This is a genomic window from Ktedonospora formicarum (genome assembly GCF_016587355.1).
In the GTDB taxonomy this organism is placed as follows: domain Bacteria; phylum Chloroflexota; class Ktedonobacteria; order Ktedonobacterales; family Ktedonobacteraceae; genus Ktedonobacter; species Ktedonobacter formicarum.
In genome coordinates this window covers 2,700,362-2,815,704 of record NZ_BNJF01000001.1, presented here as the reverse complement: position 1 = coordinate 2,815,704, position 115,343 = coordinate 2,700,362, and the positions used below count along the sequence as shown (strand labels likewise).

The following is a 115,343-nucleotide window of genomic DNA, read 5'->3' as shown; positions in this document are numbered from 1 at the left end:
ATAGCAATATACATTTTTTGCAAGTAATTTCCCGTTTTCCCCTTCAGATTAAAAGCAGGTGGATTATGACAGACAATCAGAAACTAAAACCATATGTCACGCGCTGGCAAGGTACAGAGCTTCCAGATGAGCACACACTTCAACAACAGATGCTTAGTGAGCATCTCTCGCCCTACGCCTGGTCTAACGGACCTCGCGATCAATATGCCGTTCACCAGCATACCTATCACAAGATACTCTACTGTGTGCGTGGCTCGATTCGCTTTACGCTTCCCGATATCCGCGATGAGTTGGGAGAAGTGGTAAATCTGGATCTCGAACGAGGAGATCGTATGTTCCTTCCCTCTGGGGTGCGCCACAGCGCATCGGTGGGCCCACTAGGGGTCACATGTCTGGAAGCTCCACACGAAGCCTGATCCCACATCCCTGACCTAGAAAAGACATGCATTCCTCCTTCGAGTCCTTGAAGGAGGAATGCATGTCTTTTCTTATGAAAACGGTTTTCGCATAAGATCTTAGTGTCGATCTTCGCCAATATCATGTGAATCGCGAGGGCCACCACGCAGAATGCGTTCCGCTTCAGCAAGCACATCGCGAGGATCTATTTCATCTAGATCATCCTCTTTTTCAAGTGGCATAGACTCCTCTTGAAGGGACAGGATCTCGGCAAAACCACGGGCACGAATATCAGGGGTGTCGGGATCATCGTCATCTTCATTCCAGCTACGAAATACATCCAGATCCTCTTTGGGCGAGATCATGGATTGTATCTCCTCCTCGTCCAGTCCAACCCACTGATAATAGGTAATCTCCTCACCATCCTCAAGTTCTGTATAAATCTCCGTCAGATTGCTCAAACCACGAAAACTTGCTGTGACACGTTGCCCCTGCGGGTTTTCATACGTCATATCCCCTTTTTTGCCGCCATCTAGAGCCTTCTGGTAGGCTTCCTCAGCCGAGCCTGCACGAATCAGCACAAAGTTTCTATGAACCACATTCTTGCTCTCTCCTTCGACGCGAATCACCTCCACCATTTCAGCCACATACCATTTTCCCTGCCTGGATGATCCCATAGCATCTTCCTTTCTCGCTTCGATACAGGACCTTGACCCACTCTTTTGCCGTAGCGACGACGGCGGCATGTATCGTGTGATATACTCAACACCAACATGATAGCTCAATTTAGCGTTAATGTGTAGAGTCTCTTAATGCTCTCAGCAGGCATCGTGGGAAACTGGGTTCGAGATTATCAAATTCCTGACCACTTTGGACGATTATCTATAGCAAACACCTCTGCTCTCAGCCAGGGAGACATTCAATTGACACAGATTGCATTAACGCATAGATATACAATCCGTAAAACCTGGACGCCATCAAACAGATATCTTAAAAAGAGGAATATATGCAACCGGAACGCCGTCAGGCAATCATTGTTCTTGACTATGGCTCGCAAGTCAGCCGCTTAATCACACGCCGCATTCGCGAATGTCACGTCTATAGTGAACTGGTACCAGCCACAACAACACTGGCCGATCTACAGGCCAGAGAACACCTGGACATCAAAGGCTTTATCCTTTCAGGTGGCCCTTCCAGTGTTTATGATGAGGAGGCGCCTGGCTGCGATCAGGCCATTCTCCAAAGTGGTCTACCAATCCTGGGCATTTGCTATGGTATGCAGCTTATGGCTCACCAACTGGGTGGACATGTCGCTATGGCGCATGGCACACGAGAGTATGGCCCCGCAACCATCCAAGTCGTTGAGGGAGCGGAGAGCGACCGGGACACCTTCCGTATCTTTGAGGGTCTTCATCCCTCACCCGAACAGACACGCCACCTGGATAAGCCAGCCAGCAAAGACCCACTCCGCTTGCCTGTCTGGATGAGCCACGGTGACAGCGTTGATCGCTTGCCCGAAGGCTTCAAGGTGCTGGCAACAACTGAGAGCAATCCCGTCGCGGTCATCGCGCATCCTGATGGTCTGGTTGGCTTCCAGTTTCATCCCGAGGTCACACATACTCCTCAGGGCAAAGAACTTATTAAGAACTTCCTCTTCCGCATTTGCGGCTGCAACGCAAGCTGGACCCCGGAACAGGTTATCGACGAAACGGTAGAGCGCATTCGCAAACAGGTAGGACAGGAGCGCGTACTCTGCGCCCTCTCAGGCGGCGTGGACTCTGCGGTTGCGGCGCTTCTCGTTCACCGCGCTATCGGCGATCAGCTTACCTGTATGTTCGTAGACACAGGTTGCATGCGCGCTGGCGAAGGCGAGCAGGTAGTTGAAACATTCCGCAATCATCTACACATCCCCCTGGTTGCAATCAATGCGAGCGAGCGCTTCCTGGGCAAACTGGCTGGCGTTGTCGATCCAGAACGCAAGCGCAAGATCATCGGCGAAGAATTCATTCGTGTCTTTGAGGAAGAGGCTGCCAAACTCTCCGTCGAACAGGGCCAAATTAGTTTCCTGGCACAGGGTACCCTCTACCCCGACGTCATTGAGAGCACCAGCCATGATACAGCTAGCACAGCCACACGCATTAAAACACATCACAATGTAGGTGGATTGCCCGAAGAGATGACCTTTCAGCTTGTCGAACCATTGCGCATGCTCTTCAAAGATGAGGTCCGCGAGATTGGCCTGGAACTGGGTCTCCCTGAAGAGTGGGTCTGGCGCCACCCCTTCCCAGGGCCAGGACTGGCGATTCGCGTCATTGGTGAGGTCACAGAGGAGAAACTCAATATCCTGCGCCGAGCCGATACAATCGTCATTGAGGAGATTCGACGCGCGGGTGTGTATCGCGAACTAGGGCAGGCATTCGCTGTCCTGACGCCCATTCAAAGCGTTGGCGTCATGGGCGATGGGCGCACATACGCGAATCTAGTCGCCGTACGCGCCGTCACAACAGGCGACTTCATGACAGCGGATTGGGCACGCCTCTCTCCTGAATTGCTAGGCCGTATTTCCCATCGCCTGGTAAACGAGGTGCAAGAAATTAACCGCGTGGTGTACGATATCACCTCTAAGCCACCCGCCACTATCGAGTGGGAGTAAAACCGCTTACACAGAAGCACAACAACGCGAAAGCTGAACAGAGTTCGATTATCCGAATACTGTTCAGCTTTCGCGTAACATAGGAATGAAGAGGAACCTACATGCGGAATTTTGAAATTCTGGCCCAGGGCTGTTTCTCATCTGCTCAGGTAGAGATCAGCTATCAATCAGAATGGCGTATGCCACGCACATCTGATCTTGAAGCCTGGATGGATACGCTCTGGGAAGCCAAACTCACAGAGGCACGCGCGCAAGGGAAACGCCTCTTCGACGCACCTCTCTTTCGCCTGGTGGGAGCGGAAAGCACTCTCGATAATAAACTTATGCTTCGCCTGGGTGACACAAGCTACAAAGAATATGTCACCACGCGCGAAGATAGTTTTGCGCGTAAGCACTCTCGTGAAGAGCTTGGCAATGCCATTGGCGTCTGCTCAGTCGTCGAGACAAGTGATAACTACATCTTGCTCGACAAGCGTCAGGGTGTCGATGCCTATGAGGGACATTATCATGTGATTGGCGGCTTCTTCGAGCGCGGGCTCGATATGGACGAGAGGTTGCCAGATCCATTCGCGGCTATATGCCGCGAGATTCGTGAAGAAACTGGTATCCAGGCCGAAGATATACACTCTCAGTATTGTCTGGGAGCGGCCTACGATATGCTAATGCCACATGGCGAGCTACTCTTTCTGACCCATCTGAATATTCCACTGGCAGAGGTACTACAGCGAGAGCCAGAGGAAGATGAAATCAAGGAACTCAAAACACTTCATGTCAGCGAGGCAAGCCTCAAAAACTTTCTGCTGGAGCATCATGGTCATATCTCACCCACGGGCGAACCAAACCTATTGCTCTATGGCGCGCTACGCTATGGGCAGGACTGGCTGATCCCCATCCTACACCATATCGAAGCTCAGACACTTGATCTGAGTGCTCACGAATCATAAAACACACATACGTGACACGTATTGAGATCATATGATATATTATCCCAACATAATCTGTTTGTAGCCAGCCATCAGTAAAAAATATAACCTTTCATGTGATAAAAGGATTACAGCTATGGCGAAGAAAGATATATATAAGCGAGCATCGGGATGCCTATTCGGGCTGGCGTTTGGGGATGCTCTAGGAGCCGATACTGAGTTTCTTGACATTGATAGCATCCAGAAGAAGTATGGAACCCAGGGACCAGATAAGCTCCATGGCGATCCAGCACGCGTCACGGATGATACCCAGATGACACTGGCAGTTGGAGATTCCTTACTGGCAGCCGAGCGACCGTATAACGCGGACACACTAGAAGAGCCGCTTCGTTCGGCCTTCGTCGCATGGAACAATAGCCCGGACAATAATCGCGCGCCTGGCAATACCTGCCTCCAGGCTTGTGAAGGATTGGCTCGTAACCTGCCCTGGCACAACGCAACAGTTCTCAGTTCCAAAGGCTGTGGTGCGAATATGCGCGTGGCTCCTGTAGGCCTGCTACATGCCAACCAGGAAGATGTCACGCCCGAGCATCGAGCTGCCATAGCCCAGTTTCAGGCCGCACTGACTCACGGACACCCAACGGCCCTGGTGGCTTCCGATCTCACAGCATGGTGTATCGCCGACCTGGCAGCAGGTGGTAAGATAGATGACATCACCAGCAGGCTTCGCGCATATGCCCTTAGTCAGCGCTCACTCTATCACCAGGCATGGCTTGGCCCCCTCTGGCAACTCTCAACAAGCGGAACACCACAGGAATTTATCGAACGAGGCTGGGAAGAATGTCTACACGTTCTCGGCAGGATTGATGCCGCTCTCCAGAAACCAGACCGAGAGAGTGATCCCTGCACGCAAACTGGCGGCGGTTGGATCGCTGAAGAGGCTTTCGCAACTGGTCTGCTCTGCTTCTTGCTTTATCCCGATGAGCCAGTAAAGGCCATCCAACGCGCGGCAACAACCAGTGGAGATTCTGACTCCATCGCCTGCCTGACTGGAGCCTTCGCGGGAGCATACCTGGGCCTGGATGCCTGGCCCCAGGCATGGATAGAGCGCATTGAGTATCGAGAACATCTAGCCCGCCTGGGAGCAGCCTGGGACTGATCAGCACCCACCAGCGAAGGACGTTATCTTATGGCAACTACGCAAATCCAAGCATACGCGACCTATACAAGAGACAATTTTGACACTCTGCTTGAGCGTTACCGCAGCGCACTCAAGGATCTGGGCTGTCACGACCAAGGGGTATTACAGTGGCTCGCAGAGCTTCACTGGCCTCAAAGTGAAGACGATAGTTTTGGCGACATCTATCCAGCCGAATTCACACTTACTCCGACGGCTAGCATCACCCTTGTTTGCACAGGCATTGATGTCGCTCTTTATCCTGACATTGGGGCCCCAACACTTGAGGAAGAGCCAGCCTCCTGGATCGGTATCAATCTTCAGTTTGAAAGCGAAACACTTCAAGAAGAGATCCATTCCGTTTACAAGTCTGGCATTGGGGGCGCGATCTGGCATACTCTGCGCACCCTGGCGAAGGCCTTTCCCGAATTGGGAGTCTACTTCACCGAGGAGTGGCAGGAGAACCGCTCATGGCGCTCTATCGTCGAAGAGGCTGGTGATCCTTGGGCCTTTGAACTGGCAATCTTCCCACGCAAGCTGGCTCCCTTCTTCGAGTCTGTACCCGCTGGCTTCGACGGCACAGTCACCAAAGAAGGCTTTGGCTTCGCTCAGAGTAACCGTTGGTCAATTGCCCCCTGGACGGAGGCTGAATAGACCAGATAACATTTCTCTGGCCCACGATAACCAGATCGGTCAAAAGTCATATGTCACAAAATCGAGGATTCAACGTCTATAAAATTAGATGACGATGGAATCCTCGATGTACTTTTGGGATTACCTTATCAATATTGGTCAGATCTTTATTTGTGTCTACCATATCAATGTCAAAAGCCATTCCCCTTCACCGTAGAAGGAAGCTTGCAACGATACGCAAGATGAGCAAATTGTTCAAACACTCCGCACCAAAGGATTGAAGGAAAACATTGGTAAGTGTTTGAACAACACAGGTGGTAATGAGGTGAGAGTCAACAGAGAAAGGGCAATACATGCAGAAGGATCTATTGCAAGAGTATTTTATCTATGTCCCTACATTGAGTTTCGTTGACGAGACCCTCACACAGCACGCCAAGGAAGAAAATAACATTGGAGAGAGGCTGGAAGGGGTTTCAATGGATAAGCACTGGACAAAGATCGCGCTAGAAGGTCAACTTGTGGTATACGCAAAGCTACCGCAAGAAGCCGAATGCGCTTAGCTAGAATACAAACAAAAGAGAGTCAGAGGGTGTTTTCATGCATCCTCTGACTCTCTTTTATTTGACAAGCAGGTTCACATTTTCTAAGAAACCAGATGGCAATGGATCTTAACTAAAGGCAACAAAAGGCCATCGGAAAGCTCTAGAGGCGCTACAAAATTGAAGTTTGCAAAAATTAGAATTTCTTATTTTTCTAAGCAAACAACATCCATATTTATTGACTTTTACTCGGGGGGCAAGTACAATAGAAAAATAAGACGTTATGTAGAAACCAGGAGGCATCTTCATGGCTATTGCACATACCGACTTTTACCGTCATGAAAACCTCGTTCGTAAATCTATTCAGATACCCTCAACTCAACACAAAGAGCTGAAGGCCCTCGCTGTCGAGCTAGATTCCTCTTTAGGAGATGTCGTGGAGACCATTATGGAACTCATGCAGCAAGATAATTATCAGCAGCTCAAATCAGCCATTATGCAAAAACGCGAACGCGAATTATCTTCCTCCCTCAATTACTCCCTCGACGAAGCTTACGCATATCTTGGTTCCCTCCCCGAAACACTAGAAGACGCCCAATTCTTTTTTGAAGCCGGACATGAAGGTATGGTTGCATGAGTGAAGAGGCCAGGCACGTCCGGGCCAGCCACAGAGCGTACGCTACACAGCAAGCGGAGCACTCACAGCCCCTCCGAGGCGAAATATGGGATGTCAACTGGTCGCCCGGACGTGGAGCCGAACAACAAGGCACACGCCCGGCTTTAATTATCCAGAATGATCGTGGTAACAGTTCACGACACTATCCATTAACAATCGTCGCCTCTATGAGTCGCACGGAACGCGAACTCCCCCTGCATGTACGCATCTCACCCAATGCTGAGAATGGGCTGACCGACTATACAGATGTCAAATGCGAACAATTAATGACGATTGAAAAATCACGCCTCCTGCGCCGCAGAGGCGTTATCACTCATGAAGAAATGCAACGCGTCGAATTCGCACTCAAATTGAGCCTGGATATCCTATCTTAATCCTACATGCATATTCTTGATCTTCTATCATATCCTCGGCCTTTCTCTAAACCAGGACACGAAAAAAACACCTGTCAAGCGGATCGGGCATGCCCGATCCGCTTCCTTCTTAAGAGACCTTGCTCTCTTCGTCCCCACTCTCAGCTTGCGCGGCAGCCTGGGGCAGTGTGCGCAAAGATTGCCGCTGCAAGAAACCGATCTCACGCTCAAGAATACGCCGAACGATAGCAATCGTCGTGGCGTAAGTGGAATCCATGCCAAAGTATGACAGGCTACCCGCACCAAGATTCTTGCCACGTGTATAGGGCGTATCCGATGCGTAGTGTAACAACCCAACCTCATAGGGCAGACGCGCGAAGTTGATATTCTCTCCCACAGGATAGCGTGTAAGGTATTGATCCTCATAGACCGCGTTGAGGTAGGGGCCGCTCTCCATCTCGACTACCGTATAATTAGAGTTATAACAGAAGTCAAGGTATTGCCGATTTTGCAGGTATGTCCCCTTCGCTGACACAGCCTTCTGGTTGTCCAGAACGGAGCCGTAAATGAGATACGGCTGCACATCATGAGCCGAGAAGCAGTTATCGAGCCAGTAGGTATTCTGGCTATGCTCATCCATGACTACATTGGAGATCATGACATCGCCAATGCTCCCATTGAGCGTCGCGGCTTTACCCAGGATATAAATGCCTCGCACCTGTGAGAGATTCTCCATGATCTCGCGCATCATGCGATAGGCCGCCATACCCAGTGGATAATCAATGTTGATAATCAGTGCCTTACTTTGTGACAGGTAATCCATGTAGCGCATCCGACCTCGTGGGTCAACATCAGTTGGGCGTAGCTTGGATAGATCAAAGATCTGCGCATCGATCTCCATACCATGCCGGGCATCAATGCGCCAGATGCCACGCTCCCGCTCCTCCTGTTCGCGATGACGCAGGAACTCCCTCCCGGCTGGCGTACGCACCCATTCACGACCAGCGAAGTAGAGGAAGTTATGCCAGTTTCCAGGCACCTCACCCTCTTGTAATTTACGGCATTCGTCGGTCAGATAGGGATCATCTCCCTTCAGCGCGAAGCGTGTCAACTCATCCTGTCGATTGAGCAGCGAACCGGAAAGTACGTTCACCATGCTATGCGTATTGCTAGAAACAAAGTAGACTGGTCGCTCCTGTACGTTCAAGCTATCCAGAACCGCTTTGACTGGATTCCACCATTGATGTGTGGCGCGCACATAGCCAACATGTGAGCCTCCCAGCATGCGTAGACGGAAGTTTTTCCGCTGCCGCGCCATCTGGAGCAATGTTTCCCACAACTGGTCGCCCCAGATGACTTCCAGTCGGCTCCAGTCATCAGGCGCGATATGCAGGCGCTCCCGCAAGACCTTGCTTATCTCAGCGAAGACTGGCGAACTACGATCCATACGCGTCTCAAGCAATTTGATAGTGGTAGGATCAGCATTGAGCAGGTAATACATCTTGTTCCACTCGATCTGGAACGCCACCAGAACTGGAACAATATCGTCCGTATCACTAACACTTGCGACATAGGCCGCAAGGGTTTCCTTCCCATCATAAAACCATTTGCGTCTGCGTGCCGAAGCAGTTACAGCCTCCCAGCTATTGACTGGATAATCGTGCTGGACAAAGACTTCCTCCGACTGACCCAGCAGGACCAACTTACAGCTCATAATTGAGGTTGGTAAGCGCAATACGCTGTAGATGAAAGCTGACATGTCGGGATATGGTGAGCGTGCATCGGGATGCAAGATGGAGTCAATGTTGTAATGTGCCTGGACCAGAGCCTTCAGGTTTACCTCTCCTGAACTACGCAGCATGGTGTTATACGTGCGTATATAAAGCTCTACATCTCGCTTGCCAGCCGCATGAAAACGCTCGCCATGCTCAAGAGAGGATAGGACAGCTATTCGGTTACGCTCGTTTAACACTTCATCGATGCCGTGTGTCTCGCCATTTAGGGGAATGAGGGTCTCTTCTACCGCATCCTGTTTCTGAATCAGCTCACTGTATTCGTTGTTCTCTTTTGTCTTCCGTGGCATTGTATCACTCTCTTCTTCTGAGGAACATGTGGTTTCTTCTAACTTCTTATCTGTTGTCGTAATGTTTCCAGATATTATACTCGCCAGACAAGCCTATTGGTAGGGCAACTATACCTCGCTCGCTTGCCAATCATACAAGCACAGCTTTTCAACGGGAAAACTCTTGCTTTGGGTAGTACCTGCATCTCACACTCGTTGCAAGATAACAATATACTGATGGGCGATATTGGGAATGTAGGCAAAGGGATAGCCATAGGGGCGGAGGCGTGTTCCAATCTGGTACCAGACAATTTCCCCTTTAGGTATAAAGCCATGCATTCTCGCTCGGCGTGCCAGATCAACATGTGTAAAGGTATATTCGCCATGCTGGTATGCGTTACGTACGATGATAGCCATGTACTTCTTCGGTTTGAGCAGACGATGGCATCCTTCAAAAACCTGTTCCATTACTTCAAGATATGCCTCATAGCTAGGAAGGTTCGCCAGGTCAGAAGGATCGTCTGAGCGCATGTCATAAATGGTGCGCCTGTTAACATGCTGATGAGCACGTTGCTTACCAGACATTGTTTGTTCCAGGTGAATATTATATGGTGGATCAGTTGCGATAAAGTCAAAGCTCTCGCTTTCCATCTCGGCCATAAGCTGAAGGCAATCGCCGCAGAAGAGTTGTTGTGGTAGTAGCTGGTCCTGGTACTCTTTGAGGATCTGCTGATAGATAACCACCCATTGCTGATTGATCTCAATACCAATAGCCTCACGCGGCTTCTTACAGATGGAGGCGCCGATAAGTGTCCCTCCAACACCCGCGAAGGGATCCAGCACTCTAGCGCCGGGTTTGGTGAAGAATTCAATAAGCTGACTCATCAATTGAGGAGGCTTGTTAGCGCCATGCGCTTTGCGCAAATGATGTCCATAGGTGGAAGGATACGAGGTCGTCATGATGCTTCGTGTAAAGTAGAGCCATTCAGCCCCATTGAGCTCATTCAGTATGTTGCGCGATGATACTTCTTCATCTTTCATACACGCCATTTCCTATTACACTTAATTCATAGATCTTTGCTCAAATTTAACACTTTTTCTCTTAAAATTATGCCACCAAATCTACTGCACAAACGTAAACTCATAATAGGAGGCATCACTAAAATGCCAGGTCTCCCCATGCCCGGCATTTCCCCCTGGTGACGCCTCTTTCTTTGTTGAGGATTTTTTCTCAATCGGTTAGCGCCATATCAGAATATCGTCGTTCCCAGGTATAGGGGCCTCTTCTAACGCCACCTCACGCCGTCGTCTCTCACAACGTACCTCGCCTTCAAGTAGCAATTGCCCCATCACCTGATCGTAATCAGTAAGCGCGAATTGTCCGAAGCGCTCTACCATAACCTGCTGCCGTAGATCAGGCCAGCGACGAACTCGCTGTTCCCGCCCAAGTTGGAGGATACGTTGTGTAAGCTGTTCGAGAGCTCTCGACCGGCGCTCATCTTCCTGAGCTAAAAACCATTCTTCCGCCAGCACGCCCTGGTGACTATGTTTATACAAACGGTGACGATAGCTACACAGCGCCTCATTCATACATTGCGTACTATCTTGACGCCTGGTGGCAAAGAGCAGGGTATAAGGTACCGTCTCAATCCAGGCCGGGCCAATCTGCACAGGCAGACGAATACTTTGTACTGGTAGGCTAAAGTGGCGCTTTATGCTTAGTATAAACAGGTCAATAAAGCCCTGGCGTGCCCTGGCTTGATTGGCTTCGTCAGTAGGTAGCATCTTCCAGCGATCAGTACGCAAGAGGCTTTTGAGACGCAATGCAATCTGCTCATCACTTTGTGCGGACTGAAGGCAGGCATCTATCGAGCGGTGCGGAAGCCAGAAGAGAATCTCTGTTGGAGCGGTTCGTTGGTAGACTTTAAGTAGATTATCATAACCAAAGAGGCCAGGAAGGAAGGGATTAAAGAGAAAGATTGCGGGCGATGGTTCGACTTCATTGAGCAAGACAGGCCCACTCTCAAGCCAATTTGAGCGTAATACACCTCCTTCTTTCAATGCCATTTCCTTCTGAAAACTTCCACTCTGCCTGACTCCGCTGAGCAGAAAAGATTGGAGAGAGAAGGGAGGTTGCTCCTGGACAAGATCATGCGCTAGTATAGCCAGAGGACGCAGAGCAAGCGGAACCTGGGAAATCTCAACATCCTTCTTACGGCGCTTTTTGTTAGCACTTCCGTTCCCATTCGCGCTATCAGGAAGCGCGACTAGCGCCTGCTCGCGTGCATTGAGTCCCAGAGCGTCAATCCAGGAACACCGACGGAAGATCCGTGTCGAGGCCAGGGTACGACAATAAGCCGCTACATAATCATGTAGCAGCCAGTGGCGCAGCGCGGCCAGAATTTCACGTTCACTCGGCCTGCGTACCCGTTTTTGTGGTTTGCTTCCGTTTGTCTGCGCCAAAACGTCTTTATTGGTGTTGTCAATCTCAATATCGGCCCAGAGATCCATCTGATACATTGTACCATGTTTAAGCAGGCGAGGCATGGACTTTAACTCACTCTTCGCGACCGCAATGCTCAAAAGCAAGAGTGAGAGCATGTGGTGGTCGGACAAGTTCTCAATCACCACATGCTCTCACTCTGAAATAGATTCGCACAGCGAGCCGAGGAAGCTTCCTTAAGAAACAAATCTGAAGGCTAACCCCATACTCTATTCAGCAGGGCTAGCATGCTGCTGCTCTGGCTCACTCTCACCTTCATAGACAGAAGGCTTAAGAATACCAACATAAGGCAGGTTGCGATAGTACTGTGCATAGTCAAGGCCGTAGCCAACGACAAATTTATCAGGAATCGTGAAGCCGATATAGTTCACCGGGACCTCTTTCATACGCTTGCGCTCTTTATAAAGCAAAGTGCAAATACTGAGGCTCAGTGGATTACGGCGTCTAATCACATCGACCAGATAGCTCAATGTCAGGCCACTGTCAATAATATCCTCAATAATAAGAATATGCTTATTGTCAATTGGCCCCTCTAGATCCTTCAGGATGCGTACAATGCCGCTAGATTGTGTGCTATTGCCATAGCTTGAGATTGCCATATAGTCAAGCTCCAGGGGCATATCTATAGCTCTTGCCAGATCGGCAATAAAAGGGACTGCTCCTTTAAGCGTCCCCAGGAGCAAGAGGTGTTTCCCCTGAAAGTCTTCGGTAATCTGCTTACCAAGTTCCTGAACTTTGGCTTTAATGTGCTCTTCGGAGAAAAGAATCTCGGAAATATCCTGGTGCATGTATTCCTCATTTCATAAAATCTCTTTGTCCGCGTATAACCCCTCTTCCTCGCCGGAAAATGCTTCTCGTCGGTGCATTGAAAGGTGTAACAGATACCGTGTTGTGCCGGTCAGACGTACACGATCATCTATACACACACCTCCCAGCCAGATACATTGCTCCCCAGAAAAAAACAGTGGAAGCTGTTCACGCTCCTGACGTGAAATATGTCGGTCGACAAAGATATCTTGAACCTTCTTTGTGTGTACCATACCAAGCGGACGTATGCGATCTCCGGCTCGCCTTGTGCGCACATATAACGGCGCTTCGATGCCGGTTCGATCAATATATACAGAATAACGCGTGAGCGCAAGGTCATGCCACATCCGCGCCATATCCCCTGCGCATAGAGCCTGGACAACACGGGCTTCTATGTCTTTAGGTACAAGTTCGGCACGTACCAGCCAAGAAGTTCCTGGCAACATCACCTCACCCGGAATAGGAAGCAATACCTCATCTCTTACAACATCAATATTGGCTTTATATCTATCCTCATCCATAATGTGAAGCACTACCTCATCACGCTGCCGCTCGAAACGAAGCCGCTGAGGCAGATCAAGCTTGATTGCTTCACCAGTTGCTCGCACTAACGCTTGCTCAATCAATGTATAGTGGCGTAGTTCCAACGGAGATTGACCCGCGCACAGGAGGGCTGAGGCACGCCTCCACAGGTGGCGCTGTAAGCTCAGAGAAAGGGACAGCAGGGCCATCCGAGAGATGAGAAGCGATTCGCCATCTTCGCGAACCACTACATCAGGCCAGCAGGCATCTATCTGGGTTTCAATCCAGTCAAGATCCGTCTGCATTACCTTGGAGGTACGTAGTAACGTCAAGCGGAAGCCAGGATTAAGGCCCTCTAAAAGAGGGAGCAATTCATGACGAATACGATTCCGCTGATAGCGTAAATCGAGGTTACTCGCGTCTTCTATTGGAGTCAGGCCATAGTGCGCGCAATAGGCTAGCGTGTCCGCGCGTGTAAGGGGAAGCAAGGGACGAATAATATCCTGCTGATGTGGCTGCAAACCGGCCATGCTGGCAATTCCTCCGCCGCGTGTCCAATGAAGCAGCAGTGTCTCTACCTGGTCATCCTGGTGATGCCCAATAGCAATACGTGATCCACTTGCCACATCTCGCAGAAAACGATAGCGAGCTACACGCGCGGCCTCCTCAAGCGAGAAATGCTCATGTTGCGCCAGGAGAGCGACTTCACTCTCCCCTATTGTCACGGGTAAACCCCAGGAGCGAGCCAGGCGACCCACGGCTTCAGCGTCTTGACTACTCACAGGCTCACGTAAGTGATGGTTCAAGTGCGCGACATGTAAGCGAAGATTGGGATAGCGTTTGCCAGGGCCACACAGGCTATACAGCAGGTGTAAGAGACAGAGAGAATCAGCCCCACCTGAGACCGCGACAATCAACACACCAGATTCAGGCAGAAGGTGATGCTGTTCACAAAATACTACCACACTATCCACGATAGACATAACTTGTCCCTCTGATGCATCTGACTGTAACATAGTATTGCGCCTGCTACCTTTCGTATGATACGATATAGGCCAATTATAGTGGCAATGCATGGCACTCACAAGCAGGTCTCCAGAGTGCTGTAGTGCAATGCAGGGGTTTTAAACACACATGGCAACACGCACGATCATTACATCCGAAAATCCGATTTTACGCCAGAAGGCCAAGAAGGTACATCGCTTCGATGCCTCTCTGGTTAAGTTAGTTAACGATATGTTCGAGACGATGAACGAGAGCAATGGCGTCGGGCTCGCGGCCCCGCAAATTGCGCTCTCCATTCGCGTCTTTGTCGCTGAGTATGAGGACCGCAAGGTCGCTATTTTCAATCCAGAAATCATCAAAGCCGAAGGGGAGGAGCGCGGGCAGGAAGGTTGCCTGAGCATCCCTGGCTATGTGGGCAATAATATCCGACGCGCCACCAAAATTGTCGTCAAAGGACAAGACGTACGCGGGAAGCCTATCCGCGTCACTGCTGAAGGCTGGTTTGCACGCATCTTACAGCATGAGATCGACCACCTGGACGGCATTCTCTTCCTGGATCGCCTGGACAGTCCAGAAGATCTCCTGGAAGTTCTCCCCGAAGAGTATGAGGAGGCCGAAGAGGCTGCCATCATTGAGTAGGTGCTGATATATAAAGTTTGAGCGCAAACATGCTAAGTCGCGTTTGCGCTCAAACTTTTCTGTTTGTGATTACTATTTAAGTAACCCTAATACTTAGAGCTTTTGTTGTTTACGCACCATTGGTACAGGATGCTTCCCAAGTGTTTGTTCACATGATTGACAAACATAGAAGCCCTCTTCGCGATAGTGCAACTCATCAAGCGAGTAGTGAAGGTAACAGATACCACAACGTGTAGCATCTGACTGGCTTGCCATCTGTCGATCATGCTCGAACAATGTTCGAAGCGACTGTATCATTTGCTCAAAATCAAACGATTGACCACCCTGATATCCCTTGTCTGGTATGAGAGATGAAGGTGAAGAAAGTTGTCCGGTAAGATGTCCCGTACGCTCACGGCGGAAGTTGTGACTATTATGTCCTGAACTACTGCCATAGTGAGAGGAAAATGAATTACTCAAAGCGACATCTCCACATATATTACAGCCATGCGCAAGAGAATAGACCCCTCCACACACAGGTACAGCTCTTTAGCCAGTGCCGACCCCACGCAATTCTATCGATTGTCGCACCGCTATAGGAGAACAGCATTTCCCATAATTATACCTTTAGTAGAGATAGAAATCAAGAATACCCCTAAACCACACTCCTTGTCCCTTGCCCTAGCGCCTCCTGCACCTTCTTGAGTAGCGTCTCCAATGGACAGGGCTTGGTAAGGTATCCGTATGCTCCAAGTTCCAGAGCATGCTTCATATGCAGCTCAGACGAGCGAGAGGTGAGCATAATTGTTTTTACAGTAGCCAACTCTGGTCGCAAGCGCATCAGGTTTAAGAGATCATATCCATTGAGATTGGGCATCTCGATATCAAGTAGAAGCACATCTGGTACATGTGTTTGCAAGAGTTCAAACGCTTCTAAACCATCACTCGCCTCCAAGACAGTGTAATGCGCATGGGAAAGTGTTTGCCGCAAGGAGAGACGCATAGAGACTGAGTCGTCCGCGATCAAGATCCTTGGTTCCTGGGGCTGATGCTGGCTAGATACTTGATCCTGAACAGGCTCTCTACTTTCAATACGAGGCTGCAAGGCATATGCGCTGATCAATTCTGGCAAATCCAGCACCAAAAGAATGCGCTCGCGCCCATCAATGGCCGTGCCAGCTAAGCCCGGGCGACGCAAGTAGGCAGGAAGAGGTTTAATGACAAATTCAGCCTCGCCTATAATCTCATCAACCACAATACCTGAAACACGATGTGAACCCCAACGGGGCAAAACTAGCACAGTCTGTACACGTGTAGCAGGCTTACGAACCTCAGTTGAGCGTGATATAGTCGATATGTTGAGCAGGTCATTTAAATCAAATTTGAGATCAAATTCCTCGCTTGTGTTTTCTCCAATATGCTGGATCTGCGAGAATGGGACAACGACAACCTCTTTGTCACAACGTACTAACAGACAACGCGTTGAGCCACGCGATATCGGAAGACGTATATGGAAGCTCACGCCTCCTTGCTTGTTACGCTCAAGCATGACAGTCCCACTTAAGCGTTGAACAGGCTCGTAGATCAGCGTCAGCGCACCACCTTGCACTGCTCTAGAAAAACCTACTTCTAGCTCAAGCTCGCTCCCTGCGCGTGTGGCGTGTAACCAGACACGGTATTGCTCATCATCATGCCTGCTTCTTAGCTCTTCGCTCTCGACCAGGGCATCCCGTACACAGGAATGCAACAGTTGAACCAGTGGCTCAGTGAGTGTCGCCAACACCTCTTGATCTACTTCCAGCGCCTCACCAAACACATCAAATTGTACCTGTTCGCTGGAATACCATTGTAGAGCTTGACGCAAACGCGGTAAGATCACACTAAGAGGGGCCAGGCGTAACAGGCGTAAATCGTTACGAATATTGGTTGCCTGTTGTAGGCACTCGCTAATAACCTGATTATAACGGTCGATGGCGCTTTGTACGCGTGTGGACGCAACCGAAACATCAGTCACGGCTTCGCGAAAAGAGCGTAACAGCATATCCTTCTCGCTATAGCGCTCCATATTTAACTCATCCCAATGCACAGCACCGAAACCAAGTCTTCCTGGCTGCATAAATTGCCGCTGGGAACGCGCATCAGGTAACGCCAACGGTCCATGCTCCTCCTGAGAGTCCTGCTGAGTCTGCTTCTCATGCAAAATACGTCGAATGAGTGAGGACGAAGATAAATACTCACGCGCGGGCATATTCTCGTCGATACCTGGCAGCAGGGAACCTGAAAGTCTGGGTTCAAGTAGCTGTAGGCGCATCTGTGCGGCTTGCAGTTCTTGCAAAGCACTCGCAACCTGTTCTTGTGCCTGCTCTAGTGGCATGCGCTGCCCCATTAAGCCTTCAGAATGCTGCTGCAATTGCTCAAAGCGTCGCTGTTCAAAACGCACCATTGCAGGCGATGAAGAGTCCGGCCCAACCAGCAGATCACGAGGAAGAGAGGGTGCATTCAAGGGGCTGGCTGGCAATACTTCGCGTTTCAGCTCACGCTCAAGTGTGATCTCATCGCTCTCCTCAAACGTTTCCGCATCCTCATCCAGAATATGCAATCCGCGTATATTCTGCTCAAATATTTCGCGTGGTCCCACGCTTTCATGCCCATGCTGTACAAAGCCATCAAGCGTTGCTTCCATGGCTTGCGCCCCCTGGATTAGGGCTTTTAAAGCAAGAGACGGCTCCACATGTCCGGCAAGTACACGCTCACCAATCTCTTCCAGTGAATGAGCAATTGCAGAGAGATTACCACACTCCACCATACCCGCCGAGCCACGAATCTTATGTGCAGCTCGTTTAACCGTTACGAGGCGCGCGCTATCGATTGAGGCCCCCTCCTGCTGCTCCAGTTGGTTCAGAGCACGGTTTATCCTCGCTATATCCTCTTCAACTTCATCAACGAAGATAATCAGCATGTCATCAAGGGTCTCCTCGGTAGGCAAGGAGACAACAGGAGCCGTTAGAGGCTCAGCCTGATTCTTCTGCCAGGTTGAGTCATCCATTTCTTCGAACGCCTTGATAATTGCCAGGTCTTCAGCAGAAAGCTCCTGTTCGCGCTCCAACTGGGAAATCTCTTCTGCTTCACTTTCGTCCCAAGGCCAGCTTTGCTTGTCTTTCTCCATAGTCGAATATCTTTAACGATACTTACACTGTAAGCATTTGAACGATATGTTGAAAAAGAATGCCGCTATCAAGTATCAGCGTTTCTGGCTCTACTTTACCTTTTATTGCGCCATTAGGCAAGTGGGAATAGAAAGGAGGAGGAGGTGATAGTTCTTGTAGAGTTGCCTCTGTAAGGTGAATAGGGAGAGCATCCAGGATGTATAAACCAAGCATAATGTGCTCATAACTGGCGATGAGAAGCAGTCCGGCGCCCTGAGCTGCCCCTCCTGATCGGCGGGTGTATGCGTCAGATAGGCCTCAAAATCAATAATAGGAAGAATGTCCTCACGCCAGGCACCAACACCAAGCATCCAGGCAGGTGCTGAGGGAAATTGGGAGAAATGAAAAGGGGGAGAGACTACTTCACATAAGACTTCTAGCGAGACAACACATTTTCCATTTTTCAATCGGCATTCCAGATGTTGCTCATGTATGTCCGCTATTCGTGTATGAGAACTGTGCACTATCTTGCGAGCCAAAGCCCAAAATTCATGGTTGCTTAAATGCTCCATTTGATGTAACTGATATAGGTCGAGTTTCCCTTGTGTATCACGCTCTAGATCTTGCGCATTAGGATCCGTATTATCATCATGAGGCCCACTCATGCTAACCCTATGCTTTCTAGTACACCAACCCACACCATACACAGTCTTAATTGGACACTGTTGATGGCGATGTACCCAGATATGACTCTATAATTGCTATGATCTCCTGGGTCTTGAAGGGTTTTGTAACATAATCTTTCGCTCCCGCGAGGCGCCCCTTTAAACGGTCAATAACTCCATCACGGCGAGAAAGCATAACAATGACGGTATTCGCAAATTGAGGCTTGGTTTTCAAACGACGCGCAACTTCATAGCCATCCATCTTGGGTAACCCAATATCCAGGAGAATCAGATCTGGTATTTGCGCTCCTGGCTGTGTTAGCCACCGCATTGCTTCAACCCCATCAGCACATCCCTGCACTAAAAAACCTTCCCGTCCCAAACATGTCTCTATGATTTTGCGCACAGTAGTCGAATCATCGATCACCATGACAAATTTGCGCATAGCCAGTTCCTCTCTCCTCACCAGAGGATAACGCCTTCACTCTTCTGTCGTGGAATAGAGTGTAAAGCATCACCCTTTCCTTACACCCAAATTGTCTCCGGACTCACATATCATCCATAAAGGTCTGGATAGTACTCCTCCCTTTAGAGACCTCTTAGTACCTTCGACATGTGTGGGCTTTCTTTAAACGCACAGGACGCCAATATTATCGAAGAAGACAACTCATCTACACGTACCCTGCGCGTATCCTTGACCTATCTCACTTTTGCTCTCCGCTAGCTTGTCTTGATGAGTTGCTCAGTGTGGATGTTACCACATAATCCCGCTTTGTTTCAATGTGTATCGCATAAAAAAATACTTAAGATTTCCCAAAGCATATCTTTTTGACTACACGGGAGGTATTTCCTTCAGAAAACGTTCTAGTGTACGCAGGCGGTATTGCTGGTTTAAATCTACTATTATGGACGTTCTCTCTTTACGCAAACCAGCCAGAGCATCCAAAATGGCTTTCTCAAGAATTGGTACATCTTCGCGCCAAAGCATATCGAGAATAATATCAGAAATATCTTCTTCAACAACTCTATTATCTAAACGCATCAACCAGAGTTTAAAGAGACGCATCAACCAGAGTTGTCGCTCATCTTTACTCAATAGGGGTGCGACATTACTCTCATATCCCAGGCTGCTACTCGCTTCACTTAAAAGCGTAGCCAGATTAGGAATAACCTCGTCAATCGAGCGATCTAATAAACGATTTAAAGCGGCACTACGTTCAGCCAGACGCTCATCAAGCACAATCGCATAAATACCTAGCGCATTGTAATAATCATAATGCAGTGTACGCTGCTCTGCCTCGACGAGTAAATTCTCCAGGTCACTACCAATCACAGCAGCACTCTCACGACGGCGCAACCGCTCTGCATACTGTTCAATGCGTTGTTTATAACCATCCAGGTCCATAAGGGGAGCAACGGGATGGCGGGCTGATGGAAGAATAACTACTTCATTACTCTCGTCATTCCAGCTGCCTTGGACAAGACTTTCTTTCTCCTTTTCCACCACGTCTACTAACAGGTCTACCATTTCAATCAGCAACTCAGGATGACGGACGCTCAGCTCTCGAAAGAGCCGCACCATCTGTTCTCTACTCGCCTCTTTCAGTCGCGCCTCTATACCCGGTTCCATGTTTCACACTCCTGCATACAACAGTGTCTAGACATCTACACACATGCGATTGTAAATTAATTAGTATCTATGAAACGTACAATCTGGTAGAGACGACGCAACATATACATCCAAGCGGCAATGTGAAGGAACTATAATGCTTTGGCTTGCTCACTCATTCGAGCTGGCAATTGTGTTTTGGTAGGGTACCGAATCAGCGATAATAGGAAGCGTAAAAATAAAAGTGCTTCCTTGTTCTAATTTGCTCTCCACTTTAATGCTCCCACCATGAGCTTCTACGACCTGGCGGGCTATCGCCAGACCAAGGCCTGCTCCCCCTCCCCCTGGGCCAATAAAATTCGCCTTAGAGCGAGCGCGATCCGCTTTATAAAAGCGTTCAAAAACTCGCGATATCTCTTCATCTTTCATCCCAACGCCAGTATCACGTACAAAGAATTCTTGCTGCGCTTGCTCTTTAAGCAAATTGGTACCTAATGTGATAGTACCACCTGAAGGGGTAAACTTGATAGCGTTATGCACTAAATTAAAAAGCACTCGCGTAATTAACTTACTATCAGCAAGGACCCTGATCTGCCCCTGACGAATATCTGTAAGCAAGCTCACACGATGTCTTTGTGCCAGCGGTAACATCCGTGCCATCACTTCCCGTATCAATTGTTCCGCTATCAACGACTCAAAGGCCATGGGGGCCTGTCCTGCCTCCAGCTGTGAAAGCTCCAGCAATTCTGCAACAAGGCTAGAGAGATATTGTAGCTCCGTCTCAATCTTATTCAAGAACTGTGGGGCTCGTTCAGGATCAGTCTCGATCACATCTTCTAACGTTTCGGTTAAGAGTCTAGCCGAGGTGAGAGGCGTGCGCAATTCATGCGAGATATTTGCCAGAAAATCGCGTTGGACACGTTCCAGGCGTTGGAGTTCAGCCATATCTTCGATGGTCAGCAAGAAATATACGTCATCTACAGAGTCCGCCCGCTCTTTATCCTCACTAACGGCAGAACTCCCCCGGTGCTTAAGCGGAGCCACTGTGATAAGCCAGGTAATGTTTGAGCGTACGCGCTCAATTTTTTTGCGCTGCGTCTCGCCACTGTGAACACATTCGCGCGCTAGGTGAGTGATCGAATCATTATTGAGGAGCAAATCAAGCGTCTCATAACGAGAGAGACGGTCTCTCCCACAAAGCTCTAGCGCAGGTGCATTTATTTGTACAACCTTTAAAGAGCGGTCAAGAATAAATGCCGCGAGAGGTAATGCCTCTATAAGGCTGGTAAACATATATCGATAGTTGATTGCTGTTCTGCCTGTCAAAACCCTTCACCGTCCTCATTGTTTAGAGCTCTGCTGTATTTTTACATGACATTCTGGTGTTCTGCCAAATTTCTGCCACAAGATGCACCTTCTGGAGCATTAGCACAGAGAAGCTGTTATTTCTGACCACCTATCCTTATGCTATCTTATGTTTACGTTTTAGCAGACATTCTAGTATAGACGCTTTTTGGGTAAAGACGCAAACCCGAACCAAATGCAGGCACAACAAAAAGACCACCGCTATGGTGGTCTTTTTGTATTGGCTCCTCGAACAGGACTCGAACCTGTAACCCATCGGTTAACAGCCGATTGCTCTACCATTGAGCTATCGAGGAATATTTGTTCTCGTCTCTCAACGACATCGCTAGTATATATCAACAGTTCCGTTTCGTCAACCCCTTTTTGGACGGATTTTCGGGAGAGGACAAAAATCCGTCCATCCCGATCTAGCGCGCCTTTTAGCGAGAAAAAGGCACAGAAGAACCGGTGTTCCGCTGTGCCCAGAGCTCTTTAGCAGGTCTAACGTTTAGTAGACAAGCACCTGAGTTTGGCTATTGGTGTGCTCATACAGCCATTGCATATCGTCAGGATTCATCCCAACTCCACTAGGATGCTTTGTGGCCTCACTGCCCTGAGGATACTGGCTGCCTGGACCAAAATGATCTCTCCAGGCAGCATCAAAGATCATGTAACCGCCCACATGGAACTGAATCATATTATTGACTAGAACATCTGGAAACCAGTGTGAATCATTCTGAGGGAAAGGAGATTTCAAGATAATATGCTGGTTACGCGCCAATATGTTCTGCTTGCCGATTGCTAGAGGAAGGGTAGTGCTCCCAGCCGTGACCTGAAAACCTTTTGAGAATTTGCCATCTTGATAGAGGCGGAGGCTCTGCTGAGCCGTTGAGATGACAATGACAGTTCCTTGATTGAGCTGATAGTGATGGAGAAGATCAGTATCCACCTTATGAGCTTGATTATATGGTGTTTGATCTCCGGCTTCATGCTCAAAGGCGTGTAAAAGCAATAATGCCTCCTCTGCTTGATTAGCGATCTTCTGATAGTTTTTACTAGTTTTAGCGCTTTTAAATTGATCCTCTAGCTCCTTCAGTGCTCCTTGCTCTAGATAGGCGATATCTGGTTTATAGCTTTTCCCATCGCCAGAATTGTGATACAGGTGGGACTCGCCCCAGGTGTTAGCCTCTTGTTTCAACTTATCAATATTGAAACGTGCTTGCTCCTTAGGGGATCTGACTACTATAGTTTGAGTAGCAGTCGCCTGGGACTGATTAGCGGTGTTACCATTGGTAGCTCTCTTACTCATACCCTGAAAAACCACGACACTGCTTCCAACAATAAGCACCAGCACAGCGGCGATTGCTAAAAGCGTTAGACGCTGTCTGCTAGTTCGCCGTTTGTTGGTACCACTATAGATACCTCCGCCTCCTTGAATTGTGCGCATCACAGGCCTTGTTTGGTTTCCCTCCGCCTCTAAAGTAGAAGCAAGGCGCTGGCGCATTCGTAGTAACCTTTGAGCAGAAGGTTGCTCATCATGTGAGGCCGATGTATAAGTCTGCGAGAGGAAATCTACAATCTCTTGATTGCGTGGATCACGCTCTTCAGGAGTAAGATCATCTAATCTAGAATGCTGCATAATACCACATTCCCTTTTCACTATTTCTGTTCATATATTTTGCGGAGCTGGCGCAGAGTACGGCTCACAATCGTGCGTATATGAGATTCTTTTTTCTTGACAATCTCACCAATTTCGGTGCAACGCAAGCCCTCAACAAAGCGCAGACGAATAATTTGCTGTTGAAGTGGAGGTAAGGTAGCAAGAACCTGGTGCAGGCGCTCGTAACTCTCCTGGCGAATGATCTGCTGCTCTACGGAGAGATCCTCTTCTTCACGATGCTCAATATGCTCCAATGGCAATAAGGTTACACGCGTGGTTCTTCGATAGTGATCTACAATTTTGTTGCTTGCTACCCGCTGAAGCCATGCTAGTTGACGTTCTGTGCTCAGATCAACCAATTGCCTCCGGCTTTTATACGCGGCTATAAAGACCTCAAGCGTGATATCTTCGGCATCCTGAGCATGAGCAACCTTACGATAGATGTAGCTATATATATGTGCGGAATAGCTATCGTAAAGCGCGAGGTCAAGCTCATCCTTGCCTGATCCTGCATCTGCTAATTGCATGCATTCCCTCTATTTTATATATTTCTATTTCTTTCATCGTTGTTCATTGCCAAACGCGACACTCATGGTCTTCTTTCTTCTTTACCATTCATCTCTCTTGAGCAGATTCACACTACTAGACATTAATATCATTATCAAGGATAATGGGCTTTGCCCTCATACGGAGTAAAATAACTATCATATGCAAACTTTACGCAAGGCCATAGTGTTATGAATACGAACGTTATTGACTTTTATCAGCAGGAGCAACGACGAATCCATGGAGAACTACGCGAGGCGGTTGAGAAGCTTTCTTTCAACGAATGGCATTTCTTACCTTCCAACAATAGCAAACATATCGCCTTTATTTTTCTGCACAGTGTACGTACCGAAGACAATGTGCTGCGCTTTATCCTTCAGGGAAGACCTCCTATCTGGGACGCGGAAAAATGGTTTACACGCCTAAATCTTCCTGAGCGTTTACAGGGAAACGAAGCTACACCCACTGACGCACGTCGTATCACAATCAAAGATCCATCGCTCTTACTCCAATACGCAGAACGTGTGTGGCAACATTCTGAAGCTTATCTTGCCTCGATTACAGATGGCGGTTTAGCCCAGGCAGAGCGTATTATTACAGTCCACCCTCTGGGCAATATTCCCGCGCTTCAGGTTATTGGACAGGTTTGCATCTCCAACATGTTCAAACACTTGGGCGAAATTAATATGCTGCTCAACGCTCAAGGGAAATAGTCACGATACGCGAAGTCTTATTCCTTATCCGAAAACCTGAGTACACCACCACTGGCCTCGATAGCAACTCCATGCCCTTGTATGAGACTTAAGTTTTACAGAAGACCGTATTGCATTTCTTAATATTTTTTTGATAACCTTCTACTTGACCAATGCCTCAAAACCTTCTACACTGATTTGGTATCCGTAGTGCCGTCCGTATTTGTTAAGGTCAATGGGAAGTATATTGCCGTCACAATAGTAAGATTCGGGGCCATTGTAGCGAATATGCTCAAAAAACAAAACAATATGTTGAAAGCAGCCAGGCTGAAGAAGAGCTGGACACCCGAGTTCGTAAGTGGCAAAGTAGGGGTAAGCCGAGACACCTATATCCGTTGGGAAGCGGGAAGTCAGGCTCCTCGTCTCTCTTCACTCCAGGCACTCTGCACCATATTCGAGATGTCGCCAATTGAACTAGGCTTTGCCGACTTGCTAGAAGAACGCATGCGCTCACGGCTTCCACTCTCGAAGAAGTCAATGCTTCGACCTCCCCAATCAAAAAATATAGGTGATGAAGAATATCCTGAAGCAACGCTTTCAGAGGCACTCCACATGTGGAGTCTTGGCCTATCTTCCTGCTGGCAACTTTACATGGTAGGTGGTCAACATGAACTTGAACGGCTCTTACCAACCTACCTGGCACAATTAACCGCGCCAACTCTCCATCCTGGTCCAGAACAACAGAGCGCGGCTTCACTTACAGCTCAGATATATGGACTGATGGCACTGCTTGAACTTCAGAGAGGGGATTTTGTTTCCGCGCAGATGAATGGCACACAGGCGCTCGTTTACAGTCAACTTGCAAAGAACTGGAATCTCTATATAGCCTCACAGCTCTGGATGGCAAGCATATTCTCGCGGCGTAAACGCATTGGCGCGGCGCTTGGTGCCTACAATGACGCCCTCAAGCGTATCAATATCACCAATGAAGTTACCTCACCTTTGCTCCATGGTTGGATATTCGCGGGGCTGGCAGAGATTCAAGCCGCGATGAACCATGAGCAAGAGGCAATGCAATTTTTACGCTTAGCAATGACCATCTTCCCTGAACATCCCCAGGAAGACACAGCTTTCAGTTATACTCAGTGTGATCGCTCGCTGCTCTATTTTTACCAGGGACAGGTATCCTTGCATCTAGGGAAGCCTCGCCAGGCATGGGAAGTGTTCGCACAGGTTGATGAGATCAAACCGAAGCCGCCAGAGCGAACCAGAGCCGAGTTTCTTAAGCTGAAAGCATATACTTCGCTTGTACTGGGTAACATGGTACAAAGCTGCATTTATCTGGAGGCTGCGGCCCATGCAGCTCAGTCCATCAACAGCGATTTGATTTATACCGAAATCTATACCCTGTATGAGCATATGCTCTCTATCTGGGGGCAAGAAGCACGCGTGCGCTCACTTGCCCATCTTTTTCAACGTTAAGAGATTACTGGAAGTGCTTTTCCATCCAGGCCCGGGCTTCTCGGACCTCTTCATGTGTAATGGTATGTCCAACATTATTCCAGTACTCTTGTACATCAGCCCCATTGCTACGAAGAAGCTCAATCAATTGCTCGCTTTGCCCCGTGGGAATGATAACGTCAGCACGACCTGAGGCAACCAAAACAGGTTTCTGCTGGAGATCTTGTGTAGACTCGGGCTGGAAGGGAACCATAGGATGAGAGAGATATGCGCCTGCTAGAACCTGTGGCCTCAGCAAGAGCATGCTGGCTGCAATGTTGGCACCATTGGAAAAGCCAACCGCAATAACATTGCCAGCACCAAACGCATAATGCTCGCTGGCAGCCTGTATGAAGCTTGCCAGTTCATAGGTACGTTGCTTCAAGTCGTCTACGTCAAGTATGCCTTCGGCAAAGCGGCGGAAGAAGCGCGGCATGCCATTTTCCAGCACATTGCCACGCGGGCTTAACAAAGCCGAGCCTGGGCTTAACATGCGGCCCAGGCTCAGGAGATCATTCTCATCGCCACCGGTGCCATGCAACAGCAAAAGCACAGGACGCCCCTCCTCCTGTGCTGGCACAAAGTGATGAATATATGTTTGCAACGCCTCGTTCATTTGCGTCAAACCTCTCTCTGTCGTCTCTCTAACAGCTAGTAAAAAGTCTTCAATTCCAGTGTAATAGTAACACTTCTGGGGTCTAGCTGGTAGCATCTTCTATCCAAGAAGAGCCATTACATATTACAGCGATAATTAGACAGTCTGAGCCCCGCATATGTGGCGTAGCGCTTCGAGATTGCACTAGCCCTATCAACCCTCTACTAATAGAGATAAAGAGAGCGCTGAAGTCCGGTCAGACATGGACTTCAGCGCTCTCTTTATCTCTATTAGTTTGCGAGCAGAATCTGGTTATTGCTTGACATCTACGCCGAAGAGTTGCTCAAGGCTGGTAACGCGTGTCGCGTTGGCAGGTGCTTCAATCGTGACTGGATCATTGAATTTGCTCAAGTCGAGAATGGAGTCCAGATTGACCGTAAAATCCTGGGTCGCAGTCTTGCTGAAGAGCTTACCGTCCGCCACCAGATTTACTTTTAGCTGGGTGCGATGAACATAATAATTCGTCTCATCAATCCATACATCAAGTGTAGCCTTGACCGATTTAGTACCATCGATGACCTTATCAACATCTTGCTGGTTGACGCCAAAGTAGGTCGCAAGCTGCGGATTCTGTTTGATAAGCTGACGCAGGGCCTCTTTATCCAGGGTAGCCCCCAAATGGCGTAGTTGTTCACCATTGAGGCTTTGGGTACCGTAATCCGTGATCTTTGAGTTCTGGATCAGGCTAAGCAGGCTATTCTGATCGAGTGAGATATTTGAAGGCATAGGCAATTTACTACCTTCCTTCTGCAAGTCGCTCTTACTGATTACATACCACTTGCCATCCTTCTGGAAGTATACCTGATCATCTTTTACGATCTGCTGCTGGGGAAAGTTCTGATTGTTGGTACTCGCAGTATACTGCACCTTTACATTATCGGTACCAGCCTGATCTCCTTCACCATTCACCTGCATAGAGACATTTTGAGCCGTGGTAGTGGTCTCGCCCGTTGTAATTGGTGGGACCTTTACGTCATTCGTTAATTGTAGTTTTAAGTGCGAGGACTTGAGCCCTTTCATGGCTGTAGCACTTTTCTGGATAACATCGAGTGGCGTTGTGTTCTTTGAACCAGTACCATTGGCACTCTGGCTACATGCGCTGAGCAGCAATAAGAGTGAGCTGACCAGCAAAAGTGCCAGGCCAAGACGTTTCCGTGGTCGCATCATGCTTAACATTGTATAATCACCTCTATATACCTTAGCATACGCAATATTGATTTTTTCAGATACTGTTATAACGGTTAAGAGGGCCTTTTCGGTTTCAAGACGCGGTGATTCTGCGACTCTTGGTGTGTTACGAAAAGCCTTTGCCAACGCCGCCTGTGTGGCGACTAGCTTCGGCGCCACATGGTTCCACTTCAGGCTAAGTTTGTGTGTGATGTGATGTCTGAGTTCTCAGGCGGCTGCTCTTAGGCACATGAATGGCATGACGTATGTACAGAGGTGTGTATCAATGGTAATATGTAGAAGAGATTATGTGCATTTGGAGCATGTGTCATTGGCGGATCTCGTTGCCAACTCTGGCAGGGTACATGTGCGTCCCTATGATTAGTGTGAGTATGTATAAAGGAGGGATGTCTGGCAGCAATGAGGAAATTGCCACGCACAAGAAGGTTAAATGAGGAGATTGAACTCCGGCAGGTAGAGGAGCAAGATGCCGAAGCATTCTTCTTGCTTATAGAGCGTAACCGCCAGCATCTCCGTACCTGGCTCGGCTGGTTAGATAATGTACACACTATTGAAGATGAACGTGATTTCTTGCGTATGTCTTACTCTCAATTTCTTGAGGATCGGGCCGCAAGTTATGCCATCCTTCACCAGGGAAAGCTGATCGGCAATATTAACTTTCATCCGATCAATTGGCAACATGGGCGTGCTGAAATCGGCTATATGCTTGATAGCGCCCATGAAGGTCATGGTATTATGACGCTTGCCTGTCAGACCTTGCTTACTATAGCCTTTGATGATCTTCAGCTTAATAAGGTAGAAATACGTTGCGCGACTGGCAATACGCGTAGTTGCGCGATACCCCGACGCCTCGGCTTCGTAGAGGAGGGAGTTTTGCGGCATGCAGAGCTTCTCTATGACCATTACATAGATCATCGTCTCTTTGGGATGTTGGCTAGTGAATGGCGCGCACGACAAGCAGTGAGCAACTGGCTCGCAGAGTAGGTCTTGTTCAGGCCCAAAAGGCTCTTTATTACAAAATCACGCTGGTACGCTTTTCCCTTGCTAGCAACTATTACAACCAATTTGTGAAGTAGTACGTATCCCTTCTGTCAGAGCATAGGATATAATACGAAAAGCAATTGCTCTCTATCCCCAACCAGGCCCAGGATAGGATTTTAAATATGAAACGAAGATTACCCGCACAGCATACCTCGTTGCAACCGCACCGGCGGCTTTACACAGGCTTACTGGTGACGATGGCAGTATGTGCCCTGGTCTTCGCCACCTTAGGCACTACCAGGAGCGCGCATGCTGAAAGCCAACCCGGCGGCAATGTTTCAGACCCAGTTGTTCGCGCAGTTGACGCCGCGAAACCAGCAGTGGTACGTATCATTACCACTCTCGTTTCACATGTTGTCGTCCATTTTAATAGTGGCGACGTAAACTTCCCCCAGAGAGGAAACGATGGCTATATCGCTCAACTCTCAGGCAGTGGAACTTTCATTAGCGCGGATGGCGATATCCTTACCGCTGACCACGTAGTGAATCCTCCTAAGGATGATTCGCTTAACTCCTATATTGAGCAGCAAGCTACTGAAGACATTGCAAACTATCTTAAAAGTCAGGGAAAACAGACCACCAGTAAAGAGGTCGAGCAACAGCTTGCCAACGGAACCTTGAAAGCTGATGTAGCGATTGATCAGACAGAGAGCGAAGTTTTCCTCAGCACTGATTATACTGGCTCGCTTAGCGCGACCAGCTTTAGCTCCATTCCATCATACATTCATAAGACTGTTGATAAGATTAAGCAACAAAGCTCGCTTGAACAGCGCGACCTGGCTATCATCCATGCGCCCTTTACCGACATGCCCAGCATCCAGCTTGGCGATTCCTCCTCAGTGCAGCAGCAGGATGAGCTAACGATCATCGGATTCCCTGGAAATGGCGACGTCAGCAATCGTCCTACGGATCTGCTGACATCTTCAGTCAATAAAATCTCGGTAAGCTCGATCAAGACGACAGATAATGGTGCCCCTGTGATTCAGGTAGGAGGCAACGTCGAGCATGGCGATAGTGGTGGCCCCGCTCTTGATCAAGAAGGGCGCGTGGTTGGTATCGTTAGCTTTGGCCTCTCAAGTGCGGCATCTCCGGGCAGCACGACCTTCTTGCAAGCCAGTAATGGCGCGAGTGAGATGGTAAAGGGTTTGAATATCAACACAGCTCCTGGTGCTTTCCAGAAGCTCTGGGGTCAGGCTATCAATGCCTACGCATCGAAGGATGCAGGTCACTGGCATAAAGCGCAGTCTCTCTTCCAGCAAATACAATCCAACTATCCACAATTTAAAGCAGTTCAGAATTATCTGGATTATACCAATAAGCAGGCTAGCACTGAAACAGCCACAACCAGTACACCAGGTAGCCAGATTACGGGTTCACCTTACTTCACCAGTGGCATAATCCTGGCAGTGGTAGCACTCATCGCTCTGGTTGTGCTACTCTTCTTTGTGGTCTCAGTACGCCGTAGAGGTGCGAAACAGCTTCAACCGGCATATGCTGGCTTTGGCAGCAATCCAGGTCAATCTGGACAAGCACGTCCCTTTACGCAGACCTTACCCAATAATCCGGCTCAGCCATTCCCGCCTGTTCCCGCTTCACCCACGCCTCCTCCAGTAACTTCTAACGAGTATGGTGATGCGATGTCCGCCTTTGGCGCTCCGCCTCAATCCTCGTTCTCCCATCCACAGCATCCGCCAATTCAGCCCCACATGGCAACGCCGCCCCACTCTACGCCTTATCCAACGGCAAGTTCATCGACAACAAGAATCTGGCCCTGCGGTCACGCGAATCGCTTCGACGCGCTTTACTGCAGTGTCTGTGGCGAACCCGCACCCGCTATCCCCGAACCACCAACAGTTCGCCGACACGTTGAACAATAACGATTGTCTCCACATAGAGAGGTCCCCGGATCGTATGGTCCGGGGACCTCTCTATGTGGAGACAATCGGGACTTCTAGCACCTCACAGTAATCAATTGACCTCTTACATGGCTCCAGCCAACCGCAAACGAAGCGATATCAGCTCGCGCTCAGAGTTTCTACTGTATGGAAGCCAGAGGAGACAGCCCTTCCTTCAGTTTAAATTCAGCAAACGGCTGTATCTCTTTAGCTAGATAAGCGTTGATATATATAAAAGCAAAGTAGCCTTTTCGCGCCTTTGGCAACTCTATGTACACGGTCGTAGCTATGCTCCGCCTGTACACACGTCTATACTCAATACCGCTCTCAGACAGGGAGGTTTCATGTCCACCAGCACCAAGGTTCCACCCATCCGGCCTGATACAACACCGGTCAGATCGCGATCAATTCCAGCGCCACGCGCTTTTGCCTTATTACCACTGCGCCTCTTTCTTGGAATTACATTTCTCTACGCAGGAATACAGAAGCTAACAGATCCTCAGTTCTTCCATCCTGGTAGTCCCGACTTCATTGGGGAACAGATCACAATCTTTGCTCAGACCTCACCCCTAAGCCCTCTTCTCCTACAGTTCGCCTCGCCAAACGCGATTCTCTTTGGCATGCTTATCGCTTATGGAGAGGTAGCCATTGGATTGGGAACACTTGTAGGTTTCCTGTTGCGGCCCGCATCCATCTTTGGCCTCATACTCAACATCATTCTCTGGCTCAGTGCTTCCTGGACTGTGTATCCATACTTCTATGGCTCGGACATCGTCTTTGCTTGCTGCTGGCTTGTGCTATTACTCAATGGTCCTAGCGGCACCGGTTTCCTGTCGTTAGATGAGCTACTATTCGCGCCACGTATGGCCCTGTGGGCAGAGCGTGGACAACATGCTCGACTCTATTCCCTGGCCTTCTTCCTCGGTCTACCAATCACTGCATTGGATGCAAACTCTACAGCTTCGCGTCTGGCATCCCCAGCAAGACGGGGTTTGCTTCTGGGCCTCTTTACAGGTGGGGTTGCAACCGCTCTTTTCGTCGCCTTTAGCACCACTGTTCTCGGAGGCCGCCAGGCAAACGATGCACTCAACCAAACGCCAACGGCAACCCCTTCAGCGACTCAAACACCAGAGCCAACTCCTACAGCATCTAGTACTCCAACCAGCGATACGATGATTGCCAAGGTAAGCGATGTGCCCATTAATAGCGCACTCTCCTTTACCAGCGCTGAGAGTGGAGAGCCTGCTTTGCTCATCCATTTGGCGAATGATCAGTTTGTTGCTTATGATGCCACCTGTACGCACGCAGGTTGTACCGTGGACTATGACCCGGATAGCAAGCTTATTGTATGCCCGTGTCACGGATCGACCTTTGATCCCGCGCATAACGGTACAGTGAAGCGTCCCCCAGCCAGGCGCTCACTTGCCCCGATGGCAATCCGTATCGATAGCGCCACGGGTAGTATTCTTCCAGGCTGATATGAAATAAGGTGCGAAGGGAACACCATGAAGTGTCACCTTCGCACCTTATTGTTCGCGTTCCACGCGTTCTCGTTCAAAGACTCCTGATAATGTTTCACGTGAAACATTATCAGGAGATTTTTTACATCAGGAACTCCTCAACAGTTCGTATGAGATATCGAAGAGTATCTGACGATGTTTCACGTGAAACATTATTGGGCGGAACCTGAGCCCATGATATTGTAGCCAGCATCGACATACAAGACCTCGCCAGTAATGGCGCGAGCCAGAGGACTGCTCAGGAAGAGTGCGGTATCGCCAACCTCGCTCTGCTCAATGTTGCGGCGCAGAGGAGCAATCTCGGCAACCTGATTACGGAAGCCAGTAAAGCCGGAGACACCGCGTGCGGCAAGCGTATTCAACGGGCCAGCCGAAATAGCGTTAACGCGAATGTTGTGCTCACCCAATTCGTAAGCCAGATAGCGCGTGCTGCACTCCAGGGCAGCTTTCGCTACCGCCATGACGTTATACTTGGGCATAACACGCTGGCTCGCCATATAGGTCAGGCTGACGATACTACCGCCACCATTCTGCTGTAATAGAGGAGCCGCGCGCTTCGACATCGCGACTAGCGAGTAGGCGCTGATATCGAGAGCGGTATGGAAACCAGCACGTGTCGTCTCAAGGAAGGGATTCTCTAGCTCCGAAGGGGAGCAAAAGCTACCGCGTGGATCAGAATATCCAGGTTGCCACCGAAGATTTCACCTGTTTTGGCGAAAGCATTATCCAAGTCTTCGTCACTCTGAACGTCGCAAGGGATGACCTCGGTACCAGGGATCTTCGCCGCCAGTTCGCGGACATACTTCTCCATGCGTTCCTGGTATGTCAAAATAAGCTGTGCGCCTTCGCCAGCCAGGGACTGGGCGATAGACCAGGCAATAGAACGATGGTTAGCGACGCCAAAGATCAGCGCCTTCTTTCCTTCCAATAGAGGCATTGTGCTCTATCTCCTCTCAAGAAATAATAGTATGTTTGTTGCTCGCCGCTTATGGCGACGAGAGAGAAAGGGATACGGAGAAAGCTGACGCCGCTCCGCGTTCTCTCACACTTTTGCTTTAGCGCTCTACAGGATTGCCCTGACCAATCCAGCCATGCATCCCGTGCGTCAGGTTATGGACCTTCTGGAAACCTAGCAATAGTGCGATCTCGGAAGCCGAGATGCTCCGTCTGCCAGAGGCGCACACGAAGATAACGTCTTGATCTTTAGGGAGTTGATGCTCCTCTAGAGCCTTGCCAAAGGTATAGATACCGTCAATGGGAACCAGCGTAGCTTGAGCAATATGCCCGGTGCGCCACTCATCTTGCTGACGAACATCGACGACATGCGCGCCCTCTCCAATGAGTCGTTGCGCCTCTTCGGCATCTATATTACTGTAAGGAAGAGCCTCTTCAGTATCATACATGGCAATATCCACTCCTTTAAAACCTTGAACTATAATTTACCGCTCTCATATTGCTCTAGCCAGACTTTACCCATGAGTGTGAAGGAGATAATATATTCATCGCCCACAAACTCCATAGTCAGCAATCCCTGGTCTTCCATTTCACGAAAGTCATCAGTTACCAGGTAGTGATCATGTAACATACGTGAGACATCACTCTCTGGCAGCTGTTTCCAGGAATGCAGTACCCGCAAAACGGCGGCATACCTGGGCCTGTTATCGTCCACTGCTCGCATAGACCGACACATGCTCCCCCGTCGATTTTCTTCGGCTTCTTTGCCTACTCCATCTCCCTCAAAGCATTTGTACACATGTGCATACTGACCACAGTGTAACAAATCCGCTCCCTAAGGGCAAGTGGATATCCAAGCACGCTCTCATACATAAGAGGTTCACGCTGTGATCTAAGCGAGCAACCAGGCAATTGTCTTTCCCGACTTCATGATATACTGTAGCGATTAGTATGCATCTGGAGTAACGCCACACGCGGTTAACCCTCATATAGATTAAGGAGAGTCTTTATGGCGCTTGATCCCTACCAGTCAACGCCTGTCGTGCGTGTAAGCACAGTCATCCGTAATATTGGGCAATTGGTAACTATCGCGCAACAGCCCATCCCTGGTGCCAGTGGACCACTGCAAGTTCTTGAACGCGCACTGCTTGGTGTAAGTCAGAATCGCATTGTCTGGCTTGGGCAAGAAGGTGAAGGAGAGCCACAGTTTCAAACAGACACCCCTGGGACAGATATCACAGTTATTGATGCCAGGGAAGCAGTTGTCACACCGGGCTTTGTGGATTCACATACCCATCTGCTCTTCGCTGGCAACCGCGCGGAAGAATTTCATATGCGCCGCTCGGGCATTGGCTATGGTGAGCTACTTGCGCGTGGATTGGGCATCCTGACGACAATGAACGCCACTAGAGCAGCCGATGAGGAGACACTGCTTACCCTGGCGAGAGAGCGTCTGGTGAGCCTCAACGCCTATGGAACGACAACAGTTGAGATCAAGACAGGCTATGGCCTGAGCCTGGAGGCGGAAGAGGTCAGCCTGCGCCTCATCAATAAGCTTAACGCGACTTCCGAAATAGCGCAGCCAGCCACTCAGAAGGTGCGTGTAGTGCCAACATTTCTGGGTGCGCATAGCGTCCCTCCTGAATATCGCGACCGGCGGGCCGCATATGTCGATCTGGTGCTACATGAGATGCTGCCTCGCTTCGTAGGATTGGCGCGCTTCTGCGATGTTTTTTGTGAGCGCGAGGCCTTCACATATGACGAGAGTCTCCGCATTCTGACTCGCGCGAAAGAGCTCGGCTACTATCTCAAACTACATGCCGATCAGCTCAGTCCAGCGGGAGGGGCACGCCTGGCCGCTGAATTGGGGGCTATCTCCGCCGATCATCTCGACCATGCCAGTGATCCCGACCTGGAGGCGATGCGCGAGGCCGGCGTTGTCGCGACCTTACTCCCAGGCTGCTCTTATACTTTGCGCTCGCCTTATCCCTCCGCTCGGCGTTTCCTGGATCATGGTCTACATGTTGCGCTGGCTACTGACTTTAATCCAGGCACATCCTATTGCGAGAATATGCAGATGATCCTGGGTCTCGCCATGTCAGCAATGCATATGTCACTTGAAGAGGCCCTTACCGCTACGACAATCAACGGAGCGCGAGCGCTGGCCCTCCAAGACGAGGTTGGGAGCCTTGAGCTTGGTAAACAGTGCGATCTTATCTTCTGGTCTATCCAAGACTACCGCGAGATTGGCTATCACTTTGGCACCAATCTTGTACAATCCACCTTCACGCAACACACCTGACTATCACGATGTTTCACGTGAAACATCGTGAGGTAATGATGAGAATGTTTCACGTGAAACATGATAATTTTATGCTGAGACCCTGATCTCGTTTCACATCCCTAATGTTTCACATGAAACATTCTCACAATCTCCCCAATGTTTCACGTGAAACATTGGGTTCTTTAATCAAGAAAGAACTCTTTCAAGGCCAGGGCAAGAACGTCGTTGGCCGGAGCATGATTCTGGCCCTCCAGCTTACGATACTGGGCTTGAGGCAAGGCATTGCTCAGTGCTCGCGCTGTATCATCCATAAAAGAGTAGCTCGCGCCTCCACTCATAACAAGAGTAGGAATGTGTATGTGCATTGCTCGTTCTATAGGAATAGAACCGTCGCTCCCCAGAACAGCAGCATCATAGGCCAGGGTTGGCGATATCATCTCAAGCGCTAACCACATTGGCGTCTGTTGCGCGGCTTCTATCTGATCTGCTGGCATTCCAACCAGGCGCATAAATAGCTTCACGGCATCGCCTCGGCGATTCGCGGCCAAGAGGTCTGTCAATTGCTGTCTATATTCTATCCATCTTTTTTTGGCTTCATCCTCGCTGTTGTAGGGCACTTCATAAATGGCAAGTTTTGCGATTTTCGAGCCAAGCATGGCTGTCGCTTCAAGGGCCAGGGCCCCTCCTGAGGAATGACCAAAGACAAAAGCTGGTCCACCGACCTCGGCAATCAGAGTATCAAGGTCTTCGATTTCGCGCTCTATTGCGTAAGCGGTCTTATCTCCACTCTCGCCCCTGCCACGTCGGTCGTAGGATAACACACTGAAATGTAGTGAAAGGTACGCCGCTAGTGAAGTCCAATCGACACGCTTAGTTAGCGCGCCAGTTACCAGAATGAGTACAGGCCCATGACCAGATTGATCAAATGCGATGGGGGTACCATCCCGAGAGGTGACTGTTTTCATAGTTTTCCTCAAACATAAACTATTTCTACCTGCCGTAGAGATAACGTATCACACCGATGAGAAGAAAACTTCTTATATTTTGCTCTTATTTAAGAGGTTTATAGAGGATTGGACTCTGCAATAACGAAATAGCGTGAGCATTGATACTCCAGTTTGTAATGTTTCACGTGAAACATTACCTCAGCAACTAGCACGTTTCACATATCTGCCAACGTTTCACGTGAAACATTTAGATCCTGGCTCAATTGTAAGCAGCATAACCTATTTACGAGGAGCGCCACTTTTGCTATCTTAGTAGCAGGCAAGCTTACCCTTATGCAATGCTCATTTCACTATTATCCTTGTGCATTCACACTAGCTAGCAGGGTATGGCAACCCAGTTATATGCTCTCAGAGCAAGTATGCTATTTACACTAAAGTCAAAGGCAATGACGCTGAAAGGATGACTTCTATGGCGAGGCATAAGACCAGGCAGAAACACGGCATGACAAAAGAACAGCATCTACCATCCCTTAAGACTCCGCCAACGGCGGAAGCACAGGGTAACGAAATCCTCATCGATGGTGAGGCTCTTACCTCAAACGATGTCCTGGCAGTCGCGCGCCACAATGCACCCGTCGCGCTGGCACCATCAGCTGTCGAACTTATTCTGGCAGCGCGTGCTATTGTCAATATCGCGACTGAAGAGGGGCGCAAGGTCTATGGTGTGACGACGGGCTTCGGCCACTTGAGCAGTGTACGCATCCCCCAGGATCAACTGGTCCAACTTCAGCATAATCTTATACGGAGTCATGCAGCTGGCGTCGGTGAACCTCTTAGCATAGATATCACACGCGCGATGATGCTCTTGCTTGCAGGCAGTCTCGCTCGGGGTAACTCTGGGGTCCGTGTGGAGGTTGTGCAACAATTGCTCGCACTACTGAACCAAGGAATAACACCGATCATTCCCTCACGTGGCTCAGTAGGAGCCAGTGGTGATCTTGCTCCACTAGCACATCTGGCCCTGGTCTTAATTGGCGAAGGCGAAGCGGACTATCAGGGTGAGCGCTTATCTGGTGGTGAGGCCCTGCTTCGCGCGGGACTAGAGCCACTCCATCTTCAAGCAAAAGAGGGGCTGGCCCTGATCAATGGCACACACCTGATGGAAGCTATCGCGATTCTGGCCCTGGCCGACGCACGTATCCTGGTCGAGAGTGCGGAGGTGGCCTGCGCCATGAGTATTGAAGCACTCATGGGTAGCCATGTTCCACTTGATCCACGCATACATCGAAGGCGCGGTCAGGCTGGTCAGCAAGTTACAGCTACACGCCTGCGACAATTGCTTCACGATAGCGAGATTCGCCAGAGCCATGAGCATTGCCCACGCGTACAGGACCCATATACGCTACGTTGCGCCCCCCAGGTTATCGGCGCGGTTCGCGATGCACTGGACTACTGCCAGCAGATTTTTGAGCGCGAGCTCAACGCAGTGACAGACAATCCTCTGATCTTCCCCGAGGATGGCGCGATCCTGAGTGGGGGAAACTTCCATGGTCAACCTCTCGCTCTGGCCCTGGATACCCTGGCAATCGCCATGACTCAACTCGCAAGTTTCGCCGAGCGCCGTGTCTATAATCTGATGGGACCGCATGAATGGGATACCAATGGCGCACCTCTCTTCCTGACACCCAATCCCGGCCTCAATTCTGGTTTTATGATCGCGCAGTACGCCGCTGCCGCTCTCGTCAATGAAATCAAGATTCTAGCCCATCCCGCCAGCATCGACTCTATTCCGACCTCTGCTGGAATGGAAGACTTTGTGAGCATGGGGGTAACCAGTGCTCATAAACTTCTACGTCTGCTGGAACTGGCGCGCCAGGTCATCGCCATTGAACTACTCTGCGCGGCCCAGATGCTTGAGTTCCGCCTCCCGCTAAAACCAGGAGCAGGCGTACAGATCGCCTATCAAAATGTGCGCGCCTATGTCGCCAAACTGGAAGAGGACCGCGTATTGGCTCCCGATATTGCGGCCCTGGCTAGCGCCCTGCAAGAGGGTATCTTTGCAATCTCAATGAACGACTAACCTCTTTACAAAATTGTTTCACGTGAAACATCAGGAGGTCAAATTCTCAATGTTTCACGTGAAACATCGGAGTTCTCTTCACTATAAGCTTCTGTCTCATCAATGTTTCACGTGAAACATCAGATTCAAAGCTGACGCCACCTTACACCTGTATAATTTTGAGAAAGGCAAACACATGCAAGAAGCAAATGAAGTTGCCTTTACTTTGGATGGAACGCTTGCGGCCAACCCGCATCTACATGACTATTTCCATTACCTGACCTTCTCACAATCAGGTGATATACAAATGGGTGATGGGGCTGGTCAGTTCGTCATTGCAATCGTCAAGGGAAAGTTCTCAATAAAACCCTTAGATCAACGCACTCTTCAGCTATACTTATATGATCTGGTAGAGCTGGACCCACATAAGCCAGTCCGAGCATTAGAGCCATACATAGTCAAGGTCACACGTGAAGAGGGACTATTTGCTTTTAGGCAAATATGGTGGGAATACAAAAATGAAGACCAGGAGCAATGGCCTTGTATACTTTATTGGGCCAGGTACGTCTTTGAGCCCGATCCTTTGAAGCTATTATCCTCCAACAGAGAGAAGAGTCTCTATCATCGTATTATGGTGGAGCCTGACACTCGATACTACTATAGCCAAGATGACCGTGATGCTGATACGCTTACACTAGCCGATCTACGAAGTCTGGGGGTCTCTCCCCAGACTGACGCATACATAAGAGATGTGTATAAACACTCCTTCGCTCACAACGACGTTCAGCAGACTTAAGCTCACAACCTATAGCTCACCAGGAAGTCAAGCAGACTAATCCAATAATGTTTCACGTGAAACATTATTGGATTAATATAATTTTGATCATGCGGAATCCTTAACATTGCGCCATGAATAATATATGCCAGCATACCTGAGAATATTAGAACTGTTCGCCCCGATATCAAGCGCTGTTTCTGATGCAATGATCCCTCACACTTCCCCTGACCTATCCTATCAATGCAGCGATCTCTCACACTTGCGCCGGATGCCTATCGTTGATGCAGTAATCTCTCACACTTTGCCAAACACGCCCTATCAATGCAGCGATCTCTCACACTTGTATTCCATCAATATGTAGCCCTTGATGTTTCACGTGAAACATCAGGGACAATTCGCGCTATGACCACTGTGATATTAACAGTGGAGAGCAAAGGCGCTGAGAGATATGATAGGATGAACCATGTACACCTCAAAGAACGTATGGAGCATTTATGAATAGACCTCAAGCCGATCCTAGGCGAACATGTCATGTTACCAAAGACTATCAAGCTTCATCACCTGATCCAATCTCGGTTGAAGCCTATGAGTCTTTTGCTGTGAGTGAGAAAAGAAGTGCCTGGGAGGATAATCCTGCATGGATTTGGGTATGGTGCACTGATCAGCGGGGGAAAAGCGGCTGGATGCCAAAGAATATCATCCATATGGATGCGGACACCAAGGTGGGCATGACTTCCTCAGCTTACAATGCCATAGAACTAACAGTGACTGTTGGTCAAAAACTTACTATCGAGCATGAAGAAAGTGGTTGGTACTGGTGCTATGATCAACTGGGAAATCATGGCTGGGTTCCTATCAGCCATGTTCTGATACTATCGTGATTTTATCTTTCTATGCGAGGATACGAACCAGCAAATTTACGACCATGTTTCACGTGAAACATTCACAGGCAATGCGATTTTGACCACGCGGAATTCTTGCAATTGCGCCATGTATAATATATGTCAGCATACCTGAGAACATTAGAACTGTTCTCCCTAATATCATCACTGTTTCTGATGCAACGATCCCTCACACTTTGCTTTCGCAATGCAACGATCCCTCACACCTGCGACATTACATCCTCACAGTTTAATACCATAGACCCCAATGTTTCACGTGAAACATTGGGGTCAGCAATTCCACATATGTTTCACGTGAAACATATTCCGATCAATGGCGCACATCACCACCATTAACTGGAATCACTTGCCCCGTAATATAAGACGCAACCGGTGAAGACAGAAAGAGCGCTACACCAACAATATCTTCTACCTTTCCCCAACGCTTCAAAGGAATGCGCTCCTCCACATGCTGATAGAAAGCAGGCGATGCATGTTCGCGAGCCCAGGCATTCTCAATCCAACCCGGCGCGATACAGTTTACGCGCACCTGCGGCGCATACTCCAGTGCCAGGCAACGAGTGAGTGATATAATAGCCCCTTTGCTCATAGCATAAAGCTGGTTAGGAAGACCAGGCGCACCTACCAAGGCCCCATCCCATCCCATATTGATAATACAGCTACCTTCACGCATATGTGGTCTTACCTCGCGACAACAACGCCATGTTCCCTCAACGTCAACACGCATCATCCGCTCGAAGCGCTGTATCTCATCCAATCCTTGCGCCTCTGCTGAATTGGCGCTGGCTCCAGCGTTATTAATCCACACATCGATCTTGCCCAGGATACGTACTGCCTCCGCTACCAGATGGGTCACCGCGCGAGTATCACCTATATCGGCCTGAAGGGCTTCCGCCTTCCCTCCTTGCTCACATATAGAATGTGCAACCTCTTCTGCCTGCTCCTGACTCTGCCCATAATGAACCAAGACATGGGCTCCTTTCGCAGCAAAAGCTAACGCTAATGCGCGACCAATGCCTCGCCCCGCTCCTGTAACAACTACGCTCTGCCCTTGTAAGCTTTCCTGCTCCATAAGCTCTCTGTCTCTTCCTTTCCCTGGTTTGCTCGCCGATCCAACCCAGTTATACCACTCCAACATTATCGGATCAACAAATTTCTGTCGACCACATAGCGTTTATCCAAGCAGGATGTTTCACGTGAAACATCCTGCCTCTATGCTCTTCAGTGTTTCACGTGAAACATCCCAAGAAGTGCAGCAAGTAGACCATGCTCACCAATATACTCATGCGAGCAATTGGCGTCCCGGAAAGCTCCTTATTGCTCACTTGTCGCTTGTCCGCTTCATATGCTACACTGCAAGGAATAGTACATCAATGGTGATGGTACTACCGCTCCTTGTCAGGAAGATGCGCCATAGGAGGCACATTATGAAGAGAGGTTTTATCTAACTATGACTCATAATCTCTCTGTGGACCCATCCACAACATTACCTGCTATTCCCTTGGAGGAACAGCGAGCTACATTACGCCAGTTACGTAGCCAGCTTATCCAACGATATCGACCACAGCTTCAAGAGGGACCTGGCCCTATTCGTATGATGGCGCGTATCGTTTCCGAACTGGAACAGGCATGCCGCGCACACCATATCGCAGAAGAAGTCATTGCTTCCGAAATTGTCAACCGCACTATCGGCGATATCAATCTGCGCCTTATTACAGAGCATTCAGAATCACCAGGTGGCAGCGATGATTATCGCCTACTAGCGGATGAATTGGGAATCGCCCTCCCTGGCGAAAATATTGCAGGCTATACCGCCAGTGGCTCAACCTATCTTTGGCTTCGTGAACAGATGCAGGAATGTGAGCGCCTCGTATTGCAGCAAGGTTTCGATCTGCGTATTTATGATATCTATGGCATTGGCAATCCCCTCTTGCGTACATGGTTGGCCCAGGAGATGCACACTCTCTGGGGCTTCCCTGTCACTTATGAGCATATCTTGCCCAGTCTAGGGGCGATGGATGGGCTAGACAAAACCATGCGTGGCCTGACCTTACTCTATCGCCAACAACCATCAGCAGGCATGGGCATTCTATTTCCCGAGCCAGGCTTCGGTGTTCCCGAATGGCAAGCACGCACCTATGGCTATACACTCCATCGATTTCAAACCACTGAGGAACATCATTTTAAGCTTACCGCGACCCAACTAGAAGAACAACTTCAGGCTCATCCGGATATCCAGCTTATCTATCTCACGATCAGTAATAATCCAACAGCCTTTGCTTTTAACGCGGAAGAGCTACGCTCCCTATATAAAGTCCTACGCCGTTACTGGCAAGCGGGCCGCAACATCATCGTTCTGGCGGATCTAGCCTATATCGGCACTAGCTCACCAGAGATTGATAGAGAGCGTATGACCGCTTTCCATGACTCAGAAATCCTGTGCCATACCATCTTCGTCAGCAGTCTGTCTAAAACAAGCAGCTTGACCGGCGAGCGCTTCGGCTGGGTCACCTGTCCTGATCCTGCTATTGCCAGGCTTATCGCGGCTAGTTGGACTAACGGTACTGCCTCTCTTCCTGGCGAATGGCAACTGCGCTTCATGGCCTATCATCGTCTGCTTCAGCAACGACCATGGCTGATAGATAAACTACGTGCATTTTATCGCTTGCGTCGTAGTCGCTTTATCGAGCAGCTACACCAGATCAACAACGAACAGAAACTCTTTTCCATCATCTATATAGATGATGACACCACAGTCTATAATTGGAGCAAGCTTGCTCCAGGAGAGGATGCCTTCTCACTCTTCGAGAAAACTGGTATCGCGGGTGTGCCAGGATCAGGCTTTGGCTATAGCGATGAATACATTCGCTTCTCTATTGGCTTTTTACCTGTTCTAGCCAATAAATCTGCTCCCAATGCATCAATAGGCATTGCTGATACTTAAAACTACCCACTTGATATCCGTTGTCCTAAATGATACTCTTAGGGTAGTGGTATCGCGTTTTCAAGGCTCTTGCCTTGAAGCCAGGAGGCCCGGTTCGATGTGGTATAGGGAATGTGCTTGGTAGCCTCTCTGCATCATACCCATCGTTCTATCCCTCTTCTACGCGACCACAACCGTTCAGCGTTCTCTAGCTGGATTGGACACCCATGCTGAGACTGAATGAGACGAGTAATTACTGGCATTTCTCTTTGATGCAAGGCCGCATCACTCCTCGTTGCAGATGATATTGGTACCCGTGCAATCGGTGCGGTTGGCACGATCAGTACCATGTTTTATGAACGGAACGGTGCGCTAGGTTCTCCGTCGAACGCGCCCCTTATCCTTTCCATACCTGACTACCTTCTTAGACGAAAACCAACTCTCTACAGAGGGGATGGCGCCACTGACGTGGCGAGCGCGAACTTCTGATACGAAAGCCTGAGCTTTTCTATACTGATCTCTATTTTCGTATCGACTCGGGCGCGCACAGGTTTTCGAAGAGGCATAACCTACCCATTTCGACACATCCCAAAGGAGCCCGTACATACGCCGGGTGACACTGCTAACGATCACACATTAACCGTTCAGATTAAAAGGAGAATTAGTACATGACTCTTCGCGTAGGTATCAACGGTTTTGGACGCATCGGTCGTCAGTCCATGAAAGCCATGCTGGAACGCCACCCAGAGGATATCGAGGTCGTTGCCGTCAATGATCTAACCGACACTCAAACCAACGCCCATCTGCTCAAATACGACACTACCTATGGGCACTTCCCCGGTACAGTCGAAGCCACAGAAGATTCTCTCATCGTCAATGGGCACAAGATTCAGGTTATTTCACAGCGCGACCCCGCGCTGATCCCCTGGAGCGATCTCGGCGTACAGGTTGTCATTGAATCCACAGGTTTCTTTACTGACGCCGAGAAGGCTGCTGCTCACCTGCGTGGCGGAGCGAAAAAAGTCATCATCTCGGCCCCGGCAAAGGGTGAGGATCTGACAGTTGTTCTGGGTGTGAACGAGGATACATACGACCCCGCAAAACATCACATCATCTCCAACGCGTCCTGCACCACCAATTGTCTCGCACCTGCCGCGAAAGTGCTTAATGATACCTTTGGTATTGAGCGCGGTATGATGAATACGATCCATTCTTACACCAACGATCAGCGCATTCTCGATCAGGTGCATAAAGACCTGCGCCGTGCGCGCGCCGCCGCTGCGAATATCATCCCGACAACGACGGGCGCTGCTCGTGCTCTAGCTCTGGTCATTCCCGAGCTAAAGGGACGCTTCGATGGCATGTCTCTGCGCGTTCCTACCATTACCGTCTCGATTGTTGACTTCGTCGCTACTACACAGAAGCCACTCACTAAAGATGCCGTTAATAATGCTTTTAAAGAGGCTGCCGCTAGCTCGCTCAAGGGTATCCTCGACTACACGGAAGAGCCACTGGTCTCAAGCGATTTCCGTGGCAATGCTCACTCCTCAATTGTAGATGGTCTCTCGACTATGGTGCTTGGTGATAATATGGTCAAGGTGGTTTCCTGGTACGACAATGAATGGGGCTACTCTTGCCGTGTCGCAGACCTCGCGCGCTTCCTGGGCCAAAAGGGCTTCTAGGCATGAATAAGCAGACTATTCGCGATATCGATGTCGCCGGGAAACGCATTCTGGTACGTGTCGATTTTAACGTACCGTTGGATGAGCACCAGCACATCACTGATGATATGCGTATAACCGCCGCTCTGCCTACACTACGCTACCTTCTTAATCACGGTGCAGCCCTGATACTGATGTCTCACCTGGGGCGTCCCAAAGGGCAGGTTGTCGAGACTCTGCGCCTGCGTCCAGTCGCGCAGCGCCTCAGCGAATTACTCGGTCAGCCTATCATCACGACGCAGGACTGCGTTGGCCCCGAGGCCCAGGCTACTGCTCAGGCCCTTGAGCCCGGGCAGGTGCTTTTGCTGGAAAACCTGCGCTTTCACAAAGAGGAAGAGCTGAATGATAATGAGTTCGCGCGCCAACTGGCTGAACTTGGCTCTCTCTATGTGAATGATGCCTTTGGGACTGCTCATCGCGCTCACGCCTCCACAGAGGGTGTAACACACTTCCTACCGGGGGTTGCGGGCTTTCTGATGGAGAAGGAATTAAACTACCTTGGTTCGGCCCTTGAGACTCCTCAGCGCCCCTTTATGGCTATCGTAGGGGGTGCGAAGGTCTCTGACAAGATCGCCGTTCTGGAGAGGCTGATCGCTATTGCCGATGGCATCTTGATAGGTGGTGGGATGGCAAACACCTTTCTCAAGGCCGAGGGCCATGAGATAGGTGAATCCCTGGTAGAGGATAGCAAGCTTGACGTGGCTCGTGCTTTACTAGGACAGGCGCGGGAACGCGGTATCCAGTTCCTTCTACCAGTCGACGTCGTGATCGCCGACCGTTTCGCACCAGATGCGACTTCTAGAATTGTTTCGTGCGATGAGGTGCCCGCTGGCTGGCGTATTCTGGATATTGGACCCGAAAGCGTAAAGCAGTTTGGAGAGGCACTTTCCCCAGCCCAAACCATTATCTTTAATGGTACTCTAGGTGTTGCCGAGATGCCTGCTTTTGCGAAGGGAACCAATGCGGTTATTCACCTTCTCACTGAGCGCACCGCAGCAGGGGCTACAACCATCATCGGTGGTGGAGACTCAGCGGCGGCAGTAGAGCAAGCAAACGCAGCCCAGAGCATGTCTCATGTCTCAACAGGTGGCGGAGCATCGCTTGAATTTCTGGAAGGTAAAACCCTTCCAGGCGTCGCAGCCTTGCGAAATCACTAATCAGAGGTTTATAGTATATATGGTCGGGTTCACCAGGTGTGACCCGACCATATTGGTTAAAAGCATCTCAGTATTCACACGCTTCACAGAATCGAACTGTGTGACACCCACAGTGTGTATATGGGGGATACCACATCTCTTGGAACCCAAAAACTCTCCAGGTAGAGAGCGTACTAAGCAACACCCCTAACACGTTTAATCATACAAAGAGGTATAAATATTATGACCACACCTCCCGCTAAGCGCACCGCCATTATCGCGGGAAACTGGAAGATGAACTATGGCCCACAGCAGGCTGCTAGCTTTGTAGGAGAGATCCTTCCGGCCCTGAGCGAAGCTCTCCAATCACAAGATAGCGTTCTTTGCATTCTCTGTCCCCCTGCAATCTCTCTGGCAGCAGTACACGCGATCCTCAACATACCAGATGCTTCCGCCACACCATATATTGAATTGGGTGCGCAGAATATGTACTTTGAGGAGAAGGGAGCATACACCGGGGAAATCTCGCCCCTTATGGTACGTGAACTCTGCACTACCGTTATTCTTGGGCACTCTGAGCGTCGTATGTACTTCGGGGAAAGTGATGAACTGGTCAACAAAAAAACGCTTTCCGCCCTCAATCATCAACTCCGCCCAATCGTTTGTATTGGTGAAAATCTCCAGCAGTACGAGGCTGGCGAGACAGACCATGTCCTCAGTGCGCAACTACGGGGCAGCCTGGCTCATCTCACCATTGAGCAGGCGCGCGAGGTAGTCATTGCCTACGAGCCAATCTGGGCAATTGGAACTGGCAATGCTGCAACTGCTGAGATCGCAGGTAAGGTAATTCACCATATACGCCAGGAGTACCAGTCAATGTATGGTGCCGAAGCCGCCTCAGCGGTACGCATCCTCTACGGTGGCAGCGTCACATCAAATAATATCGCCGAGTTTATGGCTCATCCCGATATCGATGGCGCGCTTGTTGGAGGCGCTAGCCTCAAGCCAGACTTTGTTGACATCGTGCGCCATACAGTCAAAAGCATCGCGCAGTAGGTATGTAACACCAGCGCCGTGTTAATGGCGGATGTTGGGGCGCTTTATACACCACACAATTAGCGACCAGCATCCGCCACCAATTATGGGGCGCAAGCACCCAAATTCCAACTGGTAAGTTGATCCATCAGACGGTTACGTGTTCTAGCTCCCCACGTATCGTTGTGATACCCAGGTAGCGGAAATCTTCCAGCACCTCTTCGGGTACAGAGGCCTCTGTTACCAAATGCGTGATTTCTTTGAGGGGAGCCACAACAAAGGGAGAAGCCATATTAAGTTTCTTCGCGTCTGCCAGAGCCACAACTTCAGCAGAGCTGGCAATCATAGCGCGCTTGACATAGACTTCATCTAGCTCTGTAGAGCAGATCCCAACCTCAAGGTGTAAGCTACAAATCCCTAGCATACATATATCTGCCTGATAGGTTTTTAGCGCCTCAACCGTTTCAACGCCAACGGTCACCTGTGACGGCTTATATAGTTTCCCACCCAACAAGATGACCTCAATCAAGGGGTGCTCGCTTAGCGCAAGAGCGATTGGAGGGCTATTCGTAATCACAGTAGCACGCAGAGTCGGCGGGAGATGATATGCCACTTGCAATGTAGTTGTTCCTCCATCCATAATCACAACCTGCCCCTCGCGAATGAGTTTTACAGCCGCTCTCGCGATCTCATCCTTCTGCTCTATTGCCTGTTCTTGTCGTTGCACATAATCCATGCTCGGCGCACGCAATAGCGCCCCACCATGCACACGCTGAATCAAGCCAGCTTCAAACAGATCTCGTAAGTCTCTACGAATAGTATCCTCTGAAACGTCCAGTGCCTCGCTCAGTTCAGAAGCAAGCACACTACCTTCGCTATGGAGCATCTTCAAGATACGTTGCTGGCGCTGTTCCTTTAGCATTCCTACTCCTACTATATATACATATGCAGTTTTCCTGCTCCTTCTGATGTGCTTCGAATACCAGCATTTCACCGAAAACATGCAAATTGCCGCATTGACACGCGCCAATTTTGCGTGTATCATCATGATTATGCATTATAATGCGTATGTATCTGCACGGTCAAGATCAAACGAGTAACAATTATTTACCCTCTTATTAGCACGACATATTTCCTGGATCGGATTAACCAAAGTGATTTCAACAGACAAGACAACACCTAAATCCACGGCTCCTTCTTTCGTCATCCACATAGCTATTGCTTTCTTTGCCGTCCTGATAATAGGCGCAAATGATGGAGCATTTGGGGTCATTCTGCCACATGTACGCTCACACTACACATTAAACAATTCTGTCGTCAGTTTACTTTTCCTGTTCAGCACATTAGGTTATCTTTGCGCTGCCTTTAGCAACGGTTTGTCGGTTGAGAAGCTTGGAAAAGGGGGAGCCTTGCTGTGTGGCGCAACAATTTTTGTTATAGGCGCAACCTTTGTTAGTCTCCAGCTCCCTTTCTTTTTACTACTCCCAAGCATGCTTCTTCTGGGATTTGGCATTGCCATGCTAGATGCCGGACTCAATACCTTCATCGCGGGGCTTCCAAAGAGCGCGGCTTTACTCAACTATTTCCACGCTTTCTATGGTATTGGAGCCTGGCTGGGACCACTTGCCGCTACAGGCCTGCTAGCCTTTGATTGGAATTGGAATGTAATCTACATGCTTTGGGCGGCTCTAGGGCTGGTTACCCTTATCAGCCTGGGAATAATTCTTAAACGTCACCCAATTACCAGGCCAGATGAAGATACAGCAGAAGAGAAACAAGGGAACGTGCTTTTCCTCGCGCTCAAGATGAAGGTATCCTGGATAGGAGCGATCTTTCTGCTCTTCTACGTCGGAGCGGAAGTAACGCTTGGCTCCTGGAGCTATAGCTTCTTGACCGAGGAACGCCATGGTGACGCAGTTCTCATGGGTACTGTAGTAAGCGGCTATTGGCTCGGTCTAACACTTGGGCGCCTCATTCTGGCCCAGTTTACGCAGATGATCGGCGCAAAGCGTATTATTCTACTTTGCCTCGTAGGAGTTATCGGCGGTCTGTTGCTAATCTGGCTAACACCTAATAATATTATCGCTGCGATAGGTCTCTTCATAACAGGTTTCAGCCTTGGGCCAATCTTTCCAACTACTATTTCAGTCATGTCGGAACTGGTCCCATCGCGACTTCTCGCCAGCGTTATTGGTTTTCTGGCAAGCCTGGGCAGTATGGGAGCCGCGCTCTTTCCATGGATCACTGGTAACCTGGCTCAGTTTATTGGCCTCTGGATTTTACTTCCCTTTACTCTGGTTCTCTCAATTTTGATGATCGGAACCTGGCTCTTGCTTCAGACCCAACCGCGTCAAACAGCCTAACGTCACAATTATCAGACCAGTCCGCAATCACTGAAGAGAAGGGCTCATGTTTCCTCCTACTATCAATTCGGGAGCATGACCCCTTCTATCGCTCCAATATATCCCGCTACCTTTCTTGATCATCGCGACCTTCAGTAATCTCGCCTAGCATCAGACGCTCAGCTAGTATATCTGCGCTCTCCTTAAGCAAGACATTTCTTCTATGCCAATCTCTCACAGTCATCCCTATTAGACCCAACCCACTCCCAACGAATAAAAATATGACAGCCAGCAAGAGTATCGAAGAGCTCTCTCGATATATCGCCCAGCTATATAAGCCCCAACATAGAAGAAACAGGCCACAACACCCTTTGAGAACGATGCTAGCTACACCTACGTTTCGCGGCAATTGTCCCTGAGCAATTTGAAAAAGAAATACGCGCTCTTCCTGTCGACGCTGCTGGATATCCACTTCTTGAACGGGCAGCTTGCCCTTGGTATAGGCCCGTACGCCATATGAAATCCCCCAGATCAGGAGAAGCATTAAAAAGGAGACAAAAAGCACAACTACCAGTGGCTGCTGAGTCGACAGCGCACGCACCATCGTGAATGAGCAGAGCAAGAGCGAGCCCCCATAAGCCAATAAAGCCAATTGTCCTCTATGCCTCAATACTCGCCGCTCTTTAACTATTTCCTCGCGTAAGAACTCAGTTTCGGGATTACGCCTCAAGTGCATTTGAGCATCTCTCCTCTTCATCAGAGAAAAGAGAAGGGACATATCGCAGATGAATTGCGATATGTCCCTTCTCTTCGATATTGCCATATTCCATGATACGAACACTTGAGCACGGTAGCGACGTTGGTTTTCGTATAATATCTCAGCAATAGGGGGAAAACCATTTCACATCAAGCCTCACATCCGCAAATCGATAAGAAAAACAACCAAGCCTAATCCAGGTAATCTTTCAGTTTGCGGCTGCGGCTAGGATGACGCAGTTTGCGCAGGGCTTTCGCCTCGATCTGACGAATACGTTCGCGTGTTACATGAAATTCTTTGCCAACTTCTTCCAGAGTGCGGCTACGACCATCATCAAGACCAAAACGCAACTGCAGAACTTTTCGCTCGCGCTCTGTCAAGCTATCAAGTACATCTTCGACCTGCTCCTTGAGCAGTTGATGGCTGGCGGCATCGGCTGGAGCGAGAGCGGTATGATCCTCGATAAAGTCGCCAAGATGGCTATCATCTTCCTCGCCAATTGGCGTCTCCAGACTTACCGGCTCCTGGCTCACCTTTATAATCTCTCGAACTTTCTCAGCACTGATCTCCATCTGGGCCGCAATCTCTTCAGATGTTGGTTCGCGTCCGAGATCCTGCAAGAGGCGGCGACTAATGCGAATCAGGCGATTGATTGTCTCCACCATATGCACAGGAATACGAATCGTGCGAGCCTGATCGGCAATAGCGCGTGTGATAGCCTGACGAATCCACCAGGTCGCGTATGTACTAAATTTGTAGCCCTTTGTGTAATCGAATTTCTCGACTGCGCGAATCAGGCCAATATTTCCTTCTTGGATCAAGTCCAGCAAATTCATGCCGCGACCAATATACTTCTTAGCAACGCTGACAACCAGGCGCAAGTTAGCCTCAGTTAAGCGCTTCTGTGCCTCTTCGCCTTCGGCGATATAGCGATAATTAGGTGCTGTACGGAGACGCTCGGCCTTCCCTCGCTCCATGAGTTGTGCAAAACGAACCTCTTCGTCAGCAGTTAGCAAAGGTACACGCCCAATCTCGCGCAGATACATCCGCACAGGATCATCAAGGCTACTTTCTAAATCTGCGACTGCGATACCAAACCCATCTTGCAATTCTTCCCATTTGGGATCCGCCAAATTTTCGCTCTCAACGTCAGCAACATCTTCCGGGCTGGGCTCCCAGTCCGCTGGCGGCTCTTTGGTTGGGTCCAGGGCGTCCATAGGCTCTTCGTCCTGTAATTTAAACAGATCGAATGACTCACCCTCCGCGCCCAGAGTTGCTACAGGGGCATTTCCGACCGCATCATGATGAGCACGACCCATTGCATCAATATCAAAGACACTTTCCGTATCGCTTAATAAGTTTTCAGCAAAAGGTTCCATTTCAAAAACATTTTCCAATGCCCCCGTGCTCACATGCCCACTCTGTACTCGATCCATAACTTCTTGTTCCCGATTCACCATACTGGCATCCCCCTTCAGAAAACAGGATGTGGCAATAAAAAAGGTAAACAATAGGTGAAATATCCTGTCTCCTGGTCCTACATGTAAAAAAAGATGATACCGCGCCTAAAATATGTTGTGCGCATTTGAATTATCAGCAATTACGCATAAACAGGCCAGGTGCTTTTAGCCTTGTAGATGCGTTGCAGAGTCGATTGTGTGTAACTGTCGGTGGATTTCCAACAGTTTTTGCTGGAGCTGTCTGCGCGAGTGTATATCACCAGCGGCAGTGGCTTCGCGTATCAGAAATTGTAATTCGGTATTCAATTGTACAAGCCGTGCTCGTTTGAGTCGCGTTGCGCACTGGACAGCTTCTTTGACCAGAATTGCTCCATCTCGTGAAGTTTCTCTGTCTACGCTTGCGCGTGCCCTAGTAAACGCATCCCATAATGAGGCAGGCACATACTGTTCAAAGGATTGAAGTGAGGGGGAAGATGCACGTTGTTGATACACCGCACAGAGAATGTGGTACAACTCTCGCGTGTCTGTCCCGGCGAAGTCACCATCGTCTATTATACCATAAACATACGGACTTAACCCAGGATTTTGTAGGAGTAGCCCAATTAGGTAGTCCTCCCATTTTAGTCTATTTGCCTCACCTCTGTCAAGTATACCACTTGTACCATGATGACGTGTGTGAACTAGGCCATTCGTCCTGACGCCCTTTGCCTCGACGCTACTGGTTTGGTTCACATCACTGGATTCCTGGGAGCCAGAAATTACTCCCAGATTTCCCCTGCCGGATGCAACTTCTCTATCAGCATTCCTTCTGTCTAACGGAGCAGAGAACGTTGCAGTAACACTGGTCGCCCGTTGGTCTCTCAATACTCTTTGCAATTCCGCATACAAACTACGCTCACCGATGCTGATCAGTGATGCAAGCTTGCGCATATATGCATCCCGTTTAATACGATCACTAATCATAGCAATTACGGGTAGTAATCGCCTGGCGGCCTCCGTCTTGCCTGTTGGCTCATGGACATTGAGGTCGGCAGTCTTAGAGACAAAGAAATAGTCAACCAGTGGCAAAGGATGTGTCACAGCATACAGCCAGGCAGCATGATCGCGCCTGATAAATTCATCAGGGTCCTCCCCTGGAGGGAGCTGGAGCACGTTGATTTCAGCATCCACTTGCTCTTCTAGCCGAATGATGCCTCGTGCCTGCTGCTGCTTACCTGTATATCCCCCACTCCGTTCTTTCACCCCCTTTGATCCGTTTCCCTTCTGCTGCCATTGGCGATCCGAGGTGCTCGCGGGTAACGGCACCGGTACGACTGTCCGATCAAAGCCCTTCAGGGCCTCCTGTATGCCATGCTCAGTCGCGGCATTCCCAGCTTCATCTGGATCTAAAGCCAGCGTAACCTGCTTGGTAAGTTTCTTGAGCTGTTGAATATGTCTTTCCGTAATCGCGCTTCCGATACAGGCAACTGTCTGCCTGGTTCCATACTGATGGGCAATAATGGCATCCACGTATCCTTCGACAATAACAACTTGTCGTGTCTGTTTTATTGCATCTCGCGCCATGTCCAGGGCATATAATACGTTGTTTTTCTCAAAGAGAACCGTCTGCGGCGAGTTCAGATACTTTGGCTTGCTCTCACCTAATGCTCTTCCCCCAAAGCCAATAACATGTCCTCGCGTATCTCGTATTGGGAAGATGAGGCGATTTCTGAAGTAATCATAAATGCCTCGTTCATCACCTCTATCCGCCGTTCCTAGTTCTCGTTCGCGAGCAAGGCCACCTATAACCAGCTCACGCTCGCTATAACCTCGGCTCAGCAGATAACGAGAGAGGGAATCCCATTGCTCCGGCGCATAACCTAGGCCAAATGTCAGTACTGTATCCGTGGAAATACCACGGCTTTGAACATACGTACGGGCATCTTCCGCCTCCCGTGAGCGTAGCAGCATATGGTGAAACCAGAGCAACGCATCCTCGTTCAACTGGCGCAGGCGTTCTTTGGCAGCACTTGTCTCTCGCGCGGCTTCTGAATCGCGCCCCTGCAACTCCTCAAGCTGAACTCCGGCCTTTTGCGAGAGGTACTCCAGGGCTTCACGAAACTCTTGCCCTTGCTGTTTCTCAACAAAAGAGAAGATATCGCCACCTTCATTACAACCAAAACAATGCCATGTTTGCGTTTCAGGATAAACATAGAAAGATGGTGTACGCTCATTGTGGAAAGGACATAGTCCTTTCAGAGATTTACCCGATTTTTGTAAAGTAACAATCAGACTAATCTCTTCTACAATGTCGACCTTCGCCTTGATGGTTTCAATAATGGATGACATTGTTTAGCCCTCGAATAGCTTTTTACCTCTTGTAAGACAATATAACAGGCAATACTATAGAAATTTGCATTAATATCAAGCGAGGCTAGTAGGAATATCGTCCAGATATTCTACAGCATGAGGTAGATAACCCGCAAATTCAGGTGGTTCATGGGGAAAGAGACCAGTACTCTTCATAACAGGCCTCAGATTGTCATCACAACGCGATTACACACTATTCTGATTAGAATAAGAAATGGCAAGAATACCAATGTAATGTTTGGGTCTTCCAGAATAAGTATCTGTTTATTTAGACGCTTTTTTTGGCTTTTTGGTGACATCGAAAGTATGTGGCCTTTACTCCTCAAGATTTTAAAGTTATCCCCAAGTTTCAAAAGTTATCCACATTTTCCACAACGCTAACTACTAATATATATATCTTATTTTATATATATTTTTATATAACCGTAGTAGTAGGGGATGTGGAAATGTGGATAACCTGATTTCTACACCTCAATTCTTTAAGCTTTTGATGATGCTCGACCCGCCTATAGAGTGGCTTAGATGGTACTGTGGAAAATTCCACAGGCAACTAAAAGAAGGTGGAAAACCTGTGGAAAACTCGTGGATAAGTCGTGGAAAACCTGTGGAAAACTTGAAGCCAATTTTTAAGTTTTGGAGCATTGTGGAAAAGTTATCCACAATCACTGTGGATAACTTTTGCTCTTTATCCACCGGTTTGTGGATTTGTGGATAACTTTTCCACATTTTCTGTGGATAACTCCTTTTTCTGACAAATATTTCATATATAAATATAGAAAATCTGAAATGTATGCATTAACACTGTGGAAAAATCCACACAAGCGGGCAGTGAATGTGGAAAGTGTGGAAAAGTTATCCACAATCATTGTGGATAACTTTATACGATATAGCGTTTTGTGTGAAGGTATGTGAAAATGTGGAAAACCTGTGGAAAAGTTATCCACAACGATTGTGGATAACTTAGTTTGTGTATTTATATGCGTAAATCATTGTGGAAAGTGTGGAAAAGTTATCCACAATCGTTGTGGATAACTAATACGATATAGCGTTTTGTGTGAAGGTATGTGAAAATGTGGAAAACCTGTGGAAAAGTTATCCACAATCATTGTGGATAACTTTTCCATGCTGCCTGCTTTGTGGATAACTCTTTCATTTTTGTTCATTTTTGTGTGGAAAAATCCACACAAGCAGACAGTGAATGTGGAAAGTGTGGAAAAGTTATCCACAATCATTGTGGAAAAGTTAATACGATATAGCGTTTTGTGTGAAGATATGTGAAAATGTGGAAAACCTGTGGATAACTTGTGGATAACTGCTGTGGAAAAATCCACACAAGCAGACAGTGAATGTGGAAAGTGTGGAAAAGTTATCCACAACGATTGTGGATAACTAATACGATATAGCGTTTTGTGTGAAGATATGTGAAAATGTGGAAAAGTTATCCACATTTTGTGGATAACTTTTGTGGAAAGGAAATACATCTTTTGTAATATAAAATGGTATAAGTAAGATAATGTATATTTATGTGGAGAATTGTGCGTCGAGGGTAATAAGGAAATCTCCCCTTATTACCTTTGTGAGTTTTCGGTGGCTACAGACAACTAATGAAATGTGCGTCTTAGAGAAGTTATCCACAAAAAATGTGGACAAGTCCAGGGAAAATGTGCAGAACTTCGGTTTTATCAACTGCTACCTACTTTTTTAGATAGGAAAGCAAGTCTGTTACTCAAACTGACTTTTGGTGAGGGAGGCTCTCTATTAAGTTTTATAATGCCTGGTGGCTGGTAAGAAGTAGGTCTATCGCAAGAGAGAAAAGTGGTAAGCATTGCCTGTATCGCGTGAGAGAGTATTTCTTTTCAACGTAATACTAGTATTGTCCGATACTGTTTGCCTCTGTAGTAGCTAGCAACACATGGTGAAGAGGAGTGACTCCTTGGTGTATTGTTCCCCGTCCTGGCAGCGTTGGCTGTGTACTCTAGCGAATTGTGTTTGTATCGGGTTGCTTCTGCTATTGAGTGCTTGCGACAATGACCTGATGCCCTCCAGAAAGAGTACACCTTCTTCCACACCTTCAAGCCAGCCGATTGTGCAAAATCCTGAAGGCCTTATTAATGCAGGCGTGTTAACTGTTGGAAGCTACCTGGCATATCCACCTCAGGCCTTTACTGATCAGGTTTCGCATCAGCCAACTGGTTTTGATATTGATCTTATTACTGAGATAGCAAAGCGTTTAGGTTTGAAAGTAAATGTTGTGAATATGCCTTACACAACGCTCATTGATAGCATTGTTCATGGCGATCTTGATGTGGCCATCGCTGCGATTCCTATTACCGATATGCTACGTACCAAGGTGCATCTGATACCTTACTTCAAGGGTGGAGAAGCGTTGATGGTACCATGGGGAAACCCTTCACATATTGGTAGTTTAGATGACTTGTGTGGCAAGAAAGTGGCGGCACTCAAGGATTCTTTAGAGCAGAGTGACCTCAAATCGACAAGCACAAGTTGCGTTGAAGCAGGCCGACCCTCTATAGATGTGAAACTTGCAACTTCATATGAAGAGATGATGGATAACTTGTATTTAAGGCATATTGATGCAACTTTTTTAGATTTGCCCCAGGCTGGTTTTTATGCCGCCCATCATCCTCAACACGTGGAGCAGACCGGACCACTCCTTAATGTTACTCCAGAAGGTATTGCCGTAAACAATGATGATGCTAATGATCTCTATTTGGCTATTGCGTCTACGTTAACAATATTGCAGCGTGATGGCACCTATCAGAGGTTGATAAAAAAGTGGGGTTTAACAGAAGGAACCATTCTCTAAAAGAAACTTGATAAACGAGGAGAAGCATGTGATATGCTCTGCATGCTTTAGGGGGTAATATACTATGCACCGGTTAAGAAATTTTGTGGACTCAGGATAAGTTCCAGATCTTCGGTCTGCGGCATGGCACAAACGTGCTGTTTCAAGGTAAAATCCGGTGTATTGTCGATCAGGTGTAAGAAGGCGCGTGTTAAGATAGGATCAAAGCTGGTTCCGGATGCCTGGGCGAGGCGCTCTCTGGCAGCATCGTTCGAAAGAGGTGCTTTATAAGGGCGTTGTGAAGTAATAACATCATAGACATCAGCCACAGTCAGGATACGGGCGCTAAGAGGAATCTCTTCACCTCGGAGGCCAGCTGGATAGCCATGTCCATCCCATGCTTCATGATGATGGAGGACCGCTTCCACATAAAAAGAATGGATATCGCAACCAACAAGAATGCGCGCTCCAATGATAGGGTGGCGTTCCATCTTTTGTCGCTCTTCTTCTGATAGGGCTGCCGACTTGTTTAAGATATCATTCGTAATCCATGTCTTTCCAAGATCGTGGACCAGGGCCGCAAGAGCCAGATCACGCGCTTCACGCCTGCTCCAACCCAGATAGCGAGCTAAGCGTGAAGCATAAGTCGCTACACGGCGCGAATGTTCATAGGTGACTATGTCGCGCTCTTGTATACTCCTGGCGAATGAAAGAAGAACTTTTCTCGTCTCGCGATCTTTGCTTATTTGTTTTGCGTCCACCACATTGCTCTCCCGCCTACAGGTGAAATTGTGCTCCTGCCTAATAGCGCAGTTCTGTTTGCTGTTACAAAGAGGGAATAGAAAGATATCTTTGCTTGAATATGTAACATATTAATACGTTGCTTTTGGTTGTGTCTATGTGAGGCAGTGAAAGAGGTACTTTTGGCTATCATTTCGCTTTCTGGGGTTGCCCTGGTAGGGCTGCTTATTATTCTATGTATATAGGGGATCAATGAACAATGTTATTCCCCAAATAGTCCCTCTATCTCTCCTATTTCGTTTGGAATCGTTATCTTTTGTGATAGACTCACTTTGATGCTTTTCAAAAAAGGTACTAGTTGTGTGCCTCTTTGCTGTACAAAACAAGCATTCGATGCACGTCTGGATGTAACAAATTATGGCGGATAAATCTACTCAAAAGCAACCAAAGCAGCAAGAATCACCTGAGTTGGGGTCGCAACACAATGATGTTGTAACTCTGGTTCTGACCGCTGATAATCACCTGGGTTTTTCTACTTTTGGGCAGCAGCCTCAAAGGCGTGAGGAGCGGCAGCAGCGTTTGCGTCGGGCTTTCCAGCAAGCGACTGATTTTGCCATCGTGCAAGGTGTAGATCTTTTCGTGCAGGGTGGTGATCTTTTTGATGCTTCCAATCCTGATGAGCAGGATCGTAGTTTCGTTGCTGAACGCTTGGCGCAGTTGAAACAGGCTGGTGTACGTACTATAGCCCTTGGGGGCGTGCATGATACTCCTCTAACAGAGGCGACGCCCGCTCCGCAGATGAGCTTTGCGCGTCTGGGAGCCCTTCATTATTGTTCTCCTATTCCTAAACAAGGAGAACCTCTGCCCGCTGAGATCATTGATGTGCATGGTGTGCGCGTTGGTATAGCGGGTATTGGGGTATTGGCTGGTCAGGTGGGTGATCCCCTTGCTAATCTGCGTGTGAGTGTGAATATTGAGGGAGCTGCGGTTCCTATTTTGCTACTGCACGCGCCAATCGAGGGCCTTGTAACTGGCTCCTCCCTCTTAGACACACGCGCTTGTGTGAGCCAGGAAAGCATATCTAACTTGTCGATGTTCAAGTATATTCTTGCTGGATATCATCATGGACATACGCGTCAACGTATCAACCAAACCGAGCTTGTTGTTGCTGGTGCTACTCAGCATGTTGACTTTACCAGCCCTAAACAGGAGCCTGGCTTTGTATTTATGGGTATCGCCGCCGATGGCATTCGCTGGTGCAATCACATTTCCTCGCTTGATGCTCTACAATGCAAGCGCCTGATAATTCAAACAAGCGAGTTGTGGCCTGAAGGTTCTGACGGCGTTGATGGAGATGCGCCAGCATTGTCACGAACCGAATTGATACTCGAACGCTTGCGCCCCCTTTGTAGCGAGGATACAATGCTTCAGGTTCGGCTAGAAGGCCAGATTTCGCGGCGACAATATCACGAATTGGATCTGAATCAGATTCGTCGTTATGGCGAAGAGCACTGCTTTACGCTTGCCATCGATGACAGTTTACTGACACTTCTTCCCGAAGCGGAAGTTTATCCAGTTGAGGGTACAGAAAGACTTTCGTTATTTTCCGAGATGCGTACTCTTACCGATGAGTGGATTGCTAAGACTACCGATGAGCAAGAGAAGAAAGCTTTACAATATACAAAAGAAGAGTTACTGCAAGCGATGGATGAGGTAAAAAGGTAGGTGTTGTCCGGGGGGCCATGCAGACGGCTGCCTGATATGGTGAAGGCCCCGGTAAGGGCTTGGCGAACGGAGTTATATCCATGATTATCCTGAAACATTTAACAGTTGAGCGCTTTCGCCTCTTGCACGAATTAAATGTTCATTTCCCTCAACGTGGGAGTATTCTGATACAAGGGCCGAATGAGTCAGGCAAGTCAACCTTGCTTGAAAGTATTTATTTTGCGCTTTATGGTGAGGCACTTACCCCTGACCGCAAGAAAAAACGTTCCCTCGATGATATCATTTCTTATGGCGCTCCCCGCGCTACTGTTTCTCTGCTTCTCTCAGTTGGTACTACTGAGATGACCATTAAGCGCACACTTGAGCGTGGTCAGGGTCAACAGGTGCGCCTCCTGGTTGCGCAAGATGATGAGGGTGAGAGTGAGGAAATTACGGATCTCACTATCGCCAATGAGCGCATTATTGCGGAATTAGGGCATATGGATGGCGAAGCGTTACGCAATTCATGCCTTATTGAACAAAAAGGTTTGACACGTCTAGAGGATCTCACAGGCGCGGAGCGAGAGAAGACTGTACGCCACCTGCTAGGTTTAGAGCAACTTGTGATGGTTGGTGAACGCTTCAAAGTCGCACCCGAAGATGAGCAAGCTTTGCATACCAGCCGTGAGCGATTGCGTCTTGCCGAAATGCAAGCGCGCATCCCTGAGTTGAGTCGGCAATTAGGAGATACTGAGCTAGCCCTAGATGTGGTTAGTGTCCACGATGATTTGCGAGAGATTGAGGCGCAAGAGGCGGATATTGTTGAGCAAGAGACCACGCTGGAAGAGGTGAAGGCGCAGCGAAGTGATTTAAAATTGCGTCGTCATCGAGTTCAACAATTGCGGCGAGCTGATACGACCCTAGAAGAGATTATCTCCGCCTATGATGGTATTGCCGAGGCACGCCGTGAAGTACCAGAGCTAGAACGACAGCTTTCAGAACTGGAACGACGCGAACAGGAAGAGCTACCATCACTTGAAAAGCGCGTGGGTGAGCTGAGCGAGCTTCTGCGCTCATTTGGGACGCTCCAGCGAATGTCTAACGATCTGCTGAGCGTTGTCGACTCAATTAAGGAACTGGAACAACAGGAGAAAGATCATCAGTCTGTCAGGGATGATTTGAAGAGCCTGGAAGTGCAGGTGACAAACGCCCGTGAGCGTTTGCACCAGGCTCAACAATCATTGCAAGAACTGGAAGAGCATCGTCGCTCAAGCCGCCCAAAACTTGAGGACCGCTTAGCGCGCCTTAATAGCCTCGCAAAACGTCTAGCGGAACTGCGTCGACTCGAGCGTCAGTATCTAAAAACGCTTGGAGAGAAGGAACAAGCTGCTCAGAACAAAATCCAGATAGATCAGATCAAGCGTTCTCTAGGCGATGCCGAACGAGAATATGAAGGTATTGATGCAGAGGCTCGTAAGGCGCAGCAACAGGCTGAAGGGCTGGAGAAGCGCTGGCGTTTCCTTAGCATGCGTCGACATCTGGAAGAGTGGCAGCGCCTCAAGGGACTCTCACAAGGCCTGGCACAAGCTGAGAAGCATGTTCATGAAGCATATCGTCATCAGGAGAGGCTGAATCATCTGGCAATGGCTGCTCGGACCTCTGTGACGCGATATAAGCTCTTGCTCATCTGTTGTGTTGGTGTTTTCCTTCTGGCATTCGGTTTCGCACTATATGCCTTTTTAGCACAGGGTAATGCTCTCGTTGGCGCTATCGCCGCTATTATTGCTCTTCTTTTAGTAGGCGCCTTTATCTGGGGTTGGCAAAATCACGGTCGTGCTCGTACCGAGGCGGAGGAGACCGATCATCAGATGCAAGATGCCATCAGTAAGGTTGGCATGATGGTAGCCGCCCGAGAAACTGCGATCCGCATGGGTGGTAGCCCTGAATCTCTAGCTCAGGTGGAGCGCGAGATCCAGACGCTAGGGGGAAATATCCCCTCCTCTCTCGAAGAGGCTCAAAACATGCTTCAGCAGATACGCGACGAAGGTGAGAGCCTAGCCGATATTCAAAAGCGAGCCCAGGAACATCGCGAAGAAGCGAATGGGGTGCGCAATCGCGCCAATCTCGCTGGCGAGGCCGTCAACAAATTAAAACAGGAGCTCACTCAGTTAGAGACGTTGCGCCGTAAGTCCGACTGGAATTATATGGACGAGCGTATCGTCAAAGAGCAGTCTGCTGTACAGTTGATGCAACAGGAAATTACCTTACTGGCGGGTCAGGAGGGATTGCCGCTACCAAGCATAAACGAGCGGTTTCGTGGTGCTGATGCAGGTACTGTGACACCATTTATTGGAATTGCTGCCCTTGACGATATCAGCGGCTCGGGCGTTCCCGAACTGGAAACGCTCGTTGAGGGGAATATCAGAGATTCTGAGCGTGAACTTGCCTCGCTTGATGGTAAGCTTGATATGGTATCCAATCTGGCAGCTCAGGTGAAAATCCATCAGGAAGCGTTGGATGTATTGCTCGAACGCCAACGCGCTGTGAATGAGCGTAACACGCAACTCTTGAAGAATCCGCCTATTCAGCAACTTGAGCGTACGCGTGAACAACAATTTGCGCTTAAGCAAGCGCTTCAATCGTTGAATAATTCGCTACGTCAGCGGGTAAATGCCCTGGGTATCACTTTTGGTCAGACACCAGTGAGCAATGCCGAATTGGCTGCCCGCAAGAAGCTAGAGGAACTGCACATCTCTCTTGGAAACAAATTTACACTTCAGGAGCGCCTGACCAAGTATACGAGGCAACTTCGAGAGCTACAGGATCTTCTGGCCGAGCACTATAAGCAGCTTGCGAAATATAGCAACACGCTTGGAAGCTGGATTGTTCCACCGAATCCCTTCGCAGAGGCTCTCACCTCTTTACGTGAGCGTTGCGCACAGGAATTACAAGAGACGAATGAAGAGACTCTGGTTAAAGAGACTGAGAAGCTCGATGGACGAGAAGGAGCTGCTAAGGCCAAAATCGAGTTGTGTAAACAGGAGATCATCAATGTGCAGGAGCACATACGTGATCTTCTACAGCAGCGTAAGCGCTCCGAACCTCAATCCTTGACGCTTGAAGATATCACATCGATCTGGCCCTTGCTTGCTGATTATACTAGCGAGGATCGCACTCGGCTGGAGGAAGAGCGCGAGACGCTCGAAAGAGAGCTGCATGTCTTAGAAGGTCAGGAGATAGAGCTGAGTCAGCAACTGCAAACAGGCGGTGAGACGCTCAACCTGGAAGAAACACGCCTGCATATGGAGCAGCAGGAGCGCTCTTACCAGACGAAGTTCCACGGTCAGCGTATCATTAATGAGCTGTATCAGCGCATGTTACGCAAGGTGGTTCCGCGTACTGAAACGTACATACAGCAGATCCTACCATTGTTGACCAGCGGACGCTACCACGATGTGCATCTGACAACTGACGAAGAGGAAGGGACGATTAGTGGTGGCCCAATGCGCCTGGCTGTTTGGGAAGCTGCTGCTGGCGAGTACATTTCCAAAGCCGCGCTTTCAGGCGGCACTGCCGATCAGCTTTCACTAGCGCTCCGCCTGGCTTTTGCCATCGCGGTATTGCCCCAAGAAGAGCAAGCCGCCCCTGGCTTTGCGCTATTGGATGAGCCACTTAGCTCGTTTGATCGTGCGCGTGCTCAGGCGCTAGTTGATGTTGTCTCTGGTGATACCTTGAGCAAACATTTTGAGCAGGTTATTCTGATTTCGCACAGTAGTGCTTTTGATCCCGCAATGTTCCCTTATCATCTTTATATGAATAATGGCCTTGTGGTAGAGAGTAACTTGCCAGTTGCGCCTGCTCTAGCAGTAGTGCCTCCTTCTGAAGAACGGGAGATGGACAAAGAAATTAGCGTCGATGAGAATCCGTTCGAGCTGACCGAAGCGGATATGGAGGACGATGATGAGCTTGGAGCCACACAGGTTGTTGTAGCTGTGCGTCCCCCACGAAGCTAGGAGTTGATAGCCGAGAAGAGGGTGCGGCCGAGCAATGATTATTCTCTATATCATTGTCCTGCCGTACCCTCTTTTTATGTTTTATTTTCACTCTCAGGCTAAATTTAGAGTTACCACAGAGTTAATTTAGCTTTGTCAGGTATGCTTCATCATGAAAGCGTTGAAAGATTTCTTCCAGTGTGGCTTTCAACCTTTGTTCGTCATGTGTGTATGGGAAAACCAACACACCCCTTCCCATGTGTATAGCCCTTACATGTCTCCTTCGGGTCTGAGCGAAGAGAGAGCGAAGATGATCTGGCGTGAACCTTACCTGAAGCAACGTCGCTTCGCCACGAGGGAGATGTCAGATTCCTTCGCTCTTCTCGACTTTTTACTCATTGCAGAAAGTCTTTCACCAGAGCTATTGCGTGTTGCTCTAAATTGGTTTCTCCATCAAGCCAGATGATGCGCTTGTCGCGCCTGAACCAGGAAAGCTGTCGCCGTGTGAAATCATGGATCGCATATTTAAGCTTCTGGACCATTTCTTCTTTGGTGGTCAATTCTCCTCGAAGCCAACGGCTAATAAAGCGATATTCCAGTCCAAATTCCTCCAGGCGCTCATGAGATATGCCTGCCTTTAGTAGAGTATGAACCTCTTCCACCATCCCTTGCTGCATACGCTCGTCAACTCGCATATCAATTCGCTGGTAGAGTAGCTCGCGAGGCCATTGAATACCTAGTAGGAGGCAGCGGTAGAGTGGATGAGCTTTGCCTCGTTGCGCTGAAAATGGCTTACCTGTTATCAGGCACACTTCAAGGGCACGAATAACCCGACGCGGGTTGCGCCGGTCAATTGTTGCATAACTTTGCGGATCGAGACGTTCCAACTGAGGCAGTAATTGTTCTAATGGTTGGGCCTCAAGTTGAGCTCGAAGTTCTGGCTGAGGAGGGACCGCTGGAATCTCAAAATTATCAACAATTGTCTGGATATAATGTGGGGATCCACCTACAAGTAGCGGCAGCTGCCCATGTGTCATTATGGCTCTAATTGCTTCATTGGCATCATGTTGATATTGCGAGACTGTGTATGTCTCACCAGGCTCAGCAACATCTAAGAGATGATGCGGGACGAGTGAGCGTTCCTGGTGAGTCACCTTGGCGGTTCCAATATCCATACCACGGTAGACCTGTCGGGAATCGGCAGAAACAATTTCACCCGAGAAATGTTGTGCTAAGATGATTCCAAGTGAACTCTTGCCTGATGCTGTTGGACCCAGAATGACGGGAAGCGAAGGCAAGTTTTCGGTTTGAGGTTGCATACTATTCTCTTCTACATCCTTCTACTACGTATCTTCCTGTGGCTGGTATTGCTGCTGTATTAAGTGGACGCGCCAGATTAGATTCGCGGCTACCAGGAGTCCGCTTAATATACCAATGAGTGTAAACCAGCTGAGGCTAAACTCGATGGTAAGCAGAAAACCAAGCATTCCTCCCAGAAGGAGTAGTAGACCAATAACCGTCCGGCGCATGGAGTCCAGGGCCCAACTCACCCAATCTATCATTGCCTCACTCATATGTTCATCGGTACCGAGTATTGCGGCGATAGATGCTCCCGCCAACATTATTAGAAGCTGTACTCCTCCCGAGGCTACATGAGCCACCAATTGCCAGAGAATTTTGAGGACGGCCGTTGCGATGAGAACACTACCTATACCTGAGCCAAGGCGATTCAAGATTTGTTCTCGTTGCCATGTCCACTCCCAATGTGTGATGAGGGCTCCAACAGCCGTTGTGGGAAGTAGTATTGCTAGAAAGAGCACGAACCAGGGGCTGGGCGAGAGTGTTTTAATATGAAAACTTGCTAACCATGATGAGATGATAGAGTATCCTATACTTCCCATCATGAAAGCTCCAATCCAGGTTGATATGTGCTTCAGCCAGATTTGTTGACGCTGCGAAGTTTGTACCATTTTCCAACCTGTGTAGGTTGGATCAGTTGGATCTCCGAATCGCTCCAGCGCCGCTTCATCACTTTTAAGCGATTCATCGGTCAAATCGCGAGCATGAGTCTGTATTTGAGGTTGGCTACGAGGTGCACGTGAAGGCGCAGAAGCCCTTTGAACCGTACTCTTAGGTGTTCTTGGAATGGCTTTTTGAGAACTAGAAACATGCCTCCATGTGGAGGCATCCTTTACCATGTAGGTATATTCTTCTTCATCGTCTTCGTCGAGATCAGCTCCTCTTGTTTTGCCGCCATGGCGTATCTCCGGCATATAGCCTGGGATGTCAGCTTCTACGAGTACCTGACTATAGTTTCTGGAACCAGGAGTACCTTTTCCATGGGGAGTAATTGTGATGGTACCAGTGTAACGCCCACCATATAACAAGTCGCTATTGATCTGTACGTTGATATATGTTGTGTCACCATCAAATTCTTCTTGGTCCAGCACAATCCAGGGTTCACTAGTTTGTAGTGTGCCCTGGATAGGGTCTCCTGAAGTGCTGCTAATTTTTAACTCTAAAGGCTCGGAGATATCGCCTGTCACCTCTCCAAAGTCAAGTTTAGTGGGGTTCACCTCGAAATCGGGGGCATTCCAACGTAACCAGCCAATGTCTTTGCGTTTATTCTGGGTTCGATTTGCAGGTGTAGCTCGGCCGGAGGTACTTATGGGTTTGTTAGAGGTTTTTGTTTGGTGTTTTGGTTTGTGTTCCTCCTGGTACGAATCGATTGGTGGAGTTGTGGCTGAATGTTTCGCCGTGGAACTGGTGAACTTGCGTTTATTGCGCGGCTGGATATCTGGATGATCCAGAGCTTCGAAAACGGAGCCATGCGTGCCAGGAACCTTTTGAATAAATTGTTCTACGGACTCGAGTGGATCGAGCACAAACGCGCGGATCTGGCGGGCTTCACGTGCTAGATCTTGTTCGCCTATTTCGCGTAGCCATGATTCAAGTTCTCCATTTGCCAGATAGTCTGCGGCCTCATCTGGATATTGTATGCATAGCTCCGCCAACTCTTCTGGCGTGGTTGCTTGCTCACTACTTTCAAAGCTAAAGGTGTGTTCACCGATGAGGGCGCTTCGAAATTCGGCGACGTTGCTGTAGCGATCATCAGGATCTATTGAGGTTGCGATTTCAAGCGCGCGAGCTACGCCTGGAGAAATATAGGGATGTGATTGGCGAATGTTTTTCAGGCCAAATCCCTTCTCTGAAAGTGTATTAGTGAGCAATTCAAAGAGAGTCATAGCCAACGAGTAAATATCAGAGCGCTCATCTGTTTGTGCGTCGCCATACTGTTCGGGTGGAGCGAAGCCAGGCGTGCCAAGTTGCTGCGTATCTTGTTGACGTGAGCGTTGGAAGAAGCGAGCGATGCCAAAATCGATGAGTTTAATTCGCCCATCGCGAGTCAGCATCGCGTTGCCAGGTTTCATATCACGAAAGATAATGGGCGGATCCTGGCTATGCAGGTATTCCAGCACGTCACAAAGTTGGCGAGCCCAGCCCAGCACGCGCCGCTCAGAGAATGGACTATCATTACGTTGAAGAAGCTCTTCCAGTGTGGTCCCATCGATATATTCCATCACCAGAAAGTGGCGCTGATTTTCGCTGAAGAAGCCCGTAAATTTTGGCAAGTTGGGATGATCCAGCCGCCATAGAATCTTCGCTTCGATCTTAAAGTTCTGGATAGCTTGCGTTTGCTCTTCAGGTGGTACTGTCGAGAGGCTCATCTCTTTGATCGCGCATACCGCCTGGCGCTTGAGGTCGCGTGCCTGGTAAACAGCTCCCATGCCACCATGACCAATTGTCCTTTGAATAAGGAAGCGTTTGTGGAGTAGCGTTTTTGCTGCCAGATTTCCCGTTAGTGAATTCCACTTGCCTCTATATTGATTGATGGCGAACCCCCCATCTTAGCTAACATCTTCTTCCTGAGATCGAAAGCGGCCATCTGATAGGTAGCGAACCTGGATGCCAGGATTGGCCGATAAAATGCGCGACCTCAGTATAGCATACCCTACTGGGACATACTACCTATATAATGACATTCTTCTCATGCCAACAAATTAGCTCGTGGTACAATTGATTGAGTATCTATTTATAGGCTACCAAGTATACGCCCCAAACCATCTTTTAGACAGTTCAATGCGTAAAACGAGCAAGTATCAACGAATTGTCCGGCAAAATGTAGTAGTTACGAATGCAGGTTGGTATTGATTTATGGCAATAAGTAGAAATGCATCTCAAAGTCTACCAGAAGCCCTCGCGCGGCGGAAGCGTTCGTATTTTGTGTTGCTCTGTAGCGTACTGGTTATTGCTATGGGGGGAGCCGCGACATTGCTCTGGCAGATTCAACAAAGCGAGGCGACCCATGCGGCGTATGGTAACGTTGTGGGACCTCCTTCATTGCCAGGCTCATACATAGATTCTGTCTTAGCAAGTGCTGGCAGCCCTATGGTTGGCAATGGCGCTCTTATCGAGCAGCAATCGCGACTGACAAACATTGATGACGCTTTTGCGCTCGGCGTCTTTTCTGCCGAGACGAGCTACGGAGCTGCGGGTGTCGGCATCAATTGTCGTAATCCAGGGAGTGTTTCGGGAGGGCGCTGCGGGAATAGCAGCTTTAAATATTATGCCTCGTATAGTGAGGCCATTGTGGACTGGTTCAACCTCATTCGTAATAATTATGTGGCAAACGGGATGACTACCGTTTATGCTATCAGTGGCACCTATGTTGGAACTTCAGGTGCTCCTGTTTGGGCATCTAAAGTGATTAATTCGATGCAGCGTTACCAGAGCCAGACTGCTCCACCACCACCTCCTGTGACTCCAACTCCTACCCGTGAGAGCCGTCACTACGATTCAGATGCTACTGGTTTGTTGCCGAGTCAGGGCTTCTCACAAGACACGCAACATATTATGCCTGGGAGCGAAAATCGGTCGGAGAAAGAGCAGCAATCACAAAGTGAGAGCTTACCAGTGACCCTTCGCAATGGCTTAGTGTTTGGTGGTCTTGCGATTGCCTTTGTTGTTGCCTGTCTGGGCGTGGTTCTACGTCGGCGTAAACTCACCATTACTACGCAAGAGCTTGCGGAAGAGCAGGACAGCATGGGGAGCCTACATATTCCATCACCGTATGTACCTGCCTTTGCCGGGGCGGCTGAGGCACCAGAACCTGCTATGGCATCGTTGTCCTTTAATTCTATGTCACTTGCGCCTTCAACCGAAGATCTCGGTCGAGAGGCGGAGCAGTTTGTGGCCTCGCATGGACAAAATATGCCGATAGCACCGCTCTTTAGCCTGAACTCTAAAGGTGTTGTGCGTGAGCCAACTACCGAGTCTCTCTCGCCACTTGCGACCTTCTCGAAGGGGGGAGGACTGCTCTCGCGCTATCGTAATGCTGAGGCTTTGAATGAGCAACAGAATGGAGCGAAGCAGGTTGAGTCCGATCCTCGGCTTGTTTCTCTAGGGGATGGGCGTAGTCAGGGCTTTTAGCATGCTAAAAGCCCTGCAATAGAGCCGAGAGGTGCGTATAGAAGGTGTGCGCGAAGGAACTTCGGAGGAAATTCGAAAAAGCCACTATAAAACTGTTGACAAATCTGGTGCTTCGGTGTATTATGGCACACGTAATCCGTTAGCAATCAGCCCTCGTGGCGGAATGGTATACGCAGCAGGTTGAGGGCCTGTGCTCGAAAGGGCGTGGTGGTTCGAGTCCACTCGAGGGCATTTGTAGGGCATCCGAAATATGATATATAAGGATGCCTTGTTTTTCGCCAACAAGCGGAATAGAAAAATCTTAAGGATTACGGGCGATTAGCTCAGCTGGTTAGAGCGGCTGCTTTACACGCAGTAGGTCTGGGGTTCGAATCCCTAATCGCCCACTCTCTACACTCCTAAACTGGCTCTAGAAGCCAGTTTTTTTATGTTCCCGACCAAGCTAATCATGATGTTAAGACTCCAAAGAATGCGATGTGAGAACCACTGATTCGTTAGAACTACTGCCTAGTTTTCCTCCACCGAGAGTAGTTCTAGAAGGCAATTAGAGCTACTCTTAATATCATTCATCAACAATTATAAGAGCAATTTGACCATTTTTTGCCTGCAGATCTATATCAATACTTTATAGATCTTCGTGTGACATTATTGTTATCTCTTTGTGGCTTGGCAAATTTCTATCTAAAATATATGAGTTTTGCAAGCTCGTCAATTAGTATTTTGCGATAAGAAAACGTAAGGGTAGGACCCTTTGTAATAAGTTCTTACCCTTGAGCTTTGTGCGACTCGGTCTTTGGCTTTTCATGCACAGAATACTTCTGCTTAAGCTATTTTTCTCCCTGACTTTTTGAGTTGTTGCTCTTAAACTTGGTATCTGTCAGGTTATTAGTAAGAATTGCTAGGGCTTCGATATGCACAGCAGTTCTGGTACCTATAAAATGGCCCACCCTAAGGGAGTATTTGTGGGGTTACTGGTTCACATGCAATAGATCTAGAGGACGAAGCCCTAGATCTATTGCATGTCAGTTGGCTGCTTATTCACGAATGGACATGGGGGCGTGATTCTTCTTGACGTACTCCGTGAGAAGCATGGTGGCTATGAAAGTTCTGAGAGAAAGTCTGTACGGGATCGCAGAAGCCCTTGTGGATCCCAACGCTGTTTGAGTGCCCGCATTACCTGTATACCATCCGGCTGATAACCCCAGTATGAGAGTGTGCCTTCTAGACTGGATGGAAGGGTTGTGATGATGGCATAGCCCCCTTCTTGTAGGGCGAGTTGGCGCATCTGTTCTACCCATTGCTTAATATTGCTACTATGCTCGTCTTGGTTCGTGGTGTAGATATGTCCGCTATTGAAGTCCGCAAGAAAAGCTTTGCTGTCCAGGTTGGCGTGTTGCTTGTTGATGTAGTCTGATAGATTCCCAGGAGGGACACCAATACGTACCTGCGCTCCTTCGCGCTGTAATAATGCCTCCCAGGCATTCGTTGCGCTCCAGTGCTCTGTGATATGCGGTGTTGGTGCGCCCTGTTGACGTAACGCTTCCTGAATCTGGCTCAGCTCCGCATCCACATCTTGTTCTAGACCTTCAGCGCTGTAAGCCAGAGTATAGGGGCTCTTTTGAGTGCCAGGTCCCAGTGCCTCATTGTAGAGTACGAGACCCGAGGCAACTAGCGTATATCTCAGCGCGATATTCGCCAGGTTCAAGCCGCTATCCAGGCTATGTATTGGGTAGAGGAGCGTTTTCCGGCAACGCGGAGGAACCGAGATTTTGAGTGTGACGTCAGTCATCAAACCCAGCGTGCCGTTTGAGCCTACGAAGAGCTTCGTAATATCGTATCCAGCGACATTTTTTACAATAGGGCGACCAGTACGAATGATACGTCCATCTGGCAATACGACTGTTGCGGATAGCAAAATGTCACGTATTGATCCGTGGCGCATGCGTAGTGGGGCATTGATATTGGCCGCGATCAGTCCACCAATTGTCGCCTGGGGCCAGGGCGATGCTAGCGGAAGATATCTATTATCCTTCGTCAGGAATTCCTGAATATCTTTTAAAGGGGTTCCCGCGCCCACAGTTATATACATGTCTTCTGGAGCGTATTCCTTGATGCCTGTAAGCTTGTGGGTCTGAATCTCAATACCTGATTTTTGCTGGTTTGTTGTGCCTATATAAGCCTGCTGGCGGGTCTCTGCAAGAGCCAGAATACCATTAGCAGCCTCCTCGGCATTTTCAGGCGCAAATGGGCTTTCAGGAGCTTGCATCGTGGGGCGAATATTGTGATAGCCAAATGAGAACCCTTTAAATGGCACCTGGCTTCCAGATTCGGGGCTGGGAAAGATCTTGCCAGGATTGAGAATCATATCAGGATCGAATACCTGCTTGATGTCCCACATTGCCATTAACTCGTTGGTATTATGCATAAGTCCCATAAACTCACGCTTTTCAATACCGATGCCATGTTCGCCGCTGAGACTGCCATTTTTGGTGACACAAAATTGAACCATATCGTAGCTCGCCATGTGGACGCGATGAAGTAGTTCGGGGTTATCTGGTTCAGGGATGAGGACCATTGGATGGAGATTACCATCTCCTGCGTGAAGGAGATAGCCTGCCTTAAGGTTGTAGTGTGTGACAATCTGTTTAACTTCGCTTAGTGTTTCGGCTAGATAGCTACGAGGAACGGTGATGTCAACAGTGCTGTAGGATGGGCTTATGCGAGCAACTGCTCCAGCCGCACTCTTGCGTGCTAGCCAGATGCGGGAGCGTTCCTCTTCATTATGAGCCACACGGATATCTGTGCCGCCGTTTGCTAAGAGTATCTGCTCGATTTCACGAATTTGTGTACCCAGGCTCTCTGGGTAGCCATCGACTTCAATGATAAGGATGGCCCCAGCATTCAGGGGCAGACCAGCATGCGCGAATGGTTCAATGATTTGAGTAATTTGTTGGTCCATCATCTCCATTGTTGCTGGAACCAATCCAGCGGCGATGATAGCGGATACTGCGATTCCTGCTTGCTCGACGGAATCGAAGATCGCTAGCATTGTTTTCACGCCAGGGGGATTGCGCTGCAAACGGACCGCGATTTCGGTAAGTAGACCCAGGGTGCCTTCGCTACCTGTGAGCAGACCACAAAGGTCGTATTCGGGATAATCATAAGCTTGCCCCCCTACCTGGATCGTGTTTCCGTCGGCCAGGACAACTTTTAAGCCTGAGACATAATTCGTCGTTACACCGTATTTGAAGCAATGAGGACCACCCGAATTTTCCGCGACATTGCCGCCCATTGTTGAGGCGCGTTGGCTGGAAGGGTCGGGGGGAAAATATAGTCCATGGGCTTTTACTTTCTCATCCAGGCGTAAATTGATGAGGGCAGGCTCAACGAGAGCCGTGCGTCCATGAGTGTCCAGGTTCAATATGTGATTCATATGTACAAACTCAACAATGATTCCGCCCGATCTGCGACTGCCCCACCAGATAAGCCCGTTCCGGCTCCGCGTGCTACCAGAGGGGCGTGGTGTTCCGCTGCCCAACGTACTACTCGCGCGACCTCCTCCGCGTTACGTGGTAAGACTACCCCATCAGGTCTTCCTTTATCGATTCCTGCATCTGCCTCATATGCTATGAGAGTTGTTCTATCGACAAATACCTGCCCCTGGGGAAGGATGTGCTTAAGGGTGTTTTTAGCGGTATCTTTCAGCATTGAATAACCTTCTTCCTTGCGCAGGTGGTTGACCCTTCCTCCGGGTTATCAATTATTCATTGCTCTTTGTACGCAGGTATATGTGGGTCATCTATGCGCATGATTGCTTGTCTCTAACTGGCAGTATAACATGTGGGTGGAGATTGATGGTAAGATATTCAAAGAGGAAATTTGAGGAGTTCTCATAATTGATTCGAGGCGTCTAGACGAGGCGAGAGGTGTTTACAATGTATTTTCACACACAAAAAAGAGTTCACGATGTCGCGCTGCGACCTCGGAACCCTCTTGTCTCCTCGAACCAACTCAATCATGTTTCCCTCAATTTTGCTGAGCCACGCTCCTGCCTGCCTCCCACACGTGCGCCTCTCCCTTCACAGCAGTCCATGAGAACCGCTCCCACACAGGATCATACACACATACACACGTTGGTGGCAACAAGCCGTACGATCATTAGTACTGCTCCGCTTCGCCTGTTACCAGTCGTCCACGCGCAGCCTATCTACCAGGTCTTCTTCCTGGGATCTTGACCTACTCCGAAGAATAGGTGGGACAAGTCGTCTTGGGGTCGGCTTCGCGCTTAGATGCTTTCAGCGCTTCTCCTTTCTTGACGTAGCTACCCAGCTCTGGGGGAGGCCCCCCAACTGGCACACCAGCGGTCAAGCCATCTCGGTCCTCTCGTACTGAAGATGACTCCCCTCACTTCTCCTACGCCCACGACGGATAGAGACCGAACTGTCTCGCGACGTTCTGAACCCAGCTCGCGTGCCGCTTTCATGGGCGAACAGCCCAACCCTTGGGACCTACTCCAGCCCCAGGATGCGACGAGCCGACATCGAGGTGCCAAACCTTGCCGTCGATGTGAACTCTTGGGCAAGATAAGCCTGTTATCCCCGGGGTAGCTTTTATCCGTTGAGCCACACTCCTTCCACTCGGGAATGTGGGATCACTAAGCCCGACTTTCGTCCCTGCTCGGCGCGTCTGCCTCGCAGTCAAGCTCCCTTGTGCCTTTACACTCTTGAGAGGGTGATGTCCATCCACCCTGAGGGAACCTTTGGGCGCCTCCGTTACTCTTTGGGAGGCGACCGCCCCAGTCAAACTACCCATCTGGCCCTGTTCACGCTCCGGCTCACGGATGCGTGTGAGACACAAACCATGGTGAGAGTGGTATTTCACTGCTGCCTCCTCCGCCCCCACAAGGGCGAAATCCTCGGCTCCCACCTATCCTACGCACACCATACTTCGTTTCCAGGCCAAACTGTAGTAAAGCTCCACGGGGTCTTTTTGTCCTGTCGTGGGTAACCCGTATCTTCACGGGTACTTCAATTTCGCCGAGTCCTCTGTCGAGACAGTGCCCAAGTCGTTTCTCCTTTCGTGCGGGTCGGAACTTACCCGACAAGGAATTTCGCTACCTTAGGACCGTTATAGTTACGGCCGCCGTTCACCGGGGCTTAGATTCGTGGCTACGCTCACCACTCCTCGTAACCTTCCGGCACTGGGCAGGAGTCAGCCCCTATACTTCCGCTCTCGCGTTCGCAGAGACCTGTGTTTTTGGTAAACAGTCGCTTGGGCCTCGTTTTTGCAGCCTTCTCACCACCTCTTGTCTTACCAAGAGACAGCTACTCAGGCCCCCCTTCTTCCGAAGGTACGGGGTCAATTTGCCGAGTTCCTTAACAGAGGGTCGCTCGATCACCTGGGGAGAGTTCCCCCTGCCTACCTGTGTCGGTTTGCGGTACGGGCGCACAGTCTTCTGGCGAGAGGCTTTTCTTGGCGGCCTGGGCTCCGATGACTTCCGCACCCTCGCGGGCGCTCGGCCCAGCAGTCACGCTTTCGCAACCGGGATTTGCCTCGGTCACGCGCTTCTGGCTGGGCACCGGTCCTGTCCATTCGACCGGCTCACCTTCCCTACCGCGTCCCCCCATTGCTCCATCACGAAGCTGTGCGGTGCAGGAATCTCTGACCTGCTTTCCATCGCCTACGGCTTAACGCCCTCGGCTTAGGTCCCGACTCACCCTGGGACGATTGACGTTGCCCAGGAACCCTCAGGCATTCGGTGTATCTGGTTCTCGCAGATATTGCGCTACTCATTCCGGCATTCTCACTTCCTGCCGCTCCACCAGTCCTTGCGATCTGGCTTCTCTGCCACAGGAACGCTCCCCTACCATCTCTAGCTCAGCTAGAGATCCATGGCTTCGGGACGATGCTTGAGCCTCGGTACGTTGTCGGTGCCATTGCACTCGACCAGTGAGCTATTACGCACTCTTTAAATGATGGCTGCTTCTAAGCCAACATCCTGGCTGTTTGGGCGCATTGACCCCCTTTGACACTGAGCATCGATTTTGAGCCCTTAGCCGATGGTCTGGGCTGTTTCCCTTTTGACGACGAAGCTTAGCCCCCGCCGTCTCACTCACCCGCATCCTGTCCTGGCATTCGGAGTTTGGTTAGGGTTGGTAACCCGCACAGGGCCCCTAGCCTACTCAGTGCTCTACCTCCAGGATAGTTCTCTCGGGTGGCTGTACCTCAATACATTTCGGGGAGAACCAGCTATCTCCGTGTTCGATTAGCATTTCACCCCTATCCACAAGTCATCCCCCAGTTTTGCAACACTGGTGGGTTCGAGCCTCGACGGACTGTTACATCCGCTTCACTCTGCTCATGGATAGCTCACACGGTTTCGGGTCGCATCGCCGCTACGCGCACGCCTTATTCAGACTCGGTTGCCCTCTGGCTCCCCAGCTTTAGCGCTGGTTAACCCGCAACGTGCGATGCACTCGCCGGATCATTCTACAAAAGGCACGCCATCAGCCCTTACTTCCTCATGGAAGAGTGGCCTCTGACTGCTGGTGAGTACGTGGTTTCAGGGTCTCTTTCATCCCCCTCTCGGGGTCCTTTTCACCTTTCCCTCACGGTACTTGTTCGCTATCGGTCGCTGAAGCTCTTTAGCCTTGGAGGGTGGTCCCCCCAGCTTCCCACAAGATTGCACGTGTCTCGTGGTACTCAGGATCCTTCCCACCGTACTGCCCCCGACCTCTACGGGACTCTCACCCCTCTGGTGGCACGTTCCAATGCCTTCAAGTAAGGTCAGTATGGTGTTGATGGAAGTCCTACAACCCCGCCACGTCCGAGGACGTGATGGTTTGGGCTAGGTCCCGGTTCGCTCGCCACTACTACGGGAATCTCGGTTGATTTCTCTTGCGCAGGCTACTGAGATGTTTCAGTTCGCCCACGATCCTCCACACCGTCTATGTGTTCAACGGTGGGTCTCCAGACATAACTCTGGAGGGGTTGCCCCATTGGGAATCTCAGGGATCATAGCTTGGATGCAGCTCCCCCTGAACGTTTCGCCGGTCTCCGCGTCCTTCATCGGACTTCAGCGCCAAGGCATCCACCTCGTACTCTCTGTCGCTTGTTCTGCCTTGCCGTTTTCTTCGCCGAATGTGAAGAATTGTTGTTGGTGTGTATCTACCCTTTGTTGTTGGGATTCGGTCTTCATGTTCACTGTCAGCGATCAGCGCTCGTGCGGGATACTCCCCGTCGTGTGAAAACACACTCTAGAGAACTGCAGGCACAGCGTGCTCGCTCAGCAAAATTGAAGGAAACATGTTCGGTTGTTCAAGGTGCTCGGGTGAGACTCGCATATCCCTCACGAAGAGGGACGACGAAGCGCTCAACCGCTCAAGAGTGGAAGCAGCTTTCAACATCAGCACCACAGGTTCCTGTTCGACCTGGAAGTTGAGGTGACCTCATGGGTCCCTCGTGACTCCCTAGAAAGGAGGTGATCCAGCCGCACCTTCCGGTACAGCTACCTTGTTACGACTTCACCCCAATCACCGACCCCACCCTCGACGCCTGCCTCCCAAAGGGTTAGCCTGGCGGCTTCAGGTGTTGCCGACTTTCGTGGTGTGACGGGCGGTGTGTACAAGACCCGGGAACGTATTCACCGTAGTGTGCTGACCTACGGTTACTAGCAACTCCTCCTTCATGCAGGCGAGTTTCAGCCTGCAATCTGAACTGAGACCGGCTTTCTGAGCTTGGCTCCCCTCGCGGGTTCGCTTCCCTTTGTCTCCGGCCATTGTAGCGTGTGTGTCGCCCAGGTCGTAAGGGCCGTGCTGACTTGACGTCATCCCCGCCTTCCTCCCTTTCGGGCAGTCCCACCTGAAACCTATAACAGGCAGTAGGGGTTGCGCTCGTTGCGGGACTTAACCCAACATCTCACGACACGAGCTGACGACAGCCATGCAGCACCTGTGTGAACGCTCCGAAGAGCACAGTGCATTACCACTGCTTCGTCCACATGTCAAGACCTGGTAAGGTTCTTCGCGTTGCATCGAATTAAACCACACGCTCCGCTGCTTGTGCGGGTCCCCGTCAATTCCTTTGAGTTTTAATCTTGCGACCGTACTCCCCAGGCGGACCACTTATTGTGTTTACTTCGACACGGAGGGGGTCGATACCCCCCACATCTAGTGGTCATCGTTTACGGCCAGGACTACCGGGGTATCTAATCCCGTTCGCTCCCCTGGCTTTCGCACCTGAGCGTCAGGTACTTCCCAGGACACTGCCTTCGCCTTTGGTGTTCCTCCGGATCTCTACGCATTTCACCACTCCACCCGGAATTCCGTGTCCCTCTGAAGTCCTCAAGTCCTACAGTTTCCGTTCGCCTCTCCCGGTTGAGCCAGGAGCTGTCAGAACAGACTTACAGGACCGCCTGCGTGCCCTTTACGCCCAGTAACTCCGGACAACGCTCGCCCCCTACGTATTACCGCGGCTGCTGGCACGTAGTTAGCCGGGGCTTCTTCCTGAGGTACCGTCCGTTCTCGTCCCTCAGAAAAGCAGTTTACACTCCGAAAAGCGTCTTCCTGCACGCGGCGTTGCTCGTTCAGGGTTGCCCCCATTGACGAAAATTCCTCACTGCTGCCCCCCGTAGGAGTCTGGGCCGTTCTCAATCCCAGTGTGGCTGACCATCCTCTCAGACCAGCTACTGATCGTCGCCTTGGTGAGCTTTTACCTCACCAACCAGCTAATCAGGCGCAGGCCCATCCTCAGGCGTCCCGAAGGACTTTCCTTCTTGCGAAGGCTATGCGGTATTGTCGGCGATTTCTCGCCGGTATTCCTCACCTGGGGGTAGGTACCCACGTGTTCCTCACCCGTCCGCCACTCCCTTGTTACCAAGGGCGTTCGACTTGCATGTGTTAGGCACGCCGCCAGCGTTTATCCTGAGCCAGGATCAAACTCGCCATTCAAGTTGTGAATGTATCTCGACTCACCTCATGCGGAGATGAGCGAAGGTGTAAATGAGTTTGCGTCCAGGCTGAAAGAAGTGCTTGGCTTCTTTGTTTGCTTGTTCGCAGAATTGACAGGATTGTGTACCTTCCTCTCATGGCTCCCTTGCGAGAGCGCTGGAAGAAGGGCCAATGTCCATCTGCATTCCACTCTTGAGTTGTTCAGGTACGTCTGAGTCCTCGACGCAGCATGGGCGTCGTCCCCGCCGACCTCGGTGGGCCAGCGTTTTTTTCTCTGTATCGGGCAGAACCAACAAGAGTAGCGTTTCCGCTGTTTTCGTTCGTTCGCCGTCGACTCCGGTAGTATCGCATATCGCTTGGGGTTTGTCAACCCCTTTTTCGTGACTTTTTCGAAGCTCATTCAGATTCGTTGTTGTACCCCCTACCTTGCGGGCTGCCGGAAAATGGCAACACAAAGCTGACGACCTCATCAGTCGTACAGCGCGGGAGGGGAGATGATCTGAACGATCCCGTGTCGAGCCACCTTAGCGTGGCGCAATCCTTGGTGACAGGCTCAACTATTCTGTAAGGTGTTTGCCTGTCGCCGGAGCGAAGGTAAGTATGCCATACCTCAGAGAGCGTTGTCAAGGGGGAGTACTGAATGTTATAGAGGTCTTTCATGGCGATTTGATGGGCGTCCAGACTCATCGTATCTCTATAGAGGTAGTCATGTTTTCTGGGGGCGGAATGTGTGTATGCATTGAATATAGCGCCATCATTAATTCACTAATGATGGCGCTATATTCAATAGATAAGCTAATTGCAAGTGTCTGAAACTACAATTAATTTTGTAACAGAGGTGAAAACTTAACCTTCATTTCTTCTGGGGAGAGCTGCCACAAAGGTGCCGCTAACCTTTACATCACCATTCTGGTCTGCCGCTTGCACCTTTCCCGAAATGCGTGCCTCGCCATCAACCTCATTTTTAGCTGTAATGGTTCCGCTACAGGTAATGATGTCCCCCAGATGAGTCATACCTTTGAAGCGTACATTAAACTTGCGTAGAGCGGTTGGCCCCACATAATCACTCAGCAATTGACCCACGAAACCCATGATAAGCATGCCATGGGCTATAATTCCACCTGTGCCAATGGCTTCTCCTACTGCTGGATCTGTATGAAGAGGGTTAAAATCACCCGAGGCTCCAGCATAGCGTACCAAGCGCTGCTGTGTCATTGGCTCCTTTGTAAGTTCAGGTATCTGATCTCCAACCTGAACATCTTCAAAATAAAGCCTGCCTGTTGTCCTGGCGTTCGTTGACATGCTTACTTCTCCTTTTCCTCGCATTTAGCTTGCCTGGATACGGACGACAACCATCGTTCTCGCGATCAATACTTGCTGCTGCTCCTGGTTTGTGTAGCGTGTCTCTACAGTAACGATGTCCATCGAAGAGCCATCCTTGCCCTGGCGCGATTTTCCACTGGCAATCGTTGAGATTCCGGTCAATATATCACCAGGATAGATAGGGGCCAGATACTCATATTCTTCTTCTCCATGAAGAATGCGCTCGATTTCTAATCCAGTTGATCTCAACTGCTCATTCAGATGCGTATTGCCCCAGAAGTTAAATAATGTTGGGGCAGTAGGAGGGAGAGGTATATCGCGGTAGCCTGCAGCCTGTGCGGCCTCACGACTGATATAAATAGGATTATCGTCGCCAATGGCGAGCGCGAGTTCGCGAAGTTTACAGCGTTCAACCTCGATGCTGAAAGGAGGAAAGCTCTGGCCGACTTTGCTAGTATCAAACATGAGTTCTCTGTGCTCCTCTACGAAATGTACATGCTTATCTTGAAAATAGCATGTAGCCAGGTTGACCAGGACTCCCTGGCCTGTCGTGAAAACAGTATGGAACTTTATCCCAGGCTTGTCAAGCGGCCTCTTTGATCACAATATATGCTGCGGTCCTTACTCGCCCCGAACAAAAGTCGCGAAATTGGTAACACGCATCTCTTCCACCTTCCCTTCCTGATCTAGCACAAAGCTAATCAGATCGTCACCTACAAGCGGTTTGCGCCAGTGGGCCTTAAAGGTATCATAGTGCCAGTGTTCCAGATCGGCGTATTTTGAGCCAAAGCGAAAAGTGAGTTTATCACCTTCCTTACTGATAAAGGCCCGACCATAGAAAGTGTCGTCATATTCGCCTACATATCTTTCAAGTGAAAGTGAGGGATGCGTATTGGCAACACGATGGTTCGCACGCTGCTTTTGCCTCTGTGCTATCCATTCCTTGACCTGTTGTTCCTGCTGTTGCCTCATTCGTAGAAAATCTTCGCTCCAATCGTGTTCTGGCTGCTCCAGGAAACTATCAAAGATTTTCTGCTTGAGAGCAATCAAGGGCCAGCGAGATTGGAAGCCATTAGCTAATACAACAACACCTAGTTGCTGCTCTGGCAACATTGCCACCAGCGCATCCATGCCAGGCATTGTCCCTCCGTGGTCAATGACTTTATGTCCACGATAATCTGTCAGGAACCAGCCCAGACCATAGCAAGCAAAGAGTGCTTCAGGATGATCTAGTTTTACCAGCGATGATCGTTGGATCATATGCGGTGTATGTAGCTCGTTTATAACATCGGTGCTGAGTATCTGCTTTTGCTTGAAGGTGCCTTTCCCTAGTTGAAGCCGTAACCATTGCGCCAGATCAAGCACGTTTGAGGTAATGCCACCTCCTGGGCTGACATTATCGGGGATGCTATAAATGTATGGTTCTAAGATACCATTGTTTTCGAGGTGCGGGAAAGCGACGTTGCGTGCATGAAGAGCTGAGGTACGGCTTGTACCACTCGCACTCATTCCTAATGGCTTGAAGAAGCGCTCTTTGATAAAAGAATCCCAGAGGCGACCTGTAACCGAGGCTATAACCTGGCCTGCTATGGTATACATAAAAGTAAAAGCACCTTGCTCAGTGCGAAAGCCATGGGTAGGTTCAAGATAACGCAGGCGATAAATAACCTCGTTTCTATCGAAGTCGCCACCTTCGCGCATCAAATCCCCACCATCTAGTCCACTGCGAGCACAAAGTAGATCTCGAAGCGTCAATTGCTGTGTCACGTAGGCATCATAGAGTTGAAAATCTGGCAAATATTTGATAACAGGATCATCCCATGCAATCTTACCTTCATCGACTAGTAAGCCTATAGCAGCGGCTGTAAAGCTCTTAGTAACCGAGGAGATACCAAAGATTGTATGCTCACTTATTGGTTTGTGCTCGCCTATTTTACGAATGCCATAGCCTTTAGCAAAGATGGTCTCATCATCTTTCACAATAGCCAGTGCCAGCCCGGGGATGTTCCAATCTCGCAGCAGTTTCCCAACATAGTCATTGAGTTCCGAAAGCAAATCTTGCTGTACAGACGTTGAAAGCGATGTTTGTGCCTGCATGTTGTCTTCTCCTCTTGCATTAGCTTTGGCTCTGCATGCTAGTAATCATCGAAGCCTTCAAATGTGCTACAAAGTGTTCGCGCAGATCGCTCTAGTTTATCTAGCGCACAGCATACGATGGAATTCTACTCCCTTGCCTGTAACATTGTCTAACTTCCTTCCTCTATATAGGATACCCATTCCTCCGCATACGAATCTCCGAGTGGTAAGTTGTATCTCTCCAATAGAGGCCACAATGAGGTTCTATCCCAATCTTGCGCAAAAGAGGCAAAGAATGTATCATCTATATATTCGAGTTGAATCTTCTTTTTCTGCGATTGTTCGTAAGCGCACACCGAAATCGTAGTTTGTAAAGGATATTGTTTAGTGTCATCTATGGGGCTTGATACACTTGACTCGATCTTAAAGAGAGTGGATATGACGCAACGTTTTTAGGATGTGATCTATTATGGTGCTTACCGCTCTAATCATTGCCATCATCGCGCTGTTACTGGCCGTGATACTGATTATGTGTGTGCTGGGTCGCAGGGACGACGGCGGGTTCGCGCTTGTGCAATTTCTCCTCTTTGGGATCGTTCTCATCAGCTATGTGGTCATCCCGTTCTACGATGTTGGTAGCTGGATTGTCAGCAAAGCGAAGGCAGCCTGGTCGCGCCGGTCGTAAGCCCCAGGGCTCACACCCCTATTCTCTTGAGAGCCTTGTCACGAGGGTGACACCACACGGCGTTGCCCTTCAGCTTGAAAAAATGTAGCGTGCCCCATTAATGCATCATCCATTTTTCTCATGGACCCATCTGGCTAAGCTGTATTCTCTCTAACAGAAGCTACAACAGGGCTCTATCTTCCCTGGTGTGATATAATTTGCTCAATCACCCCTCACCAAGGGCTTTATCGGGAGAGGAGTATGGTGAAGCCTGTGTTCTATATTAGAACCTGTATTGCTTCATCTGTAATTATATGTTTCGTAAAATTTTGATTGCTAACCGTGGTGAGATTGCGCTACGTGTTATTCGCGCCTGTCGAGAGATGGGTATTCGTAGTGTCATTGTTCATTCAGAGGCTGACCGCGATTCATTACCAGTACAAAGTGCCGATGAGAGTATCTGTATCGGTCCCGGTCCCAGTGGGAAGAGTTATCTCAATATTCCCAATATCATTAGTGCTGCCTTTATTTCTAACGCAGAGGCTATTCATCCTGGCTACGGTTTTCTTTCGGAAAACACCAGTTTTGCCGAAATCTGTAAGGATGTGAATATTACTTTTATCGGCCCTTCAGCTAGCGTTATGTCCGTCATGGGTGATAAGGTATCCGCGCGTGAAGCGATGATAAAAGCTGGATTACCGACGCTTCCTGGCACCCCTGTCTTGCGTACGCTTTCTGAGGCGCAAGATGCCGCACGTGAGATTGGTTTTCCCTTGATGCTGAAAGCCGTGGCTGGCGGCGGTGGACGTGGAATTCGCCTGATCAAGAGTCCAGACGAATTTGATCGTATCTTTACGATTGCCCAGAATGAGGTTCGCGAGGCATTTCGTGATGACGGCATCTATCTCGAACGCTATGTCGAGAAGGCACGCCACATCGAGATTCAAGTCCTGGTTGATAACTATGGTCATGGCATTCATTTAGGGGAGCGCAACTGCTCCTGCCAGCGTCGTAACCAGAAGGTCCTCGAAGAATCGCCGAGCCCAATTCTTCCACGCGAGCTGTGTGAAGAGATCGGACAGAAAGGCATTCGTGCTGTACAGGAGATTGGTTATCGCAATGCTGGTACACTTGAATTCCTGGTAGATGAGCAGAATCGCTACTATTTCATGGAGATGAATACCCGTCTTCAGGTAGAGCATCCCGTGACGGAGCTAGTGACCAGTGTCGATCTGGTGAAAGAACAGATTCGGATTGCGTCTGGACTTCCTTTGCAACTCAAGCAGGAGGATATCAAGTTCCGAGGACATGCCATCGAATGTCGTATTACCGCTGAAGATGCTGATGCTGACTTCCGACCACAAACTGGAACTGTAGAACGTTATCAGGTTCCCGGTGGTCCTGGTGTGCGTGTTGATAGCCATCTTTATGCCGGTTATGAGGTTCCTCCTCATTACGACTCGCTGCTTTCAAAGTTAGTAGTCTGGGGTGAGACGCGTAATGAGGCCATTGCGCGTATGCAGCGAGCGCTTGATGAGTATGTCATTGAGGGCCTGGCAACAACGATTCCCTTCCACAAACGTTTGCTCAGCCATGAGGGTTTCATTAAAGGAGACACTTATACTCGCTTCTTACAAGAGGAAGCTGAGGCTTTGGGGATTGGTTGATTTGAGTGTGGGGGTACAAGACTAGTCGTGGCACGGTTTCCGATGGTCGTTAAATGTATGAAATAAACCACACTTTATTAGGATAAATAGTACTTCTTACGTGAACCAGGGGTTCGCTGCCCTCGTCATTTGGGAATGTCTAACATGGGAGTGTTGGCGTACCTGGGTTTGCGGAAGTTCGTAACTACAGGAGGTGACTTCGTGTCTCGCGTAGTTGTAACCGGAATGGGACTGGTTACCTCGTTGGGTAACGACCTGGCTTCCTCGTGGGAGGCGCTCTGTCAGGGCAAATCTGGTGTTGGTGAGATTACTTCTTATGATACCAGTCGCCACCGAGTTCATTTCGCTGCTCAGATTAAGGATTTTGATCCTACCTTGTATATGGATCGCAAGGAAGCCAGGCGTAATGATCCTTACGAGCAGCTAGCCATTGCCACGACTAGTCAAGCGTTGGCACATGCTGGCCTGACCATTACCGAAGATATCGCCGATGAGGTTGGCGTGTATATTGGTAGTGGGATTGGTGGCCTAGTTACATTGCACGATCAATTTAAGGTCCTGTATGAGAATGGGCCGGACCGCATCAGCCCTTTCTTTATCAATATGATGATCGTGGATGGAGCGCCGGGCATTGTCTCTATTTTAACTGGCGCGCGTGGTCCGAACTGGGCTGCGGTCTCCGCCTGTGCCACCAGTGGGAATACGATTGGTGAAGCCTGGGAGACTATTCGTCGTGGTGATGCAAAGGTCATGATTGCTGGTGGTTCTGAGAAGGCGGTTACGCCTATCTCGATGGCGGCCTTTGATAATATGAAGGCGCTCTCGCGTCGCAATGATGATCCCCAGGGGGCTAGCCGTCCTTTCGATGCCACCCGTGATGGTTTTGTCATGGGTGAGGCTTCTGGCATACTGATCCTTGAGGATCTGGAGTTTGCTAAAGCGCGTGGTGCGACCATTCTGGCCGAATTAGTTGGCTATGGTTGCACAGGTGATGCACATCATGTGACCTCGCCTTCCCCTGGTGGTGAGGGCCTGGTACGTGCGATGCGTCGCGCGTTGCAGAAGGCTGGTCTTCGCCCTGATGAGGTCGACTACATCAATGCACATGGCACCTCGACTCCTCCAAATGATGGAACGGAGACACAGGCTATTAAGACCACATTTGGCGAGCATGCTTATAAGGTAGCAGTGAGCTCAACCAAGTCAATGACCGGTCACACTCTTGGTGCGGCTGGTGCGGTAGAGTCAGTGATCTCAATTCAAAGTATCCTGACAGGTATTATCCCGCCCACAATTAACCTGCACAATCCTGATCCAGAGTGCGATCTCGATTATGTGCCTAATGAGGCGCGTCACACCACCGTGAATGTTGCGATGTCGAACTCGCTCGGTTTCGGTGGTCACAATACCTGCCTGATATTCAAACGATATGAAGAGTAGTACACATGAAGACTGAGAAGAATATGTTGTGGTTGGAGCGAGTTGAGGCGCTTATCCAGGTATTGGAGGGGAGTTCCATTGGTGAACTAGAGCTATCCGAAGGGGGCCTGGATATCGCTATTCGTCGTGATCCTGGCATGGTGCTGGTTTCCACACCAGCTGTGACAGGTGTTGCGGCGGCTGTGGCTGGAGTTCCCTCCGCCTCTCCGCGCGCAGCCAAGGCTGATACGACGCTTGCGGTCAACGCTCCACTTACGGGCGTTTATTATTCTGCTGCCTCACCCTCTACTCCTCCTTTTGTCAACGTTGGCGATGTCATTCATGCCGGACAGGTTGTGGCGCTCGTCGAGTCGATGAAGGTCTTTAATGAAGTAGTTGCTGAGATTTCAGGTCGTGTTACGGCCATTGTGGCGACCAGTGGCGAGGTGGTGCAGAAAGGCGCTGCTATGCTGCGCGTCGAGCCTCTGTGATATCGAGCTATAAATAGGAAAGCTGATAGTGAGACCTACAAATCTCACTATCAGCTTTTTATTATTACATTCGACCGTGCATCCGATCTTCGTCAAAGGTCTGAGCTTCTTCCACCATGTAGCCTGCTGCACGGATGCGGCGTAAGACCTCTTCACATTGGGCCCGATTTCGTGTCTCCAGTGTGATTGTCTCTTCACGTTGCATAATAGGCAAGCGTTCAGTGATGCGCTGATAGCGCACATCGATGACATTGACGCGCATGTCGGCAATGATATTGAGTAGCCGCATAAGTTCGCCTGGCCTGTCATCAAGGATGGTATGAATGACAAAGTAGCGGCCTGACATCGCCAGCCCATGTTCGATGAAGCGACCTACCAAATTGATGTCAATATTGCCACCAGTGAGGGGAACTAGCACCTTCTGGTCATGAAATTTGATCACGCCACTGAGGAGCGCCGCCAGTCCGATAGCTCCAGCGCCTTCCACAACCATCTTGCTACGTTCCATCAGGAGTAGCACAGCCTGAATGATATCTTCATCGCTGACCAGTACCACATCGTCGACTAGTTGCTTGATAATAGAGAAGGTCAGTTCACCAGGACGTTTGGTCGCGATGCCATCGGCGATGGTATTGATTGAAGTGAGGGTGGTTGGACTGCCATTGTCGAGTGAGGCTCGGCAGCTGGGAGCGCCTGCCGCCTGTACCCCAATAATCTTGATATCGGGTTTGAGTGCCCGAGCAGCGACTGCGATGCCTGCTATCAGACCACCGCCGCCAATGGGGACGATGATAGCGTCGGCATCTGGCAGATCGTTGAGCATATCCAGACCCAGCGTTCCCTGGCCTGCGATGACATCTGGATCGTCAAAGGCGTGAATAAATGTTGCGCCGCTGGCCCGTTGCAGCTCAAGGCAATGCTGGTAGGCGTCATCGTAAGTGGCTCCAAATAATTCGACGGTTGCCCCATACTCTTGCGTCGCCACGACCTTCGCCAGGGGAGCATTCTCGGGCATTACAATTGTGCAGGGGGTATGATTCTGAGCGGCAGCGATAGCTACACCCTGGGCATGGTTACCGGCTGACGCCGCAATTACACCAGCTTTGAGTTGTTGAGGCGATAGGCGCGAGATTTTGTATGCGGCTCCCCGCGCCTTAAATGAGCCCCCGCGCTGCATGTGCTCCGCTTTTAAGTAGATATTGGCTCCAGTCATGCGCTGAAACGTCCGAGAGGGGGTCAGGGGCGTGTGGTGCATGATAGGTTTTAGGAACTTATATGCTTGCCAGATATCCGCGATGGTGACAGGTAGTGTTGCCTCAACCAGGGCCGGCATACGGGTTGTGTCCGTGGTCGAGTCATGGTCTATGAGCATAAGATGAACAACTCCTTTCAGCCCTTGCAGGTCCACGCCACGAACTTTGTGGTTTCGCGTATGCGCTGGTTGCCTATGCCTCATTGCACAAGTGACTTGCAGAGCATTATAACATGCCATGTCTGGGTAGACAAAAGGTTTTGACTTTCATGGCAGTGCTGACGCTATACCCGCGCCTCCATCCTCAGTGATGGTCAGTCTCAAGGTTTGTTCTCAAGCCTCGGTTTCTTCCATTCAATGTTAGCTTTTAGAATTATCTTATCATGTCAACCAACCCCGCTATATCAGTACAAAAAATAGGAACCAGTTCACCACGCTGGTTCCCATCATATTAGGCATTTGCCTGCTTTTGTTGTTGGGCCTACTTCTTGTTTAGCCAGTTGGGCGCGATCTCTTTCCTGCCTGGAAAAAGGATCTGGTGTAAGAAGTACCTCCTGTCAAAATCCCGCACAAGATCATATGTCGGAAGGTCATTGCCACCGACTTTCTCAGGTCCGCGAACGGAAAATCTTCACCCGGCGGTTGGGCTCTTTGCCTCGACTGCGGGAGAGCAGATTATAGCGAGTTGCCATCTGATGCTGAAGGCGGCGTACTTGGGCGTTTGCCGGGGGCAACTCTGCCGTCGTCAACCCCTTATTGAGCACCTGATGGATCGCGTCCTCTGTTTCCAATAGCGCCTGCTTAGTTGGATCGTCGAAGTGGATATCGCCAGAGGCTGTTTGTTCTTCTTCTTCTTCCCCTGCTGTCTCAGCCGCAGGAATATCGAAGATGTGAGCCAGCGCGTGTTGCATTTGACCGATAGTATTGTTCTTCAGGATGATAAGGAGCTTGCCATCCTGAGCGGCCAATTGCAGGCGCTCGGCCTGGTGGCGATAGTAGTTCTTGAGCGTAATGACAGCATCCGCCTCTTTCTGGTTGTTTGTGATTACAACCGGAACACGCAGATGTCGTGCCGCATCGCTCAAACGATCACGGTTGACGCCAAATGGATACACGCGCAACGTCTTGTTGAGCGGAAAGGCATCGGCTCTGTCCTCCTCCTCGGAGTCGCTCTCCACAATCGGGACGGGCGCAGCTGCTACCTCAGCAGGCGATGTGCCCGTTGGAGCTAATGCGCGCATTGGCATAGGTGGCGGCTCATTGGAGTTTCGTCGTGTGCGCTCCATCTGCCGCACATTCTTGCTATTGCTGCGCTCTGGGCGCTCTGGACGCTGCTCAAACATATTGGCAGTAAAGCCCTGACTGCGATTCACCAGACCGCCGATACCTCCCATTGAAGGGGTATCTGTGCCGGTGCGAGTGATACGGCGTAGCGAGACGTGCCCAGTTTCCTCATCGCGGGTGCGCTCTTCGGCGACAACAAACTGACCACGCAGCATATTATCAACCGTTTCAGCGACATCACGATGTACTGTCACCTCTTCCCAGCTTTGCTGCTCAACCACGACGTCAAAAGTTGGCGGAGCCTTACGCTCTAGAATACTCTTCTGCGTATGGCGGCGGCGGGCCTCCTCATCGCCTAGTGTGACGGTTTGAATCCCGCCTACCAGGTCTGACAGTGTGGGGTTCATGAGCAGATTACCGAGTGTGTTGCCGTGCGCGGTCGCGACTAACTGCACGCCACGTTCAGCGATAGTGCGGGCAGCGGCTGCTTCCAGTTCCGTGCCGATTTCGTCGATAACGATGACCTGAGGCATATGGTTCTCAACGGCCTCGATCATGACCGCGTGTTGCTCTGCTGTGCGCGCGACCTGCATGCGGCGTGCGCGTCCGATGCCCGGATGTGGAATATCGCCATCGCCAGCGATCTCGTTTGAGGTATCAACCACCACTACGCGCTTGTTTGCCTCATCCGCCAGGACGCGTGCGATCTCGCGTAGTAGTGTCGTTTTACCTACACCCGGACGGCCTAGAATCAGGATAGATTGTCCCTGTTCCACGATGTCGCGGATCAAAGCAATGCTACCCAGTACGGCGCGTCCAATACGGCACGTTAGGCCTACGACCTTTCCTTTGCGGTTACGCAATGCGCTAATGCGGTGGAGTGTGCGCTCAATCCCTGCGCGGTTATCATCGCCAAATTCGCCAATGCGTTCAACCACATATTCGAGGTCAGCATAGGTCACGGGCTGATCGCTTAGGATGACTTCACCTTCTGGGAAGCGTCCCTCGGCTAATCGCCCGAGGTCCATTACGATCTCCAGCAGTTCGCTTCGGTTCTCTAGCCGATTGACCGCGTCGTGGATGCTAGGTGGAAGGGTTGCTAGCAGAGCCTCTAGATCGTCAGTGACCACATGTTGCATAGGCAGTTTAATCACCTCATTAATTGTGGCGCGAATTGACCGTCCCCAGGCCCTTCAAGCCATAGACCGCTCTTTGTTCTAGTAGGGGGACTGTGCTTTGCCTCGTAGCCAGTGACGCTACGTGTCGCACGAGCAGCAGTTTGGTGCCTAACTGCTCAAATCCACTGTCTCTAAGAGCGGTAATAACGCATGAGTCGTACTCGCGCACCAGGCAGTAAATGCGCCGTACGTCTGTTTCCAGTAGCCTTCTGATGCCGAATCGTAGCAGCGGTTCGGCCAGTTCAGCATGTTCTGGATGGACATTAAGAAAAAGGCGATGTGGAGTTGTACTGTGCCCACGGCAAATGCGTAACCAGGCACCTAAACGCACGCCAACGTCGCAGACATAGTTCTCATTGTTAGAGAGAAACCAGCGCTGAGAGCCAACGTGCAACCGGGCATATTCCTCACTGCTCTCAAGCAATTCAGCCATACGCACCCGTTGTGGTGTCGTCGCCCGATACAGTTGATGTAGTCCCCACGCATAATGGCGGTGCCATTTACGGAGGGAACTCAACTGCTGTCCTTGCTCTGGTAAAGTTGAGCCAGGTTCATAGACATAGGTGAGCTCGCGTGCGTAGCGCTGGAAGCCGCTGCGCACGAACATGTCTACTTCCGGTACCTCATCTTCGACCTTCGCAAAGATACGCAATATTCCATGCGCACCCGCCATCTCTAGCGCGTAGTCTAGCAACGCACTAAGCACATCCTCGCTAGAGATCTTTCGATGGCGCATGGAGGCCAGATAGGAGAGGTCCCACGCTTTACGCGATGGGCGTTCGTTCATCTGGGCAAAACCGAGTACTTGCCAGTGATCCTCACAGATCCAGGTTCGCGAGATGGGGGTGAGCGGCAGGATATTTCGCAGGATAGGTGAGGGTAGCGAATCTCTCTCTACAGGCTCCAGCCAGCACACAAAGTTCGCTAGACCTTCTTTCCGACTGCGTGTGCGTCGGTTCATGGCATAGATGATTCCCGGTAAATCCACAAACAGGACCGGTCGTATCATCCACTTCTCCTGCGCCCCACTAAGGGCATCAACGATGCCCCTAGCCTTTGACGCTCTCTACTATGCGGAGAAAGTATTGGTGAAAACGTGTATCGCCGGATACTTCGGGATGAAATGCAGTACCTAGCCTGGTCCCTTCTCGGACAGCAACGATGGTTCCATCGTCGAGCGTTGCCAGCACTTCTACTTCTGGCCCGACCGTTTCAACTAGTGGGCCGCGAATGAAGAATGTGTGGAATGGCGCTTCGCCAAGCTCTGGCACTACTAAATCTGTCTCAAAACTTTCCCGCTGACTGCCAAATGCGTTGCGACGAACTCGGATATCTAGCGTTGCCAGGAGTGGTTGGCCCGCTAGCGCGTTGTCCGTCTCTTTCGCTAGTAGTATGAGGCCCGCGCAGGTCCCCCAGACCGGAATACCTTCCTGAATCTTCCGTCGTAATGGTTCCAGGAGGCGATACTCGATCATGAGTTTGCCTATCGTGGTACTTTCACCACCTGGTATAATTATACCATTTATTTCTTCCAGTTGCTCAGGAAGTCGAATGGCTACTCCATCTACCCCTAGCGAGGCCAGCATTTTCAGGTGTGCTTCAAAATCACCTTGTAATGCTAATACGCCGATACATGGTGATAGGTTGCGTTCCTCTGTCATGGGTCGTTGTTCCATTATCCTATACGTTGCAGCCTACCAGCCACGGCGTGCCATCAGGTCTTCCTGTGAGAGCGTATCCAGGTTGATACCTACCATCGGCTCGCCCAGATTGCGTGAGACCTCGGCGATAATGCCTGCGTCCTGGTAGTGGGTGGTCGCGCGTACAATGGCTTTCGCGCGTTTGAAGGGATCACCTGATTTGAAGATGCCTGAACCAACGAAGACGCCTTCCGCTCCCAGGCGCATCATCAAGGCCGCGTCTGCGGGCGTCGCGACACCACCAGCCGAGAAGTTGACGACGGGTAGTTTGCCCGTGCTCGCGACCTCCCTGACCAGGTCATAGGGGGCGCCAAGAAGCTTGGCCTCGTTCATCAGTTCTTCTTCTGGCAGGTTGCGCAGACGGCGAATACCATCCATAATAGTGCGCATATGTCGTACCGCTTCGACGACATTTCCCGTTCCGGCCTCGCCCTTGGTGCGTAGCATGGCCGCGCCTTCACCTACACGTCGCAGGGCTTCACCCAGATCACGCGCTCCACATACAAAGGGAACATTGAAGAGATGCTTATTGATGTGGTAACTCTCATCAGCCGGTGTCAATACTTCCGATTCGTCGAGACAGTCTACGCCGATTGCTTGTAAAATCTCAGCTTCGACAAAATGTCCGATGCGGCATTTCGCCATGACCGGAATGGTAACGGCTTCTTTGATTTGGATAATCAGTTCAGGGTCGCTCATGCGCGCGACTCCGCCATGCGCGCGAATATCGGCTGGCACACGTTCCAGGGCCATAACCGCTGACGCGCCAGCTTCCTCTGCGATTTTTGCCTGCTCCGCATTTACAACGTCACAGATGACACCGCCTTTTAGCATTTCAGGGAAACTGCGTTTTACCTGAATGGTACCGGTTTGCTTTTCCATAGCGTAAATAGCTCCTACCATATATGTGAGAGAGTACAGGGATAATCTATATTTCCTCTCTCGATTCTAACATAGCCCGCTGGCTCTCTGCTACAGCCAATCACGGCTCACTGTACCAGCCATCTTGAATCGATATTAACCATTTCATATCAAATGACATATTGTCTTGCTTCCTTTTATCGGCTTTTGTGGTCCACATGTGTAGCACTCGTCTGGCGTCAGAGAATGATATGTTAGTATCTGTGGGATAAGTCTTAACACTGGGGGAGTCTGTAGGGTCGCGCTTTAGTGGGCACTCATCTTCTAGTGATCTGCGTGCTCAAGTACTTGGCGAATGGCGGTATTATAAAGAGCGATATATGTATGTGTGTATGTGGTTAGGAAGGAGGAATGGGAAATATGCAGACATTTCTTCCATATGCCTCTTTTGAGGAGACGGCACGGGCACTCGACTCAAAACGCCTGGGAAAACAACGTCTGGAGGCGTTTCAGATTTTAAAGATTGTGACGACGCCCGACTATATGGGGCCGTGGTATCACCACCCCGCTGTGCTTATGTGGCAGGGATACGCGACTGCTTTACGCGAATATTTGAATACTATTCTCACCGAATGGGAGCGCCGTGGGTATCGAAACACTATGTCGTATCATCACCTTGATTGTCTACATATTCATTATCCTTGGTGGCTCGGTGACCCGCGTTTCCACGACGCTCATAAGTCAAATTTGTTGCGAAAGGACTGGCTCTATTACAGCCAATTTGGCTGGGATGTACCATCCGATCTGCCTTATTATTGGCCTGTTACTTATCATCCTCCCGTATGAGAGCTTCCCTCTGGATATAGCGTATAGTTCCACTAAAGCGGAAGGTGCCATGATCGCTGGCGAAAAAAGTGCTAACTTGTTCCAGTAGTTCACTGTAAATCGCGTCATGGCTTTTCTCACCCCTCTCAATGACAGCGGTTACAAGACTTTTCGTCATCAGGTAGCTTACCAGTTCATCAGGTGTGAAGAGGACATCGTTTACATAGCGCTCTTCACGTTTGGCATGCAGAGCATATTCCGCCAAAACATGATGGTCCAGGGGCTTGCTATCGCGTGGTGTGACTGGATAGTGCTCCAGATAGGTTTGGGTAAACCACTGTTCAAAGTTGGGGTCTTCACGCATGACCCCCTCGAAGCTGTTTGTGTAAATGATAAGCCAGCCACCGGGACGTAAGACTCGCGCGGCTTCGGGAATGAAACGCATTCGATCAAGCCAGTGAAAGGCCAGTGAGACTGTGAGCAGGTCAAAACTCGCGTTCTCGAATGGCAGTTGTTCAGCAGGAGCGACCACGTAGCTAATGCCTGGTTGTTGTGTGGCGGCTGAGATCATCTCTGACGAGATATCACAGCCTATGACCTGATCAGCGATATGCTTGAGGGCGCGTGTCGATTGCCCTGTACCACAGGCAACATCAAGCGCCTTCTTGACAGGTGTCTCCAGTTTAAGCGTGGCTTGCACCTTTGATATGACAAGAGGATGGAAGTAAGGCCGGTAGGCGGCGTAGCGCCGGGCCACATCAGTATAGGCAAAGTAGTTCATTGCTGAACGGGTCCTTCCTGTGTTGGGAAAATTTTCTTCTTATATAAGATCATAGCACACAGGTAGAACAGTTCTGCCAGATAAAAGAGAATGCAGCAAATGTGCAAGATGCATTAAGGAAAATCAATTTCATCAAGCGAAATTAGACCCTTTTTCAGGGCATAGATAACTGCTTGCATGCGGTGTGCTAGTTGCAGTTTGGTTAGAATATTGCCTACATGCGTCTTGACTGTCTCTTCGCTTACGACCAGGGTGGTGGCAATCTCCGGATTAGTACGTCCGAGAGCAAGCTGACGCAAGACTTCATGTTCACGATCAGTTAGCCCACCACTGCTCTTCCCATTCTGCATCAGTTCTTGCATGACAATATTGGCGATGGCTGGATCGAGCAAGGATTGTCCACGGGAAGCGGCACGGATAGAGTTGAGCAGGACTTCGGGATCGGCCTCTTTGCTGACATAGCCAATAGCGCCCGCGCGCAAGGCTGCTACGACGCGTGTATCTTCCGTGTAGCTGGTGAGAACGACAAGATGCATGTTAGGAAGGACTCTATTCGCACGTTTGATTGTTTCGATGCCGTTCATACCTCCTGGCATCAAGAGATCTATCACCAGCACATCTGGTAGCCAATCTTCCAGATATTTTAGGGCTTCCTCTCCGCTGGCTGCCTCTCCAACAACCTGAATATCTTCAAAGGCTTTCAAGTAGCTTTGTAAGCCGCGCCGTACGATAGTGTGGTCATCGACGAGTGCGACACGGATCGTCGATTGCGGTCTTTCCATCTATATTTTCATCCTCTCTTATGCTGCCTTGCCCGTTTGTGCCTGCCAGCGTTTGAGTTGAAAGCGTTCAATAGCGAGTGTAAGGCCCCAATAGGCTATGGCTCCCAAACAGAGATAACCTATCCAACCTTCAAGTGCATGTGGCGGAAATGTAAAGAGAAAGCGGCTAGAGATAAACGCGATTGCGGTGACGACCAACCAGAGGCGTATCTTTCGCCGGCTTCGTTCGGTACTATATGTCAATTCCCATGTGAGCATGGGTTCGGCTACCTGACGAAAGTAGCGTTCGTTGGCCCGATTGCGGAGCCAGATGAGAGGCAGGATCGCACTTAATGCCAGTAGGCCTTCGATAAGAAGTATCCATATATGGTCGGCCTGGTCCCAGAGTCGGGATTGTATATTGATGGTGATGAGGCAACCTACAACAAGACCAAACAAGCGTAGATAGAGGCTTCCTTCATGCTGCCAGAGTTTATCGAACTCTGTTTGCGCGCGAGGACCAAACTCGCGCAAGCTCAGGCGGGAATAAATGCCTTGAATCAGAGCAAAGGCACTTACTAGCAGCGCTAACAGTGCGCAAACCTGGGGGACATTTACATTGAGAAGCATAAAAGCAATGAGGGCGGCGGTTCCGCTCCACTGGTAGCCGTTCTGGGCTTTCTCCACGCGGCGTTCAAGCTCGACTTCAAAGCGCGCTTCTTCATCGGTCTGCTTATGTGATAGAAGGAGAGGGATGTGGATCTGAAGATATGTCCCTTTTCCTGGAGTACTTTGGATATGCACCGTTGCGCAAAGGTTTCTCGCACGTTCATGGATGTTAGCCAATCCCATGCCCTGTTTTACCTGTTCCTGATCAAAGCCCTGTCCGTCATCGCGGATACTTAGGCGTAGTTGCTCCTCCTCTTGTTGGAGCGTAAGCCAGACATGGGTGGCGCGAGCGTGGCGCGCAATGTTGGCAAATGATTCCTGAACTATGCGGAAAAGCTGTTCTTCTGTCTGCGGTGGCAGAAGATCGGCAGATGGCAGATTCCCAATCTCGCATGTAACATGGGCTCCTGTACGATAGCCTAGCGCCTCGCCTTGAGTCTGAAGCGCTTCACGAAGATTTGTTTGCTCCAGAGGTGAGGAACGTAACTGTTGGAGGAGAGCGCGCATTTCGATCTGGGCTTCCCTGGTTGAGCGTTGAATATCCTCTAGTGCCTCGCTCGCGCTTCCCATATCGGCATGCATATGCGCTTTAGCCGCAGCAGCGCTGACGCTGATGCTGAAGATTTGTTGCTTGATCGAGTCGTGTAGATCACGGGCGATGCGATTGCGTTCTTCCTGCGATGCAGCGTTGCGCGCTTGCTCAAGCATTTGCTCGCGATTGAGTTTCTCTTCGTGCGCGCGCGCTTCGGCTCGCTGGCGCAACAAGCGCAGCTGCTTGAGATAGTTATGTAGCGGCCAAACACAGATAGATTTGTCCAGGCGTTGAGTCCAGAGACCTTGCCTTTCGCTACCAGTTACCAGTTGCCCTGATCTATAGAAGCCATATTGCAGGTTGAGCGTAAATATCAGGCCCAGCAACCCTACAGTACCCATTCCAACGAGATCAATTGTGGTCGATGAGAGGTGTTGTCCAGTGAGCCAGATATACACCCCCAATGCCAGGACACTTGCTATAATGTGACTGAGCAACAATTGCAGTGAGATAAAGAGCATATGTCGGGATGCTGGCAGAATTGGGCGTGTGCCACGCGAGATCATGGTGATGTATTCTCCGTGAGGGAACTATCGCGACGTACAGATCAATCGAGCGGTGGAGCCCGTGGCGCTGGTTGAAGCTCAGCGCCTATATAATACCGGACTCAAGACTTCTAAGTACTGCTGTAATGAGGTCTGGGTGCTCTACACTCTACTTTATCACCTGTGAGTGGACATGGGTACTCTGATAATTGTTCGCGCGTAACCATAGCCCTAGATTTTCTCCTATGACATTGCCAATGAAAAGTCCGTGGATGGCAGTTATCAATAAAAAGATGGTAAGCGTTGTGCCGCCTGGTGTGGTATATGTTAAGACTGATGCCGCAATCTTGGCAGCCAGCAGAATAAACCAGATGGCGATGCTAAACAAACCAGCCCTTTGTGCGAGGACGGTTTCACTTGTAGCATCAATGCGCAGACTATACAAAAGGGAACGATAGCCCCCTAGGGCGAGCCCTGGAATCAGGCCGAGGACGAATAATCCAAGTAGAAGTGCTATATCCGCGTGTTCCTTCCCCATTTCTGCCACGATATTGGTGTAGGTGATCCACACAAGAATGGCTGGCAAAATTAGGATGTTTGGGAATTTAATGCGCCTGGCTCTGAGCTGGCGCACAATCATAAATGTGAGGACGACGATTGCAACTAGGATAGTGAGAATGGTCTCTAACATATGCTTGCTCCTCAGATCGCGGGTGGAATTGTTTATTTACGTATCTGTTGTAAGCAAGTATAGTGTTGAGAGCCTCTTTTGCCATCGCCAGAGGGCATGATTTCAGTCTCCCCCAAAAGAGGGAGTGTTTTTTCCCGTTTTAGGCATTTAACTGGGCCATGAGTTGCCCATAGGTATAAGCGGTTAGCGCTCCTCCCTCACCGTGTATCGCGTCGATATGACCATCATGATTGGCATCTTTTCCCTCAAAAATTTGTTTGCAGAGCGCGATACTCTGCTCTTGGTTGGCGCCATCTTGTGGCGATTGGAGTAAGTTGTTCGCTATCTGATCTAACTGGTTAGCCTGAGCACGTATGTTTTCAAGCACAGCACGTACCTGCTCTGCATGTTGCTTGATGGTTGGGCTGGAGTCGCTTTGTGTTGCCGCGAGCGAGACGTGCATCAAACTATGGTCGATATATGCTCCATTGCCTAAGAGTCCAAAGCCATCTCCCCTTGGTGCGATGTGGGCATTTTTACAGGTGGGCTCAAGCTTCGCATATCGCGCACCTTGCTTGCCTTCAACAATATTTACTATATTTTGTGCGATACAGCGAATGGCGTGAGTGTTTTCCGCATTGTTGTTGAGAAGTGTTGCCTGCTCATTGAGTTGACGTGCTTGCTCACGTAAACCAACGAGTAGACCAACTTGACTTGGAGTCTCATCCAGCCGTACTAGCAGGTGGCGCAGGTGGATAAGAGCCATAGGGGGAAAATCAGCCTTAAAGAAGGTCTTTCCTGTGGGAACGGAGACCTGTCCATGTTCCTGGGTTACCTGGATGCGATTGCCAAGGCTGAGAAGGTTTTGCTGGCTAATGGTTCGCTTGAGTGTATAGCTAGTTCCCTGAACAGTCAGGGAACCCAAAGAGGTGATATGCTCCTCCTGATCGTCAATGAGCCATGCCTGGTACTGAGTACCCTTTTCAGGGGCCGCGAGTTGTTTTAGCGTTAGCGTTATACTGTTTGTGATGCCTTGCGTATTGTCTCCATCACTAAAGGTTGCTTGGCCCTGGGTCTGTGTTGTAAAGGAGCGAGTGACACGAAAGCCGCCAATGGAGCTTGTTTTGGCGAGTGCGTATGCGCCAACAGCTATAGAGCTCACTAGAAGTGTGAGTGTGACCAGGATAAGAATTGAGCGCGCGAAAGAATTCTGAGGGCCACGTGGTGCGCTTGTAATAGGTTCGATGAAGCCGGGCTGTAAGCCGGAGGGCGAAGGTTCCTGCCAGACTGGAGACAGCCTGGGAAGATCCGCAGTTATCTGCTTGCTACGGATGGGATTTGCGGGAGCCGCGAGTTCTGGTCTTGTATGGCGAAGAGGCACCTGAATCGCCTCTCGTTCAAGCGTTATGTTTTGCTGAATTCTACTTGCTTGTAGGTGCCTCGAAACATTATGCCGCTGCGACAACGGCTCTGGCGCGGCAATCAGGCGTTGTCCGCAGTGCCCACAAAAGGCCGCGTCCGCCTCTGCCGCTTTAAGACAGATAGCACAATTCATTTTAAATACCCGACTTCTGGTCTATTCTTTTTAACTCCTGGATGGTGGGAGCTGAAAAGGTATATTTATTGTCGTTAGCCAGTAATATAGTGGCGAATTCCTCAATCATCAGGGAGATGGGACTATTGTTGTGATGTGCAAAATTGTGATGCTCAACTCCATGATGCTGTGATAGGTGATGATGAGCAGACTCAAGCTTGCGATAAGTATGTGGAGCATGCGCCAGCGACGGATGAGCCTCTGACTCTGTTGTAGATGTTGCAGCGAAATGAGCAACCTTGCTCGCTCATCGAGTGCCTCCTCTGCTCGTTGTAAATCGCTTCGTGCTCGCGGCGTAAGTGAGCCTGAGAGGCTTGCAAGCATATTTTTTTGCTGGTTGGTTGGTTGTAAGCGCTTCTGACAATGTTCTTTAAAAGCATCAGATTTTCCGGCACAGAGACTTTCCGCAGTCTCTTCTAGATGTCGCACTCTCTCTTCTACCGCTTGCGCAATGCCCACTCCATTGGTAGCCGCCTCATGGGCCATTTTGCGCGTTTGCCACTGGTCGAAGAGCCGTCCGGCGATGCCACTGAAGACGAGCAGGATGAGCGCGAAGAGGGCTATAGGCCCCAGATTCGCTTCGAGGAGGTCGTTTGGGACCTGTAAGAAATCATGGGTAATATAGGCGTAGTTCTCATGCAGGAGCGCTACAAGGATTGTGATGATTCCAAGCCAGGTATGCATCCAGAGCCAGCTCTGTACCTTGCCCGGCAAGGCTCGTGCGAACCGACGCCGAAGAGTATAGCTCGCGCTGAGTAAGACCAGGACAAAGGCGCAGATGCCAAAGAGGCGAAAGGGGTCCTCAAATGGTTCTGCTTCCTGCCCTGTATGCAATGCGTATTGATACCAGGTGAAGAGCAGCAGATAGAACGTTCCGCTTACTAGTAGCCAGTACCACTTCGCACGCGAGGCAGGCGCGTACCAGATTTTCTTATAGTTTTGCTTGCTGGTGCTTTGACCAGGTCGGGAGGATGTTTTGGGTAAACTGGACAAAGCTCACTCCTTCCTACTTGAAGAGGATCTCTTCGGTCGAGCCAAAGAATGTGCGTGGGTTAACGCGAATTGCCGCCCCGGTTGGGCAAGATTGGACACAGGCCTGGTCGTTATAACCTGCGCATAGATCGCATTTGATAGCGATCTTCTTACGCATCTCCTCTACCGGGTCCAGAGCAGAGGATGTATCGAGAGGACCTGGCGCGGCGAGAACTGGGAGCAATTTGCGTTTCTTGCCCGAAAAGAACGAGCTAAAACTGTGCCAGAGGTTGGCTTGAGCCTGTTCTTGTGGTTCTAAATCTACAATTGAGATATTGTCATATGGGCAACGTTCGGCACAGATGCCGCACCCGATGCAACTCTCTGTGATGTAAACTTCACCGCTTGGTAAGCGTGCGATTCCTGCGCGGCTACAGAGCAAGCAGACCGGGTCCTGGCACTGGCGGCAGGCAGTAGCAATGCTGATATTGCCTACTACCAGACCTTTGCGGTTCATGCGTGAGTGTCCATGCCGACGTTCACACGCGATCTCGCACTCATTGCATTGAATGCACTTTGCTAGATCAATGACCAGTACCTCTGTTCCTTCAATAACACCATCATCTACAAGCGCGTGTAAGCCTGCTCTTGCGGCGGCATCTGTGACTATATTGGGATGCTCTGGTTCTTGCTCAAACTCGAAGGGTTCAAAGATGGCACTCTGAGCAGCTATACGGGCATCCTGATAGAGCTGTAACTGTTCTTGAAAGCGTGCTTTGACTAGCGGATAGCGTCTGAAAAGATTAAGCAAGTTCCGGCGCGGTATCTCAGCCACAGTCGTACGCGTAATCGCTGAGACACTGACGGCACGCTGATCTCCAAGTGTGTCTAGACCCCCTGCGAAATAATCGCCACTTTGTCTATAGGCGATAATACGTTCTCCCTTGCCTTTGCGAGCCGAAATCCGACGCGCGACTTTGACGAAACCGTCCAGGAGCAAATGCAGTGTTTCGCGCTCAGGTTGGTTTTGTTCATCCTCGCGAAAGAGATGCTCACCTCGCTCATAAACGCGTGTCATTGCTTGCTCTGCGAGGTAGCGAAGATCTATCGCGGCAATACCTTCTAGGAGTGGTATGTGATTGAGTGCTGTTTCGATGGAGCGCTCCATGTGGAGGGTCTCAAAGAAGTTCTTTATCTCTGGTATGATATCCATCAGGCGTTGCACAACCTGCTCTGGAACTAGAAGCAGAGCGCATTTGCTGGCTGTGCATGCGCTAACCTGGCGTGGTTGTCCGTTGAGCATTTCGTGCTCGCCCAGGTATTCTCCTCGCCGTAATACAGCGATAGGTAGCCCGGTTTCGCCTGGACCCGTTGAGGAAAGTTCAACGCGCCCACTGAGAATCAAGATGAGATCGCGCGAGAACTCACCCTCGTGCATGAGCCAGTGGCCTGGCTTGCTAATCAGGAGTTGTGAGGTATTGACTAGATGAAGTAGGTAGTTATCGGGCACAAGCGCTTCATCACAGAGCATCGGTTGCTCGCGTAGACGTCCGAGTAATTGTGCAACAGTCCAACCTCCGGGGAGTATTGAGCGTACACGCTCAATATCCGCTTGACATTCCCATGAGGTTCCCAACCGTTGCTTTAGAGAGTGCATCAGGAGATCGCGGTGATTATCAACTGGACAGACAGGTACACAAGAGCCACACATAACACATTCATCTGTGAAACGCTCGATCAATGGTGAGATGTTCTCGGTAATGGTAGCCTGGTTTAATTCGGCGATAGTGACCTTTGTTGATAATGGTACAGGGCAGGCACGCATACAGCGGTCGCAGCCAACGCACATATCAATTTCAAAGCGAATTTCATCTGCTGTAAGCTCTCGTCGCGCTCCCTTTACTTGCACGTTATCTTCCTCCATTGATCTCTGGCATTACCTCGCTATGGGCCTCTAGCGATGCGCTACAACTTGCGCAGAAGCGGGCTTTCTGCGTATTCGCGACTCCGCAACAACGGCATATCGTCAGTCCTGAGAGAGGTGGTGAAGAGTTTGGCTCGTTTCCTCGCTCAACCCAATCGGTGAGTATTTGAAGGGCAGGCATCTTCTCAGTCTGTGCTATATAACCTGAATTGAGCGCGGCGAAGCGTTTCATTAGCCCGCCTGTATTGCCATCTACGCCCATATGGGGAAGTTGAAGTTTACGGAGAGGAGCTGTATCGGGTTCGGTTCTGGTATGGGACATAACCAGGAAGCGCGCGCGGCTACCAAAGCTGATCTCCTCGTTCTCCTGAAGGAAATGGACAGCATTTGGCGGTAAGCGTCGCCCGTTGATGAAGATACCATTAGTGCTTCCCAGATCTCGCAGCACAAAGCGTCCATCTAAATGGAATATTTCAGCATGCAAACGCGAGATCGTCTCCATATCGAGAAGCAAATGGGAGCCCGGTTGGCGGCCTACAGTCAACTTCTCGCTTCGGCTTAAACGCAGAGGCGAAACGCCCTCCATCTGGAGCTGGTTTATTTGTGGTACCAGATACCACTCACTGTACTGAGGTGTTTCTGTATCCTGAACGCTTTGAGTCGTCATAGGGAATGGAGCGGTATCGGGATCTGGTGTGGTTTCCTGTACAGGTTGTTCTACGGATGCCGACAGAGCTTCAACTTTGGGCTTCGGTCTTCTGACTGTAAGGCCAAGTAGCGGCGGTGGCACGCCTTTATTATCCAGCCAGTCTTGTAAATTGAAGTCTGGCATAAAGAGGCATAGAGCAATGGTCGCCAGTTGTACCTGATGGTCGATGGCTCGTTTAAAAGCCAAAGCCTGGGAGCGTTTGCCCAGCGCGAGCATTCCAATTGGTTGCCCATCCTTGAGCAAGACCTTGCGATAGCTATGTGGTTCTGGTTCAGCAATAATTTCTTGTAAGCCTTGACTTCCACTTAGGTTGGTGACACCCGTCGCGGCGAATGGCAAGCCATAGAGGAAGGTCGCATTGTAGAAGTTGAGAGAATTCGAGAGTGGTGCTTGTGGGTCTTGTTGAGGATCGAGCAAGCCAAGCATACTGTATGCTGCCGTTCGTGCTTGTTGGATAGCGGGATACCACTGTCCTAACACGCGCATGCGCCCATTAAAAGGGTCTTGCATCTCAACGACATCGCCAGCCGCGTACACATTAGGGGCACTGGTGCGCATCCATGTGTTCACATGCACGCCTCGTTTATGAGCTATCCCATTTCCTTGTATACATTCGAGATTGGGCTCAATCCCGATGGCGCAGATCAACAGATCGCAAGGCAAGGTCACGTCAGAGGAGGTGCGGAGAGTATGAACTCGCCCTCGCTGACCCCGGATCTCAACAATCTCTTCTTCTCTGTGCACCCGGACACCATCGCGTAGTTCCTGCTGTATGATCAGGTCTGAGGCCGTTGGATCTAGCACTTCTGACCAGAGTGTTTGTTTGCGTATCAGGTGGGTGACTTCGTGTCCTCGTTGGCGTAGAGCCTCAACGGTTTCTAAGGCTAGCGTACCGCTTCCACAAACGACGATGTTCCGTGCTTTCGGTAGGCGGGAGAGCACTTCCTGGTAATCGTCTATATCGCGTAGTGTGATCACACCATCTAGCTCGCTGCCTGGGCAGGTCAGGCGTGCTGGTTGTGCGCCACAGGCCAGTAGCAGGCGGTGATAGCTTACTTTGCGTCCACTCTTGAGCTGTACATACTGTTTCTGCGTATCGATGCTGATGGCTGGATCGGCATAGTAGCGAATATTTTGTTCACGATAAAACTGCTCGGAGCGCGCTGGAAGCTTCTCATCGCTTATACGACCGGCCAAATAGTCTTTGAGAGCTGGCCGATAGTAAACTGCCTGAGCCGTGTCACCAAGCATAATGATGGATGCCAAAGGATCTTCGCTTCGAAGCACCTCGGCGGCGGTGACAGCGGCTATTCCGCTGCCAATAATGACATATTTTGTTCCTGCCTGTTTGCTCATGACCTCGGTTCCTCTCGTTCTGCTACGTCTATCCACTCTGAGGAGGCTGCTAGAGCGTGTTGTGTATACGATATCTCACGATGAGGCTGGTGATAGGTTGCTATCAAGGTGGTCTCAACTCTCTATGTTAGCTAGACCATGGTGATTGTGCCATCAGTCTGGACTGTGATCTGGAGTGCTTTAAGAGGCATGTTTGCAGGCCCTTGTAGAACACTTGCGTTATGTGCTGGATCAAAAACTGAGCCATGGCAGGGACATTCAAGATGCCCTGTTGTCTGGCTATATTCCACCGAACAACCCTCATGTGTGCACGTTGTGTCGTAAGCAACAAAGGTGTTGTTTGAGAGATGGACTAGCACGCCTGGGTTCTTTTGGTCCTTCAGGGGAAAAGTCTTGGCCATATTAATGGGTATATCTTTAGTGCGCGCCAGAACAGATTTTGAGTTTGGAGTTGCTGTCTTTGTGTCCTGCGTGGTTCTAGTGCTGGTTGTTGGCTGGCTATTGACAGGTGTTTGGTTAGTGGTGCCTGCCAGACTAGGTTGACGCGCATTGTGCGCGCTGAGCAGACCGATACCAATAGCTGTCATAGCAACCGCCGTGCTACCTCCAGTTGCTAGCAATGTGCGCCGTGAGAGGCGACTCTTTGTGGATGAACTTTGATCCATAGAGCGAGGTATACCTGCTCTGGCGGAACTATGAGTGGTCTTTTGAGGTGCTGGGTGCATTCCCGCTAATTGAACAGCATCTCGAATTAAGGTTGCTACGACAGGTAAACGTTCAGGTGCCACAGCCTGATAATATGCTTGAAGGACTTCGCTTGGGCGATGGAAGCGCATTTGTGGCTCCTTTGCCATCGCTTTCAGCATAAGCGCATCTAATCCTTCTGGTATGTCGATGCGCCGTGTGTGTAGTGAGGGTGGCTCAGCGTAGAGGTGTTGGCGCATGACATCTTCGCGTGAACTACCCTGGAAAACGGGTTGACCAGTAAGGAGATGGAAGATAAGTGTTCCCAAAGCATAGATATCAGTATAGGCATCTACAGATCTTCCGAGCAGTTGTTCTGGTGCACTTGATTCACTGTGCCCTTCGAAGCCTTGTGTCCTTTCCCATATTTGAAGCCCATGCTCACGCATACGCAATAGTCCAAACTCGCTCAGTAGCACATGTCGATTGTTATGTAGGAAGATATTGTTGACTGAAAGGTTACGATGAAGTACCGCACATTCGTGCGCGTATTCCAGAGCAGAGATGATCTGTTCCAGGTAAAGCCCAACTGCCTGCACATCGGGAGACCGTCCTCGCGTGAGCAGGTTTGATAAGGGAACAAGCGAAACATATGGATAGACCAGGAAGGCCGTTCCGCGAAAACTACCATAATCGAGAAGCGGAAGAATATGTGAATGCCGCAAATCCGCCACTTGATTTGCCTCTTGCTGGAAACGGCCAAGGAAAATCATATGCTCTTCTGGTGAAGGTGCCCTGTGAGCGGGATTAGCAGTACGTTGAAACTCTAATAAGCGCAACATGACATGCTGTCCCTCACGGTTATGAGCCAGAAAGATTGGCCCCCAGGGATGCTTTTGTAAGAGTTGTTTCAGTTGATATCTTCCTACAGCCGCTCCAGTCGATATGGCGTCGGCAATGTTTTCAACCATGTGACACCCCTCTGCGCGCTTTGATACATAGTGATATATAACTCAATCATACCAGAGTTTATTTGACATGAAAGAGAATCTTCATATGCACATGACTCTTTTCCTACAAAAAAAGACCATATATGAAATCTTAACCGTTCCGGAGAAAGAGATATATAAGCGCAGAAATAAGTATTTGTTGGCGGTTGTTCTTATTTATGTATCGCTGTGCTAAAGTAAAAAGGAGTGGCAGTTTCGCCACTCCTTTCTGCTGATATATGCTGTATACAGGGAGCGATGATCCTTACATGGGACTATGAGTTTGCTAGCTCGCTCTGCTGCTGATGCAACACCTCATAGAGCATCAGCACGGCAGCGTTACCCACATTAAGCGAATCAGCTCGTCCACGCATGGGAATGGATACACTCAGGTCATGATGTTCAAACCATGCATGTGAGATACCTTCGCGTTCATTCCCCATCACAATTGCTGTGCGCTTTGAATAGCGAGCCTGGCGAAAGCTGATGCTTGCCTCAGGGTTGGTTGTCACGATCTGAAATTGATGGTGTTTTAGCCAGGTGAAAGTGGTATCAATATCACTCTCAATAACTGGGAGAGCGAAGAGCGAACCCATACTGGCACGTACCAACTTGGGATGTGTCAGGCGTTGGCGTCTGTTTGTGATGATGATACCGTTAGCTCCGGCTCCATCTGCACAGCGAATTACGGTACCAATATTACCGGGGATCTGTAATCCATCCAGTATCAATAAGGTACTGCATTGATTGAGGCTCAAAGATGACAAATTATAGTGACGAAGACATGCCATGGCGGCCAATCCATCGGGCCCTTCCCAGTCGACCATTGCATGTAACACCTTCTCGCTCACCTGGTAGAGAGGAAACCCTCGCTGGCTGACCTGATAAATGAATGCATGCGCTTCATTGCCTCGTAAGCGTTCGGGACAGATGAAGAGACAGCATATCTCTAGACCTGCGTCAAAAGCGGCCTGTATTGGACGCAATCCTTCCAGGCATATCAACTGTTTGGAATTGGCTTTTGTATTATTCTTCGTCGCCAGATACTGCTTTACCTGTGCGTTATGCAGACCAGCGGGAATGAGTTTAAGCACGTCTAACATAGCAACCTCCTGTTGCTAGCGGCCTTCACAGCGGAAGGCCAGTTTCTATTTTTTCTGTAGTGCTAACTTGAATTAGGAGAGGTCGTGCTTCTCAGGTTTATCGCGTTGAAGGAAGCCAACCTGCTACTGTGCGTTATTAGATCTGCCATGCTAGGTGGACGTGCGCTGAATGGAGTGCCCAGCAAACAAAAAAGGGTAAGGTAAGACATGGTCTTTGCTCCTTGCCAAAAACACAAAAGCCGTGAAGAGTGACGTTGTTGTCGCCACTCTTCACGGCTTTTGTTCCTAATTGTGCTGCCTCTTTAGTAGAATGGAGGCAACAAAAAAGCCGTGGACTTGGCCTCTATGGCCCCACGGCAGACATGGACTTGCGTATCTAGCGCTGCTCGTTGCTTATTTCAGGGTGTGTTCCGACCTCCTGAAAAAGGACATAGTATGGCCTTGGGCGACGGAACACACCTCGCCAAATTTGCGGCCAGCGCTAAAATTGCCTGAAAGCAATTCATGCGTGGTTGCTTGTGCCATACTTTCGAATAGCATACTTGTTGCTTCTCTTTCCCCTAGAACGGCAGCATCTCGATGTAAATGCGATGCCTGCTGTAAGGGTAACATGACACTTGTAGCGTGTCAATCCCTCTCCTATAGCGTCTTGCGGATCAAGGAATCCCTATCTTCTCGGGCTTTTGGGAATTGGGGAATCTGTATGAGGCATGAGTTTCGTGCTTAGCCAGTGAGAATGGGAGGACCCTGATCTGAGGTGAGAGCCCCCTTCTTCGCGAGTTATTGCTCTACTCTTTGTGCTTAACGATCAGTGCCAGGCAAGCAGTAAAGCCATGCAAAAGAGGACGTTCGCCGATAGGACCAATCTCACCATTACAGAAAAGCCCGGCCAGCGGTAGTGGCCCCAGGATCTCTTCGATCATGCCTGCATCGTGATTAGGGGTGGGAAAGAGGCTCTCACCTCGTCCGTTGCAGGTACAGAGTATGCCTCCTACCACCTGCAATGTTTCTGTTTTCTTGAGCCTATAGCAGAGCTTTGTAAGTAGTTCACGCAAGTCTAGATCTGCTGTCTCGGCGTCGCGCATCTGGAATTGGATGGTCTGACCAACGCGCGGCTGGGCCCCTATTGCCAGAGCCTTGCTTCTACGGTCGACACCAAGCAGATTACGTATCACAAAGCTACCTCGCCCGAATCGCTCCAGATACTCATTGGCGGCTATCCCAACCAATAATAAATTTCCTTGTGCGCGTTTCAATATATTTTGTGGCAGGTTATGGAAGGTTTCGACAAGCATGTCATAGGCTGGACGATTTGAGATGGTCTCGACCAGTCCATTATCCTGAACTTTGGTGATTGTCCAGGGTTCACCAATAGGCTCACAACCTTGAGATACAAGTGGCAGGATTTTATAGGAGCCTCCTATGGCGAGCCCAATGCCTCCATCAGCATACACTGTATCATTAAGGAAGAAATAGCAAGGCGAGTCGGGCATATCGTTTGATGCAAGCCCTCCAACCATTGGTACATATGGGTATGCGTTTGCGAGTTCCTCAATGAGAAACTCACTGTTAAGGTGGAATGGATCGAGGAAGAGTAACCAGCCATTGACATCATCGAGTGGCACATCGAGTAGCGTGCGCAGGTCGTTGGGAGTATTAAACATCTCGACGATATCAGGTGAAAAGCGTACAGGATGCAAGGTTGATCCGGGCAATTCCAGAGTGAGGAGTGAGAGTGCAGGTACATCTTCAAGTTCAATCCCTGTTCCAATGATGCCCTGTCCTGAGCATCCCATGATAATTTCTGCCCCTGTCTCCTCTTTAATCATGCGTAGCATCTCAGGAAAATGCGCTTCATACTCTCCACTGGCGAATAGCAAAGCCACATCGGCGTGAATGTCACTTGTTTGAGCGAGTGCCTGAGCAAGCGCCTGATCCCAGATCTCATCAGCCACGACGGCTCCCCGGGCAACTGGCATACCTAGCTTCATAGTTCCTCTTTCTTCCTCTAGTAGTGAAAAAGGATACAGAAATTATTTCACAGCGTTCTTGTCAAATTTAGTATCGCACACGATCATACGCAATAGCAATTGCAGTAGGGTATTGTGAGGGGCTATTTAAGTCTGTAATAGGGGCTAACTTGGCGAATCTTGAGGGAATGGCAATGTGAGGGGCGTCACTGCGCTCTTTGGGAAATTGCAGAGAATCGCAAAATGCAATGGCCCTTGTTGTCTCTCGTCTTACAATAAGGGCCATTGCATTTATTTGTATAAGTAGGAAGTGGTGAGCCTTTATGTAGCGAGTATAGCATGTTTTCTTTCTGGCTGGTGTTAAAAAGCCATTAATATTTTCAGAGGTAAGCCATCATCATGCTAATCGCGTTGGGTATGGCTTTTATTTTTCACATGTTTTGGATCACGAGAAGTCATAGGGTCAGTGATATCCTGGTTGGTTTCCTGCCTGTCTGTTTTATGCGGATCTCGATCTCCTGTGTTGGCGCGCGGGTCTCCTGGCGCGCTACCTCCAATGCTTTTTCCAGTCTGCGGCTCAGTCGTATCCTTATTTTCGCTTGAGCTCATTGTATGTTGCTTACTCTGCTCCTGACCTTTTTTACCGAATTGTACTCTCTCATTGGGCTCATTGTCGTTGTCTTCTGTACCATTATGAGGGATGGTGCCACCACCTGCCGTACCTATGTCTCGCGCGTGACCAGCGCCAACTTGCTGCGTAAGCATTGCTTGCTGCTCATGCTTACCTGTTTTTCTTGTCGTATTTCCTTCACTCATATTATATTCCTTATTTTGGATTGCTGTCTGTCAATCTATGCATAGACACGTTGGTACTCAGTCTGATGTAACTCAATTTGATGTCGGAAAGTGGCGCTATATGTTATTACATAGGAAGGATGCCTGCGTATTTATCGTTGTTCTTTGAAAGGGAGGCCGATATGACCCTACCACCAAGACATATGATTACTTTCTCTCTCGATGGCGCGCGTTTTCTTTACCGTGTGGTTGGCATTATTATCCATAATGAGCATGTGCTTTGCCAGCGTGCGGATAGAGTAAGTCCGCCTCATTGGTTTCTACCTGGCGGTCGTGCTGAATTACTTGAGCCAGCTATGACCACACTGCGACGCGAAATCGAAGAAGAGCTCGCCTTAACTCCCACTGTGGAGCGCCCTCTGGCCCTCATCGAAAATTTTTATAGCACACCAGACCGGGCTATACATGAAATTGGCTTTTACTTTCTGCTGAGTTTTCCTTCTGATGCTTATATTTACCAGAGGTCCTCTTTTGTCTTGCGTGATGGAGATAGCTCTCAAGAAGGCGAGGCTGATTTACTGTATTTTGATTGGCTCCCACTTGCCGATATAGAGCATGCACCACTTTATCCTCTTGTTGTATGTCCTCTTCTTCGCCAACTACCTGAGACGTTTCAGCATATCGTATATCAGGAAAAATAAGCTGGAAGCTTTGATGGCCTGCTATGTACCCTGGTTATGCGCAGGGAATACGCTTTTTGTGTATTTCCTGCTCTAATACGATTAATTCACAAAATAAAGGTATTTTTCATTTAAGATCTTTTCTCCTACTTGACGGATTATATACAAATTACATACAATCAAGCTGAGAGGAATACTGTATTCAATAACGACATTTGGTATGCCTAGCTTGTGTGTTTAGGAGGTGCTTGTGTCACCACAGGTTGGAGATGAATGGCTGAGCTTGCGCGATGCCGCAGAATTGCTGGGAATGCATCCAGCAACTGTGCGCCTGTGGGCAGACCGTAATGAGCTACCTTCCCGACGTACTAGTGGAGGTCATCGCCGTTTTCGGCGCACTGACATTGAAGCCCGTCTTCGTCAGGAAACAGAGCTTAAGCCTAACCTTGCTTCGCAGATGCTCATTCAAAACCTGCTCGGTCGTGTCCGTCTTGACTTCACTGATGGCACCTTTGACAAACTTACCTGGCATCAGCATTTCGATGACGCTGCCCTAAATGCTTATCGTGTGCTTGGTCGGCGAGTTCTTGATCTACTTCTGCGTGGCCTTAATGATCCTGCTCACAGGGAAAACTTGCGTCAGGAGGCATCACAACTAGGTACAGAGTATGGCACTATTATACGTAGGTCGCACGTCCCTGTCGCTGATGCTGTACGCGCTTTCCTCTATTTCCGCACAATTATGGATGAAGCTGTACTACAGTTGGCAGAGGTCCGTGGGGCGCGTGAGCAAGACATTCCCTGGCTGGAAAGTCTGTACCAAATTCAGGCCATTACGAATGAGATTCTCCCTTCACTTATAGAGGCTGCGGTTCCTCCGCAAGAGACACCTTCCTAATGCACTTAATCGTCCCTCCTCAAGTAAACAGTTACACTAGAAACAAGTACTAAGGTATACTTGTTTTGCTCGCCTGTAACAATTCTTGTGTTCTAGCGTCATACTTATATGGGAGAAGATTTTGTCCTCATTACCAGGCGATGTCCATCCTCGATTTTTAGCAGATTTTGTTTGATATGCCTCAATAGTTAAATATAATTATCGTCGAACTATATATTATAAATGTGAATCTCCTTTATTACAGTGCGAAGTTTCGCGACTGAGATCTTATTCGAAAACCAATACCCTTATTATAAGGGCCTAGCGGTGCGGTCAGGGTGCCGGGTTTTCAAATAAGGGCGAATGTGGATATTTGTGTAAACTATCATCCACAAACAGAGATATAATCATGGGAGCATATAATGTCATTAGATGAGAGAAAAAAGGATACTGATCCTGGGCAGGGGCAGTCTCCCATCTCGCCCAAACAAGTGGTGCCAAAGGCTCTTGCCTCGCCATTGAATGAACAGATTGAAGAGAAAGAGAAAGAGAAAAAGAGTAGTCAGCTACCAGATGTATCTATTAAGAACTTGAAACCCACACCATCCGAATCCATCGATGACGATGACGCTCCCACCACTCCTGGCCTACCTGCGATAAGGCGAACTATGGGTAACCATGTACCTTCTGCACCCAAAGCGCCTGTATCAGCAGAGAGTGCATCCGCCACAGAAGCCTTATCTGAAGATAATAAACAAAGTGCTGGTTCAGATTCAGATACGCTAGAGAAGTCTGAGGTTTCCCTCTCTGCATCGCAGAAGCAGGCGGAGCCTAATGATGACAAATCTTATAAAGGTGATGGCGAAGCAGTGGTGCCGCCAACTCCTCTGCTTTCTGAAGAAGAGACAAGTTCACCCGAGAAGATTGAGCTTCGAAACAAAGACGAAGAGGAGCAGGAAGCTACTCGTTCATCCGAATCTGGGTCCGAAAATGGAGCCGCTAAACGTACCCCCAACGTAGTACCTGCGCGCCGCCCTAAGGTTGGCAATATGGTATCTACACGCCAACAGCGTGCTGTCCGGGCTCTGGAGAAGCGTCAGGTTCGTGATGGCGCGAAGTCTCAAGAGAAACAATCTGAGAAAAATACAGCTGCTGCTCAAGAGAGCCCGCTAGAGCACAGATCGAATGAGGAAGATATCACGAAGCAAGAGACCGTTGCTCTCGCTTCATCGCCAGATGTGAAATCCTCCGAAGACAAGTTGCCTGTGCCCCAAGAGAAGATATCATCTCCTGATAAGGAGGATATTGCTCCAGCACGCCTTGTTGCTGAAGAAGAGAAGAAGAGCAAAAAGAAGGGAGGGTGGTCTGGTCCGCCAACGCGTCCCCGTTCTTCCGAACCTGCGATTGAGAACAGACCAACTGAGCAGTTACCCGTTTCGCAGGCAACCACTGATTCTGATGTAGTATCAGACCGGGGCGAGGCTGTGACACAGAGCAGGGAAGAGATATCTGCCGCCAAAACGCAGCATCAAATCTTTGCGGTGGTTCCAGAAGCTGAAGCCCCTTATCCTGTGGTTCCTTTGCCAGGAGATGCGCGGGGTCGCAAAGCACGCTTTGCACGTCAGCATCATCGCAATGTATTGCGCATTACGCGTATGCGCAATCGTTTAGTGTTGAGACACAAGAAACAGGTGCGGGGTCAGATCTTGATCTCTGCATTCTCGATTCTTATGGCGCTGCTCATAGTTTTCTTAGCTCTTAGTGGTACAGGAGCGTATATTGGCTATCAGTTCTACAGCGATACACAGGGACGTTACTCGGGTCGTGTGCTCAATTTACACGAGTTATTGCCCAAAGATAATTTGAAGGTCTATGATAGCAAAGGTGTCTTACTAGGTCAGCTCGCAGACGATGGTGTGCACACATCTGTAAAGTTGAAAGATGTTTCTCCCAGTCTGATCAATGCCACAATCGCCGTCGAAGATAAGAACTTCTGGAACAATCCAGGTGTTGACCTGACTCGTATCTTGCAAGCTGCCCTTGATAATCTCAAAAGCGGGAAAGTCGTTGAAGGTGGAAGCACCATAACTCAGCAGCTCATCAAGAAATTGATTGTAGGCGACCGTGTAGATAATGCTCGCAAAATCGAGGAAATTATTCTGACGCCTCAAGTCAATAGCACGTATAGCAAGCAAGATATCATGGAGATGTATCTCAATACCATCTACTATGGCGCTCAGGCATATGGAATTGATGCCGCCGCGAATATCTACTTTGGCTTGCAGGACAAACCGGGGAAGCCTGCTTCTAAGCAACTTGATTTGGCTCAGTCTGTTATGCTAGCTGGCTTGCCTCAAAATGGCGATTACTATAATCCCTGGGTTCATCGTGAGCGTGCGACCGAGCGCATGCAGACTGTACTCGCATTGATGGTGGAAGAGCATTATATTACCAATGATCAAGCGAAAGATGCATTGAAAGAAGCCAAGGGGAAAAACTTTTTCAAACCTTCCCCTAACATGAGCTTGCGCGCACCGCATTTCTTCTATTTCTTGCTTGACCAGCTACAGACAATGACGCATATGAGCCGTAAGCAACTCTCGCGTTCAGATATGAAAGTGACAACCACACTGGATCTCTCTTTACAGGATAAGATCCAGAAGGTTATGCAGGATCATGTGGCTGAATTACACGAGTATAGCATCTCAAATTCTGCTGAAGTGCTCATTGATCAGCATACTGGTGCGATCATCTCCTTATTAGGTAGCCTGGATTACAACGATAATTCCATTGGGGGCAAATTTGATGTCGCCACGCAAGGATGGCGTCAGCCCGGATCTTCCTTTAAGCCATATGTCTATGCTCTAGCGCTAGAGGATAAGGGAACCTCAATGGCTCAGGCTGTAAACGATGTGCCAACAACTTTTGTTATTCCAGGCACTGACAACTACACACCTGGTAACTATGATAACAAGTTCCATGGTCCGATGACTCTGCGCTGTGCTCTGCAAAATTCGCTCAATATCCCTGCCGTACGTGTATTACAACAGGTCGGAATTGATAATGCTGTGAATAAAGCGAAGGAGATGGGCATAAACTATAAGGGAACGCCTGGTCTCTCGCTTGTTCTAGGTGGTTTAAGTGTTCACCTGTTGGACCATGTCTCCGCCTTTGGTGCGTTTGGCAACAATGGTGTTCATGTGCCCTATTACGCAGTGCAAAAGATTGAATATGCGCAGAATGGTAAGGTTGTCAATCATCAGCAAAGCAAGGGAAAGCAAGTTTTCAGTAGCCAGACAGCGTATATGATGACGGATACGCTCTCTGACAACACCAGCCGCTTGCCTGAGTTTGGTAACTGCAACCCACTCCAGCTTTACTCGAACCCGCTGTATTCCTGCTATGCTGGTGATCCTGGTACCATACGCCCTGCCGCCGCCAAAACCGGTACGACAAATGACTTCAAAGATAACTGGACTGTAGGCTATACCACAGACTATGTTATGGGGGTATGGGCCGGAAACAACGATAATTCAGCTATGTCCTCAGGGGCGACTGGTATCGTCGGCGCTGCTCCTATCTGGCATGATGCCATGTTGCTGGCTGAAACTGGTAAACCTGTTCGGGAGTTTGCGGTTCCAGATGGCCTGGTGAAAACGACTGCCTCAATTGATGGTATCCGTTCGACCGATTGGTTCTATTCAGGTAAGGTGCCCGGCAGCTATAATTCGAATATAAATCAATCCTGGGATTTGCAGTCTCTTCTGCAAGATCCACCGCAAAACAATCAGAATCCGCCAAATGATTCTAAGGACAAGGACAAGGGCAAAGGGAAGAGCTATAGCCCTTACTGTTCTGGCTTCTCCTACTCCTCATCGAACCCAGGGGTTGGTGGTTGGTAATGCAAACCTGGAAGGCCCCTCTGAAGAGGGCCTTCCAGGTTTGCATTGAATCGCATATGATTATCACAACTGCTTCTCTATTGTAATAGATTTTGGTTTTGAATAAATAGTAGAGATAAACACAATATTGCTACATCTAATTGTACTGTTTTGAGAAGGCTGCGTTACCGGTCTTTTCGCTGTTCCGTTAGAATAAATAGTCTGGTATGCGTGGGAGAAGAGCCTTGATGCCAAACAAGGCGCTGGATTATGTTATCCTCTGAACTTACAATTCCTCCGCCACTTGTACTATAAGCAGCTTTCAATACACTTGTGAAATCATTCACATTTCTTTCTCATCCATTCAAAATGTGTTTGTTTTGCCGTTGCGTATTGCGCGTGACACCGATTAGAATAGGAGTAGGAAGAATCGTAAGGGGAAGGAGGGAAGTTGGAATTGGCAATTCGTTCTACTATTTGCAATATAGAGAGTATATACATTCTTTTAATCAATGCCATATGTATGCTAAATATAGTACGCAGAAAATTTCTAGCTTGGCGCGGAGGTATGCTTGATCACACCTCCCTTACTTTCTAAAATTATCGTACAAACAGTCTATACAGAGAAAGAGGTTGCATAATGCAGGATGAACAGCAGCGTCCTGAGCGGTCTCAAGTTTCGGCGACAACCTCGCAAGAATCTTCGCATTCTACGCTGACCGCGCCAGAGAGTCAGACACAGGAGCGTGCTGAAGAACAATCTACTGCCAGCGAGGAAAAGAAGGGCTTGATCGCTACTGCGAATGAGCAAGAGGTTGATGCGGACTATGATCCCGGGAAGACGGCAAAGATGCGCGTTATTCTCCCAGCCAAACTGCCTTCGTATTCTCGAGCCGCAGCCGCACAGCGTTTGAGTGACCAGCCACTCAAGCCACCCCGTGGGGCCTATTATCCCGTTCCACATTTGCAAACTATGGCTGCTGGCTGGCGTACGAAGCGCCATATTAAGCGTAAAGGGCTACGTGAGAGCAACTCGCGATTCAATGCTACTGAGCGTAAAGGCACATGGAGCTTTATGCCCATCGCGCTGAGTATTCTGGCTGTCCTCGTTGTCGCTGCGTCATCTATCACCATTTATACTGCACTCTACAACTCGACGCAACAACGTTACGGGGACAAAATAACAACACTTCAGGATGTCTTGCCCAAAGATAATCTGAAAATTTATGATAACAAAAACCATCTGATTTATCAGATGACGAATGATGGTGTCCAGAACTCGGTCAAGCTCAATGAAATTTCGCCTGACCTGATACATGCAACAATTGCTATTGAAGATCAGTACTTCTGGACCAACCCCGGGTATGATATTACGGGGATTGTGCGTGCAGTCCTCGATAACTTGACGGCTGGCCATGTAGTTTCTGGTGCCAGCACGATTACGCAGCAGCTTAT

The 115,343-nt window shown here is 49.6% G+C and carries 84 protein-coding genes, 3 tRNA genes, 2 rRNA genes and 2 pseudogenes (1 of these 91 cut by a window edge); 38 read left to right on the top strand and 53 right to left on the bottom strand.

The genetic code is table 11. The annotated features are described in order from the left end of the window. The first annotated feature begins 65 nt into the window (after window positions 1–65). Window positions 66–416 (top strand): cupin domain-containing protein, encoded by a 351-nt coding sequence (locus K3T82_RS12105; protein ID WP_220193709.1) that lies wholly within the window; start codon window positions 66–68, stop codon window positions 414–416. Window positions 417–515: 99 nt separating this feature from the next. On the opposite strand, the gene K3T82_RS12100 is transcribed toward K3T82_RS12105, so the two are convergent. Next, window positions 516–1,073, bottom strand: a complete 558-nt coding sequence (locus tag K3T82_RS12100; protein ID WP_220193708.1) for a DUF4288 domain-containing protein — start codon at window positions 1,071–1,073, stop codon at window positions 516–518. A gap of 329 nt (window positions 1,074–1,402) precedes the next feature. On the opposite strand from K3T82_RS12100, the gene guaA reads away from it, so the two are divergent. The 7 genes from guaA (at window position 1,403) to K3T82_RS12065 (ending at window position 7,371) form a co-directional block, all read left to right on the top strand. After that, window positions 1,403–3,049, top strand: a complete 1,647-nt coding sequence (gene guaA, locus K3T82_RS12095) for a glutamine-hydrolyzing GMP synthase (protein ID WP_220193707.1) — start codon at window positions 1,403–1,405, stop codon at window positions 3,047–3,049. 101 nt (window positions 3,050–3,150) lie between these two features. Beyond that, on the top strand, window positions 3,151–3,993 hold the full coding sequence (locus tag K3T82_RS12090; RefSeq protein WP_220193706.1) for an NUDIX hydrolase: 843 nt from the start codon (window positions 3,151–3,153) through the stop codon (window positions 3,991–3,993). A gap of 115 nt (window positions 3,994–4,108) precedes the next feature. After that, entirely contained in the window at window positions 4,109–5,131 is a 1,023-nt protein-coding gene (locus tag K3T82_RS12085) for an ADP-ribosylglycohydrolase family protein (protein WP_220193705.1), read from the top strand. A gap of 30 nt (window positions 5,132–5,161) precedes the next feature. Then, window positions 5,162–5,803: a hypothetical protein gene (locus K3T82_RS12080; protein WP_220193704.1), complete on the top strand. Its 642-nt coding sequence runs from the start codon at window positions 5,162–5,164 to the stop codon at window positions 5,801–5,803. A gap of 332 nt (window positions 5,804–6,135) precedes the next feature. Further along, a complete protein-coding gene (locus K3T82_RS12075; RefSeq protein WP_220193703.1) occupies window positions 6,136–6,342 on the top strand; it encodes a hypothetical protein in 207 nt (68 codons plus the stop codon). A gap of 286 nt (window positions 6,343–6,628) precedes the next feature. After that, window positions 6,629–6,958 carry a hypothetical protein gene (locus K3T82_RS12070; protein WP_220193702.1) on the top strand — a complete coding sequence of 110 codons (330 nt, stop codon included), beginning with the start codon at window positions 6,629–6,631 and terminating at the stop codon, window positions 6,956–6,958. Further along, window positions 6,955–7,371 (top strand): type II toxin-antitoxin system PemK/MazF family toxin, encoded by a 417-nt coding sequence (locus K3T82_RS12065; RefSeq protein WP_220193701.1) that lies wholly within the window; start codon window positions 6,955–6,957, stop codon window positions 7,369–7,371. Before K3T82_RS12070 ends, K3T82_RS12065 begins: the two co-directional genes overlap by 4 nt. Before the next feature lie 109 nt (window positions 7,372–7,480). On the opposite strand, the gene K3T82_RS12060 is transcribed toward K3T82_RS12065, so the two are convergent. The 5 genes from K3T82_RS12060 to tilS form a co-directional block, all read right to left on the bottom strand. Continuing rightward, the gene (locus K3T82_RS12060) at window positions 7,481–9,433 is read right to left on the bottom strand and encodes a DUF6909 family protein (protein WP_220193700.1); all 1,953 of its coding nucleotides are present in this window, start codon (window positions 9,431–9,433) and stop codon (window positions 7,481–7,483) included. A gap of 186 nt (window positions 9,434–9,619) precedes the next feature. Next, complete coding sequence (locus K3T82_RS12055; RefSeq protein ID WP_220193699.1) at window positions 9,620–10,453, bottom strand: TRM11 family SAM-dependent methyltransferase; 834 nt, start codon at window positions 10,451–10,453, stop codon at window positions 9,620–9,622. Between the two features lie 198 nt (window positions 10,454–10,651). Then, the gene (locus K3T82_RS12050) at window positions 10,652–12,028 is read right to left on the bottom strand and encodes a hypothetical protein (RefSeq protein ID WP_220193698.1); all 1,377 of its coding nucleotides are present in this window, start codon (window positions 12,026–12,028) and stop codon (window positions 10,652–10,654) included. 96 nt (window positions 12,029–12,124) lie between these two features. Next, window positions 12,125–12,703: a hypoxanthine phosphoribosyltransferase gene (hpt, locus tag K3T82_RS12045; protein ID WP_220193697.1), complete on the bottom strand. Its 579-nt coding sequence runs from the start codon at window positions 12,701–12,703 to the stop codon at window positions 12,125–12,127. Between the two features lie 12 nt (window positions 12,704–12,715). After that, window positions 12,716–14,227 (bottom strand): tRNA lysidine(34) synthetase TilS, encoded by a 1,512-nt coding sequence (tilS, locus tag K3T82_RS12040; protein ID WP_220193696.1) that lies wholly within the window; start codon window positions 14,225–14,227, stop codon window positions 12,716–12,718. A 151-nt stretch (window positions 14,228–14,378) separates the two neighbouring features. Between tilS and def the strand changes: the two genes are divergently transcribed. Next, on the top strand, window positions 14,379–14,888 hold the full coding sequence (gene def / locus K3T82_RS12035; protein ID WP_220193695.1) for a peptide deformylase: 510 nt from the start codon (window positions 14,379–14,381) through the stop codon (window positions 14,886–14,888). A gap of 93 nt (window positions 14,889–14,981) precedes the next feature. Here def and K3T82_RS12030 read toward each other — a convergent pair whose 3' ends face one another. The 9 genes from K3T82_RS12030 to K3T82_RS11990 form a co-directional block, all read right to left on the bottom strand. Further along, window positions 14,982–15,347, bottom strand: a complete 366-nt coding sequence (locus tag K3T82_RS12030; RefSeq protein ID WP_220193694.1) for a hypothetical protein — start codon at window positions 15,345–15,347, stop codon at window positions 14,982–14,984. A gap of 175 nt (window positions 15,348–15,522) precedes the next feature. Beyond that, complete coding sequence (locus K3T82_RS12025) at window positions 15,523–18,033, bottom strand: ATP-binding response regulator (RefSeq protein ID WP_220193693.1); 2,511 nt, start codon at window positions 18,031–18,033, stop codon at window positions 15,523–15,525. Between the two features lie 102 nt (window positions 18,034–18,135). Next, window positions 18,136–18,585 (bottom strand): chemotaxis protein CheW, encoded by a 450-nt coding sequence (locus K3T82_RS49875; protein ID WP_420799301.1) that lies wholly within the window; start codon window positions 18,583–18,585, stop codon window positions 18,136–18,138. 139 nt (window positions 18,586–18,724) lie between these two features. Further along, window positions 18,725–19,123, bottom strand: coding sequence for a response regulator transcription factor (locus K3T82_RS12015; RefSeq protein WP_220193691.1), 399 nt, complete (start codon window positions 19,121–19,123; stop codon window positions 18,725–18,727). A 387-nt stretch (window positions 19,124–19,510) separates the two neighbouring features. Then, window positions 19,511–20,308, bottom strand: a complete 798-nt coding sequence (locus K3T82_RS12010; protein WP_220193690.1) for a hypothetical protein — start codon at window positions 20,306–20,308, stop codon at window positions 19,511–19,513. A 150-nt stretch (window positions 20,309–20,458) separates the two neighbouring features. Next, complete coding sequence (locus tag K3T82_RS12005; RefSeq protein ID WP_220193689.1) at window positions 20,459–21,613, bottom strand: sensor histidine kinase; 1,155 nt, start codon at window positions 21,611–21,613, stop codon at window positions 20,459–20,461. Between the two features lie 260 nt (window positions 21,614–21,873). Further along, window positions 21,874–21,948: transfer RNA gene (locus K3T82_RS12000), tRNA-Asn, on the bottom strand. Between the two features lie 191 nt (window positions 21,949–22,139). Beyond that, window positions 22,140–23,270 (bottom strand): L,D-transpeptidase, encoded by a 1,131-nt coding sequence (locus K3T82_RS11995; RefSeq protein ID WP_220193688.1) that lies wholly within the window; start codon window positions 23,268–23,270, stop codon window positions 22,140–22,142. A gap of 20 nt (window positions 23,271–23,290) precedes the next feature. Further along, window positions 23,291–23,818, bottom strand: a complete 528-nt coding sequence (locus K3T82_RS11990) for an RNA polymerase sigma factor (RefSeq protein WP_220193687.1) — start codon at window positions 23,816–23,818, stop codon at window positions 23,291–23,293. Between the two features lie 210 nt (window positions 23,819–24,028). Between K3T82_RS11990 and K3T82_RS11985 the strand changes: the two genes are divergently transcribed. Further along, window positions 24,029–24,550, top strand: coding sequence for a DinB family protein (locus K3T82_RS11985; RefSeq protein WP_220193686.1), 522 nt, complete (start codon window positions 24,029–24,031; stop codon window positions 24,548–24,550). 288 nt (window positions 24,551–24,838) lie between these two features. Next, window positions 24,839–26,011 carry a helix-turn-helix domain-containing protein gene (locus K3T82_RS11980; RefSeq protein WP_220193685.1) on the top strand — a complete coding sequence of 391 codons (1,173 nt, stop codon included), beginning with the start codon at window positions 24,839–24,841 and terminating at the stop codon, window positions 26,009–26,011. Between the two features lie 4 nt (window positions 26,012–26,015). On the opposite strand, the gene K3T82_RS11975 is transcribed toward K3T82_RS11980, so the two are convergent. Further along, window positions 26,016–26,645: an alpha/beta hydrolase gene (locus tag K3T82_RS11975; RefSeq protein ID WP_220193684.1), complete on the bottom strand. Its 630-nt coding sequence runs from the start codon at window positions 26,643–26,645 to the stop codon at window positions 26,016–26,018. 291 nt (window positions 26,646–26,936) lie between these two features. After that, window positions 26,937–27,860: a DUF6612 family protein gene (locus K3T82_RS11970; protein WP_220193683.1), complete on the bottom strand. Its 924-nt coding sequence runs from the start codon at window positions 27,858–27,860 to the stop codon at window positions 26,937–26,939. A 411-nt stretch (window positions 27,861–28,271) separates the two neighbouring features. On the opposite strand from K3T82_RS11970, the gene K3T82_RS11965 reads away from it, so the two are divergent. The 3 genes from K3T82_RS11965 (at window position 28,272) to K3T82_RS11955 (ending at window position 32,286) form a co-directional block, all read left to right on the top strand. Next, window positions 28,272–28,856 (top strand): GNAT family N-acetyltransferase, encoded by a 585-nt coding sequence (locus K3T82_RS11965; RefSeq protein ID WP_220193682.1) that lies wholly within the window; start codon window positions 28,272–28,274, stop codon window positions 28,854–28,856. A 179-nt stretch (window positions 28,857–29,035) separates the two neighbouring features. Next, window positions 29,036–30,790 (top strand): S1 family peptidase, encoded by a 1,755-nt coding sequence (locus K3T82_RS11960; protein ID WP_220193681.1) that lies wholly within the window; start codon window positions 29,036–29,038, stop codon window positions 30,788–30,790. Window positions 30,791–31,152: 362 nt separating this feature from the next. After that, window positions 31,153–32,286 (top strand): TQO small subunit DoxD, encoded by a 1,134-nt coding sequence (locus K3T82_RS11955; RefSeq protein WP_220193680.1) that lies wholly within the window; start codon window positions 31,153–31,155, stop codon window positions 32,284–32,286. A 194-nt stretch (window positions 32,287–32,480) separates the two neighbouring features. On the opposite strand, the pseudogene K3T82_RS49870 reads toward K3T82_RS11955, so the two are convergent. From K3T82_RS49870 to K3T82_RS11940, 3 genes and pseudogenes are all read right to left on the bottom strand, one after another. Continuing rightward, a pseudogene (locus K3T82_RS49870) lies at window positions 32,481–33,265 on the bottom strand (enoyl-ACP reductase FabI). 118 nt (window positions 33,266–33,383) lie between these two features. Then, window positions 33,384–33,731 carry a rhodanese-like domain-containing protein gene (locus tag K3T82_RS11945; RefSeq protein WP_220193679.1) on the bottom strand — a complete coding sequence of 116 codons (348 nt, stop codon included), beginning with the start codon at window positions 33,729–33,731 and terminating at the stop codon, window positions 33,384–33,386. A gap of 29 nt (window positions 33,732–33,760) precedes the next feature. After that, window positions 33,761–34,006: a hypothetical protein gene (locus K3T82_RS11940; protein WP_220193678.1), complete on the bottom strand. Its 246-nt coding sequence runs from the start codon at window positions 34,004–34,006 to the stop codon at window positions 33,761–33,763. 285 nt (window positions 34,007–34,291) lie between these two features. Here K3T82_RS11940 and hutI point away from each other — a divergent pair, with 285 nt between their 5' ends. Continuing rightward, window positions 34,292–35,584: an imidazolonepropionase gene (hutI, locus tag K3T82_RS11935; protein ID WP_220193677.1), complete on the top strand. Its 1,293-nt coding sequence runs from the start codon at window positions 34,292–34,294 to the stop codon at window positions 35,582–35,584. 164 nt (window positions 35,585–35,748) lie between these two features. On the opposite strand, the gene K3T82_RS11930 is transcribed toward hutI, so the two are convergent. After that, window positions 35,749–36,531, bottom strand: coding sequence for an alpha/beta fold hydrolase (locus K3T82_RS11930; RefSeq protein ID WP_220193676.1), 783 nt, complete (start codon window positions 36,529–36,531; stop codon window positions 35,749–35,751). A gap of 451 nt (window positions 36,532–36,982) precedes the next feature. On the opposite strand from K3T82_RS11930, the gene hutH reads away from it, so the two are divergent. The 3 genes from hutH (at window position 36,983) to K3T82_RS11915 (ending at window position 40,231) form a co-directional block, all read left to right on the top strand. Continuing rightward, window positions 36,983–38,593 carry a histidine ammonia-lyase gene (gene hutH / locus K3T82_RS11925; protein WP_220193675.1) on the top strand — a complete coding sequence of 537 codons (1,611 nt, stop codon included), beginning with the start codon at window positions 36,983–36,985 and terminating at the stop codon, window positions 38,591–38,593. 175 nt (window positions 38,594–38,768) lie between these two features. Beyond that, entirely contained in the window at window positions 38,769–39,368 is a 600-nt protein-coding gene (locus K3T82_RS11920; RefSeq protein WP_220193674.1) for a hypothetical protein, read from the top strand. 476 nt (window positions 39,369–39,844) lie between these two features. Continuing rightward, window positions 39,845–40,231, top strand: a complete 387-nt coding sequence (locus K3T82_RS11915) for an SH3 domain-containing protein (RefSeq protein WP_220193673.1) — start codon at window positions 39,845–39,847, stop codon at window positions 40,229–40,231. A 331-nt stretch (window positions 40,232–40,562) separates the two neighbouring features. On the opposite strand, the gene K3T82_RS11910 is transcribed toward K3T82_RS11915, so the two are convergent. Next, a complete protein-coding gene (locus tag K3T82_RS11910) occupies window positions 40,563–41,324 on the bottom strand; it encodes an SDR family NAD(P)-dependent oxidoreductase (protein WP_220193672.1) in 762 nt (253 codons plus the stop codon). 378 nt (window positions 41,325–41,702) lie between these two features. Between K3T82_RS11910 and K3T82_RS11905 the strand changes: the two genes are divergently transcribed. The 4 genes from K3T82_RS11905 to tpiA all read left to right on the top strand — a co-directional run bounded on the left by K3T82_RS11905 (window position 41,703) and on the right by tpiA (window position 47,088). Next, on the top strand, window positions 41,703–43,196 hold the full coding sequence (locus tag K3T82_RS11905; protein ID WP_220193671.1) for a pyridoxal phosphate-dependent aminotransferase: 1,494 nt from the start codon (window positions 41,703–41,705) through the stop codon (window positions 43,194–43,196). A 647-nt stretch (window positions 43,197–43,843) separates the two neighbouring features. Next, entirely contained in the window at window positions 43,844–44,857 is a 1,014-nt protein-coding gene (gene gap, locus K3T82_RS11900; protein WP_220193670.1) for a type I glyceraldehyde-3-phosphate dehydrogenase, read from the top strand. 2 nt (window positions 44,858–44,859) lie between these two features. Further along, a complete protein-coding gene (locus K3T82_RS11895; RefSeq protein WP_220193669.1) occupies window positions 44,860–46,053 on the top strand; it encodes a phosphoglycerate kinase in 1,194 nt (397 codons plus the stop codon). 222 nt (window positions 46,054–46,275) lie between these two features. Next, entirely contained in the window at window positions 46,276–47,088 is an 813-nt protein-coding gene (gene tpiA / locus K3T82_RS11890) for a triose-phosphate isomerase (protein ID WP_220193668.1), read from the top strand. Window positions 47,089–47,215: 127 nt separating this feature from the next. Here tpiA and K3T82_RS11885 read toward each other — a convergent pair whose 3' ends face one another. Then, window positions 47,216–47,989, bottom strand: a complete 774-nt coding sequence (locus K3T82_RS11885) for a DeoR/GlpR family DNA-binding transcription regulator (protein ID WP_220193667.1) — start codon at window positions 47,987–47,989, stop codon at window positions 47,216–47,218. Between the two features lie 232 nt (window positions 47,990–48,221). Between K3T82_RS11885 and K3T82_RS11880 the strand changes: the two genes are divergently transcribed. Further along, the gene (locus tag K3T82_RS11880; RefSeq protein WP_220193666.1) at window positions 48,222–49,430 is read left to right on the top strand and encodes an MFS transporter; all 1,209 of its coding nucleotides are present in this window, start codon (window positions 48,222–48,224) and stop codon (window positions 49,428–49,430) included. 106 nt (window positions 49,431–49,536) lie between these two features. Here K3T82_RS11880 and K3T82_RS11875 read toward each other — a convergent pair whose 3' ends face one another. From K3T82_RS11875 to dnaG, 3 genes are all read right to left on the bottom strand, one after another. Next, window positions 49,537–50,145, bottom strand: a complete 609-nt coding sequence (locus K3T82_RS11875) for a hypothetical protein (protein WP_220193665.1) — start codon at window positions 50,143–50,145, stop codon at window positions 49,537–49,539. A gap of 212 nt (window positions 50,146–50,357) precedes the next feature. Beyond that, on the bottom strand, window positions 50,358–51,626 hold the full coding sequence (rpoD, locus tag K3T82_RS11870) for an RNA polymerase sigma factor RpoD (RefSeq protein WP_220193664.1): 1,269 nt from the start codon (window positions 51,624–51,626) through the stop codon (window positions 50,358–50,360). Between the two features lie 165 nt (window positions 51,627–51,791). Continuing rightward, window positions 51,792–53,954 carry a DNA primase gene (gene dnaG / locus K3T82_RS11865; protein ID WP_220193663.1) on the bottom strand — a complete coding sequence of 721 codons (2,163 nt, stop codon included), beginning with the start codon at window positions 53,952–53,954 and terminating at the stop codon, window positions 51,792–51,794. Between the two features lie 2,107 nt (window positions 53,955–56,061). Between dnaG and K3T82_RS11860 the strand changes: the two genes are divergently transcribed. Next, window positions 56,062–56,802 carry a transporter substrate-binding domain-containing protein gene (locus tag K3T82_RS11860; protein ID WP_220193662.1) on the top strand — a complete coding sequence of 247 codons (741 nt, stop codon included), beginning with the start codon at window positions 56,062–56,064 and terminating at the stop codon, window positions 56,800–56,802. Window positions 56,803–56,864: 62 nt separating this feature from the next. On the opposite strand, the gene K3T82_RS11855 is transcribed toward K3T82_RS11860, so the two are convergent. Next, window positions 56,865–57,542 (bottom strand): HD-GYP domain-containing protein, encoded by a 678-nt coding sequence (locus K3T82_RS11855; RefSeq protein ID WP_220193661.1) that lies wholly within the window; start codon window positions 57,540–57,542, stop codon window positions 56,865–56,867. Between the two features lie 397 nt (window positions 57,543–57,939). On the opposite strand from K3T82_RS11855, the gene K3T82_RS11850 reads away from it, so the two are divergent. Together K3T82_RS11850 and K3T82_RS11845 are read left to right on the top strand one after the other, a co-directional pair. Then, window positions 57,940–59,247, top strand: coding sequence for a metallophosphoesterase family protein (locus K3T82_RS11850; protein WP_220193660.1), 1,308 nt, complete (start codon window positions 57,940–57,942; stop codon window positions 59,245–59,247). Between the two features lie 80 nt (window positions 59,248–59,327). Then, window positions 59,328–63,239 carry an AAA family ATPase gene (locus K3T82_RS11845; RefSeq protein WP_220193659.1) on the top strand — a complete coding sequence of 1,304 codons (3,912 nt, stop codon included), beginning with the start codon at window positions 59,328–59,330 and terminating at the stop codon, window positions 63,237–63,239. A 374-nt stretch (window positions 63,240–63,613) separates the two neighbouring features. Here K3T82_RS11845 and miaA read toward each other — a convergent pair whose 3' ends face one another. Beyond that, window positions 63,614–64,537, bottom strand: coding sequence for a tRNA (adenosine(37)-N6)-dimethylallyltransferase MiaA (gene miaA / locus K3T82_RS11840; RefSeq protein WP_220193658.1), 924 nt, complete (start codon window positions 64,535–64,537; stop codon window positions 63,614–63,616). A gap of 24 nt (window positions 64,538–64,561) precedes the next feature. Continuing rightward, window positions 64,562–67,021 (bottom strand): serine/threonine protein kinase, encoded by a 2,460-nt coding sequence (locus tag K3T82_RS11835; RefSeq protein WP_268886655.1) that lies wholly within the window; start codon window positions 67,019–67,021, stop codon window positions 64,562–64,564. 412 nt (window positions 67,022–67,433) lie between these two features. On the opposite strand from K3T82_RS11835, the gene K3T82_RS11830 reads away from it, so the two are divergent. The 3 genes from K3T82_RS11830 to K3T82_RS11820 all read left to right on the top strand — a co-directional run bounded on the left by K3T82_RS11830 (window position 67,434) and on the right by K3T82_RS11820 (window position 69,094). Beyond that, window positions 67,434–68,708 carry a hypothetical protein gene (locus K3T82_RS11830; RefSeq protein WP_220193656.1) on the top strand — a complete coding sequence of 425 codons (1,275 nt, stop codon included), beginning with the start codon at window positions 67,434–67,436 and terminating at the stop codon, window positions 68,706–68,708. Between the two features lie 149 nt (window positions 68,709–68,857). Then, window positions 68,858–68,939, top strand: a tRNA-Leu gene (locus K3T82_RS11825). 81 nt (window positions 68,940–69,020) lie between these two features. Then, a tRNA-Val gene (locus K3T82_RS11820) sits at window positions 69,021–69,094 on the top strand. Between the two features lie 710 nt (window positions 69,095–69,804). Here the strand turns inward: K3T82_RS11820 and K3T82_RS47665 are convergent. The 7 genes and pseudogenes from K3T82_RS47665 to K3T82_RS11785 form a co-directional block, all read right to left on the bottom strand. After that, window positions 69,805–70,974, bottom strand: coding sequence for an FAD-binding oxidoreductase (locus tag K3T82_RS47665; protein WP_236031285.1), 1,170 nt, complete (start codon window positions 70,972–70,974; stop codon window positions 69,805–69,807). Window positions 70,975–71,061: 87 nt separating this feature from the next. Next, window positions 71,062–72,416, bottom strand: a pseudogene (locus K3T82_RS47660) (FAD-binding oxidoreductase); the annotation flags it as partial. A gap of 430 nt (window positions 72,417–72,846) precedes the next feature. Further along, window positions 72,847–75,825: ribosomal RNA gene (locus K3T82_RS11805) — 23S ribosomal RNA — on the bottom strand. Between the two features lie 356 nt (window positions 75,826–76,181). Continuing rightward, window positions 76,182–77,656, bottom strand: a 16S ribosomal RNA gene (locus tag K3T82_RS11800). Together the 16S and 23S rRNA genes form the textbook arrangement of a ribosomal RNA operon. An 846-nt stretch (window positions 77,657–78,502) precedes the next feature. Next, a complete protein-coding gene (locus K3T82_RS11795) occupies window positions 78,503–78,958 on the bottom strand; it encodes a MaoC/PaaZ C-terminal domain-containing protein (RefSeq protein WP_220193653.1) in 456 nt (151 codons plus the stop codon). 24 nt (window positions 78,959–78,982) lie between these two features. Further along, the gene (locus tag K3T82_RS11790; protein ID WP_220193652.1) at window positions 78,983–79,444 is read right to left on the bottom strand and encodes a MaoC family dehydratase N-terminal domain-containing protein; all 462 of its coding nucleotides are present in this window, start codon (window positions 79,442–79,444) and stop codon (window positions 78,983–78,985) included. Between the two features lie 156 nt (window positions 79,445–79,600). Further along, window positions 79,601–81,076: a serine hydrolase gene (locus K3T82_RS11785; RefSeq protein WP_220193651.1), complete on the bottom strand. Its 1,476-nt coding sequence runs from the start codon at window positions 81,074–81,076 to the stop codon at window positions 79,601–79,603. Between the two features lie 448 nt (window positions 81,077–81,524). Here K3T82_RS11785 and K3T82_RS11780 point away from each other — a divergent pair, with 448 nt between their 5' ends. From K3T82_RS11780 to K3T82_RS11765, 4 genes are all read left to right on the top strand, one after another. Beyond that, window positions 81,525–81,740: a hypothetical protein gene (locus K3T82_RS11780; RefSeq protein ID WP_220193650.1), complete on the top strand. Its 216-nt coding sequence runs from the start codon at window positions 81,525–81,527 to the stop codon at window positions 81,738–81,740. A 293-nt stretch (window positions 81,741–82,033) separates the two neighbouring features. Next, the gene (gene accC / locus K3T82_RS11775; protein ID WP_220193649.1) at window positions 82,034–83,386 is read left to right on the top strand and encodes an acetyl-CoA carboxylase biotin carboxylase subunit; all 1,353 of its coding nucleotides are present in this window, start codon (window positions 82,034–82,036) and stop codon (window positions 83,384–83,386) included. A 201-nt stretch (window positions 83,387–83,587) separates the two neighbouring features. Further along, window positions 83,588–84,826, top strand: a complete 1,239-nt coding sequence (gene fabF, locus K3T82_RS11770) for a beta-ketoacyl-ACP synthase II (protein WP_220193648.1) — start codon at window positions 83,588–83,590, stop codon at window positions 84,824–84,826. A 5-nt stretch (window positions 84,827–84,831) separates the two neighbouring features. Beyond that, window positions 84,832–85,296, top strand: coding sequence for an acetyl-CoA carboxylase biotin carboxyl carrier protein (locus K3T82_RS11765; protein WP_220193647.1), 465 nt, complete (start codon window positions 84,832–84,834; stop codon window positions 85,294–85,296). Window positions 85,297–85,360: 64 nt separating this feature from the next. Here K3T82_RS11765 and ilvA read toward each other — a convergent pair whose 3' ends face one another. The 5 genes from ilvA to pdxS form a co-directional block, all read right to left on the bottom strand. Then, window positions 85,361–86,668, bottom strand: a complete 1,308-nt coding sequence (ilvA, locus tag K3T82_RS11760) for a threonine ammonia-lyase (protein WP_220193646.1) — start codon at window positions 86,666–86,668, stop codon at window positions 85,361–85,363. A gap of 488 nt (window positions 86,669–87,156) precedes the next feature. Beyond that, entirely contained in the window at window positions 87,157–88,971 is a 1,815-nt protein-coding gene (locus tag K3T82_RS11755; protein ID WP_220193645.1) for a R3H domain-containing nucleic acid-binding protein, read from the bottom strand. A 19-nt stretch (window positions 88,972–88,990) separates the two neighbouring features. Then, complete coding sequence (locus tag K3T82_RS11750; protein WP_220193644.1) at window positions 88,991–90,019, bottom strand: hypothetical protein; 1,029 nt, start codon at window positions 90,017–90,019, stop codon at window positions 88,991–88,993. A gap of 40 nt (window positions 90,020–90,059) precedes the next feature. Beyond that, on the bottom strand, window positions 90,060–90,671 hold the full coding sequence (gene pdxT / locus K3T82_RS11745) for a pyridoxal 5'-phosphate synthase glutaminase subunit PdxT (protein WP_220193643.1): 612 nt from the start codon (window positions 90,669–90,671) through the stop codon (window positions 90,060–90,062). 33 nt (window positions 90,672–90,704) lie between these two features. Beyond that, the gene (gene pdxS, locus K3T82_RS11740) at window positions 90,705–91,592 is read right to left on the bottom strand and encodes a pyridoxal 5'-phosphate synthase lyase subunit PdxS (protein WP_220193642.1); all 888 of its coding nucleotides are present in this window, start codon (window positions 91,590–91,592) and stop codon (window positions 90,705–90,707) included. 399 nt (window positions 91,593–91,991) lie between these two features. Between pdxS and K3T82_RS11735 the strand changes: the two genes are divergently transcribed. Then, complete coding sequence (locus K3T82_RS11735; protein WP_220193641.1) at window positions 91,992–92,417, top strand: MSMEG_6728 family protein; 426 nt, start codon at window positions 91,992–91,994, stop codon at window positions 92,415–92,417. Here the strand turns inward: K3T82_RS11735 and K3T82_RS11730 are convergent. The 12 genes from K3T82_RS11730 to K3T82_RS11675 all read right to left on the bottom strand — a co-directional run bounded on the left by K3T82_RS11730 (window position 92,395) and on the right by K3T82_RS11675 (window position 108,471). Beyond that, window positions 92,395–93,177 (bottom strand): class I SAM-dependent methyltransferase, encoded by a 783-nt coding sequence (locus tag K3T82_RS11730; RefSeq protein ID WP_220193640.1) that lies wholly within the window; start codon window positions 93,175–93,177, stop codon window positions 92,395–92,397. The genes K3T82_RS11735 and K3T82_RS11730 overlap by 23 nt on opposite strands. Window positions 93,178–93,290: 113 nt before the next feature. Continuing rightward, window positions 93,291–93,959, bottom strand: a complete 669-nt coding sequence (locus tag K3T82_RS11725) for a response regulator (RefSeq protein ID WP_220193639.1) — start codon at window positions 93,957–93,959, stop codon at window positions 93,291–93,293. A gap of 18 nt (window positions 93,960–93,977) precedes the next feature. Next, the gene (locus K3T82_RS11720; protein WP_220193638.1) at window positions 93,978–95,705 is read right to left on the bottom strand and encodes a sensor histidine kinase; all 1,728 of its coding nucleotides are present in this window, start codon (window positions 95,703–95,705) and stop codon (window positions 93,978–93,980) included. Between the two features lie 148 nt (window positions 95,706–95,853). Then, window positions 95,854–96,375 carry a hypothetical protein gene (locus tag K3T82_RS11715; RefSeq protein WP_220193637.1) on the bottom strand — a complete coding sequence of 174 codons (522 nt, stop codon included), beginning with the start codon at window positions 96,373–96,375 and terminating at the stop codon, window positions 95,854–95,856. 139 nt (window positions 96,376–96,514) lie between these two features. Next, window positions 96,515–97,909 (bottom strand): hypothetical protein, encoded by a 1,395-nt coding sequence (locus tag K3T82_RS11710; RefSeq protein WP_220193636.1) that lies wholly within the window; start codon window positions 97,907–97,909, stop codon window positions 96,515–96,517. A gap of 108 nt (window positions 97,910–98,017) precedes the next feature. Next, complete coding sequence (locus K3T82_RS11705; protein ID WP_220193635.1) at window positions 98,018–98,941, bottom strand: ferric reductase-like transmembrane domain-containing protein; 924 nt, start codon at window positions 98,939–98,941, stop codon at window positions 98,018–98,020. A 13-nt stretch (window positions 98,942–98,954) separates the two neighbouring features. After that, window positions 98,955–100,829 (bottom strand): cyclic nucleotide-binding domain-containing protein, encoded by a 1,875-nt coding sequence (locus K3T82_RS11700; protein ID WP_236031117.1) that lies wholly within the window; start codon window positions 100,827–100,829, stop codon window positions 98,955–98,957. 1 nt (window position 100,830) lies between these two features. Further along, the gene (locus K3T82_RS11695) at window positions 100,831–102,909 is read right to left on the bottom strand and encodes an FAD-dependent oxidoreductase (RefSeq protein ID WP_220193633.1); all 2,079 of its coding nucleotides are present in this window, start codon (window positions 102,907–102,909) and stop codon (window positions 100,831–100,833) included. A 131-nt stretch (window positions 102,910–103,040) separates the two neighbouring features. After that, on the bottom strand, window positions 103,041–104,564 hold the full coding sequence (locus K3T82_RS11690; protein WP_220193632.1) for a protein kinase domain-containing protein: 1,524 nt from the start codon (window positions 104,562–104,564) through the stop codon (window positions 103,041–103,043). Between the two features lie 293 nt (window positions 104,565–104,857). After that, window positions 104,858–105,685, bottom strand: a complete 828-nt coding sequence (locus K3T82_RS11685; RefSeq protein ID WP_220193631.1) for a TrmH family RNA methyltransferase — start codon at window positions 105,683–105,685, stop codon at window positions 104,858–104,860. A 788-nt stretch (window positions 105,686–106,473) separates the two neighbouring features. Next, window positions 106,474–107,676, bottom strand: coding sequence for an FIST signal transduction protein (locus K3T82_RS11680; RefSeq protein ID WP_220193630.1), 1,203 nt, complete (start codon window positions 107,674–107,676; stop codon window positions 106,474–106,476). A 381-nt stretch (window positions 107,677–108,057) separates the two neighbouring features. Next, on the bottom strand, window positions 108,058–108,471 hold the full coding sequence (locus K3T82_RS11675; protein ID WP_220193629.1) for a hypothetical protein: 414 nt from the start codon (window positions 108,469–108,471) through the stop codon (window positions 108,058–108,060). A gap of 161 nt (window positions 108,472–108,632) precedes the next feature. Here K3T82_RS11675 and K3T82_RS11670 point away from each other — a divergent pair, with 161 nt between their 5' ends. From K3T82_RS11670 to K3T82_RS11655, 4 genes are all read left to right on the top strand, one after another. Then, window positions 108,633–109,151: an NUDIX hydrolase gene (locus K3T82_RS11670; RefSeq protein ID WP_220193628.1), complete on the top strand. Its 519-nt coding sequence runs from the start codon at window positions 108,633–108,635 to the stop codon at window positions 109,149–109,151. Between the two features lie 229 nt (window positions 109,152–109,380). Further along, the gene (locus K3T82_RS11665) at window positions 109,381–110,028 is read left to right on the top strand and encodes a MerR family transcriptional regulator (protein ID WP_220193627.1); all 648 of its coding nucleotides are present in this window, start codon (window positions 109,381–109,383) and stop codon (window positions 110,026–110,028) included. A gap of 401 nt (window positions 110,029–110,429) precedes the next feature. Continuing rightward, the gene (locus K3T82_RS11660) at window positions 110,430–113,909 is read left to right on the top strand and encodes a transglycosylase domain-containing protein (RefSeq protein WP_220193626.1); all 3,480 of its coding nucleotides are present in this window, start codon (window positions 110,430–110,432) and stop codon (window positions 113,907–113,909) included. 619 nt (window positions 113,910–114,528) lie between these two features. Beyond that, window positions 114,529–115,343 carry the 5' portion of a transglycosylase domain-containing protein gene (locus tag K3T82_RS11655; RefSeq protein WP_220193625.1) on the top strand. It continues 1,591 nt past the right edge of the window, so 815 of the gene's 2,406 nt are visible here — the first part of the coding sequence; its start codon is at window positions 114,529–114,531; the stop codon falls past the right edge of the window.

Coding starts and splice junctions, on each gene's coding strand:
- K3T82_RS12105 (WP_220193709.1), top strand. CDS start 66: ATGACAGACAATCAGAAACTAAAACCATATGTCACGCGCTGGCAAGGT.
- K3T82_RS12100 (WP_220193708.1), bottom strand. CDS start 1,073: ATGGGATCATCCAGGCAGGGAAAATGGTATGTGGCTGAAATGGTGGAG.
- guaA (WP_220193707.1), top strand. CDS start 1,403: ATGCAACCGGAACGCCGTCAGGCAATCATTGTTCTTGACTATGGCTCG.
- K3T82_RS12090 (WP_220193706.1), top strand. CDS start 3,151: ATGCGGAATTTTGAAATTCTGGCCCAGGGCTGTTTCTCATCTGCTCAG.
- K3T82_RS12085 (WP_220193705.1), top strand. CDS start 4,109: ATGGCGAAGAAAGATATATATAAGCGAGCATCGGGATGCCTATTCGGG.
- K3T82_RS12080 (WP_220193704.1), top strand. CDS start 5,162: ATGGCAACTACGCAAATCCAAGCATACGCGACCTATACAAGAGACAAT.
- K3T82_RS12075 (WP_220193703.1), top strand. CDS start 6,136: ATGCAGAAGGATCTATTGCAAGAGTATTTTATCTATGTCCCTACATTG.
- K3T82_RS12070 (WP_220193702.1), top strand. CDS start 6,629: ATGGCTATTGCACATACCGACTTTTACCGTCATGAAAACCTCGTTCGT.
- K3T82_RS12065 (WP_220193701.1), top strand. CDS start 6,955: ATGAGTGAAGAGGCCAGGCACGTCCGGGCCAGCCACAGAGCGTACGCT.
- K3T82_RS12060 (WP_220193700.1), bottom strand. CDS start 9,433: ATGCCACGGAAGACAAAAGAGAACAACGAATACAGTGAGCTGATTCAG.
- K3T82_RS12055 (WP_220193699.1), bottom strand. CDS start 10,453: ATGAAAGATGAAGAAGTATCATCGCGCAACATACTGAATGAGCTCAAT.
- hpt (WP_220193697.1), bottom strand. CDS start 12,703: ATGCACCAGGATATTTCCGAGATTCTTTTCTCCGAAGAGCACATTAAA.
- tilS (WP_220193696.1), bottom strand. CDS start 14,227: ATGTCTATCGTGGATAGTGTGGTAGTATTTTGTGAACAGCATCACCTT.
- def (WP_220193695.1), top strand. CDS start 14,379: ATGGCAACACGCACGATCATTACATCCGAAAATCCGATTTTACGCCAG.
- K3T82_RS12025 (WP_220193693.1), bottom strand. CDS start 18,033: ATGGAGAAAGACAAGCAAAGCTGGCCTTGGGACGAAAGTGAAGCAGAA.
- K3T82_RS49875 (WP_420799301.1), bottom strand. CDS start 18,585: ATGGAGCATTTAAGCAACCATGAATTTTGGGCTTTGGCTCGCAAGATA.
- K3T82_RS12015 (WP_220193691.1), bottom strand. CDS start 19,123: ATGCGCAAATTTGTCATGGTGATCGATGATTCGACTACTGTGCGCAAA.
- K3T82_RS12010 (WP_220193690.1), bottom strand. CDS start 20,308: ATGGAACCGGGTATAGAGGCGCGACTGAAAGAGGCGAGTAGAGAACAG.
- K3T82_RS11995 (WP_220193688.1), bottom strand. CDS start 23,270: ATGCAGCATTCTAGATTAGATGATCTTACTCCTGAAGAGCGTGATCCA.
- K3T82_RS11990 (WP_220193687.1), bottom strand. CDS start 23,818: ATGCAATTAGCAGATGCAGGATCAGGCAAGGATGAGCTTGACCTCGCG.
- K3T82_RS11985 (WP_220193686.1), top strand. CDS start 24,029: ATGAATACGAACGTTATTGACTTTTATCAGCAGGAGCAACGACGAATC.
- K3T82_RS11980 (WP_220193685.1), top strand. CDS start 24,839: ATGTTGAAAGCAGCCAGGCTGAAGAAGAGCTGGACACCCGAGTTCGTA.
- K3T82_RS11975 (WP_220193684.1), bottom strand. CDS start 26,645: ATGAACGAGGCGTTGCAAACATATATTCATCACTTTGTGCCAGCACAG.
- K3T82_RS11970 (WP_220193683.1), bottom strand. CDS start 27,860: ATGTTAAGCATGATGCGACCACGGAAACGTCTTGGCCTGGCACTTTTG.
- K3T82_RS11965 (WP_220193682.1), top strand. CDS start 28,272: ATGAGGAAATTGCCACGCACAAGAAGGTTAAATGAGGAGATTGAACTC.
- K3T82_RS11960 (WP_220193681.1), top strand. CDS start 29,036: ATGAAACGAAGATTACCCGCACAGCATACCTCGTTGCAACCGCACCGG.
- K3T82_RS11955 (WP_220193680.1), top strand. CDS start 31,153: ATGTCCACCAGCACCAAGGTTCCACCCATCCGGCCTGATACAACACCG.
- K3T82_RS11945 (WP_220193679.1), bottom strand. CDS start 33,731: ATGTATGATACTGAAGAGGCTCTTCCTTACAGTAATATAGATGCCGAA.
- K3T82_RS11940 (WP_220193678.1), bottom strand. CDS start 34,006: ATGCGAGCAGTGGACGATAACAGGCCCAGGTATGCCGCCGTTTTGCGG.
- hutI (WP_220193677.1), top strand. CDS start 34,292: ATGGCGCTTGATCCCTACCAGTCAACGCCTGTCGTGCGTGTAAGCACA.
- K3T82_RS11930 (WP_220193676.1), bottom strand. CDS start 36,531: ATGAAAACAGTCACCTCTCGGGATGGTACCCCCATCGCATTTGATCAA.
- hutH (WP_220193675.1), top strand. CDS start 36,983: ATGGCGAGGCATAAGACCAGGCAGAAACACGGCATGACAAAAGAACAG.
- K3T82_RS11920 (WP_220193674.1), top strand. CDS start 38,769: ATGCAAGAAGCAAATGAAGTTGCCTTTACTTTGGATGGAACGCTTGCG.
- K3T82_RS11915 (WP_220193673.1), top strand. CDS start 39,845: ATGAATAGACCTCAAGCCGATCCTAGGCGAACATGTCATGTTACCAAA.
- K3T82_RS11910 (WP_220193672.1), bottom strand. CDS start 41,324: ATGGAGCAGGAAAGCTTACAAGGGCAGAGCGTAGTTGTTACAGGAGCG.
- K3T82_RS11905 (WP_220193671.1), top strand. CDS start 41,703: ATGACTCATAATCTCTCTGTGGACCCATCCACAACATTACCTGCTATT.
- gap (WP_220193670.1), top strand. CDS start 43,844: ATGACTCTTCGCGTAGGTATCAACGGTTTTGGACGCATCGGTCGTCAG.
- K3T82_RS11895 (WP_220193669.1), top strand. CDS start 44,860: ATGAATAAGCAGACTATTCGCGATATCGATGTCGCCGGGAAACGCATT.
- tpiA (WP_220193668.1), top strand. CDS start 46,276: ATGACCACACCTCCCGCTAAGCGCACCGCCATTATCGCGGGAAACTGG.
- K3T82_RS11885 (WP_220193667.1), bottom strand. CDS start 47,989: ATGCTAAAGGAACAGCGCCAGCAACGTATCTTGAAGATGCTCCATAGC.
- K3T82_RS11875 (WP_220193665.1), bottom strand. CDS start 50,145: ATGCACTTGAGGCGTAATCCCGAAACTGAGTTCTTACGCGAGGAAATA.
- rpoD (WP_220193664.1), bottom strand. CDS start 51,626: ATGGTGAATCGGGAACAAGAAGTTATGGATCGAGTACAGAGTGGGCAT.
- dnaG (WP_220193663.1), bottom strand. CDS start 53,954: ATGTCATCCATTATTGAAACCATCAAGGCGAAGGTCGACATTGTAGAA.
- K3T82_RS11850 (WP_220193660.1), top strand. CDS start 57,940: ATGGCGGATAAATCTACTCAAAAGCAACCAAAGCAGCAAGAATCACCT.
- K3T82_RS11845 (WP_220193659.1), top strand. CDS start 59,328: ATGATTATCCTGAAACATTTAACAGTTGAGCGCTTTCGCCTCTTGCAC.
- miaA (WP_220193658.1), bottom strand. CDS start 64,537: ATGCAACCTCAAACCGAAAACTTGCCTTCGCTTCCCGTCATTCTGGGT.
- K3T82_RS11830 (WP_220193656.1), top strand. CDS start 67,434: ATGGCAATAAGTAGAAATGCATCTCAAAGTCTACCAGAAGCCCTCGCG.
- K3T82_RS47665 (WP_236031285.1), bottom strand. CDS start 70,974: ATGCAAGCTCCTGAAAGCCCATTTGCGCCTGAAAATGCCGAGGAGGCT.
- K3T82_RS11795 (WP_220193653.1), bottom strand. CDS start 78,958: ATGTCAACGAACGCCAGGACAACAGGCAGGCTTTATTTTGAAGATGTT.
- K3T82_RS11790 (WP_220193652.1), bottom strand. CDS start 79,444: ATGTTTGATACTAGCAAAGTCGGCCAGAGCTTTCCTCCTTTCAGCATC.
- K3T82_RS11785 (WP_220193651.1), bottom strand. CDS start 81,076: ATGCAGGCACAAACATCGCTTTCAACGTCTGTACAGCAAGATTTGCTT.
- K3T82_RS11780 (WP_220193650.1), top strand. CDS start 81,525: ATGGTGCTTACCGCTCTAATCATTGCCATCATCGCGCTGTTACTGGCC.
- accC (WP_220193649.1), top strand. CDS start 82,034: ATGTTTCGTAAAATTTTGATTGCTAACCGTGGTGAGATTGCGCTACGT.
- K3T82_RS11765 (WP_220193647.1), top strand. CDS start 84,832: ATGAAGACTGAGAAGAATATGTTGTGGTTGGAGCGAGTTGAGGCGCTT.
- ilvA (WP_220193646.1), bottom strand. CDS start 86,668: ATGCTCATAGACCATGACTCGACCACGGACACAACCCGTATGCCGGCC.
- K3T82_RS11755 (WP_220193645.1), bottom strand. CDS start 88,971: ATGCAACATGTGGTCACTGACGATCTAGAGGCTCTGCTAGCAACCCTT.
- K3T82_RS11750 (WP_220193644.1), bottom strand. CDS start 90,019: ATGATACGACCGGTCCTGTTTGTGGATTTACCGGGAATCATCTATGCC.
- pdxT (WP_220193643.1), bottom strand. CDS start 90,671: ATGACAGAGGAACGCAACCTATCACCATGTATCGGCGTATTAGCATTA.
- pdxS (WP_220193642.1), bottom strand. CDS start 91,592: ATGGAAAAGCAAACCGGTACCATTCAGGTAAAACGCAGTTTCCCTGAA.
- K3T82_RS11735 (WP_220193641.1), top strand. CDS start 91,992: ATGCAGACATTTCTTCCATATGCCTCTTTTGAGGAGACGGCACGGGCA.
- K3T82_RS11730 (WP_220193640.1), bottom strand. CDS start 93,177: ATGAACTACTTTGCCTATACTGATGTGGCCCGGCGCTACGCCGCCTAC.
- K3T82_RS11725 (WP_220193639.1), bottom strand. CDS start 93,959: ATGGAAAGACCGCAATCGACGATCCGTGTCGCACTCGTCGATGACCAC.
- K3T82_RS11720 (WP_220193638.1), bottom strand. CDS start 95,705: ATGATCTCGCGTGGCACACGCCCAATTCTGCCAGCATCCCGACATATG.
- K3T82_RS11715 (WP_220193637.1), bottom strand. CDS start 96,375: ATGTTAGAGACCATTCTCACTATCCTAGTTGCAATCGTCGTCCTCACA.
- K3T82_RS11710 (WP_220193636.1), bottom strand. CDS start 97,909: ATGAATTGTGCTATCTGTCTTAAAGCGGCAGAGGCGGACGCGGCCTTT.
- K3T82_RS11695 (WP_220193633.1), bottom strand. CDS start 102,909: ATGAGCAAACAGGCAGGAACAAAATATGTCATTATTGGCAGCGGAATA.
- K3T82_RS11690 (WP_220193632.1), bottom strand. CDS start 104,564: ATGGTTGAAAACATTGCCGACGCCATATCGACTGGAGCGGCTGTAGGA.
- K3T82_RS11685 (WP_220193631.1), bottom strand. CDS start 105,685: ATGTTAGACGTGCTTAAACTCATTCCCGCTGGTCTGCATAACGCACAG.
- K3T82_RS11680 (WP_220193630.1), bottom strand. CDS start 107,676: ATGAAGCTAGGTATGCCAGTTGCCCGGGGAGCCGTCGTGGCTGATGAG.
- K3T82_RS11675 (WP_220193629.1), bottom strand. CDS start 108,471: ATGAGTGAAGGAAATACGACAAGAAAAACAGGTAAGCATGAGCAGCAA.
- K3T82_RS11670 (WP_220193628.1), top strand. CDS start 108,633: ATGACCCTACCACCAAGACATATGATTACTTTCTCTCTCGATGGCGCG.
- K3T82_RS11660 (WP_220193626.1), top strand. CDS start 110,430: ATGTCATTAGATGAGAGAAAAAAGGATACTGATCCTGGGCAGGGGCAG.